The sequence below is a fragment of the Niabella sp. genome, from assembly GCF_030150205.1.
Classification (GTDB): Bacteria; Bacteroidota; Bacteroidia; order Chitinophagales; family Chitinophagaceae; genus Niabella.
The window spans coordinates 403,701-519,043 of sequence record NZ_JASLGT010000024.1 but is presented as its reverse complement, the minus strand read 5'-3'; the positions used below and the strand labels follow the sequence as shown (position 1 = coordinate 519,043).

97 protein-coding genes, 1 tRNA gene and 1 riboswitch (2 of these 99 cut by a window edge) are annotated in these 115,343 nt (G+C 46.8%); of the genes, 41 read left to right on the top strand and 57 right to left on the bottom strand.

Annotation, left to right across the window (positions count from 1 at the left end; translation table 11 throughout):
* The 4 genes from Q1V85_RS18875 to dnaN form a co-directional block, all read right to left on the bottom strand.
* A protein-coding gene (locus Q1V85_RS18875; protein WP_300602119.1) for a TonB-dependent receptor plug domain-containing protein crosses the window boundary here: on the bottom strand, positions 1-830 show its start. The gene continues 1,192 nt to the left of window position 1, outside the view; only the first 830 of its 2,022 coding nucleotides appear in the window; the start codon lies at positions 828-830; the stop codon falls past the left edge of the window.
* A 102-nt stretch (positions 831-932) separates the two neighbouring features.
* Positions 933-1,140, bottom strand: a riboswitch (cobalamin riboswitch).
* A gap of 321 nt (positions 1,141-1,461) precedes the next feature.
* A complete protein-coding gene (locus Q1V85_RS18870; RefSeq protein WP_300602118.1) occupies positions 1,462-2,022 on the bottom strand; it encodes a YgcG family protein in 561 nt (186 codons plus the stop codon).
* 58 nt (positions 2,023-2,080) lie between these two features.
* On the bottom strand, positions 2,081-3,328 hold the full coding sequence (locus Q1V85_RS18865) for an NAD(P)/FAD-dependent oxidoreductase (RefSeq protein ID WP_300602117.1): 1,248 nt from the start codon (positions 3,326-3,328) through the stop codon (positions 2,081-2,083).
* Between the two features lie 100 nt (positions 3,329-3,428).
* Positions 3,429-4,544: a DNA polymerase III subunit beta gene (dnaN, locus tag Q1V85_RS18860; protein WP_300602116.1), complete on the bottom strand. Its 1,116-nt coding sequence runs from the start codon at positions 4,542-4,544 to the stop codon at positions 3,429-3,431.
* A 204-nt stretch (positions 4,545-4,748) separates the two neighbouring features.
* Between dnaN and Q1V85_RS18855 the strand changes: the two genes are divergently transcribed.
* From Q1V85_RS18855 to Q1V85_RS18795, 13 genes are all read left to right on the top strand, one after another.
* Positions 4,749-6,080: a hypothetical protein gene (locus Q1V85_RS18855; RefSeq protein WP_300602115.1), complete on the top strand. Its 1,332-nt coding sequence runs from the start codon at positions 4,749-4,751 to the stop codon at positions 6,078-6,080.
* Positions 6,081-6,103: 23 nt separating this feature from the next.
* A complete protein-coding gene (locus Q1V85_RS18850; protein WP_300602114.1) occupies positions 6,104-7,204 on the top strand; it encodes a trypsin-like peptidase domain-containing protein in 1,101 nt (366 codons plus the stop codon).
* Positions 7,205-7,303: 99 nt separating this feature from the next.
* Positions 7,304-7,540 (top strand): hypothetical protein, encoded by a 237-nt coding sequence (locus Q1V85_RS18845; RefSeq protein WP_300602113.1) that lies wholly within the window; start codon positions 7,304-7,306, stop codon positions 7,538-7,540.
* Positions 7,522-7,905, top strand: coding sequence for a type II toxin-antitoxin system VapC family toxin (locus Q1V85_RS18840; protein ID WP_300602112.1), 384 nt, complete (start codon positions 7,522-7,524; stop codon positions 7,903-7,905). Before Q1V85_RS18845 ends, Q1V85_RS18840 begins: the two co-directional genes overlap by 19 nt.
* Before the next feature lie 22 nt (positions 7,906-7,927).
* On the top strand, positions 7,928-8,401 hold the full coding sequence (locus Q1V85_RS18835; protein ID WP_300602111.1) for a regulatory protein RecX: 474 nt from the start codon (positions 7,928-7,930) through the stop codon (positions 8,399-8,401).
* A gap of 10 nt (positions 8,402-8,411) precedes the next feature.
* Positions 8,412-9,332, top strand: coding sequence for a sterol desaturase family protein (locus Q1V85_RS18830; protein WP_300602110.1), 921 nt, complete (start codon positions 8,412-8,414; stop codon positions 9,330-9,332).
* Positions 9,333-9,350: 18 nt separating this feature from the next.
* Positions 9,351-10,154, top strand: a complete 804-nt coding sequence (locus tag Q1V85_RS18825; protein ID WP_300602109.1) for an amidohydrolase — start codon at positions 9,351-9,353, stop codon at positions 10,152-10,154.
* Between the two features lie 81 nt (positions 10,155-10,235).
* Complete coding sequence (locus Q1V85_RS18820) at positions 10,236-10,568, top strand: helix-turn-helix transcriptional regulator (RefSeq protein ID WP_300602108.1); 333 nt, start codon at positions 10,236-10,238, stop codon at positions 10,566-10,568.
* 1 nt (position 10,569) lies between these two features.
* Entirely contained in the window at positions 10,570-11,274 is a 705-nt protein-coding gene (locus tag Q1V85_RS18815; protein ID WP_300602107.1) for a hypothetical protein, read from the top strand.
* A gap of 2 nt (positions 11,275-11,276) precedes the next feature.
* The gene (locus Q1V85_RS18810) at positions 11,277-11,969 is read left to right on the top strand and encodes a hypothetical protein (RefSeq protein ID WP_300602106.1); all 693 of its coding nucleotides are present in this window, start codon (positions 11,277-11,279) and stop codon (positions 11,967-11,969) included.
* 2 nt (positions 11,970-11,971) lie between these two features.
* Positions 11,972-12,658, top strand: a complete 687-nt coding sequence (locus Q1V85_RS18805; RefSeq protein WP_300602105.1) for a hypothetical protein — start codon at positions 11,972-11,974, stop codon at positions 12,656-12,658.
* A gap of 255 nt (positions 12,659-12,913) precedes the next feature.
* Positions 12,914-14,281: an alpha-L-fucosidase gene (locus Q1V85_RS18800; RefSeq protein WP_300602104.1), complete on the top strand. Its 1,368-nt coding sequence runs from the start codon at positions 12,914-12,916 to the stop codon at positions 14,279-14,281.
* A 166-nt stretch (positions 14,282-14,447) separates the two neighbouring features.
* Positions 14,448-15,521, top strand: coding sequence for a TlpA disulfide reductase family protein (locus tag Q1V85_RS18795; protein ID WP_300602103.1), 1,074 nt, complete (start codon positions 14,448-14,450; stop codon positions 15,519-15,521).
* 2 nt (positions 15,522-15,523) lie between these two features.
* On the opposite strand, the gene Q1V85_RS18790 is transcribed toward Q1V85_RS18795, so the two are convergent.
* The 6 genes from Q1V85_RS18790 to Q1V85_RS18765 all read right to left on the bottom strand — a co-directional run bounded on the left by Q1V85_RS18790 (position 15,524) and on the right by Q1V85_RS18765 (position 23,979).
* Positions 15,524-17,005 (bottom strand): S41 family peptidase, encoded by a 1,482-nt coding sequence (locus Q1V85_RS18790; protein WP_300602102.1) that lies wholly within the window; start codon positions 17,003-17,005, stop codon positions 15,524-15,526.
* A gap of 230 nt (positions 17,006-17,235) precedes the next feature.
* Positions 17,236-18,294, bottom strand: a complete 1,059-nt coding sequence (locus Q1V85_RS18785) for a hypothetical protein (protein WP_300602101.1) — start codon at positions 18,292-18,294, stop codon at positions 17,236-17,238.
* Positions 18,295-18,327: 33 nt separating this feature from the next.
* On the bottom strand, positions 18,328-20,715 hold the full coding sequence (locus tag Q1V85_RS18780) for a TonB-dependent receptor (protein WP_300602132.1): 2,388 nt from the start codon (positions 20,713-20,715) through the stop codon (positions 18,328-18,330).
* 185 nt (positions 20,716-20,900) lie between these two features.
* A complete protein-coding gene (locus Q1V85_RS18775; protein WP_300602100.1) occupies positions 20,901-22,073 on the bottom strand; it encodes a helix-turn-helix domain-containing protein in 1,173 nt (390 codons plus the stop codon).
* A gap of 24 nt (positions 22,074-22,097) precedes the next feature.
* Positions 22,098-23,129: a thiamine-phosphate kinase gene (thiL, locus tag Q1V85_RS18770; protein WP_300602099.1), complete on the bottom strand. Its 1,032-nt coding sequence runs from the start codon at positions 23,127-23,129 to the stop codon at positions 22,098-22,100.
* A gap of 79 nt (positions 23,130-23,208) precedes the next feature.
* Positions 23,209-23,979 carry an inositol monophosphatase family protein gene (locus tag Q1V85_RS18765; protein ID WP_300602098.1) on the bottom strand — a complete coding sequence of 257 codons (771 nt, stop codon included), beginning with the start codon at positions 23,977-23,979 and terminating at the stop codon, positions 23,209-23,211.
* A gap of 128 nt (positions 23,980-24,107) precedes the next feature.
* Between Q1V85_RS18765 and Q1V85_RS18760 the strand changes: the two genes are divergently transcribed.
* The 4 genes from Q1V85_RS18760 to mtgA all read left to right on the top strand — a co-directional run bounded on the left by Q1V85_RS18760 (position 24,108) and on the right by mtgA (position 28,942).
* Entirely contained in the window at positions 24,108-25,247 is a 1,140-nt protein-coding gene (locus Q1V85_RS18760; protein WP_300602097.1) for a glycosyltransferase family 2 protein, read from the top strand.
* 555 nt (positions 25,248-25,802) lie between these two features.
* On the top strand, positions 25,803-27,332 hold the full coding sequence (locus tag Q1V85_RS18755) for a GH3 auxin-responsive promoter family protein (protein WP_300602096.1): 1,530 nt from the start codon (positions 25,803-25,805) through the stop codon (positions 27,330-27,332).
* A gap of 39 nt (positions 27,333-27,371) precedes the next feature.
* Positions 27,372-27,995: a LysE family transporter gene (locus Q1V85_RS18750; RefSeq protein WP_300602095.1), complete on the top strand. Its 624-nt coding sequence runs from the start codon at positions 27,372-27,374 to the stop codon at positions 27,993-27,995.
* Positions 27,996-28,249: 254 nt separating this feature from the next.
* Positions 28,250-28,942: a monofunctional biosynthetic peptidoglycan transglycosylase gene (gene mtgA / locus Q1V85_RS18745; protein WP_300602094.1), complete on the top strand. Its 693-nt coding sequence runs from the start codon at positions 28,250-28,252 to the stop codon at positions 28,940-28,942.
* Positions 28,943-29,077: 135 nt separating this feature from the next.
* Here the strand turns inward: mtgA and Q1V85_RS18740 are convergent, their stop codons facing one another.
* From Q1V85_RS18740 to Q1V85_RS18705, 8 genes are all read right to left on the bottom strand, one after another.
* Complete coding sequence (locus tag Q1V85_RS18740; RefSeq protein WP_300602093.1) at positions 29,078-29,458, bottom strand: hypothetical protein; 381 nt, start codon at positions 29,456-29,458, stop codon at positions 29,078-29,080.
* Positions 29,459-29,576: 118 nt separating this feature from the next.
* Positions 29,577-30,290 (bottom strand): LytTR family DNA-binding domain-containing protein, encoded by a 714-nt coding sequence (locus tag Q1V85_RS18735; protein WP_300602092.1) that lies wholly within the window; start codon positions 30,288-30,290, stop codon positions 29,577-29,579.
* Between the two features lie 155 nt (positions 30,291-30,445).
* Positions 30,446-32,026, bottom strand: a complete 1,581-nt coding sequence (gene atpA / locus Q1V85_RS18730) for a F0F1 ATP synthase subunit alpha (RefSeq protein ID WP_300602091.1) — start codon at positions 32,024-32,026, stop codon at positions 30,446-30,448.
* A gap of 291 nt (positions 32,027-32,317) precedes the next feature.
* Positions 32,318-32,794 (bottom strand): DUF4920 domain-containing protein, encoded by a 477-nt coding sequence (locus tag Q1V85_RS18725; RefSeq protein ID WP_300602090.1) that lies wholly within the window; start codon positions 32,792-32,794, stop codon positions 32,318-32,320.
* 16 nt (positions 32,795-32,810) lie between these two features.
* Entirely contained in the window at positions 32,811-33,041 is a 231-nt protein-coding gene (locus tag Q1V85_RS18720; RefSeq protein WP_300602089.1) for a 4a-hydroxytetrahydrobiopterin dehydratase, read from the bottom strand.
* An 11-nt stretch (positions 33,042-33,052) separates the two neighbouring features.
* Complete coding sequence (locus tag Q1V85_RS18715; RefSeq protein ID WP_231005670.1) at positions 33,053-33,496, bottom strand: IPExxxVDY family protein; 444 nt, start codon at positions 33,494-33,496, stop codon at positions 33,053-33,055.
* Positions 33,497-33,652: 156 nt separating this feature from the next.
* Positions 33,653-34,207 (bottom strand): dihydrofolate reductase family protein, encoded by a 555-nt coding sequence (locus Q1V85_RS18710; protein WP_300602088.1) that lies wholly within the window; start codon positions 34,205-34,207, stop codon positions 33,653-33,655.
* A 69-nt stretch (positions 34,208-34,276) separates the two neighbouring features.
* Positions 34,277-35,062, bottom strand: coding sequence for a helix-turn-helix domain-containing protein (locus Q1V85_RS18705; RefSeq protein WP_300602087.1), 786 nt, complete (start codon positions 35,060-35,062; stop codon positions 34,277-34,279).
* A gap of 142 nt (positions 35,063-35,204) precedes the next feature.
* On the opposite strand from Q1V85_RS18705, the gene Q1V85_RS18700 reads away from it, so the two are divergent.
* Positions 35,205-35,579, top strand: a complete 375-nt coding sequence (locus Q1V85_RS18700; protein WP_300602086.1) for a SusD/RagB family nutrient-binding outer membrane lipoprotein — start codon at positions 35,205-35,207, stop codon at positions 35,577-35,579.
* Between the two features lie 80 nt (positions 35,580-35,659).
* Here Q1V85_RS18700 and Q1V85_RS18695 read toward each other — a convergent pair whose 3' ends face one another.
* The 10 genes from Q1V85_RS18695 to Q1V85_RS18650 form a co-directional block, all read right to left on the bottom strand.
* Entirely contained in the window at positions 35,660-36,559 is a 900-nt protein-coding gene (locus Q1V85_RS18695) for a nucleotidyltransferase domain-containing protein (protein ID WP_300602085.1), read from the bottom strand.
* A gap of 54 nt (positions 36,560-36,613) precedes the next feature.
* Positions 36,614-37,327 (bottom strand): phytanoyl-CoA dioxygenase family protein, encoded by a 714-nt coding sequence (locus Q1V85_RS18690; protein WP_300602084.1) that lies wholly within the window; start codon positions 37,325-37,327, stop codon positions 36,614-36,616.
* Positions 37,328-37,489: 162 nt separating this feature from the next.
* Entirely contained in the window at positions 37,490-38,131 is a 642-nt protein-coding gene (locus Q1V85_RS18685) for a Pr6Pr family membrane protein (RefSeq protein WP_300602083.1), read from the bottom strand.
* Positions 38,132-38,169: 38 nt separating this feature from the next.
* Positions 38,170-38,907 carry a hypothetical protein gene (locus Q1V85_RS18680; RefSeq protein ID WP_300602082.1) on the bottom strand — a complete coding sequence of 246 codons (738 nt, stop codon included), beginning with the start codon at positions 38,905-38,907 and terminating at the stop codon, positions 38,170-38,172.
* A gap of 20 nt (positions 38,908-38,927) precedes the next feature.
* A complete protein-coding gene (locus Q1V85_RS18675) occupies positions 38,928-39,113 on the bottom strand; it encodes a hypothetical protein (RefSeq protein ID WP_300602081.1) in 186 nt (61 codons plus the stop codon).
* Positions 39,114-39,162: 49 nt separating this feature from the next.
* Positions 39,163-39,516: a GIY-YIG nuclease family protein gene (locus Q1V85_RS18670; RefSeq protein ID WP_300602080.1), complete on the bottom strand. Its 354-nt coding sequence runs from the start codon at positions 39,514-39,516 to the stop codon at positions 39,163-39,165.
* Between the two features lie 135 nt (positions 39,517-39,651).
* Positions 39,652-40,131: a DUF6265 family protein gene (locus tag Q1V85_RS18665; RefSeq protein WP_300602079.1), complete on the bottom strand. Its 480-nt coding sequence runs from the start codon at positions 40,129-40,131 to the stop codon at positions 39,652-39,654.
* Positions 40,132-40,258: 127 nt separating this feature from the next.
* The gene (locus Q1V85_RS18660) at positions 40,259-41,074 is read right to left on the bottom strand and encodes a helix-turn-helix domain-containing protein (RefSeq protein ID WP_300602078.1); all 816 of its coding nucleotides are present in this window, start codon (positions 41,072-41,074) and stop codon (positions 40,259-40,261) included.
* A gap of 54 nt (positions 41,075-41,128) precedes the next feature.
* Positions 41,129-41,581: a hypothetical protein gene (locus tag Q1V85_RS18655; protein WP_300602077.1), complete on the bottom strand. Its 453-nt coding sequence runs from the start codon at positions 41,579-41,581 to the stop codon at positions 41,129-41,131.
* A 54-nt stretch (positions 41,582-41,635) separates the two neighbouring features.
* Positions 41,636-42,202 (bottom strand): Crp/Fnr family transcriptional regulator, encoded by a 567-nt coding sequence (locus Q1V85_RS18650; protein WP_300602076.1) that lies wholly within the window; start codon positions 42,200-42,202, stop codon positions 41,636-41,638.
* 177 nt (positions 42,203-42,379) lie between these two features.
* On the opposite strand from Q1V85_RS18650, the gene Q1V85_RS18645 reads away from it, so the two are divergent.
* The 15 genes from Q1V85_RS18645 to tnpA all read left to right on the top strand — a co-directional run bounded on the left by Q1V85_RS18645 (position 42,380) and on the right by tnpA (position 61,005).
* The gene (locus Q1V85_RS18645) at positions 42,380-42,994 is read left to right on the top strand and encodes a Crp/Fnr family transcriptional regulator (RefSeq protein ID WP_300602075.1); all 615 of its coding nucleotides are present in this window, start codon (positions 42,380-42,382) and stop codon (positions 42,992-42,994) included.
* A 92-nt stretch (positions 42,995-43,086) separates the two neighbouring features.
* Entirely contained in the window at positions 43,087-43,506 is a 420-nt protein-coding gene (locus Q1V85_RS18640; RefSeq protein ID WP_300602074.1) for a DoxX family protein, read from the top strand.
* A 525-nt stretch (positions 43,507-44,031) separates the two neighbouring features.
* Positions 44,032-47,154: a TonB-dependent receptor gene (locus Q1V85_RS18635; protein ID WP_300602073.1), complete on the top strand. Its 3,123-nt coding sequence runs from the start codon at positions 44,032-44,034 to the stop codon at positions 47,152-47,154.
* A gap of 11 nt (positions 47,155-47,165) precedes the next feature.
* Positions 47,166-49,004 carry a RagB/SusD family nutrient uptake outer membrane protein gene (locus tag Q1V85_RS18630; RefSeq protein ID WP_300602072.1) on the top strand — a complete coding sequence of 613 codons (1,839 nt, stop codon included), beginning with the start codon at positions 47,166-47,168 and terminating at the stop codon, positions 49,002-49,004.
* A 35-nt stretch (positions 49,005-49,039) separates the two neighbouring features.
* The gene (locus Q1V85_RS18625; protein ID WP_300602071.1) at positions 49,040-52,138 is read left to right on the top strand and encodes a TonB-dependent receptor; all 3,099 of its coding nucleotides are present in this window, start codon (positions 49,040-49,042) and stop codon (positions 52,136-52,138) included.
* An 18-nt stretch (positions 52,139-52,156) separates the two neighbouring features.
* A complete protein-coding gene (locus Q1V85_RS18620; protein ID WP_300602070.1) occupies positions 52,157-54,025 on the top strand; it encodes a RagB/SusD family nutrient uptake outer membrane protein in 1,869 nt (622 codons plus the stop codon).
* 21 nt (positions 54,026-54,046) lie between these two features.
* Positions 54,047-54,448 carry a hypothetical protein gene (locus Q1V85_RS18615; protein WP_300602069.1) on the top strand — a complete coding sequence of 134 codons (402 nt, stop codon included), beginning with the start codon at positions 54,047-54,049 and terminating at the stop codon, positions 54,446-54,448.
* A gap of 13 nt (positions 54,449-54,461) precedes the next feature.
* On the top strand, positions 54,462-55,163 hold the full coding sequence (locus Q1V85_RS18610) for a DUF1080 domain-containing protein (RefSeq protein ID WP_300602068.1): 702 nt from the start codon (positions 54,462-54,464) through the stop codon (positions 55,161-55,163).
* Positions 55,164-55,169: 6 nt separating this feature from the next.
* Positions 55,170-56,516: a Gfo/Idh/MocA family oxidoreductase gene (locus Q1V85_RS18605; RefSeq protein WP_300602067.1), complete on the top strand. Its 1,347-nt coding sequence runs from the start codon at positions 55,170-55,172 to the stop codon at positions 56,514-56,516.
* Positions 56,517-56,746: 230 nt separating this feature from the next.
* Entirely contained in the window at positions 56,747-58,024 is a 1,278-nt protein-coding gene (locus Q1V85_RS18600) for a Gfo/Idh/MocA family oxidoreductase (RefSeq protein WP_300602066.1), read from the top strand.
* Positions 58,025-58,034: 10 nt separating this feature from the next.
* A complete protein-coding gene (locus Q1V85_RS18595; RefSeq protein ID WP_300602065.1) occupies positions 58,035-58,853 on the top strand; it encodes a sugar phosphate isomerase/epimerase in 819 nt (272 codons plus the stop codon).
* Between the two features lie 80 nt (positions 58,854-58,933).
* Positions 58,934-59,305 (top strand): DoxX family protein, encoded by a 372-nt coding sequence (locus tag Q1V85_RS18590; protein ID WP_300602064.1) that lies wholly within the window; start codon positions 58,934-58,936, stop codon positions 59,303-59,305.
* Between the two features lie 110 nt (positions 59,306-59,415).
* Entirely contained in the window at positions 59,416-59,748 is a 333-nt protein-coding gene (locus Q1V85_RS18585; protein ID WP_300602063.1) for a phosphoribosylpyrophosphate synthetase, read from the top strand.
* Between the two features lie 63 nt (positions 59,749-59,811).
* The gene (locus Q1V85_RS18580; protein ID WP_300602062.1) at positions 59,812-60,252 is read left to right on the top strand and encodes a DUF3052 family protein; all 441 of its coding nucleotides are present in this window, start codon (positions 59,812-59,814) and stop codon (positions 60,250-60,252) included.
* A gap of 309 nt (positions 60,253-60,561) precedes the next feature.
* Complete coding sequence (tnpA, locus tag Q1V85_RS18575) at positions 60,562-61,005, top strand: IS200/IS605 family transposase (RefSeq protein WP_300602061.1); 444 nt, start codon at positions 60,562-60,564, stop codon at positions 61,003-61,005.
* Between the two features lie 375 nt (positions 61,006-61,380).
* Here the strand turns inward: tnpA and Q1V85_RS18570 are convergent, their stop codons facing one another.
* The 6 genes from Q1V85_RS18570 to Q1V85_RS18545 form a co-directional block, all read right to left on the bottom strand.
* On the bottom strand, positions 61,381-63,780 hold the full coding sequence (locus Q1V85_RS18570; protein WP_300602060.1) for a GAF domain-containing protein: 2,400 nt from the start codon (positions 63,778-63,780) through the stop codon (positions 61,381-61,383).
* Between the two features lie 6 nt (positions 63,781-63,786).
* Positions 63,787-67,386: a BamA/TamA family outer membrane protein gene (locus tag Q1V85_RS18565; RefSeq protein WP_300602059.1), complete on the bottom strand. Its 3,600-nt coding sequence runs from the start codon at positions 67,384-67,386 to the stop codon at positions 63,787-63,789.
* Positions 67,387-67,391: 5 nt separating this feature from the next.
* Entirely contained in the window at positions 67,392-68,225 is an 834-nt protein-coding gene (locus Q1V85_RS18560) for an SdiA-regulated domain-containing protein (protein ID WP_300602058.1), read from the bottom strand.
* A complete protein-coding gene (ppk1, locus tag Q1V85_RS18555; RefSeq protein WP_300602057.1) occupies positions 68,222-70,243 on the bottom strand; it encodes a polyphosphate kinase 1 in 2,022 nt (673 codons plus the stop codon). The genes Q1V85_RS18560 and ppk1 overlap by 4 nt, the downstream gene beginning before the upstream one ends.
* Before the next feature lie 16 nt (positions 70,244-70,259).
* Positions 70,260-71,459 carry a Pycsar system effector family protein gene (locus tag Q1V85_RS18550; RefSeq protein WP_300602056.1) on the bottom strand — a complete coding sequence of 400 codons (1,200 nt, stop codon included), beginning with the start codon at positions 71,457-71,459 and terminating at the stop codon, positions 70,260-70,262.
* A 373-nt stretch (positions 71,460-71,832) separates the two neighbouring features.
* On the bottom strand, positions 71,833-72,594 hold the full coding sequence (locus tag Q1V85_RS18545; RefSeq protein ID WP_300602055.1) for a LuxR C-terminal-related transcriptional regulator: 762 nt from the start codon (positions 72,592-72,594) through the stop codon (positions 71,833-71,835).
* Between the two features lie 202 nt (positions 72,595-72,796).
* Between Q1V85_RS18545 and lysS the strand changes: the two genes are divergently transcribed.
* Entirely contained in the window at positions 72,797-74,335 is a 1,539-nt protein-coding gene (gene lysS, locus Q1V85_RS18540) for a lysine--tRNA ligase (protein ID WP_300602054.1), read from the top strand.
* A gap of 51 nt (positions 74,336-74,386) precedes the next feature.
* Here the strand turns inward: lysS and Q1V85_RS18535 are convergent, their stop codons facing one another.
* Together Q1V85_RS18535 and Q1V85_RS18530 are read right to left on the bottom strand one after the other, a co-directional pair.
* Positions 74,387-75,073 (bottom strand): LytTR family DNA-binding domain-containing protein, encoded by a 687-nt coding sequence (locus Q1V85_RS18535; RefSeq protein WP_300602053.1) that lies wholly within the window; start codon positions 75,071-75,073, stop codon positions 74,387-74,389.
* Between the two features lie 11 nt (positions 75,074-75,084).
* Positions 75,085-76,110, bottom strand: coding sequence for a histidine kinase (locus Q1V85_RS18530; RefSeq protein ID WP_300602052.1), 1,026 nt, complete (start codon positions 76,108-76,110; stop codon positions 75,085-75,087).
* 132 nt (positions 76,111-76,242) lie between these two features.
* Here Q1V85_RS18530 and Q1V85_RS18525 point away from each other — a divergent pair, with 132 nt between their 5' ends.
* On the top strand, positions 76,243-77,061 hold the full coding sequence (locus Q1V85_RS18525; protein ID WP_300602051.1) for a DUF5694 domain-containing protein: 819 nt from the start codon (positions 76,243-76,245) through the stop codon (positions 77,059-77,061).
* 68 nt (positions 77,062-77,129) lie between these two features.
* On the top strand, positions 77,130-78,212 hold the full coding sequence (locus Q1V85_RS18520) for an aminotransferase class V-fold PLP-dependent enzyme (protein WP_300602050.1): 1,083 nt from the start codon (positions 77,130-77,132) through the stop codon (positions 78,210-78,212).
* Positions 78,213-78,266: 54 nt separating this feature from the next.
* Here the strand turns inward: Q1V85_RS18520 and Q1V85_RS18515 are convergent, their stop codons facing one another.
* The 9 genes from Q1V85_RS18515 to Q1V85_RS18475 all read right to left on the bottom strand — a co-directional run bounded on the left by Q1V85_RS18515 (position 78,267) and on the right by Q1V85_RS18475 (position 92,776).
* Positions 78,267-78,974 (bottom strand): MIP/aquaporin family protein, encoded by a 708-nt coding sequence (locus Q1V85_RS18515; protein WP_300602049.1) that lies wholly within the window; start codon positions 78,972-78,974, stop codon positions 78,267-78,269.
* 117 nt (positions 78,975-79,091) lie between these two features.
* The gene (gene glpK / locus Q1V85_RS18510; protein ID WP_300602048.1) at positions 79,092-80,588 is read right to left on the bottom strand and encodes a glycerol kinase GlpK; all 1,497 of its coding nucleotides are present in this window, start codon (positions 80,586-80,588) and stop codon (positions 79,092-79,094) included.
* Between the two features lie 234 nt (positions 80,589-80,822).
* Positions 80,823-82,541: a calcineurin-like phosphoesterase family protein gene (locus tag Q1V85_RS18505; protein WP_300602047.1), complete on the bottom strand. Its 1,719-nt coding sequence runs from the start codon at positions 82,539-82,541 to the stop codon at positions 80,823-80,825.
* A gap of 21 nt (positions 82,542-82,562) precedes the next feature.
* Positions 82,563-83,474: a glycerophosphodiester phosphodiesterase family protein gene (locus tag Q1V85_RS18500; RefSeq protein WP_300602046.1), complete on the bottom strand. Its 912-nt coding sequence runs from the start codon at positions 83,472-83,474 to the stop codon at positions 82,563-82,565.
* Position 83,475: 1 nt separating this feature from the next.
* Positions 83,476-84,168: a GDSL-type esterase/lipase family protein gene (locus Q1V85_RS18495; protein ID WP_300602045.1), complete on the bottom strand. Its 693-nt coding sequence runs from the start codon at positions 84,166-84,168 to the stop codon at positions 83,476-83,478.
* Positions 84,169-84,215: 47 nt separating this feature from the next.
* Positions 84,216-85,862 carry a DUF5689 domain-containing protein gene (locus tag Q1V85_RS18490; protein ID WP_300602044.1) on the bottom strand — a complete coding sequence of 549 codons (1,647 nt, stop codon included), beginning with the start codon at positions 85,860-85,862 and terminating at the stop codon, positions 84,216-84,218.
* A gap of 27 nt (positions 85,863-85,889) precedes the next feature.
* A complete protein-coding gene (locus Q1V85_RS18485) occupies positions 85,890-87,461 on the bottom strand; it encodes a SusD/RagB family nutrient-binding outer membrane lipoprotein (protein WP_300602043.1) in 1,572 nt (523 codons plus the stop codon).
* Positions 87,462-87,472: 11 nt separating this feature from the next.
* Entirely contained in the window at positions 87,473-90,751 is a 3,279-nt protein-coding gene (locus Q1V85_RS18480; protein WP_300602042.1) for a SusC/RagA family TonB-linked outer membrane protein, read from the bottom strand.
* Between the two features lie 459 nt (positions 90,752-91,210).
* Positions 91,211-92,776, bottom strand: a complete 1,566-nt coding sequence (locus Q1V85_RS18475; RefSeq protein ID WP_300602041.1) for a glycerol-3-phosphate dehydrogenase/oxidase — start codon at positions 92,774-92,776, stop codon at positions 91,211-91,213.
* 181 nt (positions 92,777-92,957) lie between these two features.
* Here Q1V85_RS18475 and Q1V85_RS18470 point away from each other — a divergent pair, with 181 nt between their 5' ends.
* On the top strand, positions 92,958-93,728 hold the full coding sequence (locus Q1V85_RS18470) for a DeoR/GlpR family DNA-binding transcription regulator (RefSeq protein ID WP_300602040.1): 771 nt from the start codon (positions 92,958-92,960) through the stop codon (positions 93,726-93,728).
* 159 nt (positions 93,729-93,887) lie between these two features.
* Here Q1V85_RS18470 and Q1V85_RS18465 read toward each other — a convergent pair whose 3' ends face one another.
* Positions 93,888-96,176, bottom strand: a complete 2,289-nt coding sequence (locus Q1V85_RS18465) for a GH92 family glycosyl hydrolase (RefSeq protein ID WP_300602039.1) — start codon at positions 96,174-96,176, stop codon at positions 93,888-93,890.
* Between the two features lie 161 nt (positions 96,177-96,337).
* On the opposite strand from Q1V85_RS18465, the gene Q1V85_RS18460 reads away from it, so the two are divergent.
* Positions 96,338-97,876 (top strand): GH3 auxin-responsive promoter family protein, encoded by a 1,539-nt coding sequence (locus Q1V85_RS18460; protein WP_300602038.1) that lies wholly within the window; start codon positions 96,338-96,340, stop codon positions 97,874-97,876.
* Between the two features lie 3 nt (positions 97,877-97,879).
* On the opposite strand, the gene Q1V85_RS25225 is transcribed toward Q1V85_RS18460, so the two are convergent.
* The 6 genes from Q1V85_RS25225 to Q1V85_RS18435 all read right to left on the bottom strand — a co-directional run bounded on the left by Q1V85_RS25225 (position 97,880) and on the right by Q1V85_RS18435 (position 101,626).
* Entirely contained in the window at positions 97,880-98,179 is a 300-nt protein-coding gene (locus Q1V85_RS25225; protein WP_366914014.1) for a type II toxin-antitoxin system RelE/ParE family toxin, read from the bottom strand.
* Positions 98,179-98,409: a hypothetical protein gene (locus tag Q1V85_RS18455; protein WP_300602037.1), complete on the bottom strand. Its 231-nt coding sequence runs from the start codon at positions 98,407-98,409 to the stop codon at positions 98,179-98,181. Before Q1V85_RS18455 ends, Q1V85_RS25225 begins: the two co-directional genes overlap by 1 nt.
* Positions 98,410-98,516: 107 nt before the next feature.
* A complete protein-coding gene (locus Q1V85_RS18450; protein WP_300602036.1) occupies positions 98,517-98,843 on the bottom strand; it encodes an MmcQ/YjbR family DNA-binding protein in 327 nt (108 codons plus the stop codon).
* A 6-nt stretch (positions 98,844-98,849) separates the two neighbouring features.
* Positions 98,850-99,572, bottom strand: coding sequence for a 3'-5' exonuclease (locus Q1V85_RS18445; protein WP_300602035.1), 723 nt, complete (start codon positions 99,570-99,572; stop codon positions 98,850-98,852).
* A gap of 1 nt (position 99,573) precedes the next feature.
* The gene (locus tag Q1V85_RS18440) at positions 99,574-100,653 is read right to left on the bottom strand and encodes a sugar phosphate nucleotidyltransferase (RefSeq protein ID WP_300602034.1); all 1,080 of its coding nucleotides are present in this window, start codon (positions 100,651-100,653) and stop codon (positions 99,574-99,576) included.
* Positions 100,654-100,663: 10 nt separating this feature from the next.
* Positions 100,664-101,626, bottom strand: a complete 963-nt coding sequence (locus tag Q1V85_RS18435; RefSeq protein ID WP_300602033.1) for a KpsF/GutQ family sugar-phosphate isomerase — start codon at positions 101,624-101,626, stop codon at positions 100,664-100,666.
* 187 nt (positions 101,627-101,813) lie between these two features.
* Here Q1V85_RS18435 and recQ point away from each other — a divergent pair, with 187 nt between their 5' ends.
* From recQ to Q1V85_RS18420, 3 genes are all read left to right on the top strand, one after another.
* Positions 101,814-104,081: a DNA helicase RecQ gene (recQ, locus tag Q1V85_RS18430; protein WP_300602032.1), complete on the top strand. Its 2,268-nt coding sequence runs from the start codon at positions 101,814-101,816 to the stop codon at positions 104,079-104,081.
* A gap of 129 nt (positions 104,082-104,210) precedes the next feature.
* Positions 104,211-104,283, top strand: a tRNA-Phe gene (locus Q1V85_RS18425).
* Positions 104,284-104,548: 265 nt separating this feature from the next.
* Positions 104,549-105,964: an ATP-binding protein gene (locus Q1V85_RS18420; RefSeq protein ID WP_300602031.1), complete on the top strand. Its 1,416-nt coding sequence runs from the start codon at positions 104,549-104,551 to the stop codon at positions 105,962-105,964.
* A gap of 79 nt (positions 105,965-106,043) precedes the next feature.
* Here Q1V85_RS18420 and Q1V85_RS18415 read toward each other — a convergent pair whose 3' ends face one another.
* The 5 genes from Q1V85_RS18415 to Q1V85_RS18395 form a co-directional block, all read right to left on the bottom strand.
* On the bottom strand, positions 106,044-106,973 hold the full coding sequence (locus tag Q1V85_RS18415; protein WP_300602030.1) for a DUF4886 domain-containing protein: 930 nt from the start codon (positions 106,971-106,973) through the stop codon (positions 106,044-106,046).
* 10 nt (positions 106,974-106,983) lie between these two features.
* Positions 106,984-108,102 (bottom strand): glycoside hydrolase family 88 protein, encoded by a 1,119-nt coding sequence (locus Q1V85_RS18410; RefSeq protein WP_300602029.1) that lies wholly within the window; start codon positions 108,100-108,102, stop codon positions 106,984-106,986.
* 478 nt (positions 108,103-108,580) lie between these two features.
* Entirely contained in the window at positions 108,581-110,257 is a 1,677-nt protein-coding gene (locus Q1V85_RS18405) for a sodium:solute symporter family protein (protein ID WP_300602028.1), read from the bottom strand.
* A 169-nt stretch (positions 110,258-110,426) separates the two neighbouring features.
* Complete coding sequence (locus tag Q1V85_RS18400) at positions 110,427-112,712, bottom strand: FAD-dependent oxidoreductase (RefSeq protein ID WP_300602027.1); 2,286 nt, start codon at positions 112,710-112,712, stop codon at positions 110,427-110,429.
* Positions 112,713-112,717: 5 nt separating this feature from the next.
* Positions 112,718-115,343 carry the 3' portion of a hypothetical protein gene (locus Q1V85_RS18395; RefSeq protein ID WP_300602026.1) on the bottom strand. 221 nt of this gene lie beyond the right edge of the window, so 2,626 of the gene's 2,847 nt are visible here — the last part of the coding sequence; its start codon lies off the right edge, out of view; the stop codon is at positions 112,718-112,720.

Sequence of the window (115,343 nt, the reverse complement as noted above, 5' to 3'; positions counted from 1 at the left end):
ACGATGGCACCCGGCAGTCCCCGTTGTGCATTATAAAAATAGGTTTGTATTTTCCAATGGGTTGAGGAATCCTTATTCAGGTCCTGCACGGCAACCTCTGCCCGCTGTGATGTAACATCTGCATTTTGCCGGACAATGGTGGTATCGTATGCCAGCTTTCGATAACGGGTTTTATATCTCCCATGCGCATGAATCGTTTCTAAGCTGACCGTTGCTGCCGTATTCCCCGCTATTTTCTGCTGCCAGTATAACGAGGGATTTATCAGACCAAAAGAACCCGTTTTAAATGCACCGCTGATATGGTGATTTTTGTGTGACTCAAATACCGGTTGTTTTGATTTTATATACAATGCCGCGGCACTTCCAAAGTTTCTTGCAGATTGAAGCGTAGTGGTATTTTGGCTGTTATACAAACTGAGTGCATCAATATTATCCAGCGAAAATTTTCCCAGATCAACAATGCCGTTCTGCGCATTTCCCAGCTGCAGCCCGTCATAAAAAACGCCCAGGTGTTGCGCCCCAAGGCTTCTTACATTGAGGGTTTTTAACCCCCCAATTCCTCCGTAGTCTTTGAGTTGTATTCCGGCAAAATAGCGTAGTGCATCCGCTATCGAAAAACTGTTCAATTGCTGCAGCTGGCTGCCGGTAAGCGTTTGAACAGGAATGGAAGCATTGAGCAGGAAGGCGGTTTTGCCGGAGCGGATCAACACACTATCCAGCTCCTTTGCGCGCAAAGAGTCATCGGTTTGTGCCAGGCCTTTTGTACAACCGATGCCATACAAAAGCGCCATTACTCCGGAAAAGCGGATCCAAAAATAAAATCGGTTCATTACTATTTGAGTTCATCAAACAGCTTCACCTGAAATAAACAGAAAACAAATGGGTAATGTATACCAGCACATTTGCATTCCAAGCCTTATTCCACGAAAGCTTAAAACAAAAACTGCGCTGGCAGGTCTCCTGACTTATCCCCGTTCTTAACGGCCTTCCCATGATGCCTTGGCGTCACAGTGGCCTTCAGATTGTTAAAAACGTTGCATAGGACTTACAGTAGCGGGTCTGCTCAGGATTTACACCTGATTCCCTTTTAATAAATGTTCCTATAAGAGTGAACATTTAACCAATGCGCTGCAAAAGTAATGGTAAAAATATAAACGGCAAGAAGCCGATTAAAAAGTCTGCTCAAAAACTGCCGTTCTATTCTTCGGTTGGCGGATCGGCATCCACAGATAGCGCCCTTTTCTTAGATACTTATTTGTCGCTCCAGGTTACAAAGTCCATCTGCGCACAGCACCTTACTGTCTTATCCTATTGAAGTCGGATAACATTTCCCCGCTGATTAGCGCTGATGCTATCGCAGATAAACGCAAAAGGAATCTCCCGCCGATCAGCGGGAGATCAAGTCTTTTTCTGAACAATTAAATAAAGGAAGAATTTTTTTTCCGGCGCCAGGCAATCGTCCTACTTAATATTCCTGCGGATGGTATCCATCAGATCATTGAGGCCTTTCCAGGTGCTACCAAAAACATTACCGCTTTGGAGCCCGGGCAACAGCTGATTGCGGATGATTTGATCTGCCTCCGAACGGGATAATAATTTGCCAACAAACGGTCCATAATCAATTGCCGCTTTATTTAATCCTTTGCTGATGGAAACCACCAGGGCTTTGTCGGTATTGCCGTGTACACCCTCCCATTCCTTCAGCAGGTTTTTATTATTGTTCTCAAGCGAACCGGATGTGATGTTATCTGCAGGCAGCGTTACTACTTTAATGGAGATCAGGTTGCTTTTTTCAAAAACCCGCACCAGGCTATCGATCTGTTTGTTTTGCGCCGCCGTAAACAGCTGCTCAAAATCGTACGACATATTGATGTTCTGTGGTGTTGCCGTTTGTTGCTGCGGGTATTTGATCTTTACATCCCGTCCGTCTGCATCTCTTTTATGCACCTGGCTGTTGAGGTTTTTGCTGGAATTACAGGACAGCGCTACGATTGTTGTCAACAACAAAACCGTCCGAAACATTTTTTGAAGCATAGGATCCATTTTAAGTAAACACTATAATGCAAAATTAGCGCCGTTTTTATTTATTGAGCAACAACCCGATATAAAACGAAGGCTTTGTTAGTTTTTTTCGCAGATCCACTTCATAAAACATACAGGACAGCAGCTCCTGCACCTTTTTATTGCGGGCACTGATGTTAATGAGCAGGTTAAACAGCCGGGGATAATGGACCAGCTTCTGAATGCGGGTGCTCAGCCGCAATTCGGAGCCCAGTACGCGTTCGATGTCCTTATCATAGCCGGCAAGACCAGCCGCAGAAAAATCACCGGTCTGAATGGCTTTTACCGCCTGCAATGCAGCCAGCCGGCCCGAGCCCATGGCATTGCCGATACCTTCCCCGGTAAAGGGATCAATAAGAAAGGCGGCATCTCCCACCAGCATATACCGCTCCCCCGTAAGCACTCTTTTCTTGCTCCCCAACGGCAGGCCGTAACCTTCGATCGGCCCTTCCAGCTGTGCATTTTTGAACCGCTCTTTAAACACAGGGTCCTGTTCTACAATACGGAGCAGCTCTTTTTTAAGATTGATCTTTTTGCGGCTAACGGTTTCACTAAGCATGCCCACCCCAACATTGGCCTGCCCGTTGGGCAGGGGAAAGATCCAGAAATAACCCGGCAACAGGCTTTTTAAGAAATGCAGTTCAATAAAGTGCTCCCGGTGCATCCCTTCCACATTTTTATAATAGGCCCGCAGACCGGCTACATAATGCGCCGGCTCCATCTGAATACCGGCCACTTTTTTTGTAAAAGCGGAATGCGCCCCGTTTGCAATAATCAGCAGATCTGCTTTTATCACAAATCCGTTCCCGTCACTCACGTAGTAGCCGTCCGCTTCCAATGTGTATTCCGTAATGGCTATACCTTCATAAAGCGTTACGTGTGCACAACGCTTGAGTTCTTCCACCAGGAAATGATCAAAATCCATCCGCTTGCAAACATAGCCGATCGGTACTTCCTTATGCTGATTGTTACCGGCATCAAAATCGGGCCGGTATCCAACCTCCAGCACCCGGCGGTTGGGCGCAATAAAGCTAACGCCCCAGCTGTTGAGCTTAAACCCGGCTTGTTTCAACCGTTCGGCCACAAGGGGATCAATCTTTTTTAAACAGGTAAGCACTTTGCCGCTCAGCCCGTCGCCGCAAACTTTATCGCGCGGAAAAACCGCTTTATCAACTACGATGCAGTCGATGCCCTCTTTATTTAGCTGAAGAGCGGCCGTAGCACCTCCGGGTCCGGCGCCGATGATACAAACTTTGGTATAAATCATTACAGAAGGCTCTAATAAAATGAGCCTGACCACTCGCCAAAGGCAGAAATTAGTCAGGCTCAACCGCCCAAACAGGCAGATTTAAAAATATCATTTTTTACTATTGGTTCAGCATCAACGGCATCACCAGCATCAATTGTTCTTCGTTCTCTTCCTGGTCTACCGGCTTGATGAGCCCCGCTTTTGTAGGCGTGCTCAATTCCATGTATACCTCGTCACTGTCGGTTGCATTGAGCATTTCGATCAGGAATTTGGCGTTGAAGGCAATCACCAGGTCTTCGCCATTATACTGGCATTTCATGCGCTCATTTCCTTCAAAGCTGAAATCCACATCCTGTGCCGCCAGCTGCAGTTCGCTGCCGCTGATGTTCAGGGCTACCTGGTAGGTGCTTTTATTACTGAATACGCTTACCCGGCGCAGGGCACCCAGGAACTCCGTTCTGTTTACCGTTAACCGGTACGGATTTTCTGAAGGGATCACCACTTTATAATCGGGGAAACGGGCATCGATCAACCGGCAACTCATTTGTGTAGTGCCATGTATTACAAAGAAATGGTTGGTATTGTAATTGATCGTGATTTCGTCGCTGTTATCCGGCAGGGCCGATTTTAACAGGTTCAGCGGTTTGCGCGGCACAATAAACGTATCGGTATTGGGTGAACTTACATCGGTCCGTTTATACCGCACCAGCCGGTGCGCATCTGTTGCTACAAACTGGATTCCTTTTTTATCCAGCTCAAAATAAACACCGGTCATTGCCGGGCGCAGGTCATCGGTGCTGGTGGCAAACAGGGTTTTATTAATTGCGGTTACCAGGGCAGACGAGGTCATTGTAAAGCTGGAAGCATCATCTGCAGTAGGATCTTTGGGGAAATTGTCCGGGTTTTCACCCATTACCTTGTACTTTCCGTTATCGCTGGTAATTTCAACGCTGTAATTTTTGTCAATATTAAAGGTGAGCGGTTGCTCCGGGATGTTTTTTAAAGAGTCGATCAGGATCTTTGCGGGAATACAAACGCGGCCGCTGTCTTTTGCCTCAATCTGCATCTCCGTTTTCATTACTGTTTCGAGGTCAGTGGCCACAATAGTCAGACGGTTTTTATCAATATCAAACAAGAAATCCTCCAAAATGGGCAATACATTGTTCGCATTAATTACCCCTGAAATATTTTGAAGTTGTTTCAGTAAAGCCGATGACGATGCAATAAATTTCATCTGTTATTTTATTAATTTTTACGTTTCTGTTCCCTGTCAGGGCAAAATGGAGGTAGCGAAACTACTATTTTATTAGATAAAGTTTCGAAAAATCTGGCCCATTTTTCGGTAAATATAGGAGGAAAAACGCTGATTTTGCCCCCGGTAAAATTTTTTAGGTAGTTTGATAAGGTTTAGTAACTTCCCCGACTTAAAAAAAGGCCTATGTTGAATAAGTTTTTAAATTGGGTCAGGGGGAAAGAAGAACCCTCCGCGCAGGGCAATCCTTCCATCGAGTTCGGCCGGTATTCGGATAATAATAAGATGTCCGGAAAGGTACGCCGCTGGAAAGATGCTGACAACCTGTTTAAAGAAAAAGACTATGCCGCATCCGTAGATGCCTTTTTTGATTACCTGAAGGATGATGCGGTACAAAACGTACGTTATACCCGCAACGGCGATACCGCAACATTTGAACTGTTCCAGGGCTCCAAGATCATCCGGGGCGAGATCCGCGATAACCGCCTGTCGGCCGATGTAAAACTGGCCCTGATGCAGGAACCTTCCGTACCGGTTATGCGCCGGCTGCTGGAAATGAATTTTGGCCTGTATTACAGCCGTTTTGCCTTAAACAACAATGAGCTGTGCATGCGTTTTGATACGGACCTGAGCACGGCCAATCCCAATAAATTATACTATGGCCTGAAAGAGCTGGCCACCAAATCCGATAAACAGGACGACCTGCTGATTGAAGACTTCGCACACCTGGCTGCAGTGGATCAGGACCATATCAGTCCGCTTTCCGAAAAAGAAAAGCAGGTGAAATACGATTTCCTGATCAGCTGGATCGATGAAATACTGGAAAAGATCGCGGGGGTAGACGCAGATAAGTTTTCGGGAGGTATTTCCTACCTGCTGCTGAGCCTGGTATACCGGATCGACTTTCTCATTACCCCCGAAGGGCAGCTGCTGAACCTGCTGGAAAAAGTGGGGGCCATCTATTTTAAAAAAGATGAGCGGTCCATTGTAGATAAAAACCGGGATATGATCGAAGCCTTCCGGGAGCTGAAAGCCAAACCCAAAGAAGAGATCTTCAAAAACCTGTTCCGGTCAAAATATACCTTCTCCATCGTAACCCCGCAGGTACATAAGGTGATGGCAGATGCCATACACGAGGCAAACGAAAACATGCTCTGGTACCGGGATAACGGATATGAGTACTTTGCCAATAAGCTAATGGAATATGGGCTATCCTATTGCCAGTATTCCTATAGCCTTCCCCGGCCCATTACCCTGCTGATGCGTTTATTTATGCAGGTGAACTATCCCTCCTTTTTTAAAACGCTGGGTTATACAGAAGACTTCTACGACACCGCCTCGGGACGTTTTAAAGAAGATGCCATCATCCGGTATATCCGCGCCGTTGAAGCACAATGGAAAGAACGATATCCCCATATGAACTTCAGAACCGAAGGACTGAGCTTCTCCGGTCTGCTGGCGTTTAACTACAGCTTTACCACGCAGATCGAAAAGCTGAATATGGACATACCGGCATAGCCACATTCATTAACGGAGCATTTATGAACACGCAGGAAATTATTAATAAATATCAGCAGGCCATTATCCAGATCGCCACACAAACCGGCACCGGAACAGGGTTTTATCTTAAAACCGCAGATCTGATTATCACCAATAATCATGTGGTAAACAATAACCCAGAGGTAACCATACAGGGAAAGCTTTTTGAAAAACAGCTTTCGCGGGTGTTGTATACGGATCTCAAACATGACCTGGCTTTTTTACAGCCGCCTTCGGGTGTAGACCTGCCGGAAGTGCATATAGGGAACTATGATCTTATGAAAGATGGGGATAATGTGATTGCCATCGGTCACCCTTATAACCTGAGTTACTCGGCCACACAGGGTGTTATTTCCAAGGTAGACCGCATCCGGGAGGGGCTTAAATACATCCAGATCGATGCGGCCATTAACCCGGGCAACAGCGGAGGTCCCCTGGTGGATTATGCAGGGGAAGTGATCGGCGTGAACTCCTTTATTATAAAAGGCGGCGATAACCTGGGGTTTGCATTGCCGGCCAGCTATCTGAAAGAAGCCATCGACCTTTACCTGCCCCATAAAGGGCAGGAAGCAGCCCGCTGTTCCAGTTGCGATTCGCTGGTAACCGCGGAAAATATCGACAATAATAAATACTGCCCCAATTGCGGATCAGAGGTAAAACTGCTGCAGATGCCGGAAAAAGAAGCAGAACTGATGGGGGTGGCCAAACTGATCGAGGATATTTTAAAAGACCTGGGAAAGGACGTGCGGCTGGCCCGCGACGGATCGAATCAATGGAGCGTAAAACAGGGTTCGGCCAAGATCAATATCAGCTATAACCCGGATAATTACTTTATTGCCGGCGATGCCTATCTCTGCCAGATGCCCATGGAGGCCGCCAAAATAAAACCCTTATATCAGTACCTCCTGCAGGAAAATAATAAATCGCACGGCCTGGTGCTTAGCTGCAATAAGAACAATATTGTATTGAGCCGGTTGCTGTACGACCTGGATATGACGCGGGAATCGGGTGTGGAAGAATTCCGGAATCTTTTTGAGCAGGCAGATCATTACGATGATTATCTGAAAAACGAATTTGGCTGTACGGCGCGGTTAGAAGAATAGCCATGAAAGTAGCGCGAAAATGCGTTCTAAAAAATTTAGTATCTTTGATCTGCTGAATTCATTGAAGTAAGGAACGTTTATTCTTAAAATGTAATAAAAATGATCCGCACTATAGTCAGAGCCGAGAAACGACAGATCAAATTGGATATTCCAAAAGAATACCTGGGGAAGGAGATTGAAATTACCTATATGCCTCTTGACGAGGTAAACCAGGAATTAAAGCTGGCACCTTCAAAAACAATGAAGGATTTTTGGGGCATCCTTTCTGACGATACCACCGAAAAATTACATGCTCACATTATAAAGAGCAGAAATGAATGGGACAGAAATATTTAATTGACTCCAATTGTATCATTGATTTCTGCAATGGCAAACTACCCGCTCCAGCACGGGAACTATTCTTTACCATAGAACAGCCTATTATTTCTGTAATTACCCAGATCGAAGTTTTAGGTTTTGAAATTCCCAATAAAAAAGAAGAAAAACTGTTACGCGATTTTGTTTCTATAGCCATGATCCTTCCGCTCAATCTGCAGGTTGCCTCAAAAACAATTGATATTAAAAAAAACATCCGGATCAAATTGCCTGATGCAGTAATATCAGCCACTGCACTCCAATTTAACCTTATATTACTCACCCGGAATGTTTCTGATTTTAAAAATATTACCGGGCTGAAACTGCAGAATCCCTGGGATTTATAAATTTAGTGCATCCACAATTGATATGACATCTTCTCAAGCATTAACAGAGGCTCAGGCACTCAAAAAACTACAACACTATTGTGCGTACAGCGAACGCTGTCACCAGGATGTGGTAAATAAATTATTTGAGCTGGGTGTGTGGAAAAAGGAACACGATGCCATCATTGCCGCCCTGATTGAAGAAAATTATTTAAACGAGGAGCGCTTTGCAAAAGCCTTTGCCGGCGGACATTTCCGGCAAAAAAAATGGGGCCGGAATAAAATAAAAACGACCTTGCAGCAAAAACAGGTTAGCCCATACTGCATAAAAGCAGGGATGAAGGAAATTGATGAAGAAGCTTACGAACAAACCATGACCGAATTATTGCAGCAAAAGTGGAACAGTCTTAAAGGGGAGCGCAACCGTTTTGTAAAAATGAAAAAAACGTCCGTTTTCCTCATCCAGAGAGGATATGAGCCGGAGTTGTTCCATCCGCTGCTTCATACCATACAATAACGATCACATCATGCACGGCTTTAGTTACCACGAACAATTACTGCTATTATTTTCTACTCCTTTTTATATCATTATTATCGGAGCGGAGATCCTGCTGTCTAATTTTCATTTTCATAAAAAGACCTATACCCTAAAGGATACGCTTACCAATGTTTACCTCACCCTTGCCAACGGATCAGTTGACTTTGCGTTTAAACTTTCTTACCTCTGGGTGCTCATCCAGGTGGCCAACCATAGCGCGGTTCAACCCATCAGCAATCCCGTGATCTATTGGTTACTGTTACTGGTGCTGGAAGATTTTGTGTATTACTGGCTACATCGCCTGGACCATACCACCCGTTTTTTATGGGCCGTACATGTTACACATCACAGCTCTCAAAAGTTCAACTTCACCGTAGGATTCCGGTCATCGGTTTTTGAGCCCCTTTACCGGTTTATCTTTTTTATTCCGCTGGTGTGGATCGGCTTCCGTCCGTTAGATATCCTGTTTATGTACTCCGCCACGCAAATATGGGGCACCCTGGTACATACAGAACTGGTGGGAAAACTGGGCTGGCTGGAAAAGATCCTCGTAACGCCCTCGCACCATAGGGTGCATCACAGTTCCAATCCCAAGTACCTCGATAAAAACATGGGCATGTTCCTGATCATCTGGGATAAACTATTCGGCACCTTCCAGGAAGAACTTTCTGAAAAAGAATACGCCCCTATTCAATACGGGCTTACCAGCAACCTGGTAAACCCCAATCCTTTTACCATCATTTTTCATGAATGGATACAGGTATTTAAAGATATTACGCAGAGCGGACTTACCTGGAAACAGCGCATGGGCTACTTGTTTGGTCCTCCCGGTTACAGCCACGACGGCAGTCGCAAAACCAGCCGTCAGCTCGAAAAAGAAGAGGAAGAAGCCCACCTTTCTTCAAAATAACCGAACTTTAGTGCTGGTATGTCTCTAACAATTACCCTGATACAAACCCGGCTTCATTGGGAAGATAAAGCAGCCAACCGGGCGATGTTGCAGCAAAAGATCGCGTCCATTAAAGAGAAAACGCAACTGGTGGTGCTGCCGGAAATGTTTTCTACCGGGTTTTCTATGCAGCCGGAGCTTCTGGCAGAAACCATGGATGGCCCTACGGTACAATGGATGCGGGAAATGGCGGCCATACACCGGATCATATTAACCGGCAGCCTCATCATCCGGGAAGGAACGGATTATTTTAACCGGCTGATCTGGATGCTGCCCAATGGTCAGTATGGCCTGTACGATAAACGGCACCGGTTTGCCTTTGCGGGAGAAGATCAACACTATACGGCGGGCAATAAACGGCTGATCGCCTCCGTAAACGGCTGGAAGATCAACCTGCAGGTTTGTTACGACCTCCGGTTCCCGGTTTGGGCCCGGCAAAACCCCGCAGCAGCTTCACCCGAACTTCCGGCGCAGCCGGAGTACGATCTGCTCATCAATGTGGCCAACTGGCCGCAGCGGCGGAGCCTCGCCTGGAAGACCCTGTTGCAGGCCAGGGCCATCGAAAATCAATGTTTTATAGTGGGAGTAAACCGTGTGGGCGTAGATGGTAATGGTATCGATTACAGCGGAGACAGTATGGTCATCGATCCTTTGGGTGAAATCCTGTACCACAAGGCCGATGAAGAAGCGATACACACCCTTTCGTTGCATAAGACCGCCCTGGAAGCCATACGCCAAAAATTTCCGTTCTGGAAGGATGCAGATGCGTTTCGGATTTCTTAGTTTGTTCCCATTAGAAAAACAAATACCTAAAATACTTATGTATTGATTTCTTATGTATCTTTATAGAAGAAATCAATCACGGTGAACAAAACCAATTTATATAAAGGTTGCCTGGAACCCATCCTGTTAAAGCTGTTGAAGGAAAACGGGCGCATGTACGGATACGAGATCACCCAGAAAGTAAAGGAGCTTACAGCCGGTGAGCTAAAGATCACCGAAGGCGCCCTGTATCCGCTGCTGCACCGGCTGGAAGCAGAAGGCATCCTGGAAGTAGAAATGGAAAACCTGGGAAACCGGGTGCGCAAATATTATTCGCTGACGGCATCGGGCAAAAAAGAGCAGGCCAGGTCCATGATCGAACTGGAAGCCTTTAAAAATACCCTGCAGCTGATCTTTAATCCAAAACTGGCTTAAGATGCTGACAAATGAACAAATCCAATACCTGGATCAGTTCTGCCAAAAGAAAGGCGTTCGCTATTATGATCTCCGGATGGAAATCGTAGATCACCTGGCTACAGAACTGGAAGCAATGATGGAAAGCGATACCCCTGTTGATTTTCCTGTATTGGTGGATGCAGGTTTTGAGCGCTTTGGAGAGAACGGCTTTCGCTCCATTGTAAAAGCAAAGGAGGAAAGTATAGAGGACGCCTATACCCGTTGTCACCGCAACTACTTCTGGTCTTTTTTTACACCTCCTAAAATTATCCTTACCCTTTTAATTGCTTACTGTCTTTTTCTGCCCTTTTTTTACGCCAGTGAAAAAGAGGTGCTGCAGATACACCGGATCTATTATTTGCTGATGGCGTTTATTTGTGTACTCACCATATCTGGAATACTTTTTCAACCAGACCGAACCAGCAAGCCGCTGCTCCTGTTAAAGGGCGTAAAAAGAAAATCGCTAAACCGCAATATCGGACTTCTTCTTTTACTACTGATAAACGGCTATACGATCCTGAAGAAAGATATACCCGGGGATTTTAAAATTTTCGCCGCGATCTTTCTCACTTTTGTAACAATCTCGTACTCCTTAATATTCATTGCCCGGTATTATGCAGTATTAAAAATGTATGCAAAAGCAAAAAGAGAATATCCCCAGGCATTTATGAAAAAAACGTCCTGAATATGCTTACCGCTGAATATATAAAAACATTGGATCAATTCTGCGAACAAAAAGGGATACAGTACTACGACCTGCGGCTGGAACTGGTAGATCACCTGGCCGAAAGTATTGAAAATAAAATAGCAGAAAATCCAGGGCTTTCCTTCGATGCCGCTTTAACGGCCGTTTATCAGTCGTTTGGCAAGGGCGGCTTTGCTGACCTGGTGGAAGAACGGCGCGCAATCCTTACCCAGGCACATAAAAAAGAATACTGGAAACATATCCGCCATTATTTTGAATGGCCCCGGATCGTTTTAAGCATAGCGATCCTGGTAATCGCCTTTATTCCCACATTTTTTATACCAGCTGCCGATAGCCGGGTTATTTATTCATTATGTGTATTTCTGGTGCCGGTGCTGATGAATTTACTGCAGGCGCGGTATTTCCGGCGCCGGTTTAAACCCATTCAACCTCTGATCAGTTTATATGGACTTAACTGGCGTCCGCTTATGCTAACCTCACTTTTTTTTGCATACCGCATCGTGCTTTTTGTATTCAATACAAAGATCGATGAAGTTCCGCTGAGTGCTCCGTTCTTTTTAACATTGGGCGTTGCTGGACTGATCTTTGAGCTCAGCAGTTTTGAAGCCCGTAAAAACCTGTATACAAAAGCTATTAAAGAATATCCCCTGGCGTTTATGAAAAAAACTTTCTGAATATGCTTACAAATGAACAAATAAAAACATTGGATCTGTTCTGTCAAAAAAAGGGGGTGCATTACTACGACCTCCGGCAGGAAATGGTGGATCACCTTGCGGAAAGCATTGAGACGGATATGGCAGCCGATCCAACAACGGACTTTGACAAAGCGCTGCATCGCGTTTACAGTGCCTTTGGTATTTCCGGCTTCTCAAATGTGATCCGGCAGCGGGAAGAAGCTGCACGCAAGGCCTGCCGCCAGAAAGAGTTCCGGCTGTTCCGGGAATATTTTACATTTCCGAAGATAGCCCTTTCCCTGCTGGCGTTCCTGTTACTGACCACTCCGGTTTATCTTTTTAAAATAAAGAATGCCACGGCCATCTACAGTGCGTATTGTATCTTTTTATTCTTCTTCAGCATTGCAGCGATTCTTTATGTGCATCGCCGTTTTAAACGCCCGGCTCAAAAACTGTTGTCCTTAAAACATACCGGTAGTTTTACTGTTTTTGTAGGTCTCTTCCAGGTGCCCAACCTGTATTTTAACCTGGCGGTGAACGGGCTCCGGATCGACATCAACCATACGCCCTGGTTCAACCTGGTAATGGCTGCATTTTGCACCCTTGCCATCCTGTTTACAATGGCCCGGTACCATACCTATAAAGCCATTTATACAGATGCCTGCCGGCGATACCCGTTAGCGTTTTAGCATATAGTTGTTCCAGGTTTCACGTTTGATCCGTTCGATACCCGATGGGAGCAGACAAATCAGCGATCGCAGACGTAACAGACTGAACGCCGAAAACTGATTACTGAAAGCTGATTACTGCAAACTGTCAACGTTTAATACCCGATGATTTATTGACGATTCACCATTGATTCTTCATTATAACCCATTCCCACATTTCCACATCTTCAAATTTTCAAATTCCCACATTTAAGAACGGTTCCCTAACTTGCCGGTATGAAAAGGATCCTTTCAAAATTAGCTTTGCCCGCCGCGCTACTGATTGCTTTTACGGTCAGCAGCCAGCCATACCAGCCCACCTGGGAATCGTTGGAAACACGTCCTACGCCCGAATGGTATACCAATGCCAAATTTGGCATCTTTATCCATTGGGGATTGTATAGCGTTCCGGCCTGGGCCACCAATTCCAATGCAGACGGCTTTGGGAGTAACTATGCCGAATGGTACTGGCAGCGGCTGATCAATGATAAGCTGAAAATCCATAAGGAATTTGTAGACTTTCAAAACCGGGTATACGGCCCTAATTTCAAATACCCCGATTTTGCGCCTCTATTTAAGGCCGAACTGTTTGATCCTGCGAAATGGGCACAGATCTTTAAGGGTGCCGGGGCAAAATACGTAGTACTGACCAGCAAGCACCATGATGGGTTTGCGCTTTGGCCCAGCCGGGAATCCTGGAACTGGAATGCGGTGGATGTGGGCCCGCACCGCGACCTGGCGGGTGATTTGTCCAAAGCCGTAAAGGATGCCGGTTTGCATATGGGTTTTTATTATTCCCTGTACGAGTGGTACAATCCCCTTTATAAAAGCGATGTAAAAAAGTATGTAGATCAACATATGCTGCCACAGATGAAGGACCTTGTAACCCGTTACCAGCCGGATATTGTATGGCCCGACGGGGAATGGGATCAGTCGGACACCACCTGGCGCAGCCGGGAGTTTATTGCCTGGCTATATAATGAATCACCGGTAAAAAACACAGTGGTGATCAACGACCGCTGGGGAAGCAGCGGAAGAAAATACGGTAGTTTTAACACCACAGAGTACGGACATGGAACCGCAAGTTTTGCCAAACCCTGGGAAGAATGCCGGGGCATCGGTGAATCCTTTGGTTATAACCGCAATGAAAACCTGGAGCAGTACCAAAGCAGTAAGAGCCTGGTACATATGCTCATTGATATTGTTTCGCGCGGGGGTAACCTGCTGCTCAATATCGGGCCGGCAGCGGATGGTACCATCCCCGTGATCATGCAGCAGCGGTTAAAAGATATGGGCGATTGGCTGAAAGTAAATGGTGATGCGATTTATGGCACCACCGCCTGGATAACAGCGCCCAGGCAAAGCGACTCTACCATCCGTTTTACACGAAAAGGGAATACCCTTTATGCCATTGCCACTGCTTGGCGCGATACGTTTACCATTAACGGCATCAAAAAAGCGGCAAAAGTGCAATTGCTGGGGCTGCCGGGAACGGTTAGCTTCCGGGCAACAACTGATGGCATTACCCTTCGTGCACCACAGGTTACACCGGCCAACAATCCCAGCCCTTATGCCTGGGTGTATAAAATAGAAGGCGCATTTTAAACCTTTGTTAAACCATACCGACACTATTATGCTGAAGTGCGGCACGATCTATCTTTAATAAATGAAGCAACGCAGCCTTTACCTTCTGCTTCCTTTGTTTCTGTTTTGTACTGAAAATGTACACGGGCAAAACGGCTCAAGGAACGGGATCGAGATTCTAAAAGTTATGTTGTCAAAATTTGCTGACGCTAAAAATCTGCAATTTGAAGAAATAAGAGCATCAAAAAGTCCATTTAATACAGATACTACCCTGCTTAATAGTTCCTATGCTTTTTTCTTTGACGAGCAAGGCGCGATAAAGAATGCAGATGTAACGACCCGCACCAACCTTTATAAAAACAGAGTAGTCGTAACGGATTCGGCTTTATATTATTTCAATCTTGAAGACAGTACTTATACCTACAAGCAGGTAACCGGCGGGTATTCAGGGGGAGGTTCCGATATTGGCGCGTTGATACACACTTTAAAAAGAGTTCTTATAAACAATCCCGGCTGCGTATCACAAAAAAAAGACACCGTCATTCACCATAAAACCTACTATGCAGTTCTTGTAAACAGCTTCGACTCGATCATCGATGGCCGGCGAAACTTCACCAACCAAACCATTGTCATTGATAAAAAAAGCTACTTGCCCTTAATGCAACTGTACACCGGTAGTGGCCGGGCGGGAAAGCCGGGCGGGACGGAGTTTACATTTATCGACTTTTATGAGAAATCCGTCTATACCAATATCCGGATCAACAAGCTTTCCAAGAATCCCATTCCAACCTTTGCGGGCTTACCGGGCTTTATACCTTATCTGCCGAAAGCGCTTTTAAGCGCTGGTACGCCAACGCCAGCCTGGAAACGCATTACGGTGGAAGGTGATTCCGTTTCATCAGAAAATGGTTTGGGAAAAGTAGTATTACTGTATCTATCTGGTATCGATTGCCCGGCAGCTCAGGCTTCCATCCGGATGATCAATCATATCTCTGACACATTCGCGCCGGACCGTTTTGTTATTTTTGGGATTTATAGTGATGGGAGGAAAAGTCTGCAAACATATGCACGAAAGTACAATCTTCATTATCCCATAATTTTTAACGGACAGGCAATCAAAATGAGATTTAATGCCCCGGGCTCACCCTATTTTTACATTCTTGATAAAACCGGGAATGTAGCCTATGCGCAAACAGGTTGGAATCCGGAGACAGAAAAGATATTGCAGGAAAAGATCCGTGATCTACTCAACGCCCCGTAATTTTAGTCCTTATCTCTGGCTTTTATCAGGTCTTTTACCCGCTCCATTTTATAATCCCGCCCCTGGCGGATATCCTTAATAGTGGGCAGCACAAAGATCTCCGGTTGTACGCCTTGCCCGTCTTTTGGAATACGCCTGTCCGTAACCAGCCGGAACAGGGGCAGCCGGAAACGTATTTTGGTAACCGGCAATGTTACATCGGGGATCAGCAGCGCGCTGTTGCCATAGGCGCCTCCGCCGGTAGGTTCACCCAGCACCATTATATTTTGCTGTTCCCTTAACCCGCCCATCACCAACGATGTGGCCGAAAAAGAATTTCCGCCGCTCAACAGGTAAACCGAGCCTTCGTAATGATTTTTTTTCCGCGGCCGGAAATAGTGGTTTTCATACCAGGTGAAATGAAATTGACCATCGGCCCTTTTATGCGTGGCAAAACGCATAAACCATTTCAATGCCTGATCGTTGCGGATGTATTTGCTGTAGGCAGATCTCCGGGTGCGGGCATACAACGAATCCGCCAGTTTGAACGGCCGGTTGCTGAGGTATTTCATAAACAGGTTGGAATTACTGATCCTGCCGCCGCCATTGCTTCGCAGGTCCACTACCAGGTTTTCTATTTTTTGCCGGTGCAGTTTCCGGAAAGAACGCCGGAAAAATGATCGCAGCTTGAGCTTTTCGGAGAAGCTGTTCAATTCCATTATGGCAAAACGACCGCTGCTGTCAATTACCAGCGAGCGTTCTTCCTGCAGCCGCTTCCCGCGTGGTTCCCGTTGTTTCCGTTTTGACACAGCACCATGTTTATGACTGGTATCTACGGGAGGCTTGTAGGGTCTGATCAGGCGTTTGCCCGGCACGCCGGTACTGTCGCGGAAATACAGGCTCAGATCCTTTGGCCATCCATAAACCCAGGTATACAGGGCTCCGAAATAGGTACCCGTGCTCAGGCGCTGGTCCTGCGCTATACGGTTGCCGCCATCTGCAGGTAGGTAGCTGCGCAGGCTGTCCAGCACCGTTTTCACCGGCAGGCCTCCGATGGAATCGATCAGCGCACCTCTTACCAGGCTGCTGTCGTTTTTAAAAATATTATAAGCCACTACAACGGTATCATTCCAGGTTTTTATATATAACGGGAATACGTTCTTCCTTTTTAGTGTATCCAGGTATTTCGTATATTTTTTTGAAGCGCGTACGGAAGTATGTCCGCAACGGATCTGTGCCGCCACTTTTGTCAGCACCTTGCGAAATTCCGGTTCTGTAAGGCTATCCTTCAGCTGAAGCGCGCCGTCTTCAAACGCACGGTCCATGGCCGGTTTGGTTGTATACCAGTATAAAGAAGGATGCCGCTCTTCCAGGATATTGCGAAAGAGCCGGTAATCAGATTGTAACTGCTGCGGGCTGAATTTCTTTTGGGGATGAAAGGTCATCCTGCCCGTTTTGCAGGAGTACAGGATCATACCCATAAATAAACCGATCCACCATTTCATACTGAAAGCCGCTTTTACAAATAACCGATGTAATGGCTGCAAACTACAATTTATCGATTATATATCATGAGCGGCCTCCCGGTTTTCATGACCACTGCAGGGGACAGGTATGAACATCTTTTAAGCCAGGCCGATCCGGCAAAGGAATGCCGCCAATGCGCAGATCAGCACCATCAGACAGTGTCAAAAATCTGCGCATCCGCGGCAACGTAGCAGCCAGCCGCTACTCATCAGGGTTTTAACCCGTTCACCGAATAAATATCCCTTGTTTTAAAATAGTTAACCCAATTGTAGTTTTTAAAATGCTCCTGGTCAGCGGTGGTCATTTTATGACAGCTGGAACAATTGTAACCGGAACTGGCAATAATTACATTATCGATCCCCTGCTGACCATTATCCAAAAATACGGTGGTGTTCCGCTCCGCATTCTCGATCCTTTTTTCCAGCACGCCCTTAAACGCCCAGCTCTCATAATTGGGCGATGCCTTTGCCAGTGCATATATTTTTTTAGCCGTTGCCGCATCGCCGGTCCGTACGATCATATCACCCATGTTTAAGAAATAGCCTTCTATATTGTGCGGAGCGATCCAGCTATTGTAGCAGGCCCGCTTCCTGCCCAGGTTATGACCGGAAAGATCCTTGCTGATAAACGCCTGGATGGCCGGATTGGAACGGTCCACAGCAGCCGTATAACAATCTTCCAGGGTAGTCCATTGCCATTCCAGCGCCTGCTGGAAAAGGGGTGACTGCACGGGCGCACCGGCAAAAGAGATCCCGATCGTAAATTTATTAAACTCCGGCCAGGCATTGATGGATTCCAAACCCCTGGTATAGCCCTGCTGCTGCAGTTCCTGCGATTGAATCATGCCGGCATGCGCCATCTCCGCATCGGCCAGGAAACCCAGCAGGCGTTTATCATTGGGGTTCATCTGGTACGCTTTTGCAAAATACCTACGGGCATCTGCCACCTGTGCCGGGATCTCTTCCGGTGCGATGCCGCCCCGCAATCCTTCAGACAACAGCCAAAACCGGGCAAATCCCAGGTGGGCAGTGGCGATCAGGTTGGTGGAATCTTCCTGGTATTGCTGCTCCAGCTGCTGAATAACGGTTTTTACATTTTCAATATTCCCATTGTGGAACTGCTCCCAGAAATAATGGTTTTGCGGATCATTCACCCGCTCATAAATCTTATCAAAAGCAGATTTTTCGGTTTTGTGCTTTCTGCAGGAAAGGATGGATACGGTGCCGGCAAGGATAAAGCAGGCCAGCACGAGGATACTTTTTTTCATTTTCGGTTGATTTATTTATAAGATAGAAGAAGATTAAAACGTAAACCGGAAATAGGGCACTACCAGGATTCCCGGCTGGTACTGGTTCACTACTTTTTGTGTTTTCCGGTCGTATAGTTGTACAAAAAGATTCTGTTGATTGGTAAGATTGCGCAGATCCACGCCGCCTTCCAGGGTAGACCGTTTAAAATTCCGGCGTCCGCCGAATTTAAGATCCGTCCGGAAATAGGGCGGCTGCTTTATGGAATAAGGATTGCCATCCTCATCATAGGTGGTACCCCTGCCCAATGCGGAGGCGCTTGCATCTACCGGTGAGGCATACCGTCCGCCCATTACCGTCATGCGGAGACTTACGGAAAAAATATGCTGATCACCTTCCAATCGGAAATCCTTCCCGGTAAGGACATTAGCGATGTAATGATTGTTAAAGGTTGTGTTCCGTTCAACCCCATCGCTGCCCTTATACTTCGATTGGAACAGGCTTCCGGTGATTAAAAAATAATAATCGCGGTTAAAGGATTTTTCGATGGTAAGGTCCAGACCGTAATTCGCCCCGGTGCCTTTGTTGATCAGACTGTCTTTTAAAATCAGTCCAAAACCGCCGCCCTCATTCAGCATGGAAAAGCCGGAAGGGTAACGGGTTACCGGCGCATGCGATAGTTTTTGATAATAAGTCTCCACTTTCAACTGCAGGGAAGGAGCCAGCCGGTTTGCATAGCTCAGCACCCACTGGCGGCTGCGTGTAAAGCCCAGCTGCCGGTTGGCATATACCGGCTGGTTATTTATATAGGATCGCTTAAAATAAACAACCGGGCTTTGCATCTGCGCATGATCTCCATATGCAGCGCTGACCGTTTGCTGACCCGGAAGGTCGTATTGCAGAGATGCGCGGGGCTCCACAGCCCGGGTATTATTCAGTGTTAGCTGCTGGTAATGCAGCCCGGCGGCCAATGTAAGCCGTTCTGTAAACCGGTGCTTTAGCTGGCTGAAGGCCTGTAATAAAGCGGTATTCGTATGTTCATCGATCTGGATGGTTTCGGTTTCATAATTGCCATAGATCCGTTTATCAAACAGCTCGTATTGAAAGACCGTTGCGGTAACCCCCGATAGAATATTGCTTTTAGCACTGAATTTATGAGCCAGGGTGTACGCGATCTCATACCGGGAAGTGTTGAACCGGCTTTCACCCGTGCGGAATGCTTCACGGGTTTGTTCACTGAGCGAATCTGCCAACCCTTTTTCCGCAGACCGGTTGATACCAATGCTTAGTTTTCCAAATGTTTTCCGGTTAAAATTAGTTTCCAGGTTGATGCCGGCAATACCGGTAAAGAACCGGGAAAAGATATTGGTGTTTTCCGCTCCGTAAAGATTTTTGTTATTTGCAGTGTCTGCTTCATTGCCCAGGAAATCAATTTTACTGGGGCCACCCATTCCCCAGATGGCGAGGGTATTTTTTGCCGATAACGGGATGTGGATCTTAAAACTCAGATCCTGGTATTCTGGTATGGAAGAACCTGTACCCACATTAAAACCGATGGCCTGCAACAGCCCCACAGTGGAGTACCGGTAGTTGACCAGGTAGGAGGCCTTGCTCTTCCGGGAAAAAGGACCTTCGATGCCGGCTTCAAAACCGGCAAATCCGATCTCCCCCACCACTTCTGTTTTTTCGGAATTGCCGTTGCGGAGCCGCAGGTCAAATACACCGCCCAGGGCATTTCCATACTGGGCAGGAAAAGCGCCGGCAATAAAATCTGATTTTGCCAGGTTGTTGGCGTTTAAAATACTTACGGGTCCGCCGGTGCTTACCAGCGATCCGTAATGATTGGGATTGGCTATATTAACGCCTTCCACCTGCCATAAAAGTCCCAGGGGAGCATTTCCCCGCACCACAATATCATTGCGACCGTCTGAAGCGTTCGCCACACCTGCCATGGCGCTGATCATACGGGCCGGGTCACCAATAGAACCGGCAAAACGCCGGGTATCGGCAGGGTTAAACACTGTACCGCTAACCGCAACCATTTCATTATTCAGGGTACGCCTGCCCCGCGTTTGTACCACCACTTCATCCAAAACGGTGTTTTTTTCGGTCAGCAGTATCGTCAGCTGTTCCTCCTTCCCTGCAGTTACCAGCACCTCCGGAGCAGTGCGGGACTCATAACCGGTATGCGTAATTACAAAACTATAGCGGCCCAGGGGTACACTCAGTTTAAAATACCCGTCTTTATCAGACAGGGCCGTTGATTGATTGGTACCCAAAACAGCAATCGTGGCATCCCCGATCGGGAACCGGGATACGTCATCCAACACCCGTCCCCGAACAAATTGGGTTTGGGCAGTTTGAGCCACTAACAGGGATTGACCCATAAAAAGGAAAAAAAGAGGCAGGATTGCCCGCCGGTAAAAAGCAGCCGGATTCATTTGCACAAAAACAAGTTTAAAAGTAAGTATTGATTTTTTGCAAATATGGGCGCCATACCTGCGGAAATCGCCCCACCAAATAGGGTGGCACCTCTAAAAACGGCCGTTTTTGTTAATGAATTCCTAAAGCACCGGCGGTTTCATGTGTTCCGTTGATTTGAAACCATAAACTCCGGGCCAGCAGGTCATAGGTTGATGTGCTGACTTTTCAGGTAACCGGATGGTGACTGGCCGGTAAATTTTTTAAAGTTCCGGTTAAAAGAGGATTTGGAATTAAAACCGCATTCAAAAGCCAGCGACAATAAGGTATAGTTTTGATTAGCAGGATGGTTCGCCAGCTCTTTAAATGCTTCCACACGCAACTGGTTGATATAATCATAGAAGCTTTTTTCCGTTTTTGAGTTGATCACCTGCGATAAAATACCGCTGTGGATATCCAGTTGTTCCGCCACATCGCCCAGGGTTAGTTCGGCATTTTTAAATAACTGCGTATCCTCCATCAGCTGCTGCAATCGCCCATGTATCTCCGCCGCTTCGTCTTCCGTTAGGGTCGATTTTTCATATTTTACCTTTTCGGGTATGGTATTTTTCATGAGAACGGCCGGTGCCTGTACCTCCGGGACAGGCGTCATCTCCGTTAAAAATACCGGACTTTCATCCAACAAACCCAAAGGTCGCTGGCTGGCCGCGTTCCTGGTATTAAAAATGCCTTCCTGCCGCACGCCAAAAAATCCCAGGAAAAAAATAAACAGGGAAACCGAAATATAGAGCGTTTGCGCCGTCAGGTAAAACGTTACAAAAAACCAGATGACCCCAATACCGCCAATTAAATAACGTAACCAGTTCAGGGTGATTTTTCCTGTGTTTGAAAACTGCCCTGCAATATTCCGGCGATGCCGCTTCAGCAATATCAGGGCCGCAATTACATAGCCGATCCCGGAGGCAATAATTGCAACTGTAAGAACGATGGCGATTCCTTTGTAGCCGGGCGCACCATGCTCATAGATATATAATTTTTGCTCCGGCGACTGAATCAGTACCGGTATCCATATAAGATACGTGATCAAAAAGGGCAAAAAATGCCAGATCCAGCGGTATTTATGTTTTTGCTGATGAGTGAGGTACAAGGTGTATAAATACAGGAACGGACCATGAATGAATGGAAAGGGCAACTCCCAGCCCAACACTCCGGGGACCTCTTTGTATTGGTCTGTAACGAATAAATAAAGGTACACCAGGTGAATGGTGGCCAGAAACTGCCATGCCGTAAGGATCTTATCGGCGGTGGTTTTTTGCGGCTTCGCAATCAGCAGTATCAATAAATATACCGATACAATAATCCCCGTAAGGTACAGCATGGTTTTGATGTTTTTACCCTACGATTACCGGATGGGGTTCCAGCCCTGGGCCGTAATGGCGTGGCGCCCCCCTCCTTTGGTAATGATATGGGCTCCGTCCCCGGCCTCCGCCATATAACCGATAATACTGATGGCCGGGTTGGCATTTATTTTTTCGTAGTCGGCCTGATCCACGGTAAACAACAACTCATAATCTTCTCCCCCGCTTAATGCACAGGCTGTGGGATCGATCTCAAATTTGAAGGCAGCATTACGGGTTTCTTCTGCAACGGGGATTTTATCCTCATACAATACACAGCCCAGTTGGCTGTCTTTACAAATATGCAGGATCTCAGAGCTCAGGCCGTCGCTGATATCCATCATGGCAGTGGGCATTACCGATGCTTCGGCAAAAAACTCAACGATATCTTTCCGGGCTTCGGGTTTTAACAGCCGGCCAATTACATAGCTTTCTCCTTCCAGGTCCGGCTGCACGCCCGGGCTTTCGAGAAATATTTTCCGCTCGCGCTCCAGGAACAACAGGCCTACATAGGCAGCCCCCAGGTCGCCGCTTACACAAAGCAGATCGCCTTTTTTTGCAGTGCTCCGTTTTACAAAATGATCCGGAGTTACTTCCCCAATGGCCGTAACAGAAATTACAAACCCCTTTTGAGAGGTAGTGGTATCGCCGCCGATCAGGTCTACCCCGTAGTGACTACAGGCAGCATACACTCCTTCATAAAATTCATCCAGTGCCTCCAGACCAAAGCGGTTGCTGATGCCAATGCTTAGGGTAACCTGGGTAGGGACCGCATTCATGGCATATACATCGCTAAGGTTCACCACAATGGATTTATAGCCCAGGTGCTTGAGCGGGGTATACATCAGATCGAAATGCACCCCTTCCAGCAGCAGGTCGGTAGTAACCACGGTTTGTTTACCAAAATGGTCGATCACCGCGGCATCATCGCCCACGCCCAACAGCGAGGATACATTCTGAAGTTCTATATTTTTGGTTAAATGATCAATCAGACCAAATTCTCCCAATTCGGATAATTCTGTACGTTCGTTACTCATTTTTATGCGGATTGTACACCCTATACTGCCGGAGAATGTTCGTTTCGGACCTGAACAATATCCGGTTTTCCGTTGTGCTTTATTTATTATTAATAATATTCAGCAATTCCTCATGTATCCGCCCGTTTGTTGCAACAATCCGGTGCTGATAAGGAGAATAGCGGTCGCCGTTAAAATCGGTAACCCGGCCCCCGGCCTCTTCTACAATCAAAAAACCGGCGGCACTGTCCCAGGCTTCCAGTTTATGCTCATAAAACCCGTCGAACCGGCCGGCCGCCACCCAGCAAAGGTCAATGGCGGCAGCACCAAGGCGGCGCACGGGCACACCTTCTTTGATCAGCCGTTCAAATACCTGCAGCGGACCGTTCTCCATATGTATATATACATACGGGAAGCCGGTTACCAGGCAGGAGTGCATGGCCTCTGTTTCCTTACTTACTTTTATCGGCTGCCCGTTTAATGTGGCCCCTTTTCCTTTTTCTGCAAAAAACAACTCATTCATATGGGGGTTATACACCATGCCAAGAATGATCTCTTTCTTATATTCCACCCCAACAGACACACAATTGATCGGCACCCCATGTGCAAAATTAATAGTGCCATCCAGCGGATCGATGATCCACTTATAATCCGATTCCTGTGCCAGCACACCGCTTTCCTCCGTTAATATAAAATGATCGGGGTAATGCCTGCGGATCACTTCAATAATGGCTTTTTCAGCTGCATGATCGGCGTCTGTAACCAGGTTATTGCGGCCTTCCTTATGCTGTATGGAAAATGACTGCTGGAAATAACGGGTCAGTTCTGCCGCACCAGCCCTCACAGCTTCTTCTAAAACGGTTGCTAACATGGGGTCAAAGATAGCGATTTAGCGTTCAGCAGGCAGCAATCATCAGGTTGCTGAAGGCTAATGGCTGAAAGCTGATTGCCGATTACCGAATTCGGTTATTTTTGTGCCCGGCTCCTGCTTTTATAGAAATGAATCTATCCATCATTATAGTCAGCTACAACGTAAAGTACTTTTTGGAACATTGCCTGGTATCGGTACTCCGGGCTTCAAAGGGTCTGGAAGCAGAAATTATTGTGGTAGACAACTGTTCTACAGACGGAAGCGTGGAATACCTGCTGCCCCTGTTTCCGCAGGTGTTATTTATTGCCAATAAAGAAAATGCAGGTTTTGGCCGGGCCTGTAACCAGGGGCTCCGGAGCGCAAAGGGGCAATTTATACTGTTTCTGAACCCGGATACGCTGCTGCCGGAAGATGCGCTGGTAAAAAGCCTGGCCGTTTTTGAACAAGACCCGGCCGTTGGCGCTGTTGGTATCCGGATGTTCGATGGCGCGGGCGTTTTTTTAAAGGAATCCAAGCGTGGGTTCCCCTCTTTTTCTGCTTCTTTTTTCAAATTATCCGGTATCCACCGCTTTTTTCCGGGATCCAGGACCGCTGCCCGCTACTACCTGGGGCATCTTGATGATGAAAAAGACCAGTACATCGAAGTGCTGGCCGGAGCGTTTATGCTTATTCCCCGCATCGTTCTTGAAAAAACGGGCGGTTTTGATGAAGCATTTTTTATGTATGGGGAAGATATTGATCTCAGCTACCGCATATACAAGGCCGGTTATAAAAATTATTACTTATCAGCTCCGCCCATTATTCATTTTAAGGGAGAAAGCACGTCAAAAAACAGCCTGGGTTATATCAGGAACTTTTACCAGGCAATGGGCATTTTTGTAAACAAACACCACCGGGGCACCAAACGCATAGGGCTCCGGTTACTGGTGCACCTGGGAATCTGGGCACATGCCGCTGTTAAATATGTTTCCGGCCGGCTGTGGCCGGGCAAAAAGAAAGAACGCGTTGATCCTGCTGCTGCCATCATTATTGGTTCCGAAACCGCTGCAGGCAACCTGATGCGGCATTTTCCGGATAATGGATTAAAAATCAGGGTGGTTGCTCCTACCGAAAACAACCTGACCAGCCTTCTTAAAGCAAATCCCGGTACACCGGTATACCTGTGCGAGCAGGACATGCCTTTTTCAGAGCTCATCCGGATTGTTTGCCAAAGCAATCATCAGCAGCTGCACTTTTACAGTGGCAACAGTATCATTACCGCAAGCTGATGGTATAATTTAAACATTGGGGAATGGTCAATGGTGAATCAATGTCGTTTCCTTAAAGCCACAGATGCGCAGATTTGGTATCGGCTTTAACGACAACAATGTCGCAGAAAAGCGCCGCAGGCGCAATCAGCGTATCTGCGGCAACCATAAAAATTGCTTAAGGAAATGGCATTGAATGGTGAATGGTCAATAGATCATCGGGTATTAAACGGGAACATATATTCAGCTTTCAGTCTTCAGTAGTCAGCAATCAGTTGATTACTTCTGGGATTAGAGATCCCGCATCGGGTGTTAAAACGGGTACCTACCCTGTGGCGCCGCTAACAGCTGTATGGTTCCTATTGGTTTTATAGTTACCTTGCAGGCCTTGCCGTCGCGCCTCGCAAGGCATCCGGAAGCGTTTAAAGGCTTCGGGCAACGACGGAAGATGTTGACTGCATCGCATTGCAAAACCGGGTAATATCCGATGTGCATACAAACGGTGCAGTTAAATGTTTATTTTAGCTGATCGGCATTCAAAATTGTAACTTTGCCGGTTACAGTAGTTAGTAGAATATGGCATCAATAATAGATATTAAATTACCGCGATCGATTGCCAGTGCACTGCGACTTCCGAAGCGTAATGCAAAAACACAGCAGCAGAAAGTATTAAAAAAGCTATTAAAAAAGGCGCGGTTCACAGAATTTGGCCAGGAATACCGGTTTGACGAGATCCTTCTTTCAAAAAACATCGAAAAAAGCTTCCAGCAACTGGTTCCTGTTTATGATTATAATAAGATCTATGACCAATGGTGGGTAAAAACACTGGAAGGCAAACCAGATATCACCTGGCCGGGCAAAATCAAATATTATGCATTAAGCTCCGGGACCTCAGAAGCCTCCAGCAAATACATCCCCGTAACCACCGACCTGCTGAAAAGCAACACCATCAACTACATCAAACAATTAATCAGCGTTTTCAGCTATAAACAGGCCAATAAAAAATCCCTCACCAAAGATTTCCTGATCATTGGAGGGGCTACCAATCTCCAGAAAGGAGAGGCCGGCTGGTTTGCCGGTGATCTGAGTGGCATCCTGGCAAAAAAACGACCGTTCTGGTTTCAGACCTTTTACAAACCCGGTGGGCGGATCGCCGCTATTGCAGACTGGAACCAGAAGCTGAATGAAATTGTAGACAATGCCCATAAATGGGATATTGGCTATATTGTTGGAGTACCGGCCTGGTGCCAGATGTGCATGGAAATGGTCATTGAACGCTATAAACTGGCGAATATTCATGAAATATGGCCCAATTTTGGTGTTTTTGTACATGGAGGCGTTGCCTTTGAACCGTATAAAAAGTCCTTCGACAAGCTATTAGGAAAGCCCATTGTATACGTGGAGAATTATTTATCCAGCGAAGGCTTTATCGGGTATAAAATGAAAGAAGACCGCGGTATTCAATTGGTAACCGATAATAATATTTTCTTTGAGTTTGTGCCTTTTGACAATTGCAATTTTGATGCGGAAGGTACCATTGTTGATCATCCCGAAGTAAAGCTGATTGATGAAGTGGAGGAAGGTAAGGAATATGCGCTGCTGATGAGTACCAATGCGGGCAGCTGGCGCTACCTGATTGGCGACACCATTAAATTCCTGGACAAGGAAAAGTCAGAACTGATCATCACCGGCAGAACCAAACACTTTTTAAGCCTGGTAGGCGAACATCTGAGCGTGGAAAATATGAACCGGGCCATCCAGGACGCCAACGATCACTTTAATATCAGCATACAGGAATACACGGTTATCGGTTTTCCCTATGAGGGCTATTTTGCACACCGCTGGTATGTAGCCACCAATGATCCGGTGAACAATGACGCACTGATTGCGTTTATAGATAACAAGCTCCGCGAGATCAATGATGACTATGCAACGGAACGGACCAGTGCATTAAAAGAAGTGTTTATTGAAGTATTGCCCCCTGAAACATTTATGAAGTTCATGGAGCTGAAAGGCAAATTGGGCAGTCAGCATAAATTTCCCCGCGTTATGAAAGGACGCATCCTTTTAGACTGGGAAAATTTTTTAAAAACAGGGAAAATTTGATCCCCTTTTTAAAAACTTCGGCTATATTGTTATCCGATTATGATTGAAGCCTTTATTAAAGGAATAACCATGGGTTTGCTGCTCTGCATTGCAGTAGGGCCTGTGCTCTTTTCAGTCATTAAACACAGCATTAATGTAGGACACAGGGGCGGACTGGCCTTTGTGCTGGGTGTTTCTGCCAGTGATACCACGCTTGCATTCATCAGCAACTTCTTTTCGCAGTTTTTTATTAGCCTTAGTTCGCAAAAGGTTGCCATTAGTATTGTGGGCAGCACTTTTTTAATTATACTGGGTATTTATTACGCGTTCTTTAAAAAGATCCGCATCCGGGATCGCATTAAACGAACTCCGCCTGTTTTCCGCAAACGCGATTACCTGCAGTTGTTCCTTTCCGGCTTTTTCCTAAACACCCTTAACCCCGGCATCTTTATCTTCTGGCTCACCGCATCTACTACCTTTATTACACATACCATTAATGAACGCATCGTTATTTTTATAACGGCATTGCTGATCGTTTTGTGCACGGATATTGCAAAAGTGATGCTGGCTAATAAGATCCGTACAAGACTTACACCGCGCAATATTCACTTACTCAACCGCATCAATGGGTTTGTATTGATGTGCTTTGGTATTGCCCTCATCATAAGGCTGGTTATTTCCTGAAGAACCATTTAAGGGCATTGGTATTTTTATATATTTAACAGGTAATAGGGATTAAATAGTCTTATTTTTGTTAAGAGGCTGTATTTGAACCATTAAGAAATCAAATTAATAAAAAACAGCTGAATGATTCTTAATGTTATGATAGCCTCAATGCCTGTACCGTGCATTGGGCAACCGGTACAGACACACGCAGATTTTGCATGAACAAGTAATCCGCTTTTGATTTGCATGAATAATGGATCTGTTTTAACACGATGAAGGTTCTGAAAGGCATATGGAAATGGGGCAAACGGCTATTTGTGCTATTGTTCGTGGGTCAGCTGCTTTATATTGTGCTGCTTAAATGGGTGAACCCACCCATTACCTTTACACAGATCGGCAGCGTACTGAATGGCCGGGGGTTTCATCAGCAAAACCGGCCATCCGCGTCTGTTTCGGAAAATGCACGCCTGGCGGTTATTGCTTCCGAAGATCAATTATTTCCGGATCATAATGGTTTCGATTGGAAAAGCATTCAGAAAGCGATGGAATATAACCAGAAGAAGCCGGGCCGGTTAAGAGGGGCCAGCACTATCAGCCAGCAAACCGCAAAAAATGTTTTTTTATGGCAGGGCAGAAGCTGGTTACGCAAGGGGTTGGAAACCTATTTTACGTTTATGATCGAAAAAATATGGGGTAAAAAAAGGATCCTTGAAGTATACCTGAACGTAGCGGAAATGGGCAACGGCATTTTTGGAATTGAACAGGCGTCCCAAACGTATTTTAATAAACCTGCAAAAAACCTTACACAATATGAAGCAGCGGCCATTGCAGCCATTTTGCCCAACCCGGTAAAACTGAGTGTGAAACCCATGTCGCCCTATGTTTCTTCCAGGGCAAGAAAAATTGTGCAGCAAATGAACTTTCTGAAACCCGACCGGGATATTCAAAACCTGATCCGGCAGTAGCGTTCCATCCTGGTTGTGCTGTATGCAGCCGATCAGCATCCGCTGACAGATGCCATGACAACGCTTCCCATGAAAGTGAAATAATCATATAGCATCATCTTACTTAGAAGGGAAATCAAGCGGAATGGCGGCAGATCACCTATCACCCGCGGGGTACTGCAGATCGCGCACCATCTCTTCGATGCTTTTGAGAAATGTGTTCCAGTAATCGGAGTCACCACTCAATGTGCCTCTTTTTTCAAGGAAGGATTCGCCGCCATTGGCCACCACCCGGTAAAGTACATGGCCTGGTCCTAAGGGCGAAAAGGTAGATTTAACGCGATGTAATAATCGCTTTACCTCTGCCATATCATTTTCATTGAACGCCTGTTCCAAATGAAAACGGTCTTCTTTCCATTGAGACTTTATTTCAAGCAGGATGTCATTTACTGCTTCTGTATCGTGACCCAGCAGATCTCTCAGATAATCCAGGTTGTTGTATTGAGACGCTGCATTGTTTAGAATGGGCTTAGTCATGATTGCCGGCATTTTGTCAATCTATTTAAAAAGGTTAAGAGGTTCTTTCAAAAACGGGCACATTCCGCAGCAGATGCGGATGCACAAGTATCATTGAGGGCTTCTATTTATCTGTTTTTTATAAGAGATGCAGCTTTGCCAGCAATGCATCTTTATAGCTTTCTGAAACGGGTATGGGCTGATTTTTTATATATACCAATCTGTTTTCAATATACTCCACCTTGTCTATCGCTATAACATAACTCCGGTGAACCCGTACAAATTTATCCGGCGAAAATTTATCTTCAATCGTCTTAAGACTGCCGTGCACCATGTACATTTTATCCGGTAAGTTAAACTGTACATAATCGCCCTTTGCCTCCATCCATAAAATATCGTCTACATTTATTTTACGGATCACCTTGTTCTCTTTTATAAACAGGTGCTTGGGCGTAATGGCATCCGATTGCTGCGATTGTTTAAAGCGGATCAGTTCCTGCACTTTGTCAATAGCCGCCAACACCCTCGTTAGCGTAAACGGCTTCACGAGGTAGTCCATCACATTCAGTTCAAATGCTTCTACCGCATATTGTTCTTTAGCCGTTGTTAAAATGGTATGCGGCCGGTTAGGCAATAACTTCAGCAGGTCCAGACCGCTCATCTCCGGCATCTCAACATCTAAAAACAAAATATCTACGTGATTGGCTTCTAAAAAGCTTTTGGCTTCCAGTGCGCTTTCACATTCTCCAATAACGTCTATATTGCTTACATTAAGAAGAATCTTTTTTAAAATAACCCGCGCTACTTTGTTATCGTCAACCAATAAGCATATAAGAGGGCCGTTCGCGTTCATTTATATCGTCTAAAGTTGCCTAAAATTACGGAAAACTTATCATTTGTAAAAATCGATTGGCCATTAAATTAAAAAAACCTGACATATAAGCATTTTTCAGCCATAAAACAAAGGGCCGCCCTTTCGGACAGCCCTTAAAAAATCATTTCTGCGGCCTATTTTTTGAACTGGGGGATAAGACCATTGGCCAGCTCTACCATTTGTTTTAATCCTTCTTCCGGCAGGTTTCCTTTCTTGAACTCGGCCAGGATCTGGGGGTACTTGTTTTCCATTTCCAGCAGGAACAGCTCTTCAAATTCTTTCACCTTGTTTACCGGAACGTCCTTGATCAGACCGTTGGTACCCAGGTAAATAATGGCAACCTGTTTTTCTACAGAATAAGGAGAATATTGCGGCTGCTTCAGGATCTCTACGTTCCGTGCACCTTTGTCAATTACATTCTTGGTAGCGGCATCCAGGTCTCCCCCAAATTTGGAGAAGGCTTCCAGCTCGCGGTACAGCGCCTGATCCAGCTTCAACGTACCGGCTACTTTTTTCATGGATTTGATCTGCGCATTACCACCCACACGGCTTACGGAGATACCCACGTTGATCGCCGGACGGATACCGGAGAGGAACAGTGAAGATTCCAGGAAGATCTGACCATCGGTAATGGAGATCACGTTTGTAGGGATATATGCAGATACGTCACCCGCCTGTGTTTCAATGATCGGCAATGCGGTTAAGGAACCACCACCTTTTACCAGGTGTTTGATGGATGCCGGCAGGTCATTCATGTCTTTAACGATCTCGTCGTTATTGATCACTTTTGCAGCTCTTTCCAGTAAACGGCTGTGCAGGTAGAATACGTCACCAGGATATGCTTCACGGCCCGGAGGACGACGCAGCAGCAGGGAAACCTCACGGTAAGCTACCGCCTGTTTAGACAGATCATCATAAATGATCAGCGCCGGACGGCCGGTATCGCGGAAATATTCACCGATGGCAGCACCCGCAAACGGAGCGTAGAACTGCAACGGAGCCGGATCAGAAGCAGAAGCCGCAACGATGGTGGTATATTCCATGGCACCGTTGTCTTCCAGGGTTTTCATCACACCGGCAATGGTGGATGCTTTCTGTCCGATGGCTACATAAATACAATATACAGGCTTGCCTGCTTTGAAAAATTCTTTCTGGTTGATAATGGTATCAATCGCGATGGCTGTTTTACCGGTCTGACGGTCACCGATGATCAACTCCCGCTGGCCACGGCCGATAGGAATCATCGCATCGATCGCTTTAATACCGGTTTGCAGCGGCTCTTTTACCGGCTCCCGGAAGATTACGCCCGGAGCTTTCCGCTCTAAAGGCATTTCATACAATTCTCCGGAAATCGGTCCTTTACCATCAATCGGCTGTCCCAGCGTGTTTACCACACGGCCGCTCATGCCTTCTCCTACTTTAATAGAAGCGATCTGGTTGGTGCGGCGCACTTTGGAACCTTCTTTAATATCCTTGCCTTCACCCATCAATACCACACCCACATTGTCTTCCTCCAGGTTCAGTGCGATGGCGCGTACACCGTCCTCAAACTCAACAAGTTCACCATACCTTACATTTCCAAGGCCATAAACGCGGGCGATACCATCCCCCACTTGTAATACGGTACCAATTTCCTCTAAATCCGCCTGAGCATTAAAGTTGCTCAGCTGCTCCCGAAGGATGGCACTTATTTCGTCTGGTTTTATTTCCGGCATAAATAATGATATTTAATACATTGATGTATAGAAATACGGCCTAACGCCCGTTTTCAGGCTGCAAAAGTAGTGTATTACTGCATTCCCAACAAAAAATAAGGAAGCGAAAATTTTTTGTTTTCCCATCACAGTACGGGTAAATACCTGCTGTTAATGATGTATCGCCGGCGGCTTCACTTTTGAAGAAACGGGAACCGGGGCCATCATTTAGTATTGGCCGGGAGTGTTATCCGTTTCGGGGAATGGCCATTGTGCGTGCTCCGGGTGCCGGCCCGGTCTCATGCCCTATAATTATATAACCAGCACTCCACTGGCCTCAAACCGCACCTGTTTTTCGGGCTTTGTGATGGCGTCGATCACGGCCTGTGGTTTTTTGGCGTCTTCCGCATAGTGTTTCAGCTCATTCACTGATACCAGCTTCTGGCGGGCCACCCCATCCAGCACCACTGTTTTACCGGTAATAGCGGTGGGTACAAAAAAGCCGTAATCCTTGAATTTAACCTGCATTTTGGTCTTGTCGGGCAGTTCCATTGTGAGCCAGCAACCTTTTTTAGCACAAACGGCTAAAACCGTTCCTTTTATTTTGGCCTTTACCACCGCCTCTTTGGATGCGGAAAGCTTCTCCGCCAGTTCTTCCAGGCTAAGGGCGCCTTTGGCAGTGATTGTTTCACCGTAAGCATCTCCTTTTTGTGCCGCTCCGGCAGGAGGCTGTGCATATAATAATATACCCACAAACAGGGGCAGGATCAGCAGGAACAGTTTTCTCATATTTTAAAATTACAACTTAAAGACAAGTATCAATCTTTTTTGCCAGTTTATGATCCTTTTCGGTAACTACATCTCCGGCGTCGTGGGTCGAAAGCCAGACTTCTACGGTATTATACGTATTGGTCCAGGTGGGATGATGATCCATTTTTTCCGCGGCCAGCGCCACGCGGGTCATAAAACCAAAGGCTTCATTAAAATCCTTAAAGGAAAATTTCCGGTAGAGTTTATTGTCGTTTTCCGTCCACATAACAAAGGTTTTTAAAAGATCAGGTAATCCTTGTTTTTTATTTTTTCATTCGTGAGCTCGGTAATCAGCTGCACCCCCGGAATCTCCCGCAACCAGGCTTTTACCTGTTCCAGGTACTCATCGGTTACCGTGTCATTTTTCATCAGCCACAGAAAATCGAGGTGCTTAAACTCCGGCAGCAAAAACTCCCCGTCGTACAGGTTATTATATAAATAATGACATAATGAACTGTTAGGGTCCCGGTATTCATACACCGAAAAAAAATAAAGCCGCCTTTTGCGTTTTAACTTGATCTCAATATCGTGATTGATCCGGAAATCCAGTTCCAGCAAATTATTCAGGTTCCAGCAAAATTTATAATCCTTAACCGTAGTTACAATACCCAGGAGCTTCGTGTCTTCAAAGAACTCCTCGGTGATCTGTTCGGTATTTAATGATAATTTTACAGTAGCCATGAATGAAATGGGTTTCGGGGCTGCATCAGGGCATGCCTCCTTCCGGAATGATGCTGTAAAGGTAGCAAATAATGCGCCGGAGAGTCGTAGCATTTATTTTTTTATTCATCATTCCGGGTAAACTCTTCCCGGTATTCCAGTTAAGGACCTTCCTGATCATTTGCCAGCGCAGCCATAACAAAGCTGTACCACCCCTTTATCAAGTTGCTGTACTGCTACCAGGTCCAGGCGGGTGTTCATTCCTTGAAACAGGCTGCCATTTCCGGTGCCCATAACGTGTGGCTGAACCATCAGCTTCAGTTCGTCTACGAGATCGAACGCAACCATCGTTTTTACCAGCGTTGCACTACCCTGTACCAAAACAGGGCCTCCCTCCTGGTTCCTGAGCGCTGTAATCGCTTTGACCGGATCCTCCCTTATAATGGTCGTATGCTCCCATGGAGCGTCTGTCATTGTGGTGGAGACCACATATTTTTTTGAGGTATTCAGTTTTTCGGCAACGCCCATTTCATTGTTTTTGAAAGCGCTCCAATAGGGATACAGCATTTCATAGGTAACACGTCCGTACAACATGATTTCACTGTTGCTGATGGTTTCCCGGATGGCGTTCGCCCTGCTGTCGCTGTGATAGGGGTTGAACCATTCTTTCATAGTAGCGGCATCGGTAATGCCATCCAGCGACATCCATTCTGTTACAATTATTTTTCTCATTGTTATAAAATTTTTATACCACAAAAATGCGGTACCGGCGAATGGAAAAATAGAATGGAACCGACAACCTCAGCATTCAGGATTATAGGGAGCCCGCTTTGCCAGGTATTGATTGGGGGTTAACCCGGTAAACTCTTTAAATACCCGTATAAAATGACTTTGGTCGGCAAACCCGCTGTCATACGCAATATCCGTAAGCTTCAGTATTTTTTTTTGATTGACTTGCTGAAAGGCGAACTGGAACTGGCAGATGCGCCGGTAAAGATTGGGAGCCATACCAATATGGCTTTCAAACAGCCGCTGAAAGCTTCTTTCTGTCGTATACAGTTCTTTTTGCAGCTCGCCCAGCGTGCACAGACCGTTGCTTTGTCTTAACCGGCTTGTTGCAAAAACAATTTTTTCATTGTTTGTTGCCTGCTGTGCCGCCAGTTTTAAAATATACCGATCAATCAGCTCCAGCCGCTTATCCAGTGGAAGGATATTCAGCAGTTGCGCTTCCAGGTTTAGCTCTTTGGCCTGTTTTAACAACATAAGATCAAGATGGTCTTCTGTAATTTCCCGGGGACTGATACCAAAAAGCGGCGTTAAGGCATGCGGATAAAAAAAATAAGCAATAAAAACAAACGGATCTTTAAACTGCAATTCACCGGGCCGAATGGTTTGCCCGTAAAGGGAAAGATGGCTGACCTTTTGCTCGTTTTTCAATGCCGGGGCCGTTTGAAAAACAAGTGTTGGACAGCCATTAGCGAAAAGCGGGATCACAAATTCGTGCCGGACATTGAAATCTTCAATTACAAGGATACCACTTACATACTGCGCAATTGACAAGGGCGGTATAAAAAAAGCGGTTTTCATCACTCAAATATAAAACAGGTGTATTTGTTATTTAAGAAAACTCCTGTATAAAACCAGAAAGCGGTACTTCCTGCGGTAATCCGAATTTTTTGCGCAGCCGGTAGCGGGCAATTTCCACCCCCTTGAGGGTAAAATTCAGCAATTGTGCCATCTCTTTTGTGGAAAGATTCATTTTTACATAGGCACAGATCTTCATATTGATGGGTACTTTACCGGGGAAGCAGCATTTAAATCCACCCCCGATGATCAGCTAAAACAGATCTGGGCGCAGCGTTACCTGCTCAATTTTATGCAGGATCCGCAAACCGCGTTCTTTGAATACCGCAGAACAAAATTCCCGGAGTTTCCTGTAAACCCTGCAACATCTTTAAATGAGAACAACAAGAACGCCATACCGGTGCGCTGGTTATATCCCTCATCTGAGGTAAATTATAACAAGGCCAACCTGGTTGAGGCGTTGAACCGCCAGTACGGGGGTGTGGATGAGGTAAATAAAGTGATGTGGCTTTTAAAATAATGAACAAGATCCCGGTAAATCCGGGATTTTTTTTGGTGCAGCAATCACCCGCTGATTGCGCCGTTTTCCGGAAGAAAAGATCAATCCGGCAACCGGAACAATGGTTCATAAAGCGGTGCAGACAAAGCCACTACCTCACGATGCAGTGCCTGTAGCAATTGCACACTCTTTTTTAATGTATGCGGGTCTGCACAAAGTATCTGCGCTACTTTATCAGTCAAACGGGCGGGCTTCAACGGTGCGGCCTCCAGTTGTACGATCGCCCGTTTATCACCCATCGGATAAAGACCATTAATAGCAAATAAGGCAGAAACAATATCCTTTACAGCCCTTGTTAAACAGCCAACGGTACTGTACACATCTCCGGTTGCAGCAAATTTGCCGGCATTCCATATAGTAAACTCAGCAGACCACAGGGTTTGTGTTACAACATTTTTTTTTAATTGAGATGGATAGGTTTTGGATGTTTCCTTTAAGCGTGCTATAATGCCCTGGTCATCCATCAGCGGGATGCAGCACTGCGTTTCTGCAAGATAAAAAAGCGAGGAAAATCCATAGGGCGGCTGTTGTTCAAAATGATTTTTCCACTTGCCGCTCTGTGCATTTTCGATCGTCTGCGTTACCTGTTCAATATTCCGGTAAAGAAAATCGACCTTGCCGGCAGTTGTCTGTATCCAGGCGCCGCCATTTACCCAGGGGCCCCATTCATAAAAACCGGTAACGGCAGGCGTTTCAGTTGCAAAGCGCCCGGCAACCTGCCGGATCGATCCGGTATCAAACGGCCGGTCAGGCATATAGTAAAGCCCAATATCCATATCAGATTCCTTCGTTGCCGCTCCCTGGGCATAGGAACCTCCTAATACAATAGCAGCCACCCCTTCAATGGGTGCTAAAGCATCCACTACCTGTTGCAGCAGCTGTTGTTTTTGCCGCGGCAGGCTAATTCCTGCTGCCTTTATTTGTTTTTCAATAAACGTCATCCTGTTACAAAGTTACCAATACCGGCTTCGAACCTATGCCCCCATTGCAGAGAATCAAAAAACCACCATCTTTTCTGACCATTTCACTGAGGCTGGTAGTTCCATGCTTGAAAACTCTATATGAATGACCCGCCGTTGCCGGTTATTCTGCGTACGCCCGGAGCTATGTAACAATAAAGGTTTCATGATCATTACCCCTCCTTCGGGAACACAGCATGCATGTTCCGTTTCCACAGACCAATCAATATGCTCCGGCCGATAAATGCCTTTCCGGTGCGATCCCGGCACCACCCTCAATGCCCCATTTGCTTCATCGGTATCATCAAGATGTATGCGCATGGTAAAAATATTTTCCAAAACGGGAAGTGGCGGTTGTACTGCAAATTGATCCTGCTTTACCGTCCATGGACCATAGCCGGAAACCTCTGCCCTGGTATTTACAGAAATGGTGAGATCCTGATGGTAGCTGACATACCAATTGGAAGCAGCGGGTTTATCAAAATAGATACTTTTTATTACAAAATAGGCCTTTCCATAAAGCTGATGAATGAGGGATTTCAATTGGAAATTAAAAATCAGCTCATAAATGTCAGGGATCTCTTTCAGAAATTGCCGGATGGCAAAGAGACCGGCCGATTTGCGAAATGTGTCCTTTGTTTTATCAGCAGCCTCAATCTTTCTAATGATAGCGTTCACTTCCTGTGATGTAAATATAGCCGGAGCTACTGCAAATCCCTTTTCACGGAATTCCATTTCGAATGTCTGCAAAAATTTTTGTTCTGTTATCAACATTAACAAATATACATCAAGATACCATCCCTTACGATATCAGACATGCAATCAGTTGGGGTTAACCTAAAGACCAGGGAGACCTTTTACACCGGCACCGCCAACCTGGCTATGAAAGCCATCAAATCTGATCCCTTCTTATTAAACGGCGCGCCCCGCCCGGGACAGCCGGCGGCCAAGGCCCACAAATACAGCGGAAATCAGGAGGAAGCCTCCGGTTAAAACCACACTGTTTAACAACGCACGCGGATATCCTAACACCGTTACATCCACAAAAGGATAGGGATAAAAACCGGACATTGCGCCTCTTAAAAAAATACAGATCGCATATACCGCCGGATAAATCAGCCACCCCGGAATGAGCTTCCAGCCCAATGTTGATTTAGGAACCACCACCAGCCAGTACAGGATAAACAGCAACGGAACGCCTACATGGAGCAACTCATCCACCAGCCACTGCCACCCTTCTGGACTCCACAAATGACGCAATACCAGGTTATACACCAGCCCCACAATAGTGATATACACCGTAATAGCCGTAGCCGTTCCGGGCTTCAAAAGGAACCTGCTCAACCGGCCGCCGGGGTTCATCAGCAACAGGGTGCCATAAATGGCAACCAGCAGATTGGTAAGGATGGTATAATAAGAGAAAAAACGCAGCAGGGTTTCCCCAGGAGGATTCTTTGTATGCAGTACCATCAGGCAGAGCTGGAGCACTACGGCAAACCAGGCAACCAGCGTTACAAGAATCAACAACCAGCGTTTTCTTATTTGAGTCTGCATTATATTCGATTTGTTTGGCTTTAAGCGCCGGTTCCTGTTCAGTTATTCCAGATATACTGTAAGGTCAGTTGCAAATGATAGTAACTGGGCTTTATCAGTCCAAGGCGGGGATTGTTAAGATCACTGATGACCAGCATGGTCAGCGATACGGTTACAAAATATATAAGCGGAACCATATAGTGAACCCGTTCCTTTACACCATTCATAAATCCGACCAAAAACCCGATCAGCATCGATACCACAACCAGCAGAAAAATAACAAATGCAGGTGTTCGTTCATAGTTGGAATATGCAAATAAAGAAACCGTGTCCTGTAACTGATCAAAATATTCCGTCACTTTATCGATGGCCACATTGTGCTGTTGCTTCTTCAGAGCGGTCAGGCGGACCCAGTAAGCATCACTCTGCTTTTTAGCATTATAAAAAAAAGTACCATTCCCCGATTGCTCAAAAGCCAGCTGGTTTTTTAAAAATTCCTGGAGCATGTTTTTTGTATACAGCCGGAAAGAATCCGGCAGCTTTCTGCTATACCGGTAAAGTGCATCTATATTGTTCGCCTCTTTATGCAAATAGGCAAACCGCTCGCGATGCGCATTCCCCGCCTGCAAAAAGGTGAAGGAAATGATCAGGCCAAAAATACCGACGATGGAGTTTTCGATACCGGAGCTATCCCAACGGAATTTCTTCCGGTAACGCAAGGCGTACCGGATTCCTCCCGCAACACTAAAAAACAATAAAACAACATACAGCATGATCACCCACAGAGAGTCCAGCATAACCTGATACGATTTGACTGTTACAATAAAAACAGGAAAAACCTGGATGCCGTATCATTCTCTGCAACGCTTTTCCTGCCCTGTGCATTTCCCGAATTTACAACAAAATCGCTGTATTCCTGTATCAGGAAAAACCTGAAGACGCTATCCTGGTTATTGCCGCTATGCCGGCCCCGGCTGATCGGCGAATATGGATAGGGAGACATCGTATGTTAATGTTTGGAATGTTTCCTGAATCGTCCTACACCGGGAGTGTTATTTAACCGTATGGTAGCCATTTGCTCCAAAAGGCTGCAACTCCTCCATAAACATCTTTTCCAGGTGTTCTGCTTCTCGTTTATAATCCGTTGGTTGCGCATCGTCCTGTTTTATTTCGCTGAGGATCTCATAAGCAAACTGTGCTTCCCCCAACCGCAACCAGTCTGCCTGCAACTCTTCATTTGAATGAAGACCATTATTCAGCTGAAAGCGAAGGCGGTTCCATATGGCCACCAGGTCCGTACTGCTTCCAATAAAGATCTTATCGTTTTCTGTATTCCTTACCTGGAACACTCCCATTTTAAATTTCTGCTGTTTATACTGCTCTTTCAGCTCTTTTTTTGTTTTCATCTGCCGGTTTATACCCTACAAAGGTAAGAGGCTTCTGGTTTTTCTTCATGCAGGATGTTTCAAAGAAGGTACAACAGACTTGCCGCTTCTGCTGTCATTCGCCTGCAATATTCGCAAAGTATGGAGCCGCCCCCCTTAATGCACCCGCTTCATAGGAAAAGATTGTTTCCGCTCATTACCGTTTTTGGTTCCTGAAATTTCCGCTAACAGGGAGTCTGCCCCCACCCGGGTATAGCGGATCCTTTGAGGAAAATCATGTTCCGGGTTTTCAAAAATCAATTCCGTTTCTGAAACCGTTTTTGAAGTAAAAACAACCGGCTCCCCGTTGTTCTGACGCGGAACCGTTGCTATATAAAGCAGCCGCCCATTTTTTTCCACCAGCTTTACAGTTTCAAACAACAGGGTATCCTTTTCCTTGAGCATATAGCTTTTTCCTGTTAGCGCTGCATCGCCGGATCGGGTCCAGGTTTCATAAATGATTTTTCCCGGCGCAACCCGGTTTTCCCAGGTGCCGGCCAGCCATTCCGCGTTACGGATAGTTGGCGTGGTATCCGCCTTCCAGCAGCAAAGGAAGAAAAGCGCGGAAATGAGTATCCTTTTTGTTTTGGAGTACATCGGTAACTGTTTTATATGTTTTGAAATGGCATTGTGAAAATGCCACCGAACCGGTTGTGTAACCCGGCGCATCGGCAAAACAAAACTATGCGGTATTGAGCGGCAGGCATTGTAAAAATGCGACAGCCTATTCCACTCCGTAAAATAGTGCCGACAACTGCAGGTTGTGCCCATAAAAATCGCCGGGTGTTTTTCCGGTAAACGCCCGGAAGTCCTTAATAAAATGCGCCTGGTCGTAATAATCGCCTTCGTAGGCCAGGGATGTAAGGCTGTCATACTGTTTGTTCAGCAACAGCCGCAGCATGGCCTGCATGCGGATGATGCGGGAGAATTGTTTGGGACTGATCCCGATCAGGGAAGCGAACTTACGTTCCAGCTGCCGCCGGTTTACCTGTAACTGTCCGCAAAGCTGATCAACGGAGTACTGACCGTTCGCAGACAGGATCATTTCAACCGTTTGTTTTGCCACCCGGTCGATCGTTGTTTGGCTTACTAAACGGGCCCTTAAAAATGCTTCGGCTATCCGGATACGGTCCATGGTGGTTTTGGCCTCCAATATATTCCGGTTTAGCAACGCCCCGCCATCTGAAAACAATAATTCCGTCGCAACCGCGCGGTTCTCCATTTCCTTTACAGGGTATGTTGTAAAAGGAATAAATCCCTCTGTGCGGAAGCGCACCGCAAAGATACCCGTAGCCCCCGTTGGCTCAATTTCCAGCGGCCGGGTAAGTTGACCAATTACAAAACACCGGGGTTGTACAATGTAGCGGCTTGGGTCCAAATACTGCCGGTACAGATCTCCATAATGAAAGATCATTTCCATACAGCCGTCCGGTACGATCCGCTGGCGTTGGGGCGGCTGGGCTTCCGCTCCCTCCAGCGTCCAGTAACACTTTATAAAGGCATCCAGGTCCGCGCCCGGTGAAAAGGTTTGATAGGTCATACGGCAGTTAAACGTTCATTTTTATCAGTATGTTGCTTTACAAAATTAAATAGTTTAAGCCTTTATTGCTGCCAGATAGATCCAGGCAATAAAAAACAACTGCAGCGGTACCCGGAACCATAAATAAGATGGCCCGCTTCCATTAAAAGAGGCTTGCTGATAGTCGATATGTTTAAACGCCGCATAAATATTGGCCGGCAACAGCAACACCAGGAACAGGATCAGGAACCAGGCCGCCGGAAGCCGCAGTGCGGGGATCAGCAATGCCAAGGCTGCTAAAATTTCAACAACACCGGTACTATAAACAAGCGCGTTCTTTGCCGGAATAAAGGCCGGCAACATCATCGACATTCCCTTTGTAAAGGCAAAATGCCCCGTTGCTGTAAATACCAGCATTATGGACATAGCGACCCTGGCAGACAATGCCCATGCATCCGGCCGGTGCATTAATTTTGTTACCACAGCGGTTATTGCAAACGTAACCAGTAGCACGATTAAAGGTTTCATTTCTTTTTTTATGCAAAGTTCCTTTTACCTGCGGTGCAAAACAATGAACCTGGATTAATAAATCCGCCGGCGGATACGGCTCAATGCCTGAGGAGTAATGCCAATATAGGATGCAATGTATTTCAGTGGAATTTTTTGCAACAGTTCCGGCTGTTCCGTAAAAAGTTTCAGGTACCGTTGTTCAGCCGTTTCATTAAGCAGCGAAAGTTCCCGCCGGGATTTTTTGAGAAACAACTCCTCGCCCGCGTAACGCCCGATAGCATTGCCAATGGTCGTTTGGCGGTAAACTTGCTGAAGATCTTCATAGGTTAACTGCCAAAGCACCACCTCCGTAAGCGTTTCTATATGGTATAACGAAGGCAATTGTGTAAGGAAGGAGTCATAGCCGCTTACAAACCCGTTGGCAAAGGCAAATGAAAAAGTGACCTCCCCTTCTCCCCGGTCCATATAAAAACGGATCGCCCCTTTTTCAATAAACGATAGATGGCGCTCTGTTTGACCGGCTTTTAACAGCCGTACCTTTTTACTGAATGGTTGCCGTACCAGCTTTGATGCAAAAAACGCCCAGTCTGTATCGCTCAGCGGCGCTTTCTGTTCAAAAAGTTTCCGGATCTGTTCCATGAATACCAGGTATATTTTTAACCATCAGTAATGCTGCGGGCACTGTTCTTATCCGGGTTAAAAATACGCCTTATCATTTTAACAACAGCCGTATCAGCGGATGCAATTTCAGCTACTGTTGCAGCGCTTTATTGCCGGCCATAAATCCATTATCTTTAGAACCGGGATCCGTTCAACATGAACCCCGTTATAAAGAAAGACTGGTATATGCACGCCTTGTTAATGCAGCACATCAATGCCCTGGTTCCCCTAACAAAAGAGGAAGAAACGTGGATAACGGAAGCTTTTCATCAGAAGACACTAAAGCGAAGACAATTCCTGGTACAGGAGGGCGATCCCTGCCGGTATCTGAGTTTTATAACCAATGGCTGCCTGCGTTCCTATTTTACCAACGACAAAGGCCAGGAATACATCGTCCAGTTTGGTATTGAGGGCTGGTGGCTGAACGATAATGAAAGTTTTTTATTCAATACGCCTTCGCAGTTCAATATAGAAGCCCTCGAAGCAACTACGTTGTTACAGATCGACCGGCCGGGACTTGATATGCTGTATCAAAATGTGCCAACGCTCGAGCGTTTTTTCCGCATCCTTTACCAGCGCAGTTTTATTATGTTACAAAAAAGGGTAATTGCCACTATGAGCCAGACCGCCGAACAACGCTATCAGGAGTTTTCAGCAAGATACCCCGAAATTGCAAACCGGGTACCGCAATACCAGCTGGCGGCCTACCTCGGTATGACGGCAGAATTCCTCAGTAAGATCCGGCATGGAATGACGCCCAAAAAAGCTTAAACCAGTTCAAGTTTTTTTCCTGTACTGCTTCATTTTTTTTGAATACACAACAGCGCAGCTTTGCAGCTGAATGTATTCTTAAAAAAAAAGTTATGGAATTCTTTTTTCAAACAGGCGGCATGGCCGCTACCGTTCTCCGGTTAACCCTGGGTTTTATCATGCTCCCCCACGGATGGCTGAAAATTTCTGGTTTTGGCAGCACGCTGCAGCACCTGCAGCAAGATTACCAGGTACCTTACCTGTTGGCGATCCTGGTGGTGCTTGCGGAATTTATTGCGCCTCTTTTCCTGATTGCAGGCTTCGGTTCCCGTCTTATGGCACTCCTGCTGATCCTACTGATGGTGGGCGCTGTTATCATGGGACATCACTGGCAACACGGCTTCTTTATGAACTGGTTCGGGAACCAGAAAGGGGAAGGATTTGAATATCATTTGCTGGCCATGGGCATAGCCATTATGCTTCTGGGAAGCGGCAAATGGTCGGTAGACCTGTTGTTCATACAGAAACAATAACCCGGTGTAAACCATCCGCCTTTTTACAACGGACCGTTGTGCTTCAATTCAATTGTAGTACAACGGCTTTTTTTATTTATGTCGTCCGCTAAAACGCGCGTAAACCAGTATCCGAGGTTTCTGTTTTTTTTTTTTTTACCCGGTAGAAATAGATGATGGTTTTCGGGGATATTGTCCTTAGTATTGCATTTGTGCCCATAACATCAGTGTAGCATATATATACGCCTTTCATTGCAAAATCAAATTGAATCAGACACCCTGTTTTTCGGTCCGCGGTTGCGTAAGAAGCTGAAGGGTCGCTTCATGGCCCCAACGACCCTGTTTACAGGGACGCTTCAGCTGTGCCCGCTTCACGAAAAAAAACTTTATCAAAATTTTCTCAAAAAAAAAAGGCAGATTCACTACTATATCCCTAAAACGTTTTCGTAGATTATCTTAGTTTGTATAGCTTCCTGCTCTATTTTTACAACGATTGCTTTAACGATTTTGTACGATTGCCAATTTAAAAGATTCAACCCGTAACTCATGAAACCAGGAAACGAGCTGCGAGAGGGAGCATTCCTTTCGCTTTTGAGGCACGCCTTTGCGTTATTTGTATGTTTGACTATTCTTACGAGTACCGGATACAGTCAGACGCATCAAAACCAAATAGTGCGTGGAACTGTGGTCAACTCCAATAATGAACCGCTCAGGGATGTTCTTGTGGTGTCAAAAGAAACCAGCAAAAAAGCAGTAACCGACAACGAGGGCCAGTTTCGCCTGCCGGTATCAGCTACCGGCACACTTACCTTCAGTGCCGATGGTTATTTGACCCAATCTGTTAACGTACACGACGAAACAGAAATCACGGTTAAGTTAAATGAACGCTACCGTGCGGAGGATAAAACGGAATACGTGCATATTCTCTATGGCAAACAGAAGAAGGAAACCGTTACTGCTGCCATTTCCCAGATAAACGGAAGCGCTATTGAAAACAGGGCCATTCTTTCAAACGCGAACAAATTAACGGGCATGTTACCCGGGTTATTTGTTATGCAGGACAACGGAGAGCCCGGCAGTGAAAGCGCTTCTATGTGGCTTAGGGGAAAACGCACCTTGCGCTCCAAGGGGCCCGTGATCCTTGTTGACGGGATTGAGCGTGATATGGAAATGCTGGATCCATCCGACATTGAAACCGTTACCGTACTAAAAGACGCCGCAGCCACCGCTCAATATGGAATGCGCGGGGGAAACGGCCTGGTACTGGTTACTACCAAAAGAGGACATGAAGGAAAAATACGCGTCAACTTTAATGCAAGAACGGGTGTCAAAAGCCCTACGACCACGGCTAAATTTCTGGACGCGTATGACTATGCACGGCTTTATAATGAAGCCATGCATAACGACAATCCTGATCAAACATTGCTGTATAACGACGTAGATCTTGCCAAATACCTGGAGGCAAGAAACGGAACCCTTACCGGGCTGGATGCCTATCTTTATCCGAATATTGACTGGTATAACCGGTATCTGAAAAAAAGCACCACACAGCAACGATACAGTTTAAATATTGACGGGGGAAACCGCTATGCAAAATATTTTGTATCTGCCGGGTATACCCGGAACGACGGGCTATACAATGTAGATAAATCCATAAATCATTACAACACGAATGCGTCAACAAGGCTGCTGACCCTCCGGTCGAACCTGGATGTTTTTGTAAACAAACGCTTTACCATGTCCCTGGATCTTTCAGGCAAACAGGAAGAGCGAACGTTTCCAGGAGACCGTACAGATGCCGCCCTGAGAGTATTCCGGTCCCTGTATAAAACACCCCCAAATGCTCATCCCATCCTTACTCCCGATGGTAAGCTTGCCGGCACAAAGGACTATTCTTCCAACCCTTACGGCCTCCTCAACTACCAGGGATATTCGCTTTATTATACCCGCAATATGTTTGCAACACTGAAGCTGAATCACGAACTCGATTTTGTTACAAAAGGATTGAGTGTGGCCGGATCCGTTTCGTTTGACAGTTATTACGAGCAAACCACCAACCGGAGCAAATCCTTCAAAGTATACCAGATCACTACGGTGTTGAATGCAGACGGTACCAGAACGCCTCAGTACAACAGCAACAATACTTTAAAGTACATTGAAACCGGATCCAATACCCAAATGGGTACCGGAGGCTCATACAACAACAACCGGCGCCTGCTGAATTATGAGGCTTCCCTGAATTATGACAGAAGTTTTGGAGACCATGCCATCACTGCATTTGCCGGGTTTGTACAACGGGAAATAGGCCAGGAGAACAACGAGAACCTGCCCCGCCTTTACAGGGGTTATAATGGACGGGTATCTTATGGATACCGCGAAAAATACCTGGCCGATTTCACGATCGGGTACCAGGCATCGGAACAAATGCCGCCATGGGCAAAATACACCGCCTTTCCCGCAGCTTCGGTGGGATGGGTGATCTCTAAAGAGAACTTTCTAAAAAACAGCCCGGTGGTTAATTTACTCAAACTGCGGGTATCGCATGGATTATCCGGCTGGGATGATATCGGCGGATACTTTCTGTGGTTCCAGCAGTATGCCAGTACGGGCGGACTTAATTTTGGCAACACCGCCGTATCCTATACCGGGTGGAATGAACAGGCGTTTGCCCTTAATAACGTGCAGCCGGAGCGGGTAAGAAAAACCAATTACGGGGTGGATGCACAGCTTTTCAATAATAAAGTATCCATCACTGCAGATTATTTTATGGAGCGGAACAGCCGGATCATGGTGCAGCCCGAACTGCCCTATACCATGGGGATCCGCTTTCCGGACATGCCGATCGCCATCGTGGAAAATAAAGGCTATGACCTGCGGGTAGGCTATGCTGATAAAATCGGGCAACTGAATTATTCGCTTACCGGCATTCTATCCCAGGCAAAGAACAAGGTTATTGAAAGAGGCGAGGCAAAAAAGCTATACGATTACCAGATGAGAACCGGCCTTTCGCTGGATCCCGTTTTTGGATTAGTGGCACAAGGGCTCTTTCAAACCCAGGAAGAGATCGACAAAAGTCCCCGGCAAACCTATGGGGTAACCAAACCGGGTGATATTAAATATAAGGACATCAATGGCGACGGCGTTATTGATGATTATGACCAGGTGTACCTGGGCAACAATGCAGACCCCACCTATCAATACGGCATCAACCTTAGCCTGGAATTCAAAGGCATCGATTTCAGCGCCCTGTTAACCGGGCAGGGAGGCGGCTATATTTACCCGGGAGGCGAGGCCATGTATGAGTTCCATGACAATGGTACCGTACGCGAGCACCACCTGGGCCGCTTTGTTCCCGAAGATCCGAATACCTGGGCCACGGCCACCTATCCGCGTTTATCACTGGCCAATAAGGCCAACAACCAGCAAACCTCCACATACTGGCAAAAAAGCAACCAGCTCACAAGGTTAAAGAATATAGAGATCGGGTATACATTTCCCGAAACGCTTGTACGGAAAATTAAAGCCAACAAGGCCCGTTTATATGTGAACGGCTATAATTTATTTACAAAACAGTCCACAGACCTGATGGATGTAGAAGCCAGAAGTGTACATTACGTGCTCTACCCCATACAAAAAATTTACAACGTGGGCTTAAACATTACTTTTTAAAATTCAGTTCTATGCGCAATAAGTCCATAATCAGCTGCCTGTCCTTTTCCATCATCGCACTGATGAGCGCGTCATGCAGGCACGACCGGCTGTTCGACATCCCGGTAACCTTCAAAGGGTACGACGTTGTTTTCACAGACTCCGCCAGGGCAGAATTCTTTGTCAACAATATGGAAACCGAAATGCCTGCCGATCACGGTAACTCTTATAACCGGATGCAGGGCGGCGCCATGCTGGCTTCCGCCTCTGATGAAGCCATGCATATTTCCACCAACAAGACCGTGCCTTCTGCCCCCACCCGGATGAGTGCCGGGAACTGGAGCCCCTCCAATATGCGGTATTATAACAGCAGTGACGGTGCCGGAGAAATTGGTTCCTGGCTTAAATGGGGCGGCTACCATGGCAACCGCAAGGCCAATACCGCATTGAAATACCTGGATAACTTACCCCCTACCGTTTCCACCCGCTTCCGCAACCGGTTAAAAGGGGAAGCCACATTTGTACGGGCCATGCAGCATTGGTTCCTCTTTCAAAAATGGGGCGGCATACCCATTGTAAACGTAGCGTATGAAGCGTCAGATGATGTGATACAGCCCCGTAACTCCGTAAAATCGGTAGTCGATTTTATTGTAAGCGAATGTGACCGCGCCATCACCCTTTTCCCGGATGAGCCCTATAGCTTTGCGTCTGAAATTGGCCGGCCGGATAAAGGAACGGCCATGGCATTAAAATCGAGAACCCTTTTATATGCCGCCAGCCCGCTTTACAACGGGGATGGATACAATCATTCCGGAGACACGCTTATCTGCTATGGCAGTGCCGATCCTAAAAGATGGGAACTGGCCGCCAAGGCCGCACAGGACGTAGTAGACCTGGGATGGTACAACCTGTATGTAGCCAATGATCCCACAAAACGGAACGGCACCCGGAACTATAAAGAATTATTTTTTGCCTGGGGAGTCAATTATCAGAATAATAAAGAATTTATTTATTCAAGGATCCGGACCACCAACCGGGATACCGAAAATGATAATTTTCCCTCCGGCTTTACCAATGCCAAAGGGGGCACCTGCCCCTCGCAGGACCTGGTAGATGCCTACGAAATGGCGGATGGTACCCTGTTTAACTGGAACGACCCGGTTAAAAAAGCAAACCCTTATGTGAACCGCGATCCCCGGTTTTATGCAAGCATTATTTACAACGGGGCCAAATATGACAAGTTTGCTTCACACAACGGCAGCCCTACCAACCAGTACAACTTCGACATTTATGAAGGTGGTAAAAACAAGGCAGGACTGTCGCAAACAGAAACCGGGTACTACCTGATGAAGTTTATGGATTATGAAAATGTAAACCCGGTAACGGGTTCGGGAGGTACCTATCATTGCTGGCCTTATTTCCGCTATGCCGAGATCCTGCTGAACCTGGCAGAAGCCGGTAATGAAGCCGGCGGACCCGGTTATGTGGCTCCCGGAGCGGCCCGTCCCCTTACCCCCGTTGAGGCCATTGACCTTATACGGGCCCGTGCAGGCATGCCCGACATTGCTACCTCTTTTGCCAAAAGGGGCATCGCACTGACAAAAGAAAATTTAAGAACGCAGATCCGCAACGAAAGAAGGATTGAACTGGCATTTGAGGAGCACCGGTACTATGACGTAAGACGATGGATGATCATTACCGATGGCTACATAAGAGGTGTAAAAACCACTAAAAACAGCGACCAAACGTTCAGCTACGACCCCAATATACAGGCTGAAAAAAAAGTATTTGATCCCAAACATTATTTCTATCCCATTCCCCAGGTGGAGATCAACAGGAACTACCTGTTGCGGCAAAACCCGGGTTGGTAATCACTTTTCTCTTCAACGATAAGTTACAAGTCTGTATGAAAAAAATTATCCTGTTATCCCTGATGGCATTGATCTGCATCGCTCCGGAAATATTTGCACAGCAGCGGGCGCATGTTATTTCAGGAACTGTTTTCGACGAAAACGCCGCCGTTTTAAAAGGGGCATCGATTATTGAGCAAGGAACACGCAATGGGGTTATGACCAATAGTGAAGGGCAATTCACCATTACCCTCCGCTCAAAAAAACAAACGATTGAGGTGACCCATACGGGGTACCTGCCCAAAATCATCGTGCTGAAAGAATCGGAGAACAGTATTGATGTATACCTGGAACCGGATGCATCCAACCTGAACAATGTAGTGGTAGTGGGCTATGGCACCCAGAAAAAAGCCAGTCTCGTAGGCGCGATCTCCCAGGTTTCTGCCGAAGATTTGAAAAAATCATTTGCACCCAACCTGACCAACTCCCTTGCCGGCCGCGTTGCCGGTGTCATCACCGTTATGGGAAGTGGCAAGCCGGGCGATGATGCTTCAAAGATCTATGTACGCGGTATGGCCACCACCAATAATACCGATCCCCTCGTGCTGGTGGATGGGGCAGAACGCGATTGGGCACAGATTGACCCCGCCGATATTGAAACCTTTTCCGTATTAAAAGATGCATCCGCCACCGCCGTATTTGGTGTAAGAGGTGCCAATGGTGTAATCCTTATTACCACCAAGCGCGGACAAAAAGGAAAACCCGCCCTGAACATTACGTCGCGCTCTTCCCTCCAGTCGCCCATACGCCTGCCCAACTACCTGGGCTCTTATGATTTTGCCGTGCTTACCAATGAAGCCCTGCGCAACGAAGGCAAGCCGGAAGAGTATACCCAGGAAGACCTGGAGCACTATCGCTTAAAAAATTCGCCCTATACACATCCGGATAATGATTATTACCGCGACTTTTTAAGAAAGGCGTCCTTTCAGCAAAATGTAAACCTGAGTGCCCGTGGCGGAACGGACTTTTTAAGCTATTATATTTCGGGAAGCATCCTCCACCAGGAAGGGATGTATAAAACGTTCGACAACACCCAGTACAATACCAATTCCAACTATGACCGGTACAATTTCCGGTCTAACCTGGATTTTAACCTGACCCCAACCACCAAACTGGGTGTGGATTTGACCGGCCGGCTTGAAACCCGCCGCCAGCCGAACTTTGACCAGGATCTGTTTGACAAGACCCGGCGGCTTCCACCCAATTACCAGGCCTATATCAACCCTAACGGTACGATGGGTGGCCGCTCAGATGAAACCAGGCTGGCCCCTTACGCCCTGCTCTCCAGTTTCGGAAACCGCAGCCGCTATACAAACGTTTTGGAAGGCGTATTCAACCTGAATCAAAAACTGGATAAAATCACCAAAGGCTTAAGCGCCCGCGGCCAGCTAAGCTTTAACAGCAGCTTTAAATCGAAATACGATATTAGAGAAAAACCGGAGCTCTGGCAGTATGATAAATTTGGAGCTTACATCAAAAATAAAGAGCGGACAGATCTCTCCTATTTTACAGAGAAAGGCCCCGCCACCCGGAGGATCGCTCTGGAGTATGCACTGAACTATAGCAGAACCTTTAACAAGGATCACGCAGTAACCGGGATGCTGCTTTACCAGCAAAGCCAGTACTGGGATGAGTACGATATCCCCATCGGATACCAGGGCACGGTAGGCCGGGTTACCTATGGCTTCCGTTCCAAATATCTTTTTGAATTTAACGCCGGCTATAACGGTTCTGTGCAGTTTTCAAAACAGCACCGCTATGGACTCTTTCCCGCCCTGTCACTCGGCTGGGTTCCCACTGAAGAAGGCTGGTTGCCCAAGAATGATATCCTGAATTACCTGAAGATCCGCGGCTCTTACGGGGAAGTAGGTAATGATAAGATCGGCGACTTCAAATACCTCTACGAGCAGCGGTATAACCTGCTGCCCAATGAAGATGGATGGAATATAAAATGGGGTGAAACCGGCGGCACCACGGAACGGGCCATTGCAGAAGGTCAGCCAGGGAACGGCCTTGTAACCTGGGAGCGGGCCCGCAAAAGCAATATCGGCTTTGACGCCAAACTGTTCAAATCAAAAGTGTCGTTAACAGTAGACCTGTTCCGCGAATACCGCAATGACATCCTCGCCATCCCCTATTCCGTACCCCTGGTTTACGGGATGAACAACCCGCAGAACACCGAAAGAAAAGACAAACAGGGGCTGCCTCCGGAAAACCTCGGCATTGTTAAAAACAAAGGGTTTGAGATAGAGCTGGGCTACAACGGCAACGGAAAAAATATCAACTATTTTGTCAAGGGCAACTTCACTTTTGCCCGCAACAAAATATACCGGATCGATGAAGAAGGGAAAAAATATGACTGGCAAAAAAAGGAAGGCAAACGGATCGGCCAACACTTTGGGCTTACCGATATCGGGCTCTTCCAGCGTGAAGATTTCCTGATGGATGACAAGGGAAACCTGGTTCTGGTAGGCGGTTATCCTTCACTAAAACCGGGCATTCCAACACCCAGTTTTGGCGTGGTGTACCCGGGTGATGCCCGCTATGCCGACCTGAACGGAGATGGCATCATTGATAGTTATGACATCGGCGCCATCGGGCATGGAACAGTGCCGGAGTACGTGTATGGGGTGAATATGGGCATCTCCTGGAAGAACCTGGATCTGAGCATCCTCTTCCAGGGCGCCGGCAATGCAGAATTCTATTTTAAAGAAGATGCGGTTTGGGAATTTTTTGCCCAGGGAAAAGTAATGCAACAGCATTTAGGCCGTTACCGGAACGACGATCCGTCCACCTGGACAACCGCCACCTATCCGCTGCTGCACCCGGCCGAAAATACCAACAACATGCAAAAAACCACCCGCTGGCTGTTTACAAGAGATTATCTGCGCCTGAAAAATGCAGAGCTGGGCTTCACCTTTCCCCGCCAGGTCCTTAACCGGATACACCTTACCGGGTTAAGAGTATTCGTGAGCGGGAACAATCTTATAACCTGGGATAAAATGATGAACTGGGATCCGGAATCCGGCAGCGAAACAGGCAACCAGTACCCCCAGTTAAGACTTTGGAATTTTGGGATCAGTGTAAACTTTTAAGGATAAAAAATCAGATATATGAAAAATATATTTTTAATATTATGCACGGTTTTGATTGCCAGTTGCAGCATCGACCGGGCCGGCCTTCTCGACAAGCAGGAATCGGGCGATTTAAACGAGGCCCTGGTATTTTCAAGTGCCCTGTATACCAAACAGTTTTTAACAGATATCTATCGCCGGCTTCCTTATGGATGGGATGATAATGTGTACCTGGATGCCGCCACGGATGATGGCGAAGCCCGGCCCTGGTGGGGCTGGGTAAACCAGATCCATACCGGCGCATGGAATCCTACAAGCGTACCGGATAAGTTAAAAAGATGGTCCGATTATTATGCCGCCATCCGGGCCTGTAACCTGTTCCTTTCGAAGATTGACAATGTTCCGGTAGATGCGGAGCAATACATGAGCTCCGAAGAAGTAAGAACCCGCATGAAATATGAGGCGGTTTGCTTAAGAGCCCTCTTCTACGCAGATCTTGTGCGTTATTACGGAGGCGTCCCCATCATTACAAAAGTACTGGACCGGGATTCTCCGGAGCTGTTTACGCCAAGAGCCAACCTGCAGCAAATGAAAGAATTCATCATTGCCGATTGCGATTCTGCGGCAGCGTATCTTCCTTCCAAACAATTAAGTGCCGACTATCACCGCGTAGGTGCATCCGTGGCCAAGGCCATCAAGGCCCGGTTATTACTTGAGCTGGCAAGTCCCCTTTTTAACAGCACCGAATCCGGTCCCCTTTCTCCCTGGAGCTGGGGGAACTATGATGCCAACCGATGGAAAGAAGCAGCAGATGCGGCAAAGGACCTGATCGATTATAAAGACCCGATCACCGGCAAACTGGTTTCAGACCTGGTATACCTTACCACCACCGACCCTAATTATCTCAATGCAAGAAATTCTTATCCCGGCTCACTGAAAGCGATGGGCTTTTATTCTGTTTTTGTAACGCGGGTAAACAGTGAGATCCTTCTGAGTTTTTCCAGGAAAGGAGCTACTACCAATGAACTGGATAAATGGCAGCTGCCCGGATCGATGCAAACAGAAGGAGACAAATCCTACACAGAGCCCACTTACAACTACGCCGCGGCTTTTGAAACAAAGGATGGCTACCCGGTATATTTAACGGACGACGATGGTCAGTACATCATCGATCCTGCCACCAATGAATTTGCCATCAATCCCAAGGCCAATTTTAACCCTCAAAAGCCATACGACAACCGGGATTCCCGTTTTTATCACTCCATCTGGTACCAGGGCTCCAAGTTCAGCAATGTTACGTTTGAAGCATGGCGTGCCGCAGACGGATCCTATGGCCGCGATTACCAGGTAGGCTATGCCCATACCGGCCTCTTCCTGAGAAAATTTATGGACCCCAAAAATATATCCACCGGGTCCAATAACCCCGGTGTTCTTTCCGGAGGTACCTCGCACTGTTTCCCTCTGTTCAGACTTGCGGAATTTGTATTGGGTGCTGCCGAAGCGTTGAATGAATTTCTTCCCGATGGTGCCGACAGATCCGAAGTCATTGCACAAATGGATAAAATACGCCTGCGCGCAGATATGCCCGATGTAAAGACAACAGCCCTGCGCAACGGATGGAACACCACCGACAAAGCAGCAATGCGCAAATTCATCCGTAACGAACGTCGGGTGGAACTCGCATTTGAAGAACATCGCTTCTTTGATATCCGCCGCTGGAAGATTGGTGAAAAAACACAACGCTCCGCATATGTACATGACGTGCTCAAAGACAAAACAAATAACACGTTTACGTATACCATCAAACTATGGGAAAGGCGGATTTATGAATCAAGACATAACCTGCTTCCTATACCGCAGACAGAAGTGAATAATAATCCGAATATGGTGCAGAACCCGGGCTGGTAATACGATCTAAATTCCTCAATTATGAAAAAAATTTTCCTACTGATTCCATTGTTGCTCGTTCTTTTAATAAGCTGCAAAAAAGACGACTTTTTTGATAAATTTCCACCAGAAATCATGTTCTTTGAAGGAACAAAAGTGGAAAATGCAAACTTTGTAAGTACAACGCTTAACAAAGACTCGACCCACTATCTTGTTAAAGCGCGCGTAAGTGCCCCGTTTGGCCTGAAAGAAGTGAACATCTACAGCAAACGCAACGGCAGCCAAAACCTGGAAAAAACCATCACCGATTTTGGTACGTCGCCGAATGAAGTCTTTATATACCAGGACATCACCAATATCAGCGGAAGTGTGGAGGTATTGTTTACCGCAGCAGGTAAGGATAACCGGAATACTTCGAAAAGCTTTAACATTTTAAAAAACTAAAATATCCGATACAATGAAAATCAGTTACACCCTGCTCCTGCTTCTTTTTGTGCATACCGCCTTTTGCCAGAAAACCGATAATGCCCTTACAAAGGCGGAAAAAAAACAAGGCTGGATCCTGCTTTTTGATGGAAAAACAACCACCGGGTGGACAACCCCGCAAGGGAAGCCGGTATCCAACGGATGGCAGGTAACCGACGGTCTGTTATCTACAAAAAGTGGTGGCAAAGGCGGCGACATTGTTACAGAAAATGAATACAGCGATTTTATACTCACCCTGGATTTTAATATCGAAAAAACCTGTAACAGCGGGGTTAAGTACTTTTATGCCAAATATCCCACCGGTGGCAACCTTGGGTTTGAGTACCAGATCCTGGATGATGCCGAAGCTGAAGACAATAAAAAAGACAACCATCTTTGCGGATCGTTTTATGATGTTATGTCGCCTGATAAAAACGCAAAAAGAGTGAATCCGCCCGGTCAGTGGAATAGTATTAAAATTGTATGCAAGGGCAAGTCTGTAGAACACTGGTTAAACGGCAAACGCATTCTCAAATTCACCCGTGGTGATGAAGCTTTTTTAAGCGCTGTTGAAAAAAGTAAATTCAATAAAACCGTACCGGCCTTTGGGTCCTTTGATAAGGGAAAGATCCTGCTGCAGGAACACGGCGGAACCGCATCATTTAAGAACATCAAACTTTTAATTTTAAAATAAATTTTTATGACCCGGAGAAGAGATTTTATTAAGAATATGGGCCTCGGGGCTGTAGGCATCAGCCTGAGTCCATCCGTATTGGGAATGTCTGCCAAAAGCTACCGGAACATTATCGGTGCCAATGACCGCATTTCTGTAGCCTGTATCGGTATAAACGGAAGAGGCGGCGGAATGGCAAAAACCTTTGCCAATCAAAAGAACACCGAGGTATCCTGGCTTTGCGATGTAGACAACCGTACTTTTTCAAAAGTGATCAAAAATCTGAGCGAAAGCGGTCAGAAAACAACGCCCAAAACAGAAAAGGATTGCCGGAAGCTGCTTCAAAACAAAGACATCGACGCCATTTATATTGCCACTCCCGATCACTGGCATGCGCCCCTTACCATTATGGGTTGCCAGGCTGGCAAACATGTTTATGTAGAAAAGCCTTTGAGCCATAATCCTCATGAAGGAGAACTGGCAGTAGCTGTGGCCCGCAAGTACAATAAAGTGGTTCAGATGGGTGCCCAGCGCCGTTCTGCCCCTACGCTTACCCAGGGCATTGAGCAATTGCATAAGGGTATTATCGGCCGTGTATATATGGCTAAAACATGGTACACCAATACCCGTAAAACCAACTTTTTAAAACCGGCAGCAGTACCCTCCTGGCTGGATTATGACCTGTGGCAGGGACCGGCGCCCCGCATGCCCTACAAGGACGGCCTCATTCATTATAACTGGCACTGGTTCTGGCATTGGGGAACAGGAGAAGCGCTGAACAATGGCACCCATGAGGTAGATGTAGCCCGCTGGGGATTGGGCGTAGACTTTCCAATACGCGTATCTTCAATGGGAGGCCGGTACCATTACAAAGACGATTGGGAAACCCCCGATACCCAGGTGGTAACCCTCGAATACCCCGGAAAAGTGATGTTGGTATGGGAAAACCGGAGCTCAAACGGAAGAAAGATTGAAGGTAGTGATCGTGGTATTATTTTTTATGGAGAAAATGGCAGCCTGGATACCGGTGGCGACGCTTATAAAATATACGATAATAACGGAAAGTTAGTAAAAGAAGTAAAATCCGGATCAGGAGAAGAACCGATGGATGGCCGGAACACTGCCAGCCCCAGTTTAGGTCTGGACAATCTGCATGTAGCAGACTTCCTTGGTGCCATAAGAGAAAACCGCCGGCCCAACTGTGATGTTGAAACCGGTTATAAAAGTACCGTAGCCATGCAGCTGGGAAATATCTCCTGGCGTGTAGGGCGCGATATCAAAATTGATCCCAAAAACGGGCATATTCTCAACGATGCGGAAGCTCAGAAACTCTGGAAGCGGACCTATCAGAACGGATGGGAACCTAAACTTTGATAAAAGCAATTGCAGGGGCATTAAAAGATCCTGCTAAAAAACAACCGTACCCTTTGGTTGAATGATGAAGACGCCGCGTTCGAAATAAACGCGGCGTCATTTTTAATACCACGTAGGGAAGATCTGGAGGCGGGAATTACATCCGGAAAAATCCCGGTTCTTACATACCCCGAAAAATGCTATATATTTGAAACACGGTTGGTTGTTCAAAAAAAAATTCAACAGATTGTATGAAAAGAAGAAACTTCATTGGCCAAACAGCAAAAGGCGCGTTGGCATTTACCATTATTCCCCGTTCTGTTTTGGGTGGCAACGGATTTGTTGCACCCAGCGATCGCATTAACCTGGGATATATCGGAACCGGGAAACAGTCCTACGGGCTGGTTAACGCCATTAATGGTCCGAAAGAAACCTTAGTACTGGCAGCATGCGATGTATACGAAAAAAAACTGGAGCATTTTATCGGACTGGCCCAGAAGGCCAATGAAAAAAAAGTAGCCACCAATGTAAAAGGGTACAAGCATTACCGCGAACTGCTGGATCGAAAAGACATCGATGCGGTTGTAATTGCAACCCCGGATCACTGGCATGCACAAATTGCGATAGACGCAGCCAAAGCGGGCAAGGATATTTATTGCGAAAAACCACTGGCACTCACCATTGCCGAAGGCCGTGCCATGGTAAATGCTACCCGTAAATATAAACGGGTGTTTCAAACCGGTAGTATGCAGCGCTCTTCCTTTAACTTCCGCCAGGCGGCCGAACTGGTGTCAAACGGCTATATCGGGAAAATAAGCGAGATCAATGTTTCGGTAGGTGAGCCGGTAAAACAATGCGACCTGCCTACAGAACCGGTTCCCGATGGACTGGATTGGGATCTTTGGATCGGACCTTCCTTATACCGCGGGTACAATGCCATCCTGGCTCCGCCGCTGGAAGCAAAAGACTGGGCCTGGTGGCGTGGATACCGTGGCTTTGGCGGGGGACTGATCACCGACTGGGGTGCACATATGTTTGATATTGTGCAATGGGCACTGGGCATGGACAATTCCGGACCCGTACAGTTTCTTCCGCCAAAAGAACCGGGTGCCAAGAATGGGTTGTCGTTTGTTTATGCAAACGGAATAAAAGTAAACCACAAAAACTGGGGCGAAGGAAATGCCATCCAGTTCATTGGCGATAAAGGCAAGATAGAGGTTAGCAGAGGATTTATCAGGAGCAGCCCGGAGAACCTGGCTTCCCTGAAATTTAAAACCAGCGATAAACGTTTATACTTTAGCGATAACCATTACCAGGATTGGGTAGATGCCATAAAGAAGCGTTCCAAGCCGATCTGTGATGTGGAAGTAGGGCACCGGACCGCTTCGGTTTGCAATGCGGTGAATATCGCGTATGAATTGCAAAAGGACCTGAAATGGGATCCGGTAAAAGAAGCCTTCGACAATCCTTATGCCAATATGATGCGCAGCCGCGCGTACCGGGGTGAATGGGATTTCAACAAATTTTAGCAGCAACACGATGACAGCAGCACCATCTTCAGAAACCGGATCCCAGGGGTCCGGTTTTTTAAATAAAACATCCATCCCCCTGGGCGTTCAGCTTTGGTCGGTAAAAAATGACCTGGCTCGCAGCATTGACCCAACGCTGGAAAAGCTGGCGGAAACAGGGTTCAGTTTTGCAGAGGCTGCGGGCTATGACCCGGGCAACCGGACCATCTTTGGTTTAAAACCGGATGCATTCCGTAAAAAGCTCGAAGCGGCCGGTATGCCCTGCATCGGCGCACACGCACCGGTTTCACCGGAAACAATCCTCCCGGTTTTAGAAGATTTTTCTGCCTTAAACATTACTTACCTGGTTTGCTCGTTGTATCCGGATCCGGAACGTACGGCTGCCGACTATTACCGGATTGCAGAACGTTATAATCAAATCGGAGGCTTCGCCAGAAATGCCGGCGTTCATTTCGGATACCACAATCATCATTTTGAGTTCACTGCCATTGAGGGTGAACGCCCGATCGATATCCTCCTGGAAAACACCGATCCCACACTGGTATGCTTTGAAGTGGACCTTGGCTGGGTGGTACAGGCTGGTGAACCCCCGGAGGCACTTTTTAACAGGCATCCCGGCCGCTTTCCGCTATGGCATCTACGGGATGTAACTGCCGGAGGAACACCCGTAAACGCCGGCGAGGGCATCGTAGATTTCCATTCATTGCAACCGCTGAAAAAACAGGCCGGATTTTTGTATGGGATTGTGGAAACGCCTTCTGCCGCCACAGATGGATTGGACCGTGTAACGGCCAGTTTTAACTATATCAGGAGAGAGCAGCTTTACTAGAATATACTAACTATAGCATTCGATAGCATGCTCTTTTTGCAGACGGGCAATTTTAATTTTGAACCTCTAAAATCAGCAAAATGAAAATTGTAAAGCAAATCGTCTTTACCCTGTTTGCATTAATGTTTCTCAATGCCGGCCTCAACAAATTCTTTAATTACATGCCGGCTCCCAAACTTACTCCGGGGCAAATGGAAGCATTCGGTGCCTTTATGAAAATAAAGTGGCTGATGCCGCTGCTGGCAACCATGGAAACCACCGGAAGTATCCTGGTGATCATTCCCAAAACAAGGGCCCTGGGCGCATTGATCCTGTTTCCGATCATGACGGGTATCTGCCTCCACCATGCTACAATGGACCCTTCAGGCTTACCGGTAGCACTGGTGCTGGCCGCAATCCTCGTTTGGATCATCATCGATAACCGGAGAAAGTATCTGCCGATGGTGCAATAATGCAGCCGTACCGCAAAAAGCCGTTGCTTATCCCTCCTGCAGGCAGTGCATAGGGCCGGCCGCTTTCTACGTATAAAAGAAGTAACTTTGGTATACAAAAGCTCCTTGTTATGAATACCGAAAAACCGCATTATAGTTACGACACATTGAGTGAAGCTGTAGACGACCTGGCCCGGAGGGGATATACCGAAGATTTCCTGGCAATGGAAGACAATGATTGTCTTTACTGCAACCAGCATTCCCTTGAGCTGCCACCGGAAGAGTTTGAGATTGATGAAGTTTATCGTTTTGAAGGTATGACCGATCCGGCGGATGAGAGCATTGTATTTGCGATCTCTTCACAAAAGCACAACATTAAGGGAACGGTGATCAACAGCTTTGGCGCCGATTTCGGGTACCGTTCTTCCAAGCTGGTAGAACACCTGAAGCAGCACAGGGGCTGATTTACTTCCGATCTGGTATACATTGACGCGAAAGCCACACCCGGCTTAGCAATCTAACTGCATATGTCTGCCACAAAACAAAAAATACAACTCACAGCAACAGGATATTCGGGCACGCCGCTGATAAAAAAACTTGGGGCAAAGCCGGGTTTTAAAATTAAATGCATGCAGGTGCCCGATCATTATTTTGAGCTGCTGGGGGCGTTGCCGGAGCATATTAAAATAAGTACCGACAGAAAAACAAAAAAAGATCTTATTCATTTTTTTACAACCAGCGCCGCACAGTTGAATAAAGAACTGAAGCAGTTGCGGCAGGAAATCGAAGAAAATGGGACGATCTGGATTTCGTGGCCCAAAAAGTCGGCAAAGGTTCCAACGGACCTGGACGAAAATCGGGTGCGGGACATGGCATTGCAAAATGGATTGGTTGATGTAAAGGTTTGCGCCATTGACGAAACCTGGTCCGCACTTAAACTGGTCATCCGGCTAAAAGACAGGAGATAAACGGGTTTTATCAAGGTGTAACGGATTTAAGACGGTTCCCTCCGCGGTCCTTACGGATGCTGTGCGTCCCTAATGGCGCTATTGTATGTACACATTTCTTGAGTTCGTATCGAATCGTTCTTGAATCATTACAGCGTTGCCCGAAGGGCACCATGTGCATAACCCCCGGCTAAAGCCGGGGGTAAGAAAATACGTATACGGCGCGGCCCCGGAGGGGTCGAATGTGATGAACGCAGATTGGATTTTCGAAAATTAAATGTAAATTGGAGTCAACAGAACAATATTCTATGACCTATGAAACCCGATATCATGAGCTACCGTCAGATTTTCTACCAGATCATTTTTGCCACTAAAAATCGCTGTAAAACCATTACAGAAGCGCATTGCGAAGAACTTTACAAATACATATGGGGTATCGTAAAGAATAAAAAATGTAGCCTCTATCGCATCAACGGCATAGAAGATCATATACATATTTTTTCAGATCTTCATCCGTCAACATCACTTGCGGATTATATCAGGGATATAAAATCATCCAGCAGTATATGGATGAAAAGTAATGGCCTGTTTCCTGAATTTCGTGGATGGCAGGAAAGCTACGGCGCCTTTACCTATTCAATAAAAGAGCGGGATATCATCATCAACTATGTCAGGAATCAAAAAGAACATCATAAAAATGAACCGTTTTATGATGAATATAAGCGGCTGCTAATTGAGCATGGCGTTGAATTTGACGAAAAATATTTATTATGAAACACGGTCCTGCCAGATCCGGAACATTAAACGTACGACCCCGTTGGGGCCGCGCATTCTGCACATTCGTTGCCCCCAGCTGACGCTGGGGGCTATGCACATGGTGCCCTTCGGGCAACGCCTGACTATTTCAATTCTTTATTAAACGGTCGCATATCCGGCGATGATGAAGCATCAGGCCATTTTATTATTTTCAAGAAATATGCTCACACGATAGAATGCATCGGGAGCGGTTAAATTTTAATCTTATAAGAACGCGGGGGTCAGGGTCCGCTAAGAGCCCCCCGGTAACCTCCTCTACGGTTCTCGTTGCGATCTTTATGGATGCGTGGCGTACATTGCGGTTACAACTTCAACCTCCAAAAGACCCGAGGCCTACACGCCTCTTGTTGCCCCGGTAAGTTCATCCGGAATCATTTCATTTGTTTTCTCAACATTCACACCCACCCGTAATGCCCGAAGTCCCGTCACCCCCTGCAATTCCTCTAACTCCACCGCTTCGAGGTCGTTCAGCAACAGCCCCTCTTCCTGCAGGTAGGCAATATAATCGCGGTACTCCCGGGTTTCACTTTCATTGAGGTATACCAGCGCAATCTTTCCCGGTTGGGTGAGCCGTTCGCCGGTATTCAGGATCCGTACTTTATCGATCCTTTTTTTGATCACCTGGTAACGGATATTATAACTGCCTTCCACATCAAACTTATGCTCATCCTGCCGGAACACAATATCAATGGGTGCCGAACGGATATAGATCAGCTGCGTCGTTTGCAATGGTATGTCCAGCCGGGGCTGCAGCGCATGCGTTTCCCGCGCAATCTCTGCCAAAACCTGCAGCTGTCTTAACCGCAGGTTTTGAAGGTAGTACCTGCTGAAGGGTTTGTGCGGTGCAATATCCTGACCGATATAGATATCAAATTCAAAACCATCTGTTCTGAATTTTTCAAAGTAATACGGATAAAAGGTCTGCAAATCGCTATTGAATTGTTCCAAACGCGCATTGATCGTATTGTTTACGGTTTTAAGCGCATTGTCAAATACACGGATATTCCTCAGCACACTGCCCGTATTGCTTTCACTTTCCACCAGGTAAGGCTGAATGAGCGGCCGCAGGTCCCGGTCTTTTTCATTCAGATCCTTCAAAAATGGCGTGATCTTATTTTCGAGGAACTCATTGAGTTTGCCATAATCAGAATCACGAATATCATGACCGATCCCCGAAAGCCATTTCCGGCATTTGCCAACCATATCATCTACCAGCAGCAGGCCGGTCTTTTCCCGGATCTGCTCCAGCAAACCGATTAATAGCTCCAGTTGAAAAGCTGCATCCGCAGCCATGGCCTTATTCCGTTCCACCGTAGAGTTGCGGATGTCAATAGCCCCATATAGCGGATATACTTTCTTAAAAGCTACCTTATCGATCGGGCGTTTCTGATCCGATGACCGGTTGTCACGGAGGTAATTCCAGGCCGCCTCATTAAACTTCCATTGCACCGCCGGCTGCAGGGCTGTAAACTTATCTTTTACAATACCGTCCAGGTGATTATCAAATTCGTCTATGGCATTTTTTAACAGTTGTGCCAGCACCGGAATGGCATCTTTCAGCTTTACCAGGCTTTGAAGATTGAGTACTTCTTTTTTATAAGAGTAGATCTCCAATACTCCGGCCACCTCGTTGCTGTGAAAAATGGGGAACAATGCATAGGCCTGGATACCGGCCATATTTAAAAACTGCAGCAATTGCCGGGCGTCCTCCGTTTGAACGGATTCATCGATCAAAACCGGTTTGGGGTGATTGAGGTATTCTTCCGCAAGCTTCTGAAAGCTTTTTCCATTATCAATACAATGATTGGGTTGTAGCAAAATACTGTTATTGCCGCTTTCAAGGGTAAATACCAACTGGTCGTTCACCCGCAGATTGGGCAGCAGGCCAAACTCAATGGCAGGACTTCCCATCAACACTTTTAATGAATGTATCACCTGTTCCGTATCTTCCTTCAGGGCAAACTGGTGTCTGCTGAGCACCACCTCCTTAATGCGCTCCACCGCATGCTCCTGCGTAATATCCGTTACCGTAATAATGGCCAGCCCCCGGAACTTAAACAGGTTTAACGGAAGTTGTTTGATTCCCTGGCTCCAGTCATATCCCTCGTCTTTTATATCTCTTGCCCATTCAATCAGATTAAGTGGCGGCAGTTCGCCTTTTGCGATCACATCTATAAACCGCGTATCGATATTGATCTTAAAATACCGGGGCAATCCATTTTCCACATAGGACATGGCATAGCTTACCTCATTGCCCATTGGGATGTGCTGGTTGTACAGCTTTTCAAAAATGACCGAATACACAAATTCCATCCGCTTCTGAACCATGGATTTATCCTGTATCGATTGGATCATGGAGCGGTGCAGGATCTCATTGTTCCCTTCCATCATTTCATAAAAAGCATCCGTGCCGCAAATGATCTGGGGATCAAGCGGCACACTCAGCGCCCAGATCATTTTTTGTTCTTCTGCAAGCGCCGGCTCCACCAGGCAATAAATCAATTCCAGTTCATCTTTAAAGTGCACCATCTCTTCCGGCATCAGCTCCTGCTTCAGGTGCGGATTTGCCAGCAATTTTTCAAGAACAAATTCAAAAAAATGCTTCTTTAATGTCGTTTCCCGGCTGATCCGGTCCTTAAGGTATTGAATCAGCGGGTCAAAGGAAAGCACATTCTCCAGTCCGTCTATACGCACGGCCTTCCATTTTGCTAAATCGAGTAATTTGGTTTGCATGGTTGTTTAAAATCTGAATCCAAGACTAAAATGAGGATACCAGCCCTCCCTGGAATACCCGGCGAGCAGCTGTACCACGGCGATCTGCGCCGGCACAAAATACAGCCCCCCACCTACACCGGTATGAATTTTAGAACTATTATACCCTTCCGCCCACACTTTGCCGGCATCAAAAAAACCGGTAAAGCCCAGTTGGCCAGGCAGGATATAACTTCCCACATCCGCAATTTTTATGCGGAGTTGCAGGTTATTGTATAAAAGCTGTTCACCCGCAAACCGGAATTTCCGGTATCCCAGCAAGTTTTCCTGTCCACCTAAAAACAGCGACTGGTAAAACGGCGCGTTCCCCACCGTAGCACCGCCGCCGATACGGTCAGACAGCACCACGTTTCCGGGAGCACCTATTTTCCTGAAAAACGATAACTCCGCCAGTACCTGCGCAAAATCCCTGGCGCTGGCGTTCAATCCCTTAAATCCCTGTACCCGCATGCTCAAAAGCCCCCCGGAAGTGGGCAATAATTTATCATCCCGCGAATCGGCCTCATAGTGTACAACAAGTCCCGTATAATTTTTGTTCTTGTTAACAGTGGTACTGTCGTAGGTTCCCACCAGCGAAGGGGTTGCAATCAGCTTACCCTGGTTGTCGGCCGCATCATACCGGTAATGTTGAAAAAAGGTCGAAACAGACAGCGTGCGGGTATCATTCAGCCGCCACCGCAGTCCCGGTGCAATATCTACCAGTGTAAACCGGGCACGGTAATAACCCACACCTTTTGATTTATCATATACGGTACCATTACCCAGTCCGAAAAAATTCTGCACATTATCCGGTGCCAGTACCCGGCCCGTTACCAAAAGGTCTGCCTTCCCGATGGCATGCAGCCAGTCGCTTTTAAAACGGAAACTGTTGGCCCCGGAAGAAAAAGAATGCAGGTACGATAACTGATGCGAATTGGCATAGGGCTTTTTCCGGAAACCCTGGTTTACAAACCGCACCCCCAATCCTAACATAATACCATCATCCCGGTTAAACCCGAGGTTGGGGTGAATCATATACCGGTTATAAAGATCGGTTGGTACATAGGCTGTATTGCTGCTATCGTTCGACAACCGTTTCCGGATACTTTCGTCATCTCCCGAAAAATGAACCTTCTTTTTTCTTCCGTATACCCGGATATTTTTTCTCCCCGCAAGTACATTATACTGCTTTTCATCTTTGTTGCCGATGATGCGCAGCCGTATTTTCGAATGGCTATTGATGACCACACTGTCGTCGCCGGAATGAATGTACAGGCGGATCTCTTTGGTTACACGCGGATCAAAGCTGCGCTCAAACAGCGCACCGGCAACCGCATCTTCTTTATTGATCTTATGAATACTTATTTTTAGTCCCCGATCACCGGTATCGGTGATCTGTACCAATTCCTTCTTGTCAGAGGTCTGAATGTCTACCACCCGGTTATAAAACCGGTAATAAGTGGTCATGGCCTTTGGCAGGTTTGCCCTGCGCTGTTTCAGGATCGCCAGCAGCTTATCATGATCCATATTATAGGAAGACGCTGGAAGCCGTTTCAACGCTGCTTCCAGTACCGGATCTGTAACGGCCGTGGTAAATTCGTGCACCAGCTGCATCCACTGATCATAGTCATATTGATTGAAGAAATTTCCGTTCAATCCTCTTCCGGCCATAAAGTAGGCATTGATCTTTTTGATCCTCCCCGAAAAATCATGCAGCCTGGGCATAATAGAGGGGCCGGAAGCAATGGTGGGTAATATCCCCTGCACTACATGAAAAACCTGGTCGCGGTCCCGGGGCACCGGTACATACCGGCGGTCTTTCTTCTTTTTATCATAGGCCCAGCGCCACTGATCTTCATGCCGGTCCCAGTCTCCTATGAGCAGGTCAACCAGGCGGGCCTTGAAATAGGTGGCCGTATCCACCATATTGTCGTTATCCTTCAACAGCGCCTTGTACATATTTCCTGTATTATCCGATTTGCCGATCGGTTCCCGCTCCTCTAACAGGCAAACCTTGTTGAAGAAATTTTCAGCGTAGGGCAGCAGGGCTGTATCCGGGGCCACCACACCAATGACCGGGTTGGCATGCGGCACACCCGCAGCCTCGGCAATGGGCGGTACAATAAGGGCCGAATAGGGATGCTGACCGCTCAGCGCATCGGTAACCGCATCCTTTGCAAAAGTGTTCCGCAGCGTTTCCGGCAGCAGGATCTCCATGTTCTTATTTACATTGCGCAGCACCCATTCTTTACCCGAAGGACTTGCCAGCCGGAGCGATTTGGTTTGAAGCCCGCCGCCTTCTTTGATGGGTGTAAGCCCGCCGCTGATCTCCGAAACCCGCAGCACCGGTAATTTGGTTGGCGCCGCCCATTCTTTTCTGAAATTTTCGCCAAACCAGATCCGGTGGCCCCGACCCGGCTTATCCAATGCCGCATTGGTACGCACCACCACACTATCTGCGGTTGCCAGCGCTGTGTTCCGCAGGGCATTCCATTGCTGCTCTGGTGTTACAAATGGCAAACGATACTCAAATGCCTGCTGCATGCGTCCGTTTCCCAACATGTAATAGCGAATGTGTAATGTGCCTCCGGTCAGTATGTCTACGGTTACAAAGCCACTGTTCTTTTTTGCAAAAAGACTGTGTTTCCCTTTTTTTACATAGGCATTCTTTGCCCCCGCCCCGCTCACGATCTGCATCTGCTGCCCTTTTATAAATTGCAGCCCATGCTCGTGCCCGGCCATATGCACCAGGTTATTGTACCCGCTAAATACACTATCGATAAGGGCGGTCATTTCTTTATAGTCCGGATGCCGCTGGTCTTCGGGGTTGGGAATGCTGGTCCGGAGCAAGGGGTAAAGCGACCCGATCACCGGCAGGGGAATATAAAGGTGCGGATTCAGGTTGGTCAGCGGGAACAGATGGTCCTTTAAGTTGTAATAGCCTCCATGCACCCCATAGCTTTGAAACGGATGATGACAAACCAGGAAGATCCGTTTACCGCGGTTGCGGCTTAGGATTTCGGAAAGCTTTTCAAGGCATGCCTCCTTTGTGCTGCAGGCACAGTCTTCGCTGTTTTTTTCATGCTGAAACAACCACCATTCGCTGTCGAAGGCAATGAGTACCACATTTTCCGAAACCGGAATTTCTTCCGGACCGGGACAGCCTTTTTCGGGCAGCAGTTTTAAGCTGGGATTGTTTTGTCCGTTCAAAAAAGCGTCCTGGGCAAGGATCTTTTGATAGCCCTGCCTGCCCATGCGGTCCCAATCGTGGTTGCCCGGAACAAAGATCACTTTGGCGCCCTTTTGTAACATGGGCTTGTATTGTGCAGCCAGGATCTTTTCTGCAGCGTTAATGGCCGCAGCATCCTTTAGCGGCATTCCGTTCGGATAAATATTATCACCCAGGAATAATACGGTGGTCCGCTGATCCAGTATTTTTCCTGCCGCTGTTGTAATTACCTCCGATTGATGCGGGTTGATCTCCCCCGCATCCCCGATCAGGATCAGTCGGTTCTGAACGGAGTCCTGCGCCTGCATCCCGGTAAGCGGAAATAATAAAAAAAGATATCCAATTATTTTCTTCAGCATAGCGGCTATTGTTTAAGCGCAAACTTTAAAACCGTGCCATAGGCGGCCTGGTTTCTTTCGTTGCTGATAAATAAATTCCCCGTTTTGTCGAAGGTGATGCCCTCGGGTTGCGGAAAAATGGACGGATCCAGGTGATGGGCTTCTTTTATATGCCAGTTCCTGTCGGCCACCAGCAGCAATTTATTTACGGAAGCCAGTATATACCATTCGCCGGTTTTCGGATTACGGGTCAGGGCACTGGGTTTTAATGCGCTTCTTTTTAACTGATCTTTCGGTAAGGTTGCAGCATCCAGTATAAATGAGCTTTTAACGGCCAGTGCTCCATCGCTCCATTGCAACAGGTAGCCACTGACCCCGCTGGTTTTTTTATCCACCTGGCATTGTTTGCACAGGGCATATACATCACCGCTGACCGGATCGGCGTAAAGTGATTCATATTCGCCCGGAGGTAATGCCTTTTTCCATTCCTTTACGGAAACCGCTTCTTCCAATGTTGTTTCATTTAAAGGGAAGGCAAACAAACTGCCATCACTTCGCAACACCACGATGTTCCCGTTACTTACCGACACGTCTTCATAATCGCCTTTTTTGCCAAACTTTGTGGTTCCCAAATCCCTGCTGCCGGGTTTAAAACGAAACACGGTTCCATTTTCATCCTGGATCGCATAAAGGGTATCGCTATTGTTTGCAAACGTAATCCCGGAGATCTCGTCCAGTATAACCGGCATGTTGAAGGTTTGCGGGCGGGACAGGTTGTAACCGGCCGGACTTGTATATTCCTTCTGTCCCATGCAGGATATGGTTGCAAGGGAAAAAAGCAGTATACCGAATTTATTCATTTTCCGTATTTTTCTTTTAAGTAAAGGTAAATCGCCCGTTGGGATCTGAAATCATTTTTGTTCCCGGTCAGGGCTATATTCCGGGCCTTTTCCCCGATCCACACCGCCGCAGCTGTGTCTTCCCACTGCAGCTGCAGGATCGTCATCAATTCATCTTTTAACCCCGGATCGGATACGGGGAAACAAACTTCGATCCGCCGGTAGAGGTTCCGGTTCATCCAGTCTGCCGATCCCAGGAATACCTGCGGATCTCCGTTGTTCTCAAATAAAAAGATACGCCCATGTTCCAGATAACGGTCTACGATCCTTTTTACTTTAATCCGCTCGCTTAAGTTTTCCACACCAGGCACCAGCCGGCAAATACCGCGCACGATCAGGTTAATGGTTACCCCCGCGCAACTGGCCTCATAAAGTTTGGAGATCATCACCTCTTCCTCAAGATTATTGAGCTTGATGGTGATACCGGCTTTCCGGCCCGCGCGTGCATGCGCCATTTCCGTGTCGATCCTTTTCAGGAATTCCTGCTGCAGGTTAAACTGAGCTACCAGCAGGGTATTAAAAATGCCGCGTTCCTCCGGCAATGGTTTACGGCGTTTTGCCAGGAAAATAAAGAGCAGTTCCAGCTCCCGTAATAATGCCGGCCGGGTGGTAAACAGGATATGATCCGTATATACCCGGGCAGAAGATTCATTAAAATTTCCGGTGGATAAAATACCATAATCATGCAGCCGCCCGTCCTTACGGATCCGGACCAGGGCTACTTTTGCATGCACCTTCAGCCCCGGAATGCTATAAATGATTTTTACACCTGCAGCCTTCATCGTTTTGGCCCAGCGGATATTGTTCTCCTCATCAAACCGGGCTTTTAATTCTACAAAGGCCGTTACTTTTTTCCCGTTACGTGCAGCAGTGATCAGTGCATTTGCGATCCTTGAATCCCTTGCCACCCGGTACATCGTCGTGTATACCTCTGCTATCTCCGGCCGCACAGCCGCTTCATTAAAAAACCGCAGCACGGCATCATAGGAAGCATAGGGCGTGTGTACGATAAAGTCTTTCCCGGCCATCTGTTCAAACAATGAAGCAGTGGTTGCCACCAGCGAAAAAGGCGGTTCAGCAGGATAAAGCAGGGATGGGGGCCTTACCGGGAACGAAAAAAAATCTTTCAGGTTGTGATAATAGCCTCCGGAGGTAGTATTGGCGCCCTGCAGGCCATAGGTATCGATAACTGTTTGCAATAAGGGCGGTGGCAGATCCGGTGCATATAAAAGGCGCGTTGCCAGCCCAAGATCCCGTTTCAGGATCTCTGCTTCTATTTTTAAAGCGATATCGCCGGCATATTCATCCTGCAGGTTCAGTTCCGCATCGCGGGTTATTTTAATCGTGTACGCTCCTCTGATAACCGCATTCTTAAAGATCACATCCAGGTGCATGCGTATAATATCATCGATAAAAAGGATATAAGTAATGCCCTCATAAATGGTATGCAGAAACCGGGGTACCTTATCCGAAGGAATGTTTACAAGGCAACGGCCGAGGCCGGTTGGCTGTTCCAGGTCAACCAGCATATAGAGTTTATTATTCTCCAGGAATGCCGGTTGCTCCGCATCCAGTGGTATCAGTACCAGGTATGCTGCCAGTACGTCGAAAAAATAAGTATTTAGCGTTGCGCGGATTCCTTCCGGTATGGGTTCATGGTATACCAGGTGGATCTGCTCCCGGCGAAGCGCAGGAATAATTTGTTCCTGTAGTATAGATCCAAACCGTTGCTGCTGTTGATTGATGAGTGCTTTTACCTGTTCGGTTACCGAAGGCCCTGTATCCGCGTCCAGCTTCCCGATCGCTTTGATCACCGGCATGCGTACCCGGTAAAACTCATCGAGGTTCGATGAATAAATAGCCAGGAAGTTGATCCGCTCCAGCAACGGCACGTCCTGCCTCGCCGCTTCCTCCAGCACCCGTCCGTTAAACTGCAACCAGCTGATATCACGGTCGTTCCATTTTTTCAATAGCTCCATCGCGCTTTATGAACCGTTAGTGATTAAAGATCATGGCAATCAAAAACCCGATCACCGAAAAAATAATTCCAAACATAAAAATATTGTAGGCCAGCCGCAGCAATTTGTATTTACGGCCCAGTACTACGCCCTGCGAAAACACATCTTTGATCAGCGTATCATACAAAAAGTCCTTATCCCCCATGATCTTCCGCATACCGGAAGCATATTCATCCAGGTGCATCCGGTAAAAATTACCAAAGAACAGCAGGTTGATCTTTTTTGAATCGACCTCCTCCTGTGTAAATACGCCGTTGGGTAAACTGGGGCGTGTGGCCAGTATACCCACCACCATGGTAATGACCGCTGTAGAAAGGATGAGGAAGGTGGGGTATACCAGCGGATCCCTTGCATCCAGCTTTCTTAGCAACAGGGTGATGATGGCCGAAAGAATGATTGAATTTACGGTAATAAGTATCTGTGCCTTATTATCGGCCATATCACTCAGCCGCTGGTTATTGGTGGAGGTGATCCGGAACATGGTTTCTACACCCCGGCCCGGATCCTTCAGATTTTTTTTGCCGGCAGCAACCAGTTCGGGCCTGTCGCCTGCTGCAGATAATTGAGGGTCCTTTGCCTTTTCTTCCTGTTTGGCCAGCAGTTGCTCCAGGTTTTCCTTTTTTTTATCATTTAAAAGCAACCGGCAGTAGTCGGTATGATACCGGTGCCCCTGTAACAGCCGGATCGTATTGTTGCGCCACTCTTCTTTGGAGATCTTTTTCTGAAAAACGGTTTCTTCCTCTTTACGCATCCGTTTATTAAACACCTCAAAATCGGCGGTGCCCAGGTGAAAAAGATCGGCATCACAAACGATGGCTTCCTGCTGGTTACCGGGCTGCTGTGGCATTTTTGTGGCACGTATACAGCCGGCAACTGCTGTTATAAAGGCAGCGTCTGCGTCTTTTGCTGTAAGATAAGCGGTTACCAGCTGAACCCCGGTTTCTTCATGCCCCACCCGTTCTCCGGCATAATACCCCAGGTCGTGAAACCAGGCAGCAACCACCACGATGGCATATTCCCGCTCCGGAAGCTGGTAATGATCCGCCATTTGTTTTGCTGCGGCAACTGCATGGGAAATATGTTCCAGGTTGTGATAATACAACGCTGGTTTGGGATGCAGGGCAATGTATTGTTCCACGTATGCTTCAGCATCCTGCAATAAGGCAGTGTACTCCATTTTATTTTTTTTAGTGGCTCGCTAAGCCGCTGTTTACAAAGCGCATAGCGTAGTTAAAGATACGACGGGGATTTCAAAATGATCCGGTTTCACCTGCAGGGGCTAAGGTTTTCCCGGATCTGCCGGGTCATTCAAATTTCGCAAATGCGCCGTTGGCAGATCGGTGTCCGTTAAAACGAATGAGGCATTTCGTTTTTTGTTGTGATCAAGAAGTTTGTAATCATAATTCTTATTACAAAAAGCATGATTACAATTTTGTAATATTCATTTTTGTAATCGTAAAAAATATTACAAAGGTTTTGATTACAACGGGATCCCGGGGGAGAAACCGGAATAGTATCAGGATTGGCCCGATTCAAAAAATAAATCGTCTTTAAAGAAATAACCCAAACCGCAGTAGTTCGCCGTAGCTGGAGCAGTTCAGTTTTCGCATAATATTTTTCCGGTGGGTTTTTACCGTTTCTGAGGAAATAAACAGTTGTTCGGCAATTTCTCCATTGTTCAATCCGTTGATCACCATTGACAGGATCTTTCGCTCTCTGCGGGTTAGCTCCTTGAATAACCGGAGGTGCTCCATCAAAAAATCATGATCGCTTAGAAAGCGTTTAAAGCGGTGCAGGTAATATGGCAGGTCAAGCGCATCCATTTCCATACGGATCACGGCCTTCGCCTTATCGGCATCCCAATCTACCGCAATCAGCGGTTTGGAATTGGGCAGTGGCGCCACAGGAGTTTCCTTTTGGGTGAGCCATTCGAGGGCCTGGTTTTCGGTAGAAAAGAACCCGGGCCTTAGCGGGGCCTTGCCCACTTCGAAAATTTCATACACAGACATCATGGCCAGTATGTCCTGGCTTACGAGGATGCCCACTTTTTCAGTTACTCCTTTTTGAGCGCCGGGATAATTGAGGAAGGCATCTGTCCACTTTTGTTCCTCCGGTGTAAGAATATGCCCGAATTTTGTATTGTCCCAAAAGGTATACCGGGGAAGCACCCGCTCATACGCCTCCTTAAACGCCCGGATGGCGCTTACATACTCATCCGAAGTTTTACATTTCAGAAAGTCCCCCTTCAGGATATCCGCACCGGGGATATACTCAATGGAGAAGGCATCTGTTTTGTAGAGGTTCTGGGACATGCTTTTACATTAGAACAAAGATACATATAAAGAAGCAACCCCAAAAATGTCCTGTCGTATGCCTTAAAATGCCCTATCCTCATGACATAGAGACCAATCTGCCATCCGGTTTATGGCATGCAGACCGCTTTCGGAAAGGATAAGGCCCGAAAAATGTTGCCAAAAAAGTATCTTTGCCGCTCATAAAAATCTGGAGCAGTTCATGAGTACACAATCCTTTTCCGAACAGGAAAAAATAAGAAGAGAAAAATTACAAAAATTAAAAGAGGCAGGCGTTGACCCCTACCCGGCGGCATTGTACCCGGTAAGTCATTTTTCTGCCGATATAAAAGATCAGTTTACGGAAGAAAATAAGGAAGCCTTTGCCCAGGTATGTGTTGCCGGCCGTATTATGAGCATTAATGATAAAGGCAAGGTTTTTTTTATCAAGATCCAGGACAAACAGGGGCTGATCCAGCTTTATGTAAAGCGGGACGAACTTTGTCCCGGAGAGGATAAATCCTTTTGGGAAAACGTGGTTAAGCACGGGCTCGACCTGGGTGATTTCATTGGTGTGACCGGCTTTGTATTCATTACCAAAACCGGGGAAACCTCCATCCATACACAAACCCTTACCCTGCTGGCAAAATCATTAAAACCCTTGCCTGTAGTAAAGCGGGATGAGGAAGGAAATGTATTTGATGAGGTTACCGATCCGGAGTTTAAATACCGGCAGCGATATGCAGACCTGGTGATCAACCCTTCCGTAAGGGAAACCTTTATTAAAAGAACAAAACTGATCAATTCCATCCGCGACTTTTTAAATGCGCATGGGGCATTGGAAGTAGACACACCCGTGCTGCAGACAATCCCTGGTGGTGCGGCTGCCCGTCCGTTTATTACGCATCACAATGCGCTGGATGTGCCGTTTTATATGCGTATTGCCAATGAGCTGTATCTGAAACGCCTGGTAGTGGGCGGGTTCGACTGGGTATATGAGTTTAGCCGCAATTTTCGCAACGAAGGAATGGACCGTACCCATAACCCGGAGTTTACGGTACTGGAATTCTATGTGGCTTACAAGGATTATTTCTGGATGATGGAAACTACCGAGCAGCTGCTGGAAAAAGCGGCGATAGATGTAAACGGAACGGCAGAGGTGCAAATGGGCGGTCCTTCGACTTCACTCAGGACCATTTCCTTTAAGGCACCCTACCCCCGGGTTTCTATTTACGATGCCATTAAGGAGCATACCGGCCACGATGTAAGCACACTCGATGAAGAAGGATTGCGTGCCGTTTGTGGCGAGCTGCATATTCATGTAGACAAAACAATGGGTAAGGGCAAACTGATCGATGAGATCTTTGGCGCAAAATGCGAAGCGCATTATATACAGCCCACATTTATTATTGATTACCCGGTAGAGATGAGCCCGCTTACCAAGAAGCACCGCAGCAAACCGGGCCTGGTAGAGCGTTTTGAGCTGATGGTTAACGGAAAAGAAATTGCCAATGCCTATTCGGAGCTCAATGACCCCGTTGAACAACGCGAACGGTTTGAAGAGCAGGCAAAACTGCTGGAACGTGGGGATGAAGAAGCGATGTTCATCGACTATGACTTTTTACGGGCACTGGAATATGGCATGCCGCCTACTTCCGGTATCGGCTTTGGCATCGACCGCCTGGTGATGTTGCTGACAAATCAGCCGTCTATACAGGATGTGTTGTTCTTCCCCCAGATGCGGCCGGAGAAGATGGACTAAGTAATAGGTTAACAGATATTCCTGAGACACTTCCGATGGGAGTGTCTTTTTTTATGTTCCCCCGGTTCGCTGAAGCCGTAACTGGAATGCTTTCCGGTATGTGTCCCCTACCGGGATCTCTTTTTGCCCAATCATCACCATGCCCGCCAGTATTTTTTCAAGCCGGTCTGTATTCACAATATAGGAACGGTGTATCCGTATAAACCGTTCCGGTGTCAGGCGCTGCAGGATCTCCTTTAAATTGGTGAGCACCATAAAACTGCGCCGTGCTGTGTAAATACGAATATAATCCCGCAATCCTTCAATATACAATATTTCATCTTCCCGTACCGGGTGCTGCACACCGCTCTCTTTAATATAAAGCACCGGCGCCGGTTCTGCTGCGGCCTTCCATTGCCTGAATTTTACAATGCTCTTTAAAAACCGGTCATAGCTTATGGGTTTTAATAAATAGTCGACCACCTGGTACTGATAACTGTCTACGGCATATTGCGGGTACGCAGAAGTGATCACAAAACAATTTTGCCGGTTAAACTGGTCCATTAGTTCCATACCCGTTTTTTCCGGCATCCGGATGTCCATAAATACCAGGTCGGCCAGTCCTCCCTCCAGGTAAGGAAGGACTGACTGTAATTTTGTTCCACCGGCCATTACAACCAGTCCTTCTGTTTGCTCCATATACTTTTTGAGCAGGGTTACCGCAAGCGGCTCATCATCAAGTATCACACATCGGATCATATGGGCCGGTATCAAAAATTTATATGTAAATACACTTTGTAGCAGTTATCGGTTGTTTGGCATTGCAGCTGGTGCCGGTTGGGATAATAAAAGTGCAGTCGCCGCTTTATATTTTCCAGGCCAACACCTCCTACCGTGTCTTTTTGCCGTGCGCTGATCTTATTGGTCACCCCAAGCGTTAGCCAGGTAGCAGCAGTTTCCAGAACGATGGTCACCGGCGATCCGGCATCATCCATTACTCCGTGTTTGAGTGCATTTTCTACGAAGGGAGAAATGATAAAAGGCGGAATCAGCTGCTGTTCATTGATGATGTTTTTTTTACACTGCAGATGCAAGGGAGCTTCGTGACGGAGCTGCTCCAGGGCAATCAGGTTATCGATATAATGTACCTCCTCTATCAGGGCGACCGTTTCCCCGCCTGCTTCATAAGTAGTAAAACGCATCATGCCCGCCAGCGCCTCTATGGCCGGCAAGGCAGCCTGAGACCTGTTAAATACCAGGGCGTAAATATTGTTCAATGTATTGAAGATAAAATGAGGATTTACCTGGGCTTTTAAAAACTTTATCTCTGCTGAAGCCTGCTGTACCTTCATTTGCGCATTTTCTTCCATCAGTCGAATGTTGTGGATCAATACCCATATGATGGTGCTGATCACAACTGCAGGAAAAGCATAATACAAATTGTCATACGCATAAAACAATAACGGAGGTTTGCCGTAATAGTTCTTGTATCCCCAAACGGCCGGGGAAAGCACTTCTTCAAAACCATACCGGAGGCCTAAAAACAATGCATAACTGATCAGTACCGGCAGCAGGTATTTAATAACCGGTTTCCGCTTGCTGAACGCCGGTAATAAAAAAAGATAATTTATGTAAAAGACAAGCGCCGTGATCACCAGGTAGGAGCCGTCAAAAAATCGCAGGCCCGGAAACTGCAGCCGGATTGAGGGGGTATAAACAACCCGAAGCAACCGGATCCCTATAAACAGGACCCAGAATACCAGGTGTATACTTATGGCCGTTTTTTTCCGGAGCATTGCCTGTTTTTTTATGTGAAGTACGCGGGAATTGATGAAATAACCAACCGGTTTGCAGATAAAAAAAGGGTGTTTGCAGAGTTTCTTTCTTTACATCGGTTCCGTTTTACAAATTTGGTGAAACATTCTATTATGACAACCCGATACTTTTACCTGCTGTGCAGTTTACTCCTTTCGATGGTAACTTATGGGCAGCGTGCCGTGTTTAAGGATAAGTTTGACGATGCCATTCCGGTACTAAATTTTGGAACCTTCCATATGGGATATACACCGGATGCAACAAAAGTAGATTTTGATAAAAAAGATAAAAAGAACCAGCAGGAGGTACACGCCATTGCAAAGCTGCTGGCAGATTTTAAACCTACGGTTATTGTAGTGGAGCGGGTACCGGAGCGAAATGAGGCGCTGCTGGCGGAATATCAATCTTATTTGAAAACGCCGGAGATGGAGTTCAAAAGTTTGTCGGAGATCCAGCTGCTGGCCTATGAAGTTGGCCGGCTAAGCGGTGCTACCCGGATATACGGGATCGATTTTCATGAAAATTACAATTATGCACTTTTTAGAACGCTGCAGCCAAAGACCGATTCGACCACGATACCGCAATACGATAAACTGGTGGAAGCATATGCAAAAACCCGGAACGAAAAAACAATGGGCGTTAAGGAACGGCTAAAACTAATGAATCATCCTCAAAGCCTCGATTACCTGATCAACGTAAATGCAGACCTGCTCACCTATGTTTCTACCAGGGGCAATGCAGAGGGCGCGCAGGAAGCCGCGAAGTTTTATCACCGGAACCTGGTGATGTTCTCTAACCTGAATCAACTTCCACTTACAAAAAATGACCGGGTTTTTATCCTGATGGGAGCCGGGGATACCGCTTTTTTTGCCGATTTTTTTCGCCGCAGTCCCAAATACAAACAGGTAGATACCTTTACCTATTTAAAATAGTCCGGTTCCGGGGCTTGTCGAAACAGCCGGCTAACCCGCCTTTATTTGTATTTTTAGCAAAAAGAAGCATGTCTGAAAATACAACACCGGTTTATCTCAATACCGCCGCCTGCGGTCTTATTCCGCCCTCCGTTCTGGAAGCCGGCACCCGTTTATACACCGGGTTTGAAACAAACAGTTCTGCCACCGCAGAGCATTGGCGTAATGTTGAACAATTGCGGATCAAAGAAAACATCGCCGGGTTTATAGGGGCCCCGCCGGATAGCATTGCGCTGATCCCCAATTTTTCCTTTGGCCTTAACTCCATTGTACATGCCCTGAACGGCAGGGAAAAAGTATTGCTGTATAAAAAAGATTTCCCTTCCGTATATGCGCCGTTTGTCATTAATCAATTTGATATCGTTTGGCTCGATGATGAAGACGGGTTCACCATCGACCTTAATAAAATCGAATCCATCATCCGGGAACAACATATAAACCTGATAGTCATTAGTCATGTGCAATGGCAAAGTGGTTTCAAAATCGACATTAAAGCGCTTTGCAAACTATGCCGGCAGCACGGAGTGCACACCATCATTGATGCCACACAAAGCCTGGGCGCGGTAGACCTTCAAATTTCTGAAACAGATCCGGATGTGGTCCTTTCCAGCAACTATAAATGGATGAACGCCGGATTTGGCAATGGTCTTTTATACATGAACCCCCGCTTTGCGGCTCAGTATCCTGCAACAATAACCGGCATGAACAGTAATACGGTTCATTTTACCAGTAATGGGTTCGGCTTTAATGGCGGCGTAGCCAATTATGAGCCGGGAAGCCTGAATATGTTTGGGTGCTCCATTTTAAACCGGGCAGTCCTGGAAAAGAAAGCACTTGGGATGGCGTTTATAGAGCAACACAATACTGCGCTTACGAAAAAACTGGTAGATGCGCTTGCAACATTACCGGTGTCAATCGTTGGCCCGGCCACACCCGATAACAGAAGCTCTATTGTAGTGCTGGGAGATAAAAACGGGTTGCACACATATCTTTCCCAAAACAATGTGATCACTACCGGTCGGAATGGCCTCATCCGCATCAGCATTCATTATCACAATACGGAAGCAGATATCGAATCCGCGGTTCATTATATCAGCGAAGGGCTAAAATAGGTATAGCCCTTGTTGGTGCTATAAGGTCCCATAGGCCTTATAGCACCGCAGGATTTAATTCAGTTGCTGAAAAACAATGGCTGCCAGCAGTGCGCCGATCAGGGGGCCAACAACCGGTACCCAGCTATAGGCCCAGTCACTGCTGCCTTTTTTACCGATGGGTAACAGGGCATGCATGATACGTGGCCCCAGGTCGCGAACGGGGTTAATGGCATAGCCGGTTGGCCCGCCAAGGCTTAACCCAATGGCCAGTACGATGAACGCTACGGGCAATGCATCCAGGGCACCCAGGCTATTGGAAGGCGCAATAATAAACAATACGGAAAGGATCAGCAGGAATGTACCAATCGCTTCTGTAAGCAGGTTATGCCCTGCATTGCGGATGGCCGGTCCGGTACTGAATACCGCCAGCTTTGCCGCGGTATCATCAGTCTCAATAAAATGCTGCCGGTAGGCCGCCCATACGCCCAACTGGCCCAGCATGGCGCCCAATAATTGTCCGCCGAGGTATTGCGGCACCACAGCCGGAGCTGTTTTGCCCAGGTAGGCCAGCGCCACTGTTACCGCGGGGTTCAGGTGTGCGCCACTGGCCTTGGATGAAACAAATACCCCTACAAAAACAGCCATGGCCCAACCCATGGTAATAACGATCCAGCCGCCGCTGTTTCCTTTTGTTTTATTTAATACCACATTGGCAACGACTCCGTTCCCCAAAATGATGAGAAAGAAGGTCCCCACTAATTCACTTGTAAAAATATTCATATGGTTTTGTTTGTCGTTTAAAGTTTCAGTTCAACGTTTAAAGTTAGCTCTCGTTCGTACTTGCAGATCAATGCTCCATTCCCACTCCCGATAGCCATCGGGATTCAAATTTTCAAATTAATCCACTTCTGTCCACACCTGTGCCGCACGCACTGCGCGTTTCCATCCCTTGCTCAGCTGTTCCCGCACCTCTTCACTCATATAAGGTTCAAACCGCTCATCTTCCTGCCAGTATTGTTTTACCTCATCCAGGTCTTTCCAAAATCCAACCGCCAGTCCGCTAAGATAGGCCGCGCCCAGGGCTGTTGTTTCTGTGATCTTCGGGCGAACCACGGTTGTATTCAGCAGGTTTGCCTGAAACTGCATCAGGTAATTATTTACCGTAGCGCCCCCATCAACCCGTACTTCTTTGATCTGCAAACCGGCATCTGCCTCCATGGCTTTTAATACATCCATGGTCTGGTAGGCAATACTTTCTATTGCAGCCCGTGCTATATGTCCGTCGGAACTGCCGCGGGTAAGCCCGGTAATAATACCGCGCGCATGCTGATTCCAGTAAGGCGCGCCTAAACCGGTAAAGGCCGGTACCATATATACCCCGCCATTATCAGCCTCGGTTGCGGTCAGAGCTTCGATATCACCCGATTTTTGAATCAGCTTCAGCCCATCACGCAGCCATTGTACCACAGCGCCGGCAATAAATACACTTCCTTCCAGGGCATAACTCACTTCATTATTGATCTTCCAGGCGATAGTGGTTAACAGGTTATTTTTCGACGGAACGGGTTGATTGCCGGTATGCATCAGCATAAAGCAACCGGTGCCATACGTATTCTTTACCATTCCTGACTGGGTACACATCTGTCCAAACAATGCCGATTGCTGATCCCCGGCAATACCGCTTACCGGAATCCTTGCCGCGGTGATCAATTGCTGGGTATGCCCGTACACCTCACTGCTCGAACGCACTTCGGGCATCATGCTTTGGGGGATGCCAAATAATTGCAGCAGCTCTTCATCCCATTGCAAGGTATGAATATTAAATGCCATCGTGCGGGAGGCATTGCTAACGTCCGTGGCATGCACTTCTCCGTTGGTCAGTTTCCATAATAGCCAGGAGTCTACCGTTCCAAAACAAAGATCACCGTTCTCCGCTTTGGCGCGGGCACCATCTACATTTTCCAGGATCCATTTGATCTTGGTGGCAGAAAAATACGCATCGGTTACCAGCCCCGTTTTTTCTTTTATTTTTTCAGCAGAACCATCCTGCTTCAGGGTATCGCAATAACCGGAGGTCCGGCGGTCCTGCCATACGATGGCATTGTAAACGGGCTGAGAGGTATGGCGGTCCCAAACCACGGTTGTTTCCCGCTGGTTGGTAATACCGATGCACGCAATATCCTGTGTAGTTAGCCCGGCTTTTACAATGGCCTCTGTGGCCACACCCAGTTGGGTAGACCATATCTCGTTGGCATCATGCTCTACCCAGCCGGGTTGCGGAAAGATCTGGGTAAATTCTTTCTGGGCAACAGACACAATGTTGCCTTTTTTGTCGAATAAAATAGCGCGGGAACTGGTGGTGCCCGCATCAAAAGAGAGAATGTATTTTGACATAGCGAATCGTTTATATATTTTATCTAAAAAATAAGTTGTTTAATCTTTTTTAGTCTGTATGGAAAAGCGCTGCAAGATATCCATCAAAAGGAAAATTATTATGCATCCATTCATTGTAAACAGCCTGCTCACTCTATATCCTTGTTCTAAAATTCATGTGGTTAAAAATACGTTTTAAATATTCATCTCTGTAATTTAGGTTTAACGTTCCAATACTTCAAAAAAACGGCGCTGTTATTTCATCGATACCGTCAGCGCTTTAGGCCGGGTCATGGTTTCCGAATACACATTGCCAAAACGGTCTGTAACCTTTATTAACACCGTTGATGTGGGACTTAGAGCCGTTGCCTTAAACAGGTGCGCCGATGTGGTGGTACAAAAATCACTTGTGGGCGTTGCTCCGGCATTTAACCGCAGCGCCTCATAGGAAATAATATGCAGCGGGTCTTTTACCTTTACCCGTGTAACGGCCAATGGCGTTGTTCCGTTCTCAAAAAGTTCTACTTTCCAGCGCTTATCATAGCCCCATACATTTACCAGGATTTCGTTCTTAGAGTTTTTTGTGGCATAGGTATCTGCATAACCCGCCAGAAGGGCATCGGTCGTATTGGGTGCATAATTTGCCGCCGTAATATGGACCTGGTTTAAATCATATGCCCGGAACTGGTACTGCTCATCGTAACCGATGGCTTTGTACCGCCAGTCATAATCCGTGTTATTGAATTTCCAGATGGCATATCCGCCCGGGGCACCGTCTTTACAGATCTGGTTGCCTGCATAACCGTTCTTCCCGGTCCACCACCAGGTGGCACAAACGGCGCCGGAATTGTGCTCCATCAAGGCCGGCGAATTTTCGTACGCATAGCAGATATGCGTATGCCCTGTTAACACATGTACATTGGTAAACCCGGAAAAGCAGTTGATAAAATCCCCTGCATTGGTTAAATTCAGCGATGCCGTTTCCGAAGCCGATGGGTTGTTGTTTAATTGAATGTGCATGGCCAGGATAACCGGGGTAGATTTATCGGTAATGGTGGCCAGGTCTTTTTTTAGCCAGGCGATCTGGTCTGCAACGATGGTTTCGTTATAAGACCGGTCTCCCAGTGTTCCCTGGGCACCGCCATTATTTACATATTCAATATTATCCAGTACAATATAATGCACCTTCCCAAGATTGAACGAGTAATACGTGGGTCCCAGTGAAGCTCTGAAGCCGGCTTCAGCGGCCCAATCGGCGGCCACATAAGGGTCGTTATCATGGTTGCCCATGGTATGAAAAACCGGTATGTTGATATTTTTCATTACAGACAGGTATTCTGCAAATCCATACTTGTTGGTGTACCAATAGGCGTCCCAGGTCATATCGCCCAGTGTAAGTCCGTATACTTTGTATCCCTGCTGCTGGTACCGGGCAATGGTGGCCTTTGCATCCGGCAAAAAGCCATTCTGAAACTGGGCCACATCATCATTCCTGTTGGCAAGGTGCATATCGCCCAGGGCTAATACCACATGCCGGTCGTTATTGGTTTTTGTTAAGCTAAAATGCATCGTTTCGACTACGGATGCCGCAGCCTTAAAGGCCTGGTAAAAGACCGGCAGTATGGTATTTCCGGTGCTTACTTCATAACCTCCCGGAACGGATATAAAAACAAAATTTTTTGTTTTGGCCGAAGGCAGGTAATAAATACCGTCGGCATTGGTAGTGGTAACGGCTACTCCATCAGAAACAACCACGCCTGATACACCAATACCGGCACAGGTAACCCGGCCCTTGACCGTCATACCTGCCATATCGGGCAGGGAATTGCTTTCACTACCGGGATCTGTACCCCCCTCGGAAGCATTGGTTTTGCTGCACCCAGTGGCTACAAATCCCGCACCAGCCAGCGTAGCAGCATGGATAAACTGTCGCCTCGAAAAGATTCCGGCAGCTTTAATCGTTTTGTTTTTCATGTTCAATGCGCTTTTCAAAAATCATTTCAACTGGTAAAATAAATCCGGATAATCGGTAATAAGCCCGTCTGCACCCATATCCGCCAGCTTTTTAATGGTTTCAATATCATCTACCGTCCAGGGAACGATCTTTATATTCCGTTGGTGGCATTCCTTCACCAGCTCGGGTGTTACAATGGAATAATGCGGACTGTAATACTCCGGCGTGTAGCCCAGGCTTTTCAATTGCTCCTCCAGGCTACGCTTTTCCTTATCACCGATCAAAAAGGAGGTTTGTACCTGTGGATATTTTTCATGCATGATCTTTAGGGCCCGTTCATCAAAACACTGGATGATCATGCGTTTGCCAATATTAAAGGGCAGTATGGTTTTCATGGCCAGGTCGGTAAACTCGGCTACCGGCGGGCAATAAATACCCTCGCCTTTGGGGTTGGATTTGATTTCAATATTATACTGTATGGTTACACCCTTCTTTTTTGCATAGGCTTCGGTTGTTGCCAGCAGCTCTTTCAGTAATGGTTTCACTGCTGCCACTTTTTTCTGCCGGGGTGCTGCTGCGTAAAACTTTTTACCTACATCATATTTTTTAATGGAATCATAGGTCATGGAATAGAGGATCCGTTTTTTTGATGCCTCCGGGGTTAGTGTGTCTCCCTCCGGAGTGGTGGTAAATCCGTAGTTAAACGTGGCATCATGCGATACTACGATCTGGCCGTCCTTTGTTACCTGCATATCCATTTCCAGCGTGGTAACGCCCATATCGATGGCATTTAACATTGCAGGAATGGTATTTTCCGGCATCAGGCCCTTACCGCCGCGGTGGGCTTCCATATCAAAATTCCGGTACTTTTTGGGCAGGCTGATCTTTTTTTGCGCATTGGATGCCGCCGCCGCTGCCAGTAATAATGTGGTGCCTAATAGTTTTAATGTCATCTTAAAAGTATTTTCCGTCTTTTAAAATTGTTGCCCATAACCGGTACCCGTTTATATTCAAATGCAGCCCGTCGTAGGTGAGGGTTTTATCCAGTTTGCCGTCCTTTAAAAAATGGGGATACAGGTCAATGATGGTAATGCCTTCTTCTTTTCCCAGTTTTTTCAACCCTTCATTTACGGCTGTAATATGTTCATCTTTTCCGTAATGATTTTTCTTTGGGGGCACATCACTATTCACCGGCAGCACTGTTTGAAAGTAAATTTTGGTAGCCGGGCTTTCCTGTTTGATCTGCCGGATCATGCGTTTATAGTTATCCAGGATCACGGCATCCGGAACATTCCGGGAAATATCATTGGTACCGATCAGGATAAACACTTTCTGCGGCTTACCTTCCGTTACTTCGCGCAGGCGCTCCAGCACGCCGAATGTAATATCGCCACTGATACCGCGGTTACGGGCCAGGGGGTTTTGCAACAGCTCCGTCCAGTCGACACCTGCTGTAATGCTGTTGCCCAGGAAAACAATGTCTTTTGAGGAATTTGGAAAGGCCTTGAACTGATCCACCTTTAAGGCATAGCTGCCGGGGCGATAGGTACTGTCCCAGGTAGCCGACTGGGCGATACTGGTAACAGCGCTAAAGATGCAGGCAACGACGAGGCCCGCCGGAACCCTTCTTTTAAATTTTAGTTTCATTTGCTTTAAGTTAAAACATATTAAACGCTTAGTAAACCCGGCAGTTACTATTCCACAATTTTTGTAATAAGCGAATCATTGGGGCCGCCCCGACCAGGTTCTATATCGGCAATAGTGGCCGCCACATGATCATCTTCTGTTTTTTGAAACAGCTCGATCACCGTCTGCTTCCGGGCGGTGGTCCACCGGCCCAGGGTAATATTATATACGCCACCCATCATACTGTATAAACCGGCATCAGCTTTAGCAGGATCGGGGTGCGCTGCATTTATCGGGTAAGGCATATTGGTGGTATTACCGGAAGATCGATAATATAAATAAGGGACGATTGTTGGTTTATAGGTATCGGGATCAATACCTACCGAGTACATGGAATACCAGTCGTTATTACAAATGCGGTAACCCTGTATGGGGTTTTTGGAGGGATCATAGATACCCGTGTTTCCGCCCGAAGCAATAAATAAAACATCTTCAGGCACCGAAGTTTCTGTAACCGTAGTTCCTTTAAATAAGGCCACCCCGCAGGCATTTCCGCTGTTGGCAAAAGGGCCGCTGTTCGAAAAAGCACTTACGCGTACCAGTCCGCCATCTCCTGCATTAGTAGCATTGGTGGCAGCGTTATACGTTTTCCCATACCAATTGGTTTCATCGGGGAAAGAAACAGTGCCTAAGTTGCCATTGATCTTCCTGTTTTGGAAACCAAAATAAAAGAACTTTCCTTTTGATGCAGTACCGGATGTAATATTCCATTTAATCGTGCGCTTCTCTCCTGTAGCCCATCCGGCAATCAGCGTCGTTGGGGTAGATGTTCCGGCATTGTTGCAAAATACTATACTGTAGGGAGTAACTGAAAAATCAATATCCCGGGTGGCAATCATTTGCACGTATTCATTACCGCCATCGCCGCCCTTGGGATCGCTCTGAATTCCTGTTATAATGAGATCCTGCGCCGAAGATCCCATATTGATCATATCATCGCCCTCCCTCGTTCTTAGCTGTACCGATCCGTCAGCCGTTTTAAAAGGGATGCCCACATACGCTCCCAAGCCGTAAGGTGCATCATTTGCATAAGATACACCCGGTTCGGTATAAAGTATCAGGTCTCCAAAACCATCGTTGATCGTTTTAGCGCCGCTGATCACATCTCCTGGCTTGGGTGCGGGATTAAAGCCGGATTTATTAATGATGCAAAGCGAACTCTCATAGTCATCAGGGTTTGCCAGCAACTGGCCTATATTGATGGCATTGATATTTACAATGCCTTTACCCCTGGGGGTAATCATAGCGCCCGTTATACCAGTAAGGGTTAAGATGCCATTTTTACGCGTGAGGGTACTGCCGATAATATCGATCATTACCGAATCTCCGGGATGATAGCCCGCTGCTGCAGCGCCCAGATCTATAGAAATGCCCCTTAAAGTATTAAGGCGGCGGTTGTCCTGTACTACCAGCAGCCCCCCGGGGATATTGCCTTCTGTATGATCTGATATAACGACGGCCTCCAGCCTGGTGCCCCCATAAAGCATTTCCTTAGTAAGCGTTACATCCTGATCCTTATAAAGGGGACGTATATCTAAAATAGAGACCACATCATGGGGTACACCGCCCGGATAGTTCTCGTATGTATTTTTAGTACAACTGCTGATTGCAGCTGCTACGCTTAGTACCAAAAAAAGATTGAATATATACTTCATCTGTAATTTTTTTAATGTGATTTCTTTTTATGGCTTCTGCCACCATACATTGGTATTGATCTGATCGACCCCCTGTGCAGCCACCGCAGTCTTATAGTTGGTTGGGTTGGCCGATTGCACATACACAGGGTATACCAGCCGGGCAGGCATTACTTTACCATTTTGAAGGCCGTTCAGGTCTTCTAAATGCAGGTTCGGATAACCGGTGCGCCGGTACTCAAACCATTGCTGCAGGTCTGTCAAAAAGAGGGCGTAATATTTTTGCCCATGGATCAGTTCCATTTTTCTTGCAGTTGAAAGCGTGTCATTCCAGATCACACTACTATTGGAAAGATTCTCAAGATGCAGTTTAAAGTCGGCAGCCGCGGTATCCTCCGGAAAATTGGGCACCCAGTAGTTAATAGCCGATGCGATGCCCTGGTAAAAATGCCCTTTAGGATTGGCGCCGATCCATCCCTTTAAGGCTGCTTCCGCCAGTATGAACTGCACTTCGGCATATTGCATAATGATGCCCGTATTGGGGTTCTGCTGCAGGGACCATACCCCGCCGGTGCTTTTATCGTCATAGCTTTGAAAGTAACACCCTTTCGGGTCCGCCTTGCCCGGCTCGTAGCCGCTTCTTACCCCGCGCCAGCCGCCGCCACTGGCCTGCGCAATACCCAGGCGGCCAATGGAACCGGATCCATAGGGTTTAGCAGAAGTAAACCTTGGATCCGACCAGGCATTGAGACTGTCGAGAAAATAACTGCAGATGGCCGGCGTTCTGAAATCCTGCACCCGCACATTGTACACATAAGGCGATGTATAGGGGTCCGTACTGCTGACACCGCCGCTCCAAAGCACCCTTGCACAATCGGCGTTGGAGGTCATAATGGGGTATTTGCCGGAGTTTTGAGCAATTTCTTTAATCTTATCCTGGCACTTTTGAGCCACTTCGGCTTTTTTGGATACCCGGAGCAATAGCCGCAGGTAAAGGGAGTTCCCCAGTTTTCGCCATTTTGAAACATCCCCATTATAAACCGGGTCACTTGTTGCAACGATCGCCTGATTCTGGGCCAGCAGATCATTGGCCTCCTCCAGTTTTTTAAACAGGCCTTCGTATACATCTTTTTGCCGGTCAAAAACGGGCTGCATATTTCCCTGCCTACCCTGAAGGGCTTCACTGTAAGGAATATCTCCATAGGTATCGGTCAGGTTCGCAAACAGCCATGACTCGCAAATTCTCGCGATGCCCTGGTAGGAGGTATTGAGGCTATCCCCGCGGCTCGACAAGCTGTCGATATCCCGGAAATTGGTCAGCTGTACATACCAGGCATTCCATAAGTAATCGGACTGGCTGGCCCTGAAGGCATACCGGAATACCGTATTTTCTCCATCGCTCTGGCTCACTGTAACCTGCATCAGTTCGTTGGTAAAGCTCCTGTTCCGGCTCATTCCCGGCCAGATGGAGTTTTGTAATGCCGGCGCCAACAGTTTGTCTGACGTGGTATGAAGAATATTAATGGGGTCAATATTCAGTTTTTCAAACCCTTTTTTACATGAGTATATGGTTGATAAGGTCAACAAAATGACACATGTGGTAATTAGTTGTTTTTTCATTTCGATATCAATTAAAGTCCGATAGATAAATTAAAACCAATAGTACGGCTAGAAGGGAACTGCCCTACTTCAAACCCGGTAACAATATCCGATCCGCTAAGGGTACCAAATTCCGGATCAAAGATGGGCCAGGGCGACCAGATGAACAGATCGCGGCCATAAATACCGATCTGGGCAGAGCTCAATCCTATTTTTTTCAATAGTCTTGGTTTAAAGGCATAGTTTAAGGATGCTTCACGAAATTTGATAAAATCGGTACTGAAGGTGCTGCCCTCTGCATTCAGCGATCCCATACTATTTTGATAGTACTGGTCCACATCATATGCTACCACATCATTTTTCCGGTACCCGGTAACTTCTCCCTTTTCGTTCAGCACTTCCAGCACCCCATTGCCAACAATTCCGTTATACCGCCCCGGCAGCGTGGCTTTTAATTTGCCCTGCTCGATCATTTTGTAGTGTGTGAGAGAGTATCCCACCGCACCGGCCTGCGCATCAAACAATACTTTTAGGCTGAGTTGTTTATACCGGAATGTATTGCCGATACTCATCTTATATTTAGGTGTTGTATTGCCTAAATAAATAATGTTGCTGGTAATTTTCGGGAAACCGGTAGCCGGATCAAAGATCACCTGCCCGTCCGGGCTGCGCTGATAACCCAAACCATATAAATCGCCCATACTTCCGCCAATCGTAGCTACGATCTGGCCGCTGGCGATCTGGCCAGACCGGAGCAGTACCACGCTGTCTGGCATGGAGATGATCCTGTTTTTATTGGCTGCAAAGGTGGCAGACACATCCCAGTTAAACCCATTCCGGTTTACAATGGGTTTTCCGTTCAGCGACAATTCCACGCCACTATTGTTCACCCTTCCAGCATTAATAATGGCAAAATCGTACCCGGATGACCGGTCCAGGGTCCTTGTCAGGATCTGGTTCCTTGTATTGCCCCAGTAAACGGCCAGGTCAAACCCTAAACGGTTTTTGAATAACTGCACTTCGGTTCCCAATTCAAAAGTTGTGGTTTTCAGCGGCTTCAGGTTATCATTGGGCAGGGTTTTCGGGTTGGCCACTGCACTATCCGGAAACAATCCATTGGTACGCGAAAGCAGGTAGGTATATGCCGTTCGATATGGAGTTGTAGCACCACTTCCCACCTGAGCGATAGAAGCTCTTAATTTGGCATAACTGATAAAGGACGGCAATTGGGTATAATCAGACAGTACGAAACTGGTATTTACAGAGGGATAAAAGAAACCCACATTATCCGTCCGGTCTGCCGTGGCCAGCACACTGTTCCAGTCCTGCCTTCCGGTAAGTTCTAAAAAAAGATAGTTCTTATAACTAAAATTAACCACTCCATAAACGCTGTTGATCTGGTAGCGGCTGGTGTCCGGAATATACATCAATCCGTACAGGTTACTATCCAGGTTATACATGGCCGGATAGGGTGAGCCCCATAAAGAGTCCCGTTTCGGGAATTTTAACCCGTCTGCCCTTACATCGGTTTTATTGTATTCATTTCTCAACTGGCTTCCACCAAGGGATGCCCCGAATTTAATGTCTTTTGAAAGGTTCTTATGATAGCGTACCAAAAAGTCATAACTCAACTCCCGGGCATATACATCCTGCTTTCTTACCGAGCCCTGCGGTAGCCGGGAACCGGCATCATAAGGGCGATCCTGCTCGCGCTTATCCTTGGACCAGTCCAGGTTTCCACGCACCATTAAACTCAACTCCTTGGTAAGCTCATAATTCAGCTGCACATTTCCCGTTAGATTATGTCTTCTTGTCTTATTTATAAATTCGTTTACGATGGCAAACGGGTTTTCCGGATAAGAGGAATAGGGATAACGGATCCTGCGGTACATACTGTCGATGGGGTAGGCGCTACCCGGAGCACCCATCCAGTAATTGCGCAGCCAGTTAAAATCCGCATTGGGCTGCCAGAACATATACCAGTACATCAGCGATTGGTTTCCATAACCCGCAGCGGGCAGGTTGTCACTGGATCTGTAGCCATAGTTCACTTTGGTTAATAATTTCAGCTTTTTTGTAATATCCGTGGTAGTTGAAAGGCTGGCGGACTTACGATCAAAGCCTGTATTTGGAACGATCCATTTATTATTTTGAATGGCTCCCGAAACACGAAAAGCTGTAGTTCCGAGCTTGCCGTTCACACTTAAATTGTTCGTGAGATTTTTTCCAACATCCCAGAAATCATCAATGTTCTTATACGCAATCCAGGGCGTTGCAACGGTGGATCTTGTCTGCGTAACTGGGTCATACTGATAAAACAGCTGTCCGTCTAATTTAGGTCCATACGCCGAACTGGATGAACTGTTTGCAGATTTGCCAAAGTCATAATCAAGCTGCCCGTCCAGGCCAAGTCCGTATTCATACTGCCGGTCAATGGTCCTGTTTATAGATTCCATTGATCCGTTTGAAGTAAACCGGACACTTAATTGCCCTTTCTTTTTTGCAGATGCCGACTTTGTGGTAATAATAATGGCACCATTGGCTCCCCGTTGTCCGTATAATGCCGCAGCAGCGGGACCTTTCAATACCGAAACACTTTCAATGTCCTGCGGATTTAAGTCATTCAAAGAACTGCCGTAATCTGCGGGGAGGTTATCGGCACCGGTTGCATATACATTATCCGATCCATTGGCAGAGCGCTTGCCGCTGCTATTATTGATCACAACACCATCTACCACGATCAGGGCTTCATTATCGCCGGTAAGATTATTTTCCCCGCGAAGAATAATCTTATTGGATCCTGCCGGACCGGAGCCGGAGCGTATTAAATTTAAACCGGCCACTTTTCCGGAAAGTGCGTCTGTCCAGTTAGAGGACACCGCATCTGTAAGCTGTGTACTATCAATTTTTGTCAACGCATATCCCAACGCTCTTTCCTGTCGCTTAATGCCCAAAGCCGTAACAACCACCTCTTCTTCCTGTTTGCCTACTTCCTCCAGTTGCACATTAAGGACCGTTTGCTGTTCTACTTTACGCTGCTGCTCTTTATACCCTACTGCAGAAAAGACCAGTACTTCATTATTGGTTGCCGTAATGGAATACTGCCCCTGGGTATTGGTCGTAGTGCCCCTGGATGTGCCCCGGATCAATACGGTAGCATTGACAATAGGCTCCGAAGTTTCCCTTGATGTAATGATGCCTTTTACCGTTTTGCTTTGTGCAAATAAAAGCACCGGGGCCAGCAGCAGCGCAAGCACAAAATACAATGGCTTTAACCGGTGGACCTGATAAATGTTTGATTGAACAGTCATACCTGTATTGTTAAGTTTTTATTTTCCTTTCGGGATAAACCCGGGTTGTTGCCTGATAGACATTCCATACCTGTACCAGCGCCTGCTGATCATTGTATTCCCATGCCGGCTGCATGCGGTCTTACTCCGTGTGCAACAGGTACAGCAATCCCTGATATGTAAATAAACGCAGCGAATGGTCGGCAATACGAAACAGTTGTGTTGATAGACCCGCCGCCTGATGATACTGATGTCCAATCCCGGCCATCAGCAAATTTTCCCCACCCTGTTTTTTTTAACAGGGTTCTCCCGATTTTTATCTTATAGATTTGTGCTCTTAAAAAAACACAACGGGGGCCCAAATATAAAGCGCCAGTGGTATGCATTGGACGACTTACATCGTTGTTAACGAAAACATAATCTAGCATTGCGGTTAACGCATGATACAATCGATTCATATGGCATTCTTTTAATCATTCGTTATTGTAAGATATATTGCTGAGCAAGTCCGTTAAATCGTTTGGTTTCTTCCTTCTCCCACTGTTCGTCTTTGTGTAATGCCCCGGCCATGATGGCGGCAACATCCGCACTGATCCTTATGCTTTCCCGCGCATCCAGCAGCAGTGCCCGGGTGCGCCGTGCCAGCACATCTTCAACCGTACGGGCCATCTCATGCGATACAGCCCACTCTACCTGTGCCTTATTGATCCGGAGCCGCTCGCTGATCCAGTGGCCATTGCTTTTTTCTTTAATAAAGGCTGCATCACTGCCATAAAAATAAAAGGGGTCATTCCAGTCTACTCCTTTAAAAAATCCATGGATCCGCAGGTGCGGCGTTTGTGAAGCTTTTTTCGGCCATCCCAGTCTACTTTCAACATTATCCAGCATGTCTTCCCCCATCTTGCGATAAGTGGTCCATTTTCCCCCGATGATCGTAAACAAACCATCCGGAGAGATCATGATCTTATGACTACGGGAAATTTCTTTTGTTTTTTGTGCGCCCTCTTTAGGTGCCGCCAATGGGCGTAGCCCGGCAAATACACTGAGCACATCTGCACGTGCCGGTTTTTTTACCAGGTATGCACCCGCCGTTTCCAGTATAAATTCTATCTCTTTTTCCAGCGGACGCGGTTCTACGGATGGTGCGCCTACAAGCGTGTCTGTAGTGCCTACCACAACCTCGTTATGCCAGGGCACTGCAAACAATACCCGCCCGTCGGCCGTTTTTGGAATCATCAGCGCATGGGATGATGAAAAGAATTCCCGGCTTAAAACAAGGTGAATGCCCTGGCTGGCCACCACACTTTTTGAGGCCACCGGGTTATCCATCCGGAGAATGTCATCTACAAATACACCGGTAGCATTAATCACCGCCTTTGCTTTTATATGATAGGTAGCTGACTGCTCCGTATCTTCCACGATCACCCCGGAGGGTTGTTGATTGCCATCTTTCTGCAACCCGGTAACCTTCATATAATTCAATGCCACCCCGCCCTGCTCGATAATGGTTTGCGCCAGGTTCAGCGCCAGCCGGGAGTCGTCAAACTGTCCGTCGTGATACAATACACCGCCCACTAATCCCTTGGCCTTTACATCGGGGATGGCGGCCAGCGTCTTTTTCCGGGAAATGAATACGGAAGCACCCAATGACAGTCGCCCGGCGATCCAGTCGTAAGCTTTTAACCCGATGGTGTATTTAACGCGGTCCCAGAAGGAATACACCGGAACAATAAAGGTTTGATTTTTTACCAGGTGCGGTGCATTTTTCTGCAGCAGCCCTCTTTCAATACTGGCTTCCCGAACCAGGGCAATATCTCCTTGTGCCAGATACCGTACGCCCCCGTGCACCAGTTTGGTGCTCCGGCTGGAAGTTCCTTTTGCAAAATCAAACTGTTCCAGCAATAATGTTTTATATCCACGGGTTACCGCTTCCAGCGCAATTCCAAGGCCAGAGGCTCCGCCACCGATCACCACCACATCCCAGTCAGCACCGGCTGCAGTTGCCTTTTTTAACAGCTGTTCCCTATCAATAATTCCGCTCTTCATTTTTATCCTCCGGTTGTCTTTTTTTTCGAAACCTCAAATTTAGAAAATAAAACAAAAGATTTCGAAAGCAATAATAACACTTAATATTTAAAAAAGAAAAAAATAATAATAGTTTAATAAGAAGTTGAAGCTTTCCTTTTATTTCTTTTACAAGTAAAAGAGAATCATTATTTTTGAGATTATGAGTAGCTTAGTTGAACGTCATCAACATATACTGGACACGCTCAAAAAAAAGGGTGTGGTACAGGTGTTGGACCTTTGCCAGGAGTTGGATGTTTCATCCGTAACAATCCGAAAGGATTTGCAGTTTCTCGAAGATAAAAACCAGCTTTTCCGCACACACGGAGGGGCAACCCTCAGCAACCCTTATATTGGAGACCGGCCCGTGGTTGAAAAAGTGAGAATGCAATCGACCGAGAAAGAAAAAATCGGCCAATATGCAGCGGGTTTGATTGAAGCAAACGATTGTATCCTGATCGCATCCGGAACCACGGTTTTTTATTTTGCAAAATATATTCAGCCGAAAGGAAATGTAACGGTCATTACAGCCGCATTAAATGTGGCCATGGAAATTGCCCATCACCCGGGCATTGAGGTGATTCAGCTGGGCGGTATCATGCGCAAAACCTCTTCGTCCGTTACCGGCATTTATGCGGAAAAAATACTGGAAGATTTTTCCTGTAGTAAGTTGTTCCTGGGGGTTGATGGGATCGATATGGAATTTGGATTAACCACCACTAATATGATGGAAGCGCAACTAAACCGTAAAATGATCGCCGCCTCGCGGAAGACCATCGTGCTGGCAGATTCCAGCAAATTCGGGAAGCGCGGGTTTGGAAAGATCTGTGGGTTGGAGGATATTGAACAGATCATCACCGACAGCAATATTTCCCCGCATATTGTAGATGAACTGCGGGCAGGAGGAATAGAAGTAACCGTATTGCCGGTTTAACGACCTCTACTGATTGCCGGCATAATTTTACAGCTGCGCACGCTTTTCTTTAGGAGGCTATCGCTTTCAGGTGACCGGGCGACATTGGTGTCAGATTAGCACTGGTCGCCTGAGTCCAAAGCCTCTCCTGAAGAGCCTAAGCTCAATATATTTTGCGGGCTATTTCGCCGGCCTGGCCGCCATAAAGAACTGCAATACCCCGCCTTTTAAAATATCGCTGTGCTTCAGTGACCGGCCACCGACCGGTTGTCCGTTTAACAGGACTTTGGACACATATACATTTTTGTCGCTTTGATTTTTTACATCAATGGTAAATGTATTTCCGTTCTCCAATGTAAGCACGGCTTTCTTTATAGCCGGGCTTCCCAACTGATAGTCTTCCGACCCGGGAGCAAAAGGATAAAATCCAAGGGTACTGAAAATATACCAGGCACTCATTTGCCCGCAGTCATCATTGCCCCCCAACCCATCAACCGCCGGTTGATATTGTTTCTTCAGGATCATGCGCACCCGTTCCTGTGTTTTCCAGGGCTGACCGGTAAAATTATACAGGTAGGCCACATGGTGCGAAGGTTCGTTGCCATGCACATAGTTGCCAATGATTCCATCACGGGTAATGTCCTCCGTTTCCTCAAAAAATTTATCCGGCAGGTGCATGGTAAACAGGGAATCCAGGTGTGGCAGGAATCGCTTTTCGCCCCCCATTGCTGCGATCATTCCCTTTGGGTCCTGGGGCACAAACAAACTAAAGTTCCAGGCGTTCCCTTCAATAAAGCCCTGCCCGTGTGTGGAAAGCACGTCAAAATCCTTGCGGAAGCTTCCATCGCTGAGCCGGGGACGCATGTACCCGGTGGACAGGTCAAATACATTTTTCCAGTTTTGCGACCGTTTGATAAAGGTTTCATATACATCCATCCGTCCCAGTTTCTTTGCTGCCTGGGCCAGGCTCCAGTCATCAAAGGCATACTCCATCGTGGTGGAAACCGAATTGGGTCGCACGTCATCGGGTACATATCCCTTTTGCAGGTACACATCCAGCCCGTCATAATAGCGCACATTTGCGGTTTGAATACAGGCATCCAGTGCCTTATTGGCGTCAAAGGCTGCTGTTCCTTTTACAATGGCATCGGCAATTACCGGCACACTGTGATAGCCGCTCATGCACCAGTTTTCATTGGCATAGTGGCTCCATACCGGCAGCATTTTATGTACGCTTTGCTCCTGGTGGGCCAGCATGCTGCGGATCATATCATTGTTCCGTTTGGGCTGCACCAGGTTAAAAAACGGATGCAGCGCCCGGTAAGTATCCCAAAGGGAGAACGTTGTGTAATTTGTAAATCCATCGGCTTTATGCACATTCTGATCGAGGCCCTTATACTCCTGGTTCCGATCCATGTATACGGTCGGACTTAAAAAAGCATGGTACATCGCCGTATAAAAATTTACCTGGTCTTCTTTATTTAAGGCTTCGATTTTGATCCGGCCCAGCTCTTCATTCCATTGATTTTGGCCTTTCTTTTTAATGGTTTCAAAATCCTGGCCCGAAGTTTCGACCAAAAGATTTTCAAGTGCATTTTTGGTGCTTACCGGGGAAAGCGCAAACCGGATCCCGATCTTTTCGCCCGCGCTGGTCCCGAAATCAAAATGCGCGCGGATCTGTTCACCGGCCATTTCGGGAAAATTCTTTGTCTGATCGAACCGCTTGTAAAATCCTTTATACGGATAGTTTTTAAAATTGGCAAACCCATAAGAGCGGAAGGGTTTTGAAAATACCATAGCAAAATATACGATACGGGTACGGGCCCAGCCATTGGTTTGTTTAAAGCCGGTGATCAGCGTATCGTTCTCCACCCGTATAAAGGTCCACACATTTTTATCGGCATAGTTATAGATCCCATGCATCAGATCCAGAATAACATGGGCATCTTCCGATTGTGGAAATGTATACTGATGCACGCCTGTACGGGTAGTTGTGGTAAGCTCTGCAAGGATATTATGATCCTCGAGCTTTACCTTATAATAATTGGGTTTGGCCGTTTCGGTGGCGTGATGAAAACGGCTGCGATAACCGGTTTCGGGATTTGCCGCCGTTCCGGGGTTCAACTGAAGCGGCCCTGTAGTAGGCATGATCAGGAAATCACCCAGGTCTGAATGACCGGTTCCGCTAAAATGCGTATGACTGAATCCTACAATGGTGGGATCGTCGTACTGGTAGCCCGCACAATATTTATACACGTCTGCATTATACTTCCCGTTTACATCATAGGGCAGCGTGTCGGTGTCTGGACTTAATTGTACCGCACCAAAAGGAACCGTGGCCCCGGGAAATGTATGTCCCATTTTTCGGGTTCCGATCAACGGATTTACATATTGAATCAGTTGGTCCTGGGCTGCTACTGTTTGCGCAAACAACAGGACCAGCGCATAAAAGCAAAATCGTTTTTTCATTCCGGTAAATTTAGGACATGTTCGCTTTATTTAGAAACAAAAGCACCGGAACGGCCATTATTTTACCCGGATGGGTCAAAAGCCCCGCCGGCAATTTGGGGAAAGTAAAAAGAAAAGCCTGGCTCTTTTTACTCAGTTTGTAAGTATATTGCAAACCGCAAATGCCTCTTTTAAGTCCGGCCATATCATCTCTTGCCCGCATGCGTCAATGGCGCATTGACGGCTGGCGCAGCCACCCCCTGGATGCCCAGCGGGAGGTATTGCAGAACCTGGTGACCTCTGCCCAATACACGGAGTTTGGCAGAAAGTATCATTTCAGCAGTCTTTATAATATCCGTGATTTTAAAAAAGCGATCCCTATTCATGAGTATAATGATCTGAAGCCTTATATAGAACGCTGCATGAACGGGGAACAGAACCTGCTCTGGAATTCGCCCATTATGTGGTTTGCAAAAAGCAGCGGTACCAGCGGCGATAAAAGCAAGTTTATTCCCATCAGCGAGGAAAGCCTGGAGGATTGTCATTATAAGGCCGCAAAAGATGTGCTGACCATGTATTACCAGTTTAAGCCGGACAGCACAATGCTTACCGGCAAAGGCCTCGTGCTTGGTGGAAGTCATAACATCAATGCGTTAAATGAAGAAGCGCAATTTGGGGACCTGAGCGCCGTGCTGCTGCAAAACAGCCCGTTCTGGGGGCATTGGCTCCGGACACCCGAACTCAGCATTGCGTTGATGGACGACTGGGAAACAAAACTTGAGAAAATAGCGGAGCAGGCCATTAACGAAAATGTGACTTCCGTAAGCGGGGTTCCTACCTGGACACTGGTTTTGTTTAAACGGATCCTTGAAATCACGGGCAAATCAACAATTGCAGATGTATGGCCGGGACTAGAATTGTATATGCACGGCGGTGTTTCTTTTACACCCTACCGCGAGCAGTTTAAAAAACTGATTGGAAAAGAGGTCCATTACCTCGAAACCTACAATGCCAGTGAAGGTTTTTTTGCCGCCCAGGAAGTTCCGGGAGAAGAGGGCATGCTGCTGTTTACCGATCATGGTATTTTTATGGAATTTATGCCGGTGAGCGAATATGGCAGTGCCCAGCCACAAACAATTGGTTTAAGGGATGTGGACCTGAATACCAATTATGCCCCCGTGATCAGCACCAATGGCGGGCTTTGGCGTTATTTGCTGGGCGATACCATCCGGTTTATATCAAAAGATCCTTTTAAGATCATTGTATCCGGAAGGGTACGGCATTTTATTAACGCCTTTGGAGAAGAGGTAATCATTGATAATACAGACAAAGCCATTCATATGGCCTGCAGGGAAACAGGCGCTATTGTAAATGATTATACCGCCGCACCGGTTTATTTTTCTGATGCCGGTAATGGCGGCCATGAATGGCTGATCGAATTTGAAAAGACGCCCGAAAACACAGTGCGTTTTGTGCAAAGCCTCGATGCCGCGCTCCAATCCATCAACAGCGATTATGAGGCCAAGCGTCATAAAGATATTGCCTTAAAAATGCCGGTAGTACATGCTTTACCCAAAGGATTTTTTATCGACTGGCTGCATCACCAGGGAAAACTGGGTGGTCAGCATAAAGTGCCGCGCTTAAGCAATGACCGCCGTACGCTTGAAGATATTCTTGCTTTTTACAGGAGTAGTCAAGAGCAGCAGCTTACATCTTCTTAAAATTCAATACTTTTTAGGTTCCATACTTGTGTGCCGTAACCGGATGATAAAAACCTCATTTTGTTTTATATAATAAACAATCCGGTATTTCAGAATTTCAAAATATCGAAAACTCCCATCATTATTTTTTTTAAACGGATCCTTACGATGGACAAGTGTGGCATCAGACAATTGATGCACTTTCTCTAATATTCTTGTCTTTACACTTTCTGCATGCTGATGCGAATCGTTGCGTATGTATTTTATAGCCGATTCAAATTGTCGGGCGGCGTTTTTGGTCCAGGTTATTTGCCTTTTTCCCATTACCAGTTTCGGGCTATTCTTACGATCTCTTCGTGGCTGTATGTTTCATTATTAAGAACCTCTTTCATTGCAGCCTCCAGTTCTTTATCATAGTCTTCCGGGCTCATCCGCTCACTTTTTTCTGGACGACTCTTCAGAAAAGTCTTTAGCATTTGTACTACAGACTTCTTTTCTGCATTATTCAGCTGTGTAAAATAGCTAAACATCTCCTGATCCAAAACATCTGCCATTGTAGAATTTTATTCTACAAATTTACTTTTTAATATAGAAAAAGAACCTAAATATGGCTTTTAAATAGATCGAGGTCTACAAATCTTTAATTCTCTTTATCTTAGCGTTACTTCTTAACTTTTGCCACTAAGTTATACGAATCGGTGATCCATTCTTTTAGCAACCGGTTAGAAACCGATCCATCCACAACAATGGTATTCCAGTGCTTTTTATTCATATGATAGCCCGGCAACACACAGGCATACTGCTCGCGTAGTACTTCGGCTTTTTCGGGATCACATTTTACGTTGAATTGCAGGGGATCATTATCCAGCCCGGTCAGCAGGAATATTTTCCCGTTTACCTTAAAAACAAGGGTTTCAGGCCCAAAGGGGAACCCTTCTTCTACAGATGGTTGTTGCAGACAATATTCCCGTAGCTCTTCAATATTCATACTGTGCTATTTGTATTCAATATGCTGTTCGCTGATCAGCGGCTCGCCGTTCATTCTCAAAAAAATCTGTGCAACCGTAATCACATCTTTCTGGCAATAGGTTACAATGCGTTCAATTTGCTGCTCTTTATAAAAAACATCTGCCACCATGCTTCCATCAATATCGTCCTTTGGTGTTGGTACACCCAGTGCATGGGCCAGCAGGTTCAGGGTGGTATAGCTTTTAAAATCGCCGAATTTCCAAAGCTCCATTGTATCCAGATGACTTACCTCCCAGGGCTTCTTTCCGGCGGTGTTCAAAAGCAAGGGAATGGGAACACCATTGATCAGCATCCTGCGGCACAGGTAAGGAAAGTCAAACTCTTTCCCGTTATGGGCACAAAGATATCTTTGCTCATTTGCGGAAAATTTCTGCAGCATTTCTGAAAAGGCTTGCAGCAACTGCTTTTCATCACTTCCGTAAAAAGACTTCATGATCATTTTCCGCTGGCCCGCTCCGCCCTGAACAATACCGCAGCTAACGCAAACAATCTTTCCAAACTCCGCATAAATACCCGCGCGCTCATATAAACTTTCCGGTGTTTCTTCTTCCCGGTTCCGCATCAGGGTTCCCGCTTTCCGTTCCCACAAATGCTTCCAGGCTTCCGGTACTTCATTAAAAGAAGCGTATTGCGGTACAGTTTCTATGTCCAGGAAAAGAATGGACTGAACGGGATATTGTGAGAGCATGTTATAGATATTTTTCGTCCTTGTTTCGTTTTACATCTGCCACATAATTTTTAATCTCCTGCTCCTGGTCCTTTTTGCAGATCAGCAGTACATCTTCTGTATCCGCCACAATAAAATCTTCGAGCCCCTGCAATACAACCAGCTTTCCGCCGGGCACATGGATCATGCAATTATGCGTATCGTATACCATTACATTCTGGCCCACGACCGCATTGTCAAAATAGTCCTTACTCATGTTTTCAAACGCGCTCTTCCAGGTACCCAGGTCGCTCCAGGTAAACGAAGCCGGTATCACATACACATTCGATGCCTTTTCCATAATGCCGAAATCGATAGAAATATTGGAGCACTGCGCATAGATCTCTTCAATCACCTTCGCCTCATCCGGCGTATTGAACTGCTCCTGGTATGAAGCAAATACTTCGTGAATCTCCGGCAGGTGTTTTTCGAACGCGGCAATGACGTTTTTCACTTTCCAGGTAAAAATGCCCGAGTTCCATAAAAAATCTCCACTCTTCACAAACACTTTTGCCAGTTCCATGTTAGGTTTTTCTGTAAAGGTCTTTACCTTATAAATGCCTGGTGCCGCTTCAATAGTCTCATGCTGTATATAACCATATCCTGTATTGGGGTTCCGGGGTTTGATGCCCAGGGTTACCAGTGCATTAACAGATTCTACAAATCTCAATGCGTTTTCCACAGTATCGTTAAACGCATCATCTTCCAGTATCAGGTTATCAGAGGGCGCGGCGATCATGATCGCCTCCGGATCCTTTTTCTGAATTTTAAACGCAATATAGGCAATACAGGGTGCTGTGTTTTTCCGGAAGGGCTCGGTTACAATATTCGCTACCGGAAGATCCGGTAGTTGATCTGCTACAATATCTTTATATTCTTCAGAAGTCACTACAAAAATATTTTCGGCCGGCACAATTTTGTTATACCGGGTATACGTAGATTGAATCAGCGTTTTACCGGTATTTAGTATATCAAGGAACTGCTTCGGATAGTTCGTCCGGCTTTTGGGCCAGAACCTGCTTCCAATTCCTCCCGCCATTATTGCAACATAACGGTTACTCATAGTTCTTTTTTTAAATCAATCCTTCTTTTAACAAGTCATGTATGTGAATAATCCCCAGGTAACGTTTATCCTCCACAACCGCCAGCTGTGTTATGGAGTTTCTCCGCATCACGTCAAGGGCAGAAACGGCCAGTTCCCCGGGCTCGATCGTTTTCGGGTTGCGTGTCATAATATTATGGGCTACAGTTCCTTCAATATCGGTGTTTTTTTCCAGCATCCGCCGGAGATCTCCGTCAGTTATAATGCCAACCAGCTCTTTTTGTTCATTTACAACCGCTGTAACGCCTAATCTTTTTTGTGTAATTTCAACGATCACTTCCCGGAGCGACTGGTTCTCGTAAACCATGGGCCGCTCATTTCCGGGAAAGACATCTGCCACGCTCAGGTACAGTTTTTTTCCCAATGTTCCCCCCGGATGAAATTTTGCAAAATCATCGTCCTTAAAACCCTTCAGATCCATCAGGCAGGTAGCCAGCGCATCTCCCATCACCATCTGGGCGGTGGTGCTGGAAGTTGGTGCCAGGTTATTCGGACAGGCTTCCTGGTTAACCGTAGTATTTAAAACGAGGTCTGCCTGTTGGGCGAGATAAGAATTTGTGTTTCCTACAATGGCAACCAGTTTATTGCCAAAATTTTTTACCAGGGGTACGAGGGCTTTTATTTCCGGGCTGTATCCACTTTTGCTGAGGATGATCACGACATCAGATTCCTGCACCATCCCCAGGTCTCCATGCAGGGCATCCGCCGCATGCATAAAAATGGAAGGCGTTCCTGTGGAGTTAAATGTAGCCACGATCTTTTGCGCCACCAGGGCACTTTTTCCTATTCCGCTGAAAACCACACGTCCGGTGCAGTTATGAACCAGCAAAACCGCTTGCTTAAAATCATCATTCAATAAAAGCTGTACTTCATTAAGCGCGTCGGCCTCTAATTGGAATGTCTTTCTGGCGCGTTGTAAAATATTGTCACTCATTTATATATCGCCTCGTTAAGAAAACACAAATGTATTATTTATATGGGCACAAAAAACTTTAACCATTAATATTTTAAAAGCAGACCAACCTTAGCTAAATTCGCTACCCGAAAATTTTTTTTTTCTGGATATCCTGCGTATCTTTTAAGGATATTGATCGACTATTAAAATCTTTTATATTACAGAAATGGCAGTGAAAAGCGAAAAGAAGGCTACCAGGAAAAAGGAACCGGTGGCCAACCGCGCAACAAAAACAGATACAAAGACAGATTTACACGGAGAATTACTGAAGAATTTTGGTTTTCAAAAGTTCAAGGGAAAACAGGAAGAGATCATTCATTCCCTCTTATCAGGAAAAGATACATTTGTTATTATGCCAACCGGGGGCGGAAAAAGCCTCTGTTACCAGCTTCCTGCTGTGATCATGGAGGGAGTTGCCATCATTGTTTCACCCCTTATTGCGTTGATGAAGAACCAGGTAGACCTGGTGCGGGGTTATAACAGCAATGATGAAATTGCACACTTTTTAAATTCAACCTTAAATAAAAAGGAAATAAAGGAAGTTCATGATGATCTGTTGTCCGGCAGAACAAAACTGCTGTATGTGGCTCCGGAGACGCTGACCAAGCAGGAAAACCTTGTTTTTTTCAGCGATCTGAACATTTCTTTTTTTGCTGTGGATGAAGCACATTGTATTTCGGAATGGGGCCATGATTTCCGGCCGGAGTACCGGCGTTTGCGGGAGATGATGAACCAGATCAATCCCGATGCTGCAGTTATTGCCTTAACAGCTACTGCTACGCCAAAAGTGCAAAGCGATATCATTAAGAACCTGGGGCTTAAAGATGCCAATGTTTTTATTTCTTCTTTTAACCGGGATAATCTCTACTATGAAATTGCGCCCAAGGTTAATAAGAAACAAACCAATGAAAGCATTGTCCGCTTTATTAAAAGCATGAAGAATAAAAGCGGGATTATTTATACACTTAACCGTAAAACCACCGAAGAGCTGGCCGAAATCCTGATGGCCAATGGCATCAAAGCAGTGGCTTATCATGCCGGTCTGGACAGTAAACTCCGGGCAGAGCGACAGGACCAGTTCTTAAATGAGGATGTACAGGTGATTGTGGCTACGATTGCATTTGGGATGGGGATTGATAAGCCGGATATCCGGTTTGTCATTCACTATAATATTTCCAAGTCTATTGAAAACTATTACCAGGAAACCGGCCGGGCCGGGCGTGACGGACTGGAAGGGAAATGCCTGCTATATTACTCGCATAAGGATGTAAGCAAACTGGAACACCTGATGCGCGATAAACCGCTCAGCGAACGGGAAGTGGGTGCCCAGCTGATTAACGAAACCGTTGCCTATGCCGAAAGCGGGGTTTGCCGCCGGAAAGTGATCCTGAGTTATTTTGGAGAACAGTACGACGTTGAAAACTGTGGCCTGTGCGATAATTGCAAGCATCCAAAAGAACGGATGGAGGCTAAAGACCAGGCCGTATTGGTGCTGAAGGCCCTTAAAGAACTGGATGAGCGCTTTGCAACAGACTATGCCGTAAACATCCTGATCGGGAAACTGACCCCGCAGGTCAAAATGTTCCGGCATGAGGGGCTTGGTGCTTTTGGCAGTGGGAAAGGTCAGGACTTATTATTCTGGAATTCCCTGATCCGGCAGATGCTGCTGGAAGGTTTGCTGAAAAAAGATATTGAAGAATACGGCGTATTAAAAATAACCCCTGCAGGGACTGCCTTTTTAAAGAAGCCCAAATCATTCTCCATTGTGCTTAACAATAAGTTTGAAGAAGCCTGGGATGATGACGAGGCTCCTGGTACGGAAGACGGGGAAGGTGCTGCTACCGATGAGCGGTTATTTGAAATGCTGAAGGAACTGCGGCAGAAAGAGGCGAAGAAAAAAAGCCTGCCCCCGTTTGTGATCTTCCTTGAAAATTCGCTGATGGATATGGCTACCCTGTACCCTACCACCACAGCCGAGCTGGAAAAGTGCCAGGGCGTAAGCAAGGGCAAGGCCATCCGCTATGGGAAACCGTTTGTAGAGCTGATCGCCCGTTATGTGGAGGACAATAACATCCAGAAGCCGGATGATTTTGTAATGAAAAGCGTGGTGAATAAGAGTGGCAATAAGGTGTACATCATTCAGCAAACCGATAAAAAAATTCCGCTGGAAACCATTGCCAAGAATAAAGGCTGGAAGATGAATGAATTGCTGGAAGAGATGGAAACCATCGCCGCCAGCGGTACCAAGCTCAACCTGGGTTATGCCATCGACGAAATGCTGGATGAAGATGAGCAGGATGAGATCATCGAATACTTCAAAAGCTGCGAAACTTCTTCCCTTCAGCTGGCACAGGAGGAGCTGGCCGAATTTGATTTTAACTGGGAACAGCTTAAGATCATGCGGATCAAATTTTTAGCCGAATTCGGAATGTGATATTCCCGTCTGAAGGGCAGAATTGGGCAGCAGAGCTCATAACCGGAAGCATTTTTTTATTTTTTCCGGATATTTTTGACAGTCTGCCCTTGATGCGCTATATTTGCAGCCCGCTAAGGCGGAAAGGATGGTGCGGTAGCTCAGTCGGTAGAGCAAAGGACTGAAAATCCTTGTGTCGCCGGTTCGATCCCGGCCCACACCACAAAAGATCCCGGAATAATTCGGGATCTTTGCTTTTATACAAATCCATGAAATCCAAAAAGAACCTGGAACAATTCAAAAACTTCGCTATCATGATTTATTAGCGTGCTGGTTTCCCCGATGTGTATATAATCAATCTTTACCCTGGATCGTTTGGGTTAATCAACTTGGCTCTAATTATATAAAATTTTAAGATTAAAGCCAATTTATTATTAGTTTTTGGCTTTAACTAATAATTTATTACATTTATAGCCAAATATCCTTTTATGCTTATCGGACGTAACAAGGAACAGCAGCAGCTAAAGAAGATCTGTACATCAGCGCAATCAGCATTTATTGCGGTGTATGGCCGGCGCCGTGTAGGAAAAACCTTTTTAATACGGGAGGTTTTTAATAACCGTTTCGACTTTTATGTTACCGGAATGGCAAATGTAAACACCAAACAACAATTGCTGAATTTTCATCTGGCCCTTAAAAAATACGATCCTACTTCAAAGGAGCATGTTCCGCCCGAAAACTGGCTGATGGCTTTTCAGCAGTTGATCACCCTGCTGGAAATAAAAACCAGTGGTCAAAAGATCCTGTTCCTTGATGAATTACCCTGGCTGGATACGGCACAATCCGGCTTTATGCCCGCACTGGAACATTTCTGGAACTCCTGGGCAAGCGGAAGAAAAGATATCATACTGGTGGTTTGCGGGTCAGCCGCTTCCTGGATGATCAACAAACTCATCCATAACAAAGGCGGACTGCACAACAGGGTTACCCAGCGCATCCGGCTGGATCCCTTCTCCCTGGCCGAATGCGAGGCTTTTTTAAAAAGCCGAAACGCCGTCTTTGACCGGTACCAGATCATACAGTTATACATGAGCATGGGCGGTATTCCCTTTTACCTGAACCAGGTAGATCCGGGCCTCAGCGCCGCACAGAATATTGACCGGATCTGCTTCAGCGAAAACGGGCTACTGGTTACAGAGTTCGATGATCTGTACCGCTCCTTATTTAATAAAGCAGAAAAACACATCCTCATCATAGAAGCGCTGAGCAAAAAAGCAAAAGGGCTTACACGCGATGAGATCATTACGATTACGAAGCTACCCAATGCCGGCAGTACCACCCGCATATTAAAAGAGCTGGAAGAAAGTGGCTTTCTTCGTAAATACAGTCCCTTTGGCAAAAAGGAACGAAACAGTTTGTACCAGTTGTCTGATTTTTATTCTCTTTTTTACCTGCGTTTTATTGTAAACCGGCGGGATGAAAATAACTGGATCAATGGCCTGGACGATCCGAAACACCGGGCCTGGAGCGGCTATGCGTTTGAACAGGTATGCCTGGCACATATAAAAGAGATCAAACAGGCACTCGGCATCAGCGGAGTGCAAACATCGGTTTCTTCCTGGACCGGTGAAGGAGCTCAAATAGATCTTGTAATCGACCGGAAAGACCAGGTGATCAATCTTTGCGAGATGAAATTTTCTCTTAATAATTTTACGATCACAAAAAAATACGCAGGAGACCTGAGAAATAAAATCGCTGCATTCCGCGAAGCAACCGGTACCCGGAAAGCGCTTTATCTAACCCTGATCACTACTTACGGATTGGCGCGGAATGAATACTCCGGAGCCCTGGTTCAGAATGATCTGAACATGGATCTTCTTTTTCATGCTTTTGCAGACCCCTAAGGTGGCAAGGGTTGTGCGGGAACTTCGTCCTCGGCCCATAACAAAGGACAATAAATTCTTATGCGGCTCTTACCCTGGCTTACCGCCGTACTTGTACCTGATCCGTTCCGGATACAACACTGTCTGCAATTACTCTTAATGCTTTTGCAAATCCATCTTCTACAGCATCCGGTTTAAAAACGGTCTGTACCGGAGAAGCGCCAAAAAGGAACTTATACCATACCAGTCCGGCAAGATAGCAACCCGCTTCGCTGGCATGATGCGTATCCAAATCCAACTCCTTCTTTTTATTATAAAAATATCCTACATGCAGGGAATGTGCCTGGTTGGGGAGTTCCGGGGCAACCGCCTGTCCGGGCTTAAAGGCGCTATCCTTTTTAAATGCTGTGCTGCTTTTCTGTTGTGCTGCAAAAAAAGCATCCCCTACGGGAATAAGTGGAAGCCGTAACGCAGCAGCTGTTGTGTGGTAGGCCGCCCGCGATTGCTTCCACATCGCTTCAGCAGAAAGGGCATAACCTCCGCCGGAGTTCTGTGAAAAGGACGGCGCATCGGTGCGGTAGGGCCATGTCTGGTGCAGCACGATCATTGCGGTGGGTTGCAGCCGGTGAATGTATTCCACCAGTTTGCGCGCATAGGGTTTGTAGGTATTGGAGTCTCCGGATAAAATGGAGGCCTGCTGCAATGTAACCACATCCCAGGTTCCGGAACCCAGCAATTCTTTTAATGACTTTCCGTTATACGCTTTTCCTTTCGGATCACCGGCCTCTGCGGCTTCAGCCAGTTCCCAGTGCCGTTGCAATGAACAGCCACCCAGTTCTGCACGACCGATGGAAAGGGTAAAACCACCCTCCCGGGCCAGCTTCGGCAGATATCTTGTGGCGTTCTGCGAAAAACTGTTGCCGATCAGGAATAACCGAACCGTCTTCTTACCCGTTTCCTGAGTATGCCCTGTGCTAAAGCTCGTAAGAAGCAATAGCAGCACTATTATCCGGTGCGCGCTGTTTTTCATTTATTGTTTATTAGTGTTTCAAATAATGATATAATTGAGTGCCGGCCAGCAGGAAGGCGCCTACACCATAAACCTCCGTGCTTTCTGCATTTACCTTGTCTGGGGCAGCTCCAATGCGTTGTACGTAACCCAACATGCCATCCGCATTCACAGATGACACCATAACATCCCATGCGCGCTTTGCTGCAGGCCAATAGGTAGCTTTATCCAGCAGACCATGATTCAATCCCCACAATATCGCATAGCAAAAGAAGCCCGTACCGCTCATTTCCTTTATTGGAAAACTTTCCGGATCCAGCAAGGATGCATGCCAGCTGCCATCCGATTGCTGCAGCGAAACCACTTTTGCAATCATATCTTTATACAATTTTTCAAATCTTGGTTTGTCCGGATAGTTGGCGGGCATATTTTCCAGCATCCGTACCAACCCACCCAATACCCAGCCATTTCCCCGTGACCAGAATGTTTTTTGCCCGTTCTTTTCTTTTTTATTAAAATAGCTTTCATCCCGGAAATAAAGCTGTTCGGAAGGATCGTAAAGAAAATCGGTTGTTTTCCACCAAAGCTTTGCCGCCATATCCAGGTACTTAGGATCCTTTGTTGCTGTAGTGAGGTAAGCCAGCGAAGGAGGACCCATAAACAAGGCATCACACCAGGCCCATTCCCGAAGTTGTATGCTGTTCTTCCAGTTGAGCGGCTCATCATGCGGTTTAGCCAGGATGCTATCCGCCAGCAGGGTAAACGGAGCGATCATCTTTGGGTTTTTATATTTCACCAACAACTGTGCATAGGTTTGTCCCACACAATAATCATCTGCAAAAAAACGGCGGCGGCCCGTATTCCAGCCCAGGTCATTACCAATATTTACCAACGCCTGCAGGTACTTTTTGCCGCCCTTCAACGTTCCCGCGCTGTACAAACCTGTATAACAGGCGCCATTGGTCCAGTCAGCCTTTCCATATTTAAAGCCCTTTGTTTTCCAGTCGGCCAACTGCCAGTCCGCCACGCGGTGCATAATCTTCAATACCTCTTTGGGTTTTGGATCCGCTGCCATTACAGCATGGCTGGTTATTACAAAAAAGGTGACTGCTAAAAAAACAAGCAGGCTTTTAAAAGTAGGGGTTGTCATACTGATGTTTATTGTATCCCCGTAATCGTTAACGGGGGTATGAAAATATGAAAAGTGCCGCAAAACCAGGGCAGAAATACCCGGTGCATAGCGATTTACCCCCTTTCCGGTTCAAAACAGGCCGGAACGATAATGCGTTTGTTTTCTGCGATGGTTATATCTATATGCTGACCATTATTTACACAGATAGCCGCTACGCGGCACAACCAACCCACATAACATTCCGTCTAAATGGGTGTAATGCCTACGGCATATTCACGGAGGATAAAGACAACATATTCGATGTATTTATTGAGGCCAAAGAGCAACATTTTCGGTATACTTGCTGAGGATAAAAGACGTGAAAGAATACCATTATGCATCTTTTCCTCCTTCCATAATCTTTGTCTCGTAGAGACAACCCCTTTGTAGCCGCATAGCGGCCCCCGGGGTTTTGGTGTGCCATAGGTACACCCCCATCAGGCCATATAATACCGCATCAATTACCTTTTCCTCTCTTTGACGCCCGCCAGGGAATAAGGGATCCGGCAAGGATCAGCAACGCAATCGTGCCGACCAATGCACCACCTTTCGAGGTGATCAGTGCCAGTACCAGCATTAGTATGGCCATAAACGCCAGCGAAAAGGCGATCATCTTTAACCCAAAAACGTTTTGCGCTTTTACCAGCCGGGCTTCTTCTTCATCCATTACAGCCGCCTCCTTTTTCTTGTGTTGCCTATACTCCTGGTATTGCAGGTAGTCGGTGCTCACCTGCTTTTTCCGCGCAGCGATCCACTCATAAATGGCCAGAGCAATCAACGGCAATAACACCCCCAGCAACATTTCATTGGCCCTTGATAATTTATAATGATTGATCAACGGAATCACCATTTTAAACAGCAGGTTCACGGCAAGACTCAGTACCGTGATATAGATGGTGGCCTTCCCTGACAGTTTTTTAGAAAACAATGCCCAGATGGGCGGCAGTAACAGAGGTCCGCCGGTAATGGCTCCCACACTCAGTGTAAATTCCACAATACCTCCAATATATGGCACCCCCATGGCGATCAGGATCATAAAAATGCCAAAGAACCAGGAGGAGGCCCGCGCTACAAACATCAGCTTTTTATCGGAGGCCTGCGGGTTGATAGACCCTTTATAAATATCATTGGTAAATACCGCAGAGACCACATTCAGCGCGGTATTCGCAGATGCCGAGGTAGAAAAATACATACCCGTTAACATCAGTCCCAGCAATCCTGCCGGTAATACCTGTTTACAAACCATGATATAGGCATTCTCCGCATCAAGCCCCGACATACCGGGATGGATCACCTGGTAGGCCATCGGTGGTAACATCCAGATAATGGGACTTAGGATATATAGCCCGGCAAATAAATACGCCACTTTTGATGCGCTTTTAGGACTGTCCACACTGGTATACCGCTGCACAAAGGTCCAGTTACCCCCGATATAAAATATATGATAGAGGGCAAACGCAAAAATGAAGCCCCAACTATATTCCCCGTTCACCAGGTTAAAAAAATGATCGGGTGCTTTATCAATAAACTGCTGCACGCCGCCTGTTTCATGAAACACCAGGGGCAGGATGATCAGCACAGCTGCCGTTAATACCACAAACTGCAATATGTCTGTTACCATCACCGCCCAGAGTCCGCCAACCGCGGTATATGAGATCATCAGGATGCCCAGGATCACGGTAACGGGAATCAACGGGTAACCCAGCGAAGCAGACACCAGCTTGGAAACAGAATACAATACAGATCCTTTGATAAATACCGACACAACCGTAAAAATATAGATATAGCTTTTTTGCACTTTGGTGCCCAACCGCATCTTTATGAACTCGGCGGCTGTAAGGTTACCGGTGGCCTTCCATTTGGGCGCCAGGTAAAGCCCCGTTACCAGCGCACCTATGCACATGGTCCATTGTATGGTAACCGCCACCCATCCATGCTGGTAGGCTATCGCGCCCCAGGCAACAAAGGTTCCTGCAGAGAAAAAGCTCATGAACAGCGACAGGCCGCCAATGAACCAGGGAACGGCCTCTCCCCCTGCAAAAAAAGATTTCAGGTTTCTGCCGGTGCGGGAAAAGCTGATCCCTACAAGCAAAATAAAAACAGAAAATACGATCACCACAATTGTATCTGTCATGCTGTAAGATTATTTTTTAGCAATCATGATTATTTTATTTTTATGCGCCCAGTCCTGAAAAGTTTTCGGGACACTACTATGATACATTGTCTGAGCCTGTCCCGCCACAGCGGGATCGCACACTTCAACTGCAGTGCTGCTATGTGCGCCGCTGCCGCTGGTCCGTTTCTTATTCTGCATAACATCTAACGGAGAACAATGCTGCCGGAACATCTGCCGAAGGATGTTTCATCCGGATGACCAGTTGTTTTGTAACAACCGGTTGTTCCAGTACAATTATATTCCGCGTTTGAAAGTTACCCTCTTTTTGATACAGCAGGTTACCCCACTCATCTTCCACCCGGTAATCCTGCACGCAAAACGGCATCGTCGTTTCCGGATGCGTCATCAGTACCGATTCCATCGCATGATCAAAGTCGGTATCAAATGCCAGGTGGATCTTCCGGATCTGTTGCGGCTGGCTCCAGTCAAGAGATACAGACGGATGCGCATCGGCAGGATCCGAGATCCAGGCATTGGGCTGATCGGTTGGACGGTCAATGCCATTGATGAGGTTGTCTGTTCCTGCTGTAAATACCGGTTCCAAAAAATGAAGCGCCAGGTTCTGTCCCTCCGGCCGGCGCTGCGGGCACCAGAACTCAAAGGTATCCACTCCCGATCCTTCCGGAGCCTGTTGCTTTCCGTTATTAGATACCGCTTTGTTGACCCCGTTAAAAACAGACACCAACCCTGTTACCCGCTGAGCAGAACAGGCAATTTCCACATCCTCATTTTTCAAAAAACAAAGAAACAGGTATTGCGGTTGGTCCACTTTTAAACCGGGATCTACTTCAATGATCGATACTCCTTCATCTAAGGAAATGGTTTTCCGTACCAGTACCTGGTCTGGTGTAAACCCGCCAGTCCGACTGCTGAAGCGGATTTCCACGATCAGTTCGGTAGCCCGGGTGGCCTTTACCGGAAGGCGAAACACCGGCAGTACCCCTGTAGCCACCGGTACCAGTTGCGCCGCCGATATATGCAGTGGCTTATACAACAACTGCCCCTGATCAAACCCCGTAAAGTTCAGGGAAGAGCTCGCTGTAATAGTACTGCTGCGTGCCAGGTCTTCTTCATCCCGCAAGGTGTTGCCGGGAATGTACTGACCGGTCTTCATCAGCTCCTTTTGAAGTGTTGCCATATACGCAGCCTCCAGCAGTTCCCGAGGGTCTTTCCCATATCTTTTGCAAAGTGCCGCAGCCACCGCTACCGCCTGACCCGTATACGCGCTGGTAGCCATTACGCGGGTAGCGCCAAAAGCCACATGACTGACGCTGATGATGCGTCCGGCCAAAAAGAGGTTCTTTATATTCCTGCTGTAAAGGCATCGGTACGGGATCTGGAAAAGCCCTTTGCTATGCCATTGGTTGCAGGGAGAACGCTCACTGAATACGCCGTCCGCCGGATGCAGGTCAATCGACCATCCACCGTAAGCCACTGCGTCCGGATGGGTTCGTTGTTCAATCAAATCTTTTTGAGATAAGATATAGTCCCCTTCAAACCGGCGGCTTTCCCGTTTGCCCGGGATCATGCCCACCCATTCCAGCGTATAGGTTGCCGCTTCCGGGAACTCCCCCGAATTTTTAATATAATCCCACACACCATAGATCACCTTCCACAGTTCCCATTTGATCTGCTCCGTATCATGCACCGTATCTAACCTTCCGCCGTGCTCCACCCACCAGAGTTTACAGCCATGCTCTTTTGCATTGAAACTTTTATACCGCGGAATTTCTTTTTGTACGTCCATTGCAAAGGAAGGCGCGTGGAATGTTACCGGCTTACCGGTATCCTTTGTATAAAAATAGAGCGAATGCCCCAGCAACTCCCCGTAACTGATATCCGGAGCCATCTGCTCATGGAACTCCTCCCGGGTTTCTGCACCCATACGGAATGCCGCGCCTGAAAGAAAGCCCACAATTCCATCACCAGAGGCATCGCAAAACAGGGGCGCTTTTAATTCATATTCGGTGGCGTTCTGACTGCAAAAAGCCTTTAGCCCGGAGATACGATCTACATCGGCTTTGATCACATCATACACGGCGGTATTCAACAGCAATGTAATATTCGGTTCCTGCTTTACTTTATCCAGCAGGATCATATCAAGAATAACAGGGTTGCCTTCCGGATTCCGATACGTATTTTCTACCAGTATTTCATCGATCAGTCCGCCTTCCCGGCTCCACCGGTTGTTATTGCCCATATGTGAAGTAGCCCCCAGGATCCACAGCCGCACTTCGCTGGATGCATTGCCTCCCAATACCGGGCGGTCCTGTACCAGCAGCACTTCCAATCCCTGCCGGGCCGCCGTTATCGCCCCGCATACGCCCGACATACCGCCTCCTACAATCACCAGATCTTTTTCAATAATCTCTTTTTTAAGATCCCGTTTCGTTTCTGCGTCTTTAATGATCATGCTATCTATTTTTCACGTTGATTGATATTGTCATTTATTCCCAGTTCATATTCCCTTGTATGAACGGCCTTCCCATCCACATCCGTCAGCACCAACGAAAACACGATGGGTTGCTGAAGATCCGCCGTTACTGTAAATTCAAATGGATACCAGGCTTTGTTAACTGTTATCGGTTTTGATTTTCCTACGCGATACTGAAGCTGGACATGGCTCCATTTATTATCATCGTCTTCCAGGTAAACAAACAACCGGCGGCCATAGCCTCCCAGTTTAAACAACATTGCTTTTGTATGACCCTCAGGTATGGAAAGATAATCGCGGCTTTTATCCGGGACCTGTTTTAGTAACCGGTCCTGGAATGTTGATTGAAGCTCCGCGCCCTTCAATACAACAGCAGTCTGACCATTGGCGGGAACCGTTACCGTGAAACTGCTATCGTTTAATAATTGCCGGTTCTTTTCTTTACCATATACTATCAATGCTGCATTCGGAGCAAACCTAGCCCAGGCAGGGTTTACCATAACCGTTGTTTGAATGGGCTGTGCGGATTGATTGGCAAAGGCAATAAACAAAGAATCCGCTTTTCGCGCAGCAATATAATTTAACCCGATATCGCCAATCCTTAACAAGCGTGCCGGCATCCAGAGCTGCACCTGGTCCGAACTCATAAAACGCCCCTTTTTGTGCCCGTAAAATTTATTCTGCAAATAGGCATACCCTTCGATGTAATCACTGGGAAAGCTGATCTTTCCGCCGCTTTTAACATAAGCATCCGAAACCAGGTAATCCATAAAAAAAGAGGCCATCGGAAGAATATGGTTGTAATGAAAAGAGTTTACGCTTTGCTCCTTATGTTCATGCAACGGAAAGTCCGGCTTTTCATAAGCAGTAGTCCGCTCCGTATTCATATGATACCCGGGAAAGCTGGCGGAACGCCCCACCAGCGCCGCTTTTGCTATCTGGATCAGGAAATCGTCTTTTGTATAATACCCGATGCGCAGCATCCAGGGTGCAAAGGTTGACATAAAGATTCCGCGATGCCCGGCTGCGGTTCCTGAAGACTCAGGCGTAAGCCCCACTTCCGATACCCGCCAGGCCGGAACTTTTTCTTCCGGATAATACATTTGCTGATGTCCTTTCGATTTCAGGTACCAGTACATCGGCGCCTTGCCTCCTTTGTTTACCGTGATTAAGCTATCGGGCATCGCCGGTGCCATCCAGGTAAACAAAGCATAATGCCGGGCACCGTCATGCGCCGCTTTTAAATAACGTTCCTCTCTAGTCAGTTCGTACAGTTCCAACAAGGCCGACCAGTTATTGGTGAATGTAGGCCAGAAAAAATGCGTGCTGATCATCGGATCCCCAAAAGCCTCCATGCGTTTCTCTACCCGTTTTTCCAGGTAGTCATCCGCCATTTTCCGGCTCATATTTAGATAGGCCGTATCTCCGGTCATTTTAAACAGGAACAGGGCATTGATCCAGTTGGCCCCTTTTTCTTCCACATCCAGGTTGCGCACCCTTGTTTTTGTAAATTCCTTTTTTGCCAGCGTGGTATATAAATCATCATTCCCGGGAAATACACTGTGCAGTACCCCCAACTCGGATAGCGGGGCAATGGGTCCTTTGAGTTTACGGGAGGGGGATTGTATCTTTTGTGTACTATCCAGACTGAATAAAAATTTCTCACGCGATAGCATGAATTCCATCAATGGATACGCCCGTTTTTCAAACAGTTCCTTATCATCTCTTATGATGGCCAGTTCCAGCGGATTGAGACTGGATACATTTTTTACCGCACCCGGAACATCGGTTGAATAGGCAAATCCCTTCAGGCTGTCTACAAACCAGGCATAGTGCGTTTTGGCGTAGTCGATAAGATTGTCCAGCGTTGTATTCATCGATACGGTTGCATTGGTGCGGTAATCCCGGAATCCGAAAATATTCCTGGCGATCTCCTCATAGGTATCCGTGATCGTGTGCGGGATAACCAAAAGATAAAAAGAAAAACTAAATGAAGTCCCTGCCTTCATAAAAGAATGCAATCCGCCGGGCAGGGGTGCAAAAACCTGGGGCTGCAATTGTCCTTTGGGGTTTAACAGCGCGATTCCAAACTGGCTGTTGTCCAGTAATGGCAATGGTTGAAAAGGAAGATACCGCGGATGAGCCAACACACCCAGTGAATTTACGCCGTCATTTACCAAGGTTGTAGGTTCGGTGGCCATAAACGCCGGCGTAAGATAGGGTTGGTCCGGGGTACGCTTCTCTGTCCAGATCAGCGGCTGCCAGGACTCTTTGGAATGCTGTTTTGCAAAGGAGGGAGCTCCGGTATATCCAACACTGTAATACCCGTCTTTTTTGGGGGTCAGTAAAAATCCAACAGAAGGATAGGGTGCTGCATGCTTCACCAGCCAGGCCTGCAATGAAAACCCTTCCTGGTCTGCAAAATGAAAATATACCGTATCTCCCTTTTCCCGGATCCTGTCTGCTTTTATGGTTAAGGACCGGCCAGCATGATAAATATTGGCCGTTCTTTCCTCTTTTTTGCCGCGCAGGATCTTGTCATCAAACCCATCTCCGGCAACGGATTCATTAACGCGTTGTTGCCGGTAATCGGCTTTTGAAGCCTCCGTT

What these genes read in the sequence shown, in the direction of transcription:
- Q1V85_RS18445 (WP_300602035.1), bottom strand. Translation starts at nt 99,572, where the DNA reads ATGCTCTCACAATATCCCGTTCAGTCCATTCTTTTCCTGGACATAGAA.
- Q1V85_RS18705 (WP_300602087.1), bottom strand. Translation starts at nt 35,062, where the DNA reads ATGAAAACCGCTTTTTTTATACCGCCCTTGTCAATTGCGCAGTATGTA.
- Q1V85_RS18870 (WP_300602118.1), bottom strand. Translation starts at nt 2,022, where the DNA reads ATGTTTCGGACGGTTTTGTTGTTGACAACAATCGTAGCGCTGTCCTGT.
- Q1V85_RS18465 (WP_300602039.1), bottom strand. Translation starts at nt 96,176, where the DNA reads ATGAAAAAACGATTTTGCTTTTATGCGCTGGTCCTGTTGTTTGCGCAA.
- Q1V85_RS18740 (WP_300602093.1), bottom strand. Translation starts at nt 29,458, where the DNA reads ATGACTAAGCCCATTCTAAACAATGCAGCGTCTCAATACAACAACCTG.
- dnaN (WP_300602116.1), bottom strand. Translation starts at nt 4,544, where the DNA reads ATGAAATTTATTGCATCGTCATCGGCTTTACTGAAACAACTTCAAAAT.
- Q1V85_RS18665 (WP_300602079.1), bottom strand. Translation starts at nt 40,131, where the DNA reads ATGTACTCCAAAACAAAAAGGATACTCATTTCCGCGCTTTTCTTCCTT.
- Q1V85_RS18420 (WP_300602031.1), top strand. Translation starts at nt 104,549, where the DNA reads ATGCTTATCGGACGTAACAAGGAACAGCAGCAGCTAAAGAAGATCTGT.
- Q1V85_RS18765 (WP_300602098.1), bottom strand. Translation starts at nt 23,979, where the DNA reads ATGTTAGCAACCGTTTTAGAAGAAGCTGTGAGGGCTGGTGCGGCAGAA.
- Q1V85_RS18520 (WP_300602050.1), top strand. Translation starts at nt 77,130, where the DNA reads ATGTCTGAAAATACAACACCGGTTTATCTCAATACCGCCGCCTGCGGT.
- Q1V85_RS18630 (WP_300602072.1), top strand. Translation starts at nt 47,166, where the DNA reads ATGCGCAATAAGTCCATAATCAGCTGCCTGTCCTTTTCCATCATCGCA.
- Q1V85_RS18650 (WP_300602076.1), bottom strand. Translation starts at nt 42,202, where the DNA reads ATGGAACAGATCCGGAAACTTTTTGAACAGAAAGCGCCGCTGAGCGAT.
- Q1V85_RS18645 (WP_300602075.1), top strand. Translation starts at nt 42,380, where the DNA reads ATGAACCCCGTTATAAAGAAAGACTGGTATATGCACGCCTTGTTAATG.
- Q1V85_RS18670 (WP_300602080.1), bottom strand. Translation starts at nt 39,516, where the DNA reads ATGAAAACAAAAAAAGAGCTGAAAGAGCAGTATAAACAGCAGAAATTT.
- Q1V85_RS18410 (WP_300602029.1), bottom strand. Translation starts at nt 108,102, where the DNA reads ATGACAACCCCTACTTTTAAAAGCCTGCTTGTTTTTTTAGCAGTCACC.
- Q1V85_RS18585 (WP_300602063.1), top strand. Translation starts at nt 59,416, where the DNA reads ATGAATACCGAAAAACCGCATTATAGTTACGACACATTGAGTGAAGCT.
- Q1V85_RS18720 (WP_300602089.1), bottom strand. Translation starts at nt 33,041, where the DNA reads ATGTGGACGGAAAACGACAATAAACTCTACCGGAAATTTTCCTTTAAG.
- Q1V85_RS18600 (WP_300602066.1), top strand. Translation starts at nt 56,747, where the DNA reads ATGAAAAGAAGAAACTTCATTGGCCAAACAGCAAAAGGCGCGTTGGCA.
- lysS (WP_300602054.1), top strand. Translation starts at nt 72,797, where the DNA reads ATGAGTACACAATCCTTTTCCGAACAGGAAAAAATAAGAAGAGAAAAA.
- Q1V85_RS18495 (WP_300602045.1), bottom strand. Translation starts at nt 84,168, where the DNA reads ATGAAACTAAAATTTAAAAGAAGGGTTCCGGCGGGCCTCGTCGTTGCC.
- Q1V85_RS18685 (WP_300602083.1), bottom strand. Translation starts at nt 38,131, where the DNA reads ATGCAGACTCAAATAAGAAAACGCTGGTTGTTGATTCTTGTAACGCTG.
- Q1V85_RS18525 (WP_300602051.1), top strand. Translation starts at nt 76,243, where the DNA reads ATGACAACCCGATACTTTTACCTGCTGTGCAGTTTACTCCTTTCGATG.
- Q1V85_RS18815 (WP_300602107.1), top strand. Translation starts at nt 10,570, where the DNA reads ATGCTGACAAATGAACAAATCCAATACCTGGATCAGTTCTGCCAAAAG.
- Q1V85_RS18580 (WP_300602062.1), top strand. Translation starts at nt 59,812, where the DNA reads ATGTCTGCCACAAAACAAAAAATACAACTCACAGCAACAGGATATTCG.
- ppk1 (WP_300602057.1), bottom strand. Translation starts at nt 70,243, where the DNA reads ATGGAGCTATTGAAAAAATGGAACGACCGTGATATCAGCTGGTTGCAG.
- Q1V85_RS25225 (WP_366914014.1), bottom strand. Translation starts at nt 98,179, where the DNA reads ATGGGAAAAAGGCAAATAACCTGGACCAAAAACGCCGCCCGACAATTT.
- atpA (WP_300602091.1), bottom strand. Translation starts at nt 32,026, where the DNA reads ATGCCGGAAATAAAACCAGACGAAATAAGTGCCATCCTTCGGGAGCAG.
- Q1V85_RS18750 (WP_300602095.1), top strand. Translation starts at nt 27,372, where the DNA reads ATGATTGAAGCCTTTATTAAAGGAATAACCATGGGTTTGCTGCTCTGC.
- Q1V85_RS18515 (WP_300602049.1), bottom strand. Translation starts at nt 78,974, where the DNA reads ATGAATATTTTTACAAGTGAATTAGTGGGGACCTTCTTTCTCATCATT.
- Q1V85_RS18640 (WP_300602074.1), top strand. Translation starts at nt 43,087, where the DNA reads ATGGAATTCTTTTTTCAAACAGGCGGCATGGCCGCTACCGTTCTCCGG.
- Q1V85_RS18530 (WP_300602052.1), bottom strand. Translation starts at nt 76,110, where the DNA reads ATGCTCCGGAAAAAAACGGCCATAAGTATACACCTGGTATTCTGGGTC.
- Q1V85_RS18615 (WP_300602069.1), top strand. Translation starts at nt 54,047, where the DNA reads ATGAAAAAAATTTTCCTACTGATTCCATTGTTGCTCGTTCTTTTAATA.
- Q1V85_RS18450 (WP_300602036.1), bottom strand. Translation starts at nt 98,843, where the DNA reads ATGAATATTGAAGAGCTACGGGAATATTGTCTGCAACAACCATCTGTA.
- Q1V85_RS18850 (WP_300602114.1), top strand. Translation starts at nt 6,104, where the DNA reads ATGAACACGCAGGAAATTATTAATAAATATCAGCAGGCCATTATCCAG.
- Q1V85_RS18535 (WP_300602053.1), bottom strand. Translation starts at nt 75,073, where the DNA reads ATGATCCGATGTGTGATACTTGATGATGAGCCGCTTGCGGTAACCCTG.
- Q1V85_RS18485 (WP_300602043.1), bottom strand. Translation starts at nt 87,461, where the DNA reads ATGAAAAAACAACTAATTACCACATGTGTCATTTTGTTGACCTTATCA.
- Q1V85_RS18595 (WP_300602065.1), top strand. Translation starts at nt 58,035, where the DNA reads ATGACAGCAGCACCATCTTCAGAAACCGGATCCCAGGGGTCCGGTTTT.
- Q1V85_RS18460 (WP_300602038.1), top strand. Translation starts at nt 96,338, where the DNA reads ATGCCTCTTTTAAGTCCGGCCATATCATCTCTTGCCCGCATGCGTCAA.
- mtgA (WP_300602094.1), top strand. Translation starts at nt 28,250, where the DNA reads ATGAAGGTTCTGAAAGGCATATGGAAATGGGGCAAACGGCTATTTGTG.
- Q1V85_RS18780 (WP_300602132.1), bottom strand. Translation starts at nt 20,715, where the DNA reads ATGAATCCGGCTGCTTTTTACCGGCGGGCAATCCTGCCTCTTTTTTTC.
- Q1V85_RS18435 (WP_300602033.1), bottom strand. Translation starts at nt 101,626, where the DNA reads ATGAGTGACAATATTTTACAACGCGCCAGAAAGACATTCCAATTAGAG.
- Q1V85_RS18735 (WP_300602092.1), bottom strand. Translation starts at nt 30,290, where the DNA reads ATGAACGCGAACGGCCCTCTTATATGCTTATTGGTTGACGATAACAAA.
- Q1V85_RS18605 (WP_300602067.1), top strand. Translation starts at nt 55,170, where the DNA reads ATGACCCGGAGAAGAGATTTTATTAAGAATATGGGCCTCGGGGCTGTA.
- Q1V85_RS18635 (WP_300602073.1), top strand. Translation starts at nt 44,032, where the DNA reads ATGAAACCAGGAAACGAGCTGCGAGAGGGAGCATTCCTTTCGCTTTTG.
- Q1V85_RS18660 (WP_300602078.1), bottom strand. Translation starts at nt 41,074, where the DNA reads ATGACCTATCAAACCTTTTCACCGGGCGCGGACCTGGATGCCTTTATA.
- Q1V85_RS18440 (WP_300602034.1), bottom strand. Translation starts at nt 100,653, where the DNA reads ATGAGTAACCGTTATGTTGCAATAATGGCGGGAGGAATTGGAAGCAGG.
- Q1V85_RS18775 (WP_300602100.1), bottom strand. Translation starts at nt 22,073, where the DNA reads ATGCTGTACCTTACGGGGATTATTGTATCGGTATATTTATTGATACTG.
- Q1V85_RS18480 (WP_300602042.1), bottom strand. Translation starts at nt 90,751, where the DNA reads ATGACTGTTCAATCAAACATTTATCAGGTCCACCGGTTAAAGCCATTG.
- recQ (WP_300602032.1), top strand. Translation starts at nt 101,814, where the DNA reads ATGGCAGTGAAAAGCGAAAAGAAGGCTACCAGGAAAAAGGAACCGGTG.
- Q1V85_RS18845 (WP_300602113.1), top strand. Translation starts at nt 7,304, where the DNA reads ATGATCCGCACTATAGTCAGAGCCGAGAAACGACAGATCAAATTGGAT.
- Q1V85_RS18725 (WP_300602090.1), bottom strand. Translation starts at nt 32,794, where the DNA reads ATGAGAAAACTGTTCCTGCTGATCCTGCCCCTGTTTGTGGGTATATTA.
- thiL (WP_300602099.1), bottom strand. Translation starts at nt 23,129, where the DNA reads ATGAGTAACGAACGTACAGAATTATCCGAATTGGGAGAATTTGGTCTG.
- Q1V85_RS18800 (WP_300602104.1), top strand. Translation starts at nt 12,914, where the DNA reads ATGAAAAGGATCCTTTCAAAATTAGCTTTGCCCGCCGCGCTACTGATT.
- Q1V85_RS18565 (WP_300602059.1), bottom strand. Translation starts at nt 67,386, where the DNA reads ATGCTGAAGAAAATAATTGGATATCTTTTTTTATTATTTCCGCTTACC.
- tnpA (WP_300602061.1), top strand. Translation starts at nt 60,562, where the DNA reads ATGAGCTACCGTCAGATTTTCTACCAGATCATTTTTGCCACTAAAAAT.
- Q1V85_RS18695 (WP_300602085.1), bottom strand. Translation starts at nt 36,559, where the DNA reads ATGACGTTTATTGAAAAACAAATAAAGGCAGCAGGAATTAGCCTGCCG.
- Q1V85_RS18490 (WP_300602044.1), bottom strand. Translation starts at nt 85,862, where the DNA reads ATGAAGTATATATTCAATCTTTTTTTGGTACTAAGCGTAGCAGCTGCA.
- Q1V85_RS18570 (WP_300602060.1), bottom strand. Translation starts at nt 63,780, where the DNA reads ATGCAAACCAAATTACTCGATTTAGCAAAATGGAAGGCCGTGCGTATA.
- Q1V85_RS18710 (WP_300602088.1), bottom strand. Translation starts at nt 34,207, where the DNA reads ATGAGAAAAATAATTGTAACAGAATGGATGTCGCTGGATGGCATTACC.
- Q1V85_RS18790 (WP_300602102.1), bottom strand. Translation starts at nt 17,005, where the DNA reads ATGAAATGGTGGATCGGTTTATTTATGGGTATGATCCTGTACTCCTGC.
- Q1V85_RS18545 (WP_300602055.1), bottom strand. Translation starts at nt 72,594, where the DNA reads ATGTCCCAGAACCTCTACAAAACAGATGCCTTCTCCATTGAGTATATC.
- Q1V85_RS18655 (WP_300602077.1), bottom strand. Translation starts at nt 41,581, where the DNA reads ATGAAACCTTTAATCGTGCTACTGGTTACGTTTGCAATAACCGCTGTG.
- Q1V85_RS18400 (WP_300602027.1), bottom strand. Translation starts at nt 112,712, where the DNA reads ATGATCATTAAAGACGCAGAAACGAAACGGGATCTTAAAAAAGAGATT.
- Q1V85_RS18805 (WP_300602105.1), top strand. Translation starts at nt 11,972, where the DNA reads ATGCTTACAAATGAACAAATAAAAACATTGGATCTGTTCTGTCAAAAA.
- Q1V85_RS18715 (WP_231005670.1), bottom strand. Translation starts at nt 33,496, where the DNA reads ATGGCTACTGTAAAATTATCATTAAATACCGAACAGATCACCGAGGAG.
- Q1V85_RS18620 (WP_300602070.1), top strand. Translation starts at nt 52,157, where the DNA reads ATGAAAAATATATTTTTAATATTATGCACGGTTTTGATTGCCAGTTGC.
- Q1V85_RS18865 (WP_300602117.1), bottom strand. Translation starts at nt 3,328, where the DNA reads ATGATTTATACCAAAGTTTGTATCATCGGCGCCGGACCCGGAGGTGCT.
- Q1V85_RS18590 (WP_300602064.1), top strand. Translation starts at nt 58,934, where the DNA reads ATGAAAATTGTAAAGCAAATCGTCTTTACCCTGTTTGCATTAATGTTT.
- Q1V85_RS18835 (WP_300602111.1), top strand. Translation starts at nt 7,928, where the DNA reads ATGACATCTTCTCAAGCATTAACAGAGGCTCAGGCACTCAAAAAACTA.
- Q1V85_RS18830 (WP_300602110.1), top strand. Translation starts at nt 8,412, where the DNA reads ATGCACGGCTTTAGTTACCACGAACAATTACTGCTATTATTTTCTACT.
- Q1V85_RS18810 (WP_300602106.1), top strand. Translation starts at nt 11,277, where the DNA reads ATGCTTACCGCTGAATATATAAAAACATTGGATCAATTCTGCGAACAA.
- glpK (WP_300602048.1), bottom strand. Translation starts at nt 80,588, where the DNA reads ATGTCAAAATACATTCTCTCTTTTGATGCGGGCACCACCAGTTCCCGC.
- Q1V85_RS18760 (WP_300602097.1), top strand. Translation starts at nt 24,108, where the DNA reads ATGAATCTATCCATCATTATAGTCAGCTACAACGTAAAGTACTTTTTG.
- Q1V85_RS18610 (WP_300602068.1), top strand. Translation starts at nt 54,462, where the DNA reads ATGAAAATCAGTTACACCCTGCTCCTGCTTCTTTTTGTGCATACCGCC.
- Q1V85_RS18415 (WP_300602030.1), bottom strand. Translation starts at nt 106,973, where the DNA reads ATGAAAAACAGCGCGCACCGGATAATAGTGCTGCTATTGCTTCTTACG.
- Q1V85_RS18405 (WP_300602028.1), bottom strand. Translation starts at nt 110,257, where the DNA reads ATGACAGATACAATTGTGGTGATCGTATTTTCTGTTTTTATTTTGCTT.
- Q1V85_RS18455 (WP_300602037.1), bottom strand. Translation starts at nt 98,409, where the DNA reads ATGGCAGATGTTTTGGATCAGGAGATGTTTAGCTATTTTACACAGCTG.
- Q1V85_RS18795 (WP_300602103.1), top strand. Translation starts at nt 14,448, where the DNA reads ATGTTGTCAAAATTTGCTGACGCTAAAAATCTGCAATTTGAAGAAATA.
- Q1V85_RS18550 (WP_300602056.1), bottom strand. Translation starts at nt 71,459, where the DNA reads ATGGAGTACACTGCCTTATTGCAGGATGCTGAAGCATACGTGGAACAA.
- Q1V85_RS18500 (WP_300602046.1), bottom strand. Translation starts at nt 83,474, where the DNA reads ATGACATTAAAACTATTAGGCACCACATTATTACTGGCAGCGGCGGCG.
- Q1V85_RS18475 (WP_300602041.1), bottom strand. Translation starts at nt 92,776, where the DNA reads ATGAAGAGCGGAATTATTGATAGGGAACAGCTGTTAAAAAAGGCAACT.
- Q1V85_RS18855 (WP_300602115.1), top strand. Translation starts at nt 4,749, where the DNA reads ATGTTGAATAAGTTTTTAAATTGGGTCAGGGGGAAAGAAGAACCCTCC.
- Q1V85_RS18505 (WP_300602047.1), bottom strand. Translation starts at nt 82,541, where the DNA reads ATGAAAAACAAAACGATTAAAGCTGCCGGAATCTTTTCGAGGCGACAG.
- Q1V85_RS18470 (WP_300602040.1), top strand. Translation starts at nt 92,958, where the DNA reads ATGAGTAGCTTAGTTGAACGTCATCAACATATACTGGACACGCTCAAA.
- Q1V85_RS18840 (WP_300602112.1), top strand. Translation starts at nt 7,522, where the DNA reads ATGGGACAGAAATATTTAATTGACTCCAATTGTATCATTGATTTCTGC.
- Q1V85_RS18560 (WP_300602058.1), bottom strand. Translation starts at nt 68,225, where the DNA reads ATGAATAAATTCGGTATACTGCTTTTTTCCCTTGCAACCATATCCTGC.
- Q1V85_RS18625 (WP_300602071.1), top strand. Translation starts at nt 49,040, where the DNA reads ATGAAAAAAATTATCCTGTTATCCCTGATGGCATTGATCTGCATCGCT.
- Q1V85_RS18825 (WP_300602109.1), top strand. Translation starts at nt 9,351, where the DNA reads ATGTCTCTAACAATTACCCTGATACAAACCCGGCTTCATTGGGAAGAT.
- Q1V85_RS18680 (WP_300602082.1), bottom strand. Translation starts at nt 38,907, where the DNA reads ATGCTGGACTCTCTGTGGGTGATCATGCTGTATGTTGTTTTATTGTTT.
- Q1V85_RS18755 (WP_300602096.1), top strand. Translation starts at nt 25,803, where the DNA reads ATGGCATCAATAATAGATATTAAATTACCGCGATCGATTGCCAGTGCA.
- Q1V85_RS18675 (WP_300602081.1), bottom strand. Translation starts at nt 39,113, where the DNA reads ATGTCTCCCTATCCATATTCGCCGATCAGCCGGGGCCGGCATAGCGGC.
- Q1V85_RS18785 (WP_300602101.1), bottom strand. Translation starts at nt 18,294, where the DNA reads ATGAAAAAAAGTATCCTCGTGCTGGCCTGCTTTATCCTTGCCGGCACC.